A 115,343-nucleotide genomic window follows, 5' to 3' on the forward strand; every position below is an offset into this window, starting at 1 on the left:
TAAAAACGAGAAAAATGGACAAATATCCGGAGCTGGAGATAAAAGAAGAAACGGAAGCTGGAAAGCTCAGCAATAAACAGGCAATTCAGCCCCTCCTTTTCTAAATATCATATAAATTTTAGCGTTGTATAAGGGGATTTTGAATATGAATATCGTAAAAAAAATAACAAGCTGGGTAATACCTGTCCTTCTTGTAGCAGCCCTGCTTGTGACAATGAATACGTTTAAACGGACAGAAACATTAACACCCGACGAGCAAAAGAAAATAGAACTATATACGACAGTCGAAAAATGAAAAAGCCGGGGCATCCCCGCTTTTTTTATTTTGGCTGTTTTCACATACTTTGTTGCTATTTTCCAAGTAGTGAGGTGTGGTTGATTTCCCCTCCAGATGCTCGCTTTCCTTGGTGCGGGCGGTGAGCCTCCTCGGCGTAAACGCCTGTGGGGTCTCACCTGTCCCGCCGCTCCCGCAGGAGTCTCGCACTTCCGCTCCAATCAACCTTAGATAGTTTCGTTTTAAAAACAACAATCTTTACGAAAAGAGCCTTTATTTTTGCAGTCAATGGGTATGGAAGATTAGATACATTACAGATACGGAGGATTACCATGATTGAAAATAGCTATAGCGATTTTTTTGAATTGCAGGAAAATGAACAAGAATACCTTGATTACCGCATCATCGTTCATCACAGGAATCCTGATATTGCAGTTCTAGCCATCCATGGCGGGAATATTGAACCAGGTACGAGTGAAGTTGCAGCCGCACTTGGAGAGAGACTTGGTGCAAGCACCTACCTATTCGAAGGCCTAAAGCCAAGGGGCAACCAGGTCCTCCATATACCATCCCGCTTATTCAATGAACCGAGCGGCGTTTCAATGGCAGCGAACGCTCAGACCACCCTTTCGATCCATGGCCACTACGACGTACATAATGGGCTGGTTTACATTGGCGGAAGGAACGAACCATATAAGAACCTTATTCAGCAATGCCTCAACAAAGCTGGATTTCAAACTGATCATGCACCGCAGCACCTTTCAGGCATGAATGGAAACAACATCACCAACACATCCAAAACGGGCGCAGGCGTACAATTGGAACTTTCCACAAAGCTGAGAAAAAGCTTTTTCAAAGGTGATGACTTTACCAGTAAGAACAGGGTCAATCACTGTAATCTTCTTAAACGGTTCGTTACTGCCATTGAAAAAGCCACTCTTGAATATAAACAGGTTGAATGACCTTCTTAGTCGATGAGGCTTTCGGCTTGACCGAAGCTTTCGAATTTCTCGGCAAAATAACCTGACGAAAGGTTGGAGATATGAACGCCGGTGTTTTCCGTTGAATTGAGAAAACGGCCATCACCCAGATAAATTCCTACATGAGTCACACCCACCCTTGTTCCCGTGTCCCTAAAAAATACTAAATCCCCGGCCTTCGGATTATCGATTTTGGGCACCAATGAGAAGTAATCCTCTGCGGAATCTCGTTTTACAGAAAGGCCCTGCTCCTTCATGACCCAATAAATGAAGCCGCTGCAATCCATTCCGGTTATTGGATCTTCTCCCCCGAAAACATAGGTGAATCCGCGTAAAGTGTATGCATACTTGATGACATCATATGCTTTATCGTATGCAGCCTCCTGGTTTACATAAAACGGAAATAGCGGGTTGCTGTATAGTTGAAGGTACTGCCCCTGCATCAACTCATCGGTATTTAAAGCGTTGCGGCTTTTGATTGCACTCATGGAAATGCTGTAATGCTCTGATATACTATTAAGCGTTTCTCCCATTTGGACGATATGCTCTCCTTTAGGCGTGTATGTTTTGTACGCCACTTGGTATTTTGCAAAGTAATCTTCTGTGGTGGATCTCACCTGAACCGTTTCTGCACCATATCCAGAATTGACAAATTGGTTTTCGCCGACATAAATACCCGCAGTCACGACTTTTAAGCTGTCTTTTTCCAGAAAGAATATTATATCACCAGTTTTCGGAGTGACTGTATCCATCCCTTGCTTATAAAAACCATCTACTGTCAAACGGTCGACCGGCACATTTTGCCGGGAAAGCACCCAATGGATCAATCCGCTCGAATCGAACCCTTTTTCAGGCGTCTCCTCTCCAGCTGTCTTTTTAAACCCTATGAAAGATCTCGCATATTTCGCAATTTTTTTCCCTCTCTCCGACCATTGATAGATGGAAGGGATATACGCCGTTTGAATGATCGTCAACTTTTGGCCCGCAAATAACTTATCATCCGGTAAACCATTCGTCTTCATCAATTGCTCTGCCGATATATCATATGTCTTGGCAATCGATTCCACCGTTTCGCCAGAGCTTACAGTATGCACAGGATCTGCAGCCTCGGCCTTTAAACCAGGTAAGAAAATGAAACTAACCATGAATACCAATGTCAGTATCATACAGCTTATTTTTCCATTAAACATTTTAACCTTCCTTTATACGCTGAAATATTTTTATATTTATAATGTTCAAGTAAATCCCATCATATGAACCTTATATCCTATCATCCACTTAATCAGATGAACCTTAATATCTACGGTAATTATATTATCGGTAAAATAAATGAAACTTTCAGTCTACTTTCCCTAAAAACAAACAGTCAGATTCAATTGAACACCATAAAAGCAAACCTTTATTCCTATACCTCATCGATAAAAGTTGGAAATCGAAGAATTCCTAAAGGATTTTGTTTATCTTGGCAGTATGGATAAAGGTAGATTAGAGAAATCCCGGTCATGATAAAGTCGTTTATATACGGCTTGCCCTATTATGTTGAGGATGACGATATAGGAGTGAACACTTAGATAAAAATGGAAGATATAGTTTTGGAGGAGAAACGTATTTGAGGTTTTGCATGATAACAAACGGAAGTGATAACGAAGGCGACGGGTTTTTGATCAGGAACCCAAATCCATTGGTATCACCCATCATCTAGCAGAAGTAAATAAAGGGAACGCTAAATGGCATTTCCCTCTCTTTACTATGAATCTATCGCATATAAATTTGTGCAAGCTTTTAATATCCGTGCCGACTTGTCCGATTCCTATATATTATTCCCCTTTGTAAAAAAAGCATGGATACTTGACCCGATCCTCTAAATTGTACTTTTGTACTTCCATTGAATATGTCCACCATAAAGAGATGTCCCGGCGATTCACCTCTTTAGAATGATGTAATGGCAATCTAACAAAAAAGGAAACCACTGTAATGGCCTCCCTTTTTGCAACACTTGTTATTCCCTACTTCTCTATCTGGAATTCCCCTAGCGTCTGCTCCAAATTATTTATTAACTGTGTAAGCTGCTGTGTATATTGAGCAAGTTCATTGGAAGAAGCAGCTTGCTCCTGAATCGAATTGGATATTTTCCCTACGGAATCTTCCAGCTCTTTCATGGCTTCACTTACCGTGCTCACGGCATTTTTCTGATCCTTGCTTTGGTTCGTTTCATTGGTCGTTTTTTAGCAATTCCTCTGTATCTGACAGAATGCTTTGGATGATTGCTTGAATGTTTTTTGTAGCTTCTTTTGAACCATCAGCCAAGCTCCTTACTTCATTCGCCACGACAGCAGAACCTTTGCCGGACTCACCTGCCCTTGCAGCTTCTAAAGATGCATTCAAAGATAATAAATTGGTTTGTTCCGATATTTTCGATATGGCATTCGTGACCCGAAAAACAATGCCCATTGTAAAATGTGAAACGTTGCCTCCAGACACTCGCTTTACAAGGGCCGGGACCCCACTAGTGCATGCTGTGAAGGCTTGGCAGGCAGTCGGCGGTAAGGGAGCGATTTCCGAAAAGGGGTATGTGTAATGATTTCCACTCCAGGCACTCGCTTTCCGCGGGCGGTCCGTGAGCCTACTCGGCGCTCGCCTGCGGGGTCTTCCCTTGGCCACGCTTTTCCCGCAGGAGTCTCGTACCTTACGTTCCAATCAACTGGAACTTCTTTTTTAAGAAACATTGTAGGGAAACTGGCTCTTCTACTCCAATTCGTCTACAGTCCGGCGGTTCCATCAATTTTTCGGAAAAGGAAGTTTCGAATTGCTCTCGCCCGAACCAAGATTTTAAAAGTAAACTAGTTTATTCTTCATGTTTTTTTCCTATATCCTTAATCGATTGAAGAAATTTGCGACACTCCTGCCGAATAACTGGCTAGACGAGACACCGCAGATGCTTGCGTCGAGGAGGCTTGGCAGGCAGTCGGCGGAAAGGGAGCGGATTTCTGATATCAACTGGAACATTTTTTAAATAAAAAACTAGACCGACATTAGAATATCTCGGTCTAGTGAATTCGAAGCTGATTCTTTTCATGAAGGAAAGGTGATAACTCATTTTACTTTCTACCCGTCTTGGTGAATTGCTGACCAATTGCACCTATTATTAAAATGATGATCGAAATGAGACTGTAGTCCTTAAAAAAGGTCGTAAATGGAAATTTCCAGAAATAAGAACAGCATCGTAATCAATCGTCCTATAAGCAGAATCATTCCGATAACTACCATCCAATTAAATAAATTTCCAAAAAAACCCACCTTTTCCTCCCTTATGACTTTCATGTATCATCTTTCTACAAGAATAAATATCCGGCATGCGGAAAAACCCTTCAGCCTGACATGTCGTTCCTTTCCCCATTACTCGGAGGCACATCACTTCGGCTTTGGCCGAAATTCATCGTTCCGTTTCCTTATATATCCTGCTGCATGTCACACATCCATTATCCATCCATTCGTTTGACGGCGGCCATATATTCCTTATGCCATTTTTCCCATTCATCCATCGGGAAGTCCTGATGGTGTCCATCAAGTAAATCACTAAACATTTCAAGGCAAATATGCCAGCCTGCCAAATCTTTTGATGTATGATCATTAACTGGCGTGATGGATTCTTTCAATACTAATGAGCATCCATCCTTTTCAGGGGATACCTCGAAACGAACCCAGCCGTCCCCCCATTCAAAATCTAAAACGGCAGATTCCCGGAAGTCCCTGATCTTCATATCAAAAGATTTCCCTGACCCATCATTGAAATTGAATTTTATCGTCCCATCTTTTCGGAGGTCCTTCATTTCCAGGTTGGACATCCACTTTTCCACCTTATCATTCTCCGTTAAAGCACCCCATACCTCTTCAACCGGATGATTGAGCAGGCGATCGAATCTTGCGATAATCCCATTACCTTCTTTTTCGATTACAGCTTGCACTTGGATTCCCCCACTCAATTCGTTACCCGAGATTATTTTTATAATAAAAAATGGTCGGTTGGAATTCACCTTTTGCAGATTTCGCATAATCAGGAATCCTGCCTGCCTGAATATATCCCAATGAGATATACAGGAGATTTGAAGGATCTCCTTCCCTCGTATCAAGGACCAATAATGTCCGCCCTTCCTGCTTGGCCTTCTTCTCAGCCTCTAGCATGAGTGATCGTCCTATGCCATTTCTTCTATAACCAGTATGTGTCATTAATTTTGCGATTTCCGCTCGATGGCCGCCATTTTGCTTTGAACATAAATGTAACTGTACACTCCCGACAATCTTACCCTGTAACTTAGCGACCAACAGAATCACATCACGATTCATGGCACTACCCCAGTAATCAACGGCCTCAGACTGTTTCATGGGTGGTAAAAAACCGATGGACGCACCATCATCCACCACCTGAACCAAAAGGTCGGAAAGTTCATTAAGATGGTATCCAATTGATGTTAATTGTTCGATTTTCACATCGGCATTCAAAGTAATCACAACCTTTTAGAAGATATAATATATTCACCATCCCTGGCGCTTTGATAAAGAAGTAATATGAGCCAGATGATGTCGTCCGTGCCAAGCATAAATGCCTATATTTTCACCGACAGTCACCTTTCCTGAATCAGGATGGATGAAGGTCCGGCTCAGGTCATCAGCATGAAGGTCCGATAAAAGTTTACACATTCGGATATGTATACTTTCGAGCAGTGATAGAGATACTTCAATCGGCAAATCATAATCAGGCAGCTCAGCCCATTGCCCCTCCTCGTACGGTTTAATGACAGGACTTTCTTCCGTAAGGGCCAATTTGAAGCGAATATACGCATTCATATGACTATCGGCAACATGATGCACCACCTGGCGGACCGTCCATCCTCCAGGCCGATAAGCCGTATCAAGCTGTTCATCATCCATGTTACCTACCGCTTCACGCAGCATCCGAGGCAAAGCTTCAATCTCTTTGAGCCACCCCTCGGCTATACCACAAGTAATTTCCCCGTCAAACTGAAACTTCCCGACCGGGTATCTTAAATCCATCTTCATTCCCCCTTGATGTTCAATAAAAACAGCATCTATATATATTCTTTATCGATTAAGACAAATCCTTTTTCCGGCATACTTTGCCTTGCTCTACTACTAATCACTAAACATCAGGAAATTTATCCCACAACATTAGCACGAATACTATTTCCATATTTAGCAACCATAAACAAATGAATGGCATGTGCATCAATCCATCTTTAAACAATGGAAATGGGGATAGGATCACCTTGAAGAAAATCAGTTCGATACAAACCCTTAGCATCTTCTTTTTATCAATCGGCCTTCTTAATCACGTTATTTTGATCCCTTTCCTCCTATCCACCGGCGGAAGGGATGCTTGGTTTTTTTCTATCCTAACTATTGGATTGATCCCGATTTGGGCCTATATATTATCGAGAATAATCAAGAATATGGATAATCAGTCCCTGACGGATTGGCTTGAAAATAGATTTGGAAAACATATTAAAAATATCGCTTTATTCTTTATCGTAATTTATCTGATCAGTCTTGTTTTGGCCACTACAAAGGAAACGATTGATTGGATCACGACAAGCTTTCTTTTTGAAACCCCAAGTTTAGTGATTATCATTCCGTTTACGCTGCTATGCATTTTTCTTGCCCATTCTGGTATGCGCTCCATCGCCATTTGTTCGTCTGTATTATTGCCAATAGTCGTCATTCTTGGCATTTTCGTTGCGACCGGAAATATACCGACAAAAGACTATAGCCACCTCCTCCCCCTTTTCGAGAATGGCTATTTTCATGGCATAAAAACCCTTCAATATTCTGGTTATGGCCTTGCCGAACTGATTTTAATCGCTTTTTTTCAAGAGAAACTTTCGGATAAGCTCAAGATAAAGGTATTAGTATTCTTATGCCTTGGACTAGTGTTTTTACTTCTTGGCCCATTAACAGCAGCACTCGCTGAATTCGGGCCGAGCTTAGCCGAAGTCATGAGGTACCCCGCCTATGAACAATGGCGTTTGCTGACAATTGGTAAATATATTGAACATACAGACTTCTTTTCCATTTACCAATGGCTTGCTGGTGCCTATATCCGTGTTTCAATGGCGTTATTCTTAATAATGGAAGTCTTTAAAGGAAAAACTAATAATATGAAGCTTGGAATTCTTTTCGCTGTAGGTTTTCTGATGGTCGTCATCTCCATCGTACCATTCAGTAATTTCAAGTTCTTGCATATAAGCCAGACATTCTACTATCCTGGCGCTTTTTATTTCCTGTTACTGTTGTCCGCCTTTTTGTTTATCGGCACTTTCATCAGATCTAAGGAGGGGAAACGACATGCGAATGAAACGATCCAAAAATGAGCCACCCCTCTTAGAATTAAGGGAGGAAACATTTCGGGAGTTATTCAGTTCAAGCTCAGATATCAAGTTTGAACTGATTTATATCGGAGAAACCGAAAGACCCATTACTGTCCTTATTTTTTACTGCTCGGGTATGGCCGACATAAGTTTACTGAACGAAGGAATTTTGGAAAAGTTAAACAAAATGATGGAATTGGATGAGAACATCGATGCCGAAGAATCAATCAACAAGCTAAAACCCTTGATAGACCTCAGGAAAGTAACCATCGATAGTGAATTCAATAACGTCCAGCAGCTGATTTTCTCCGGGCATGCCTTATTATTCATACCCTCAGTCCAAGAGTTATTTTCAATCGAATTGTCCAACGTGCCGAACCGGCAGCCTGAGGAGTCCTCCTTCGAGGTCTCGGTAAGGGGGCCAAGAGATGGATTTGTCGAAGATTTATCCATGAATACAGCTTTAATCAGAAAGCGGCTAAAAACCAAATCGCTTGCCTATGAAGAGTTTATCGTTGGCAGGCGCAGTCAAACGAAAGTCGCACTAATGTACATGGATGACATCATCGATAAAGAACTTGTTAAAAATGTAAGATCGAAAATCGACTCCCTTGATATCGATATTTTGGTGAGCAGCCAACAATTGGAGGAATTGATCACTAACAGTAAATTTAGTATATTTCCACTCACTCATTATACGAGTCGCCCCGATTTTGTAGTCGAAGCACTCAATCAAGGAAGATTCATTCTAATCGTGGACGGTATGCCAACGGTAATCGTGGCCCCTTCTACCTTACTATTGCAAATAAAAACAGCAGAAGATTCGAATCTTCCTTATCTATTTGTAAGCCTTGAGCGACTTCTTCGCTTTATGGGGCTTGGCATTACCGTTTTATTGCCGGGGTTTTGGATATCGATTTCCGCTTTCAATATTGAACAGGTGCCGTTCCCGTTACTAGCCACCATAACCCTTTCAAGGCTGGGACTTCCCTTATCTGCCACGATGGAATTCATTCTCATGCTCATTTTATTTGAATTATTCCGTGAATCCGGAGTCAGGTTACCTAAAGCGGTTGGGCAGACAGTTGCCGTTGTAGGAGGACTAATTGTCGGTGATGCAGCGATAAGGGCAGGACTGACATCACAAACCATGCTTGTGGTCACTGCCGTAACCTCTGTTGCATCTTATACACTTGTAAACCAGTCTTTAACAGGTGCCGTTACCGTTCTGCGAATGTTTGTGCTGTTACTAAGCTGCATTTATGGAATCTATGGCTTGATAATCGGTTTCCTTTCCATTGTCACATTACTATCCAGGCTTGATTCATTCGGGGTTCCATATATTGGCGGAATGAACCCGCTAAGGATCCCAAAAATACTGGATTCATTCATAAAGAGGCCATGGAATTCCATCAGTAAACGATCTTTGGCAGCTGATGATAAGACGAGAAAGGGGCAGTAAGGCATGTTCCGCATCTGTAAAATTTGGTTGACCCTACATTTAATCCTATTACTTTCAGGCTGTTGGGATGAAAAAACGATCCAGGACTTTCATTATATAACAGCAATCGGGATAGATTTCCAAGATGGGGAATACATAGTTTATACGCAACTTGTAGACTTTGCTGCGGTAGCTAAAACGGAGGCAAAGCCGACGCAAGCCCCTCCCGTATATGTAGGGAAACAAAAAGGACCGTCGATTTCGATCGCCATTAATAAACTAATGAGCAATACTCAACAGTCTCTCTATTTAGGGCATGTATCCACATTTGTAATAAGTGAAAATGTTTTGAACCGGCAAAGCACAGAAATAGTGGATTATATATACAGAAACCAATTACTCAGATACTCATCCAATATCTTTGCCACAAAAAATTCCATGGATGAGCTTTTCTCCATTAACGGCTTTTTTAATTTATCACCTTTATACACGACATTATATTTTCCGGATGATGTATACCGGATTATATCATTCATCCAACCCATTACAGTCCAAAGGTATTACTCTGACCAGCGGGAAAAAGCATCTACCACCATATTACCCTCCATTTCCTGGAACGATAAAGTTTGGAAGGAAAAAGATAAAAAGCGAAAAAGCCTCTATATGGATGGTGCATTTATCATTTACTATAAAGTGTCCCAGCCCTGGTTCTCTGAAAAGGAACTGAGCGGTTTACGCTGGCTCACTAAAAGGACCAACAAAACTCCAGTGAACATCACAATGAATAAGCAAGATATCTATGCCTCTTTTTCCCATCCGGCTCATAAAGTGAAACCTGTTCTAAAGGATGGCAAGTACAAATTCGATATTGAAATTGACGTTTCCGGCAAAATACTGGGGCTTGATACCCAAATCGATATCGACAAAATAAAACGTAAATTCGAAAGCCAAATAAAAAAGGAAATCCTATCAACGTTTAAAACAGGGCTCCAAAAGAACGCAGACCCTTTAAACCTAGGCAAAACCCTTTATATCAAAGAGATAAAATACTGGCAAAAGAATCATTTAAAAGAGCCTAAGGATTATTTAGATAAGGATTCAATACATGATATAAACGTAAAGGTACATATCCTTAACACAGGTGGCTTAGAAGCTAAACCACTGGAATAATGAAGATTTGAGGATTCGGTTTGGAATTTATAGTACCAAATATTATTGGATAATGTTGAATTCACGAGTAAATCGGCTTAATTCACGAGTATTTGTTCCATTTTCACGAGTATTTGCTCCAAACTCACGAGTAAATCGACTAAACTCACGAGTAAACGCTGATATCTCATAAGTTTGCTGCTCACCTTGGGTTTATAGCCGAAAAAATCAGGATGGTGCCTTTTTGAGCTCCATCCTGATTTAGGGGGCTGGAAAATGCGGTCCGGAATTTGGCGGATAGCATGGTTAAATGGTAAATTTAGAGTATTCTAACATTTAGGGGGCCATTTATGAGCATACAGAAGGCTACATTACATGAGCTGGAATCACTGACGGAACTTTTTGATTTATACAGGGTGTTTTATGAGCAAACCTCTGATCCTGGTTGTGCAAGGGAGTTTTTAAGGGAAAGGCTGACAAAAGGGGAGTCTGTGGTTTTTATGGCGTTTGATGAAGGAAATCCAATTGGTTTTGTACAATTGTATCCTTCTTTTTCGTCTGTGAGTATGATGCGGTCATGGATATTGAATGATTTATTCGTGAAGGAGTCCGCCCGTAAAAAGGGATTTGGCGAGGAGTTATTGAACGCGGCCATCGGTTTTGCACGTGAAACAGGTGCTAAAGGGGTTTCACTGGAGACTGGCCAGGATAATGTGAAAGCACAGAGACTTTATGAAAAGATTGGTTTCGCCCGTGAATCGAACCATTTTTATTATTTCACCATTTAATTAAAAAAAGTGTAGGGAAAACCTCCCTACACTTGGATGCTATTTATCTAGTACATTAATTATTTAGCAGTTTCCATGCTGGCTTGAATTTCTTTAATTAGAAGTTCGGCACCTTCTGGGCTAAGTATTAATTTACCGTCAGCAAGTTTCATATTGTCATCGGAAACTTCACCTGTTACCTGACAAGTCATGTTTGGTTTATATTTTTGAAGGATGATGCGCTCTTGTTCTACATAAATCTCCAGAGCGTCTTTCTCATTAATTCCTAATGTTCGGCGCAGTTCAATTGGAATGACTACCCGCCCTAATTCGTCAACTTTACGTACAATACCTGTAGATTTCATTTAATTTACCCCACTAACTTTCTTGCGAATGTTGCATTTATATATTTCGTCACCATTCGACATTATTTGCACTTCTATTAAGATACCACTACCTACCATATTCGTCAATTCTCGTATCTTCTTATACTATCTGCCTCTATATGATTTTTATATAAAATATAAGCAATTCCTTCATAACACGCGTCAGGACAACGTTTACCGCTTCTTACTTTGGCATATATTTCTAATTTAAATTCGCAAGTGGAAACGCCTTCATTTAATTCCAAAAAGCTTTCTTTTCATTTCATGTCGAATCACAAAGAATGAATTTCACTAGCTTAAAAGAATCCTGTTGATTTTCTTTTGCTTTTGAAGGAAAATTTAAATTGATCGCTTATAATATTCCGAAAATTCATTCCGCTTTTGAAACAGTGGATATATCTGAATTTTTTTCAGAAAGCCGAAACGATTGCCATCCTTCCAGAGTCTTACTGACTCATAAAACAGATTGAGGTGAGTCAATTGCGTCCGATTATATTAGGTATTTGTTCTGCTTTCTTTTTTGCATTTACGTTTGTTTTGAATCAGGCCATGGAGCTGTCTGGCGGAAGTTGGATTTGGAGTGCTTCGCTGCGTTATTTCTTCATGGTGCCCTTTCTGTTGTGTATCGTATGGAGCAGAAAAAACCTGCGTCCCCTTTTACAAGTGATGAGAGAAAAGCCGGGTCCTTGGCTGCTTTGGAGTTTTGTCGGATTTGGGTTATTTTATGCTCCTTTATGCTTTGCGTCCGCCTACTCACCTGGCTGGCTGATCGCCGGAACCTGGCAAATCACGATCATTTCGGGTGCGCTGCTTGCGCCGCTGTTTTTTGAAAATGTCCAAACGAAAGATGGGATCGAAAGGCAAAGAGGAAGGGTTTCTGTGAAAGGCCTCCTCATGTCCATGATCATTCTGCTTGGGATCATCCTGATGCAGCTGGAACATACCAAACACATTTCAATGGCCGATCTTTGGCTGGGAGTGATCCCGATCGTCATCGCCTCGTTTGCCTACCCTTTGGGAAATCGCAAAATGATGGAAGTATCCGAAGGGCGTCTGGATGCTTATCAGCGGGTTTTGGGAATGACTTTGGCGAGTCTTCCATTCTGGCTTTTGCTTTCCTTGTACGGTTTCTTTACAGTAGGTGCGCCGACGAAGATGCAGAGTTTCCAATCCCTTTTGGTGGCACTATTTTCTGGAGTCATCGCCACGGTCCTTTTTTTCATGGCGACCGATTTGGTACGCGGAAATATGCAGAAATTAGCTTCAGTTGAAGCAACACAATCGATGGAGGTCCTTTTTGCCCTGGCTGGCGAATTACTATTCCTATCTTTACCGATTCCTTCTCCGTTATCGTGGTTCGGCATCTTTGTCGTCATCATGGGAATGATCCTGCATAGCTATGTATCACATAAAAAAGAAGGTCCATCCCCTAAACGGACAGTGAATGCCTAAATAGCAAGCCAAAAAAGCCCCGGATAAGATTTCAGGGCTTTTTTGAGCTGAAAACTGAAGCAGACTACGTTCTTTTATTCCATTGACAGGTCATGATGAATTGATGATTTTTCAGAGTGGCAAAAAGCTCACCATTCATTTTTTTCATTAAACTTTGCGCAATGGATAACCCTAGTCCGTTCCTTTTTTATTTCTTGCAGTATCACCTGTATAAAACCTTTCAAAGATATGAGCATCTATTCTTGCCATTACTTCTTCAATATCAAATGGCTTCGTAATGAAATCATCTGCCCCAGCGCGCAATCCATTTATTTTCGTTTGCTGTTCTCCTTTTGCAGATATAATCAAAATAGGGAAATGATGATGCTCCCTAATTTTACGAAGAACTTCCTCCCCGTCCATTCCTGGCAGCATTAAATCCAACAACACCATATCCCATTTCTTTTTCTCCACGTACAATATTGCTTCCGTCCCTGAAAATGCCGGCTGAGGGACATATCCACTTTTTTTCATCATATTGCAAAGCAATCCGCTAATACTCGCCCCCAGGTGTCTCGTACCTTACGTTGCGTTATTTAAATAAAAGGCTGTTTTCACATACTTTGTTGCTATCTTTTCGTAAAGATTGTTGTTTTTAAAACGAAACTATTTAAGGTTGATTGGAGCGGAAGTGCGAGACTCCTGCGGGAGCAGCGGGACAGGTGAGACCCCACAGGCGTTTACGCCGAGGAGGCTCACCGCCCGCCCCGCGGAAAGCGAGCATCTGGAGGGGAAATCAACCACAACTCACCCAAATAAAAAAACTATAGGCAAACTGGCTTTTTTCAAATTTGAATATAGTCCGGAAAGTTCGAAATGGCCTCGCTGTATTCAGATGAAAGCTGCAAACGTTACGGGACATATGCGGATATTAGGAAAAAATCGGCCTGGAATTTGGCAAAACTTTTACCTTGAGTAAGTTCAAAAAGTATGTATAATGAAAGGTAATTGTATATGTCAAAGGTTTTCTAGGGTTCCGCAGTGCGTCTCATTGCTGGTCTGGTCCGAGAGAAAACTCACAGCATGCTGTGTCACGGAAGGATAAAAGCCTGGGAGAAACTGTTTTAACAGTTATCTCTTGGGCTTTTTTTGTTTTTTTGGTAAAGAATAAAATCGGAGGTGCGTTATTACATGAGCACAAACTGGATTAAAGTATTCATTGCAGCTTTTTTTGAAGTATTTTGGGTGATTGGCTTAAAACATGCAGATGACTTTTGGACTTGGACTGGAACGGTCATTTCGATCATCATCAGTTTTTACTTGATGATAATGGCTGGCAGGAAGCTTCCTGTCGGAACGGTATATGCCGTTTTTGTCGGTATGGGGACTGCCGGGACCGTTTTATCCGAAATCCTTTTCTTTGGAGAATCCTTCAAGCTGAGCAAAACACTATTGATCCTCCTCTTATTATCAGGGGTGATCGGCTTGAAGCTAGTGACGGATGATAAGGCTGAGAAAGGGGATGAATCATAATGGCTTGGGTCTCTTTAATCTTAGCGGGGCTTTTTGAGATGTTTGGGGTTGCGATGATCAATAAATTGCACAAGGACAGAAATTGGCAATCCTTACTGCTGTTATTCATCGGATTTGGAGCAAGTTTCCTGTTTCTTGCTTATGCCATGAAAACCTTGCCGATGGGAACGGCTTACGCTATCTGGACAGGAATCGGTGCATCAGGCGGAGCGATAATCGGGATGCTCTTATACGGGGAATCCAAAGATTGGCGCAGGGTCGTTTTTATAGCCATGGTCCTTGGCGCAGCAGTGGGATTAAAACTTGTTTCATAGGAATGACATAAAAGCATAGAAAAAATCAAAGACGACACAATGTGTCGTCTATATTTATTTTTATCTAACTTGAATAATTCATCTTATAAAAATTGACCCTCATCCATCACAGCGGAATCTTTCCCCTTAACCTGTTTTAGCGTCGCTACTATAAGAAAGCTGACAATCACCAGTAAGAGCCATGAGCTTACCTTCCCTAGATGTACGAGACTCCATGCATCGGTTTGGTTAGGATATTCCCAAGCTCCAAAGAACGTTGCGATATTTTCGGCTATCCATATGAAAAATCCGATGAGCACAAAAGAAAATGCGATTGGCATACGATAACGGGTTCCACCAACTTCGTATGTGACCCATGCTCGCCAAAAGACGATGATGACAAGTCCAGATAGCCACCAACGAACATCCATCCAATAATGATGGGTGAAAAAATTCAAATAAATCGCAAGCGCAAGGGATACAACGACAAAAAACGGCGGCCACTTGATCAGTTCAACCTTTAACCTCCTCCACGCCTGGCAAAGATAACTCGCTACACTAGCGTACATGAATCCGCTATAAAGAGGCACTCCAAAAATCTTGAAATATCCTTCCTCTGGATAAGTCCAGGAGCCCATATGTACCTTGAAAAGTTCAAGGGCAAGACCAATAAGGTGGAACAAGGTGATGACCTTTAGTTCATCCCGTGTTTCAAGCCCGGAACGCAGCATCCACCACTGCATGATAAGGCAGATGATGAGCAGCCAGTCATACCGCGGCAGAAAGGGAAGCGGGATGAATTTTGTAATAGCCAAAGAGGCAAAAATAACGGCAGGAAACAAGCATGATAGGGCCTGCTCCCAACCAAAACGAACGAGTTGTTTTAGTGCCCTCATGATTGGTGCCTCCATTTTTTTATCTACATTCATGAGTAACTCCCCTTTATAAATCCTAATCTTGAGTGCCTTCATCATTTCGGTATTCTAAAATATCCCCGGGTTGACATTCTAAAGCCTTACAAATCGCATCTAAGGTTGTTAATCGAATCGCTTTTGCCTTGCTATTTTTCAATATGGAAAGATTAGCCATCGTTATTCCAACCCTCTCGGAAAGTTCTGTAACACTCATTTTCCTTTTAGCCAACATCACATCAATATTGATTATAATTGCCAAGTTAATCACCTCAGACTATTAAGTCATTTTCTGATTTTATATCGATGGCTTCTTGTAAAAGCCTTTGAAGAACAGCAGCAAAGACTGCAATCACCATTGAAGCAAAAATGACGACCATTCCGATTACTATGATACCTGGGGCGTCGTCCATTTCCGCGATGAGATAAAAGAGCGGCATGCCTGCCACATACAAGCCACTTATTGTGATTGCACAATTTTTTATAATCTTTAAAGCTCTTACAGATAATTCCGAGAAAGCTTTGTTCTTGTCAATATAGCTTAAAAGTTTAAAGGCTTGATATAGGGCAAAGTAAAAAGGTATCGCCGATGCATACAAATCGATTAAAACGAGATATTTCAAATAAGCCATATCCGGATATAATTCTGCTGCAAAATTCGCTATCCCAGGCACCAAGAAGATGCACAAAGCAAGAACTGGAATTCCAATAAGAATAACAGCCATCTTTAAAAAGAGTGTTGTTCCTAGTTTCATAAAAAGCACCTCACTTATTTATTGTCCATTTAATTTAACATACGTTTTATCGATTAACAATAAAACATTGTTGTTTTTTATTATATTATTATTGTTAATGAAATATCCTATTCTTTTTAAAAATGGCTGTTTTCACATACTTTATTGCTATTTACCAGGTAGTGAGTTGTGGTTGATTTCCCCTCCAGATGCTCGCTTTCCTTGGTGCGGGAGGTGAGCATCCTCGGCGTAAACGCCTGTGGGATCAACCTTAAATAGTTTCGTTTTAAAAACAACAATCTTTACGCCTTAAAAATAAAAAAGCATTCCTCTTTACAAAGGAATGCTCCATAACTGAACTATTTATTTATTACCTTCGGCTAAACCCTTATATCATCAGGATTTCCCTGATATCCTCTTCTGTAAGTGCAGAAGACGACTTGTCTCCAGGGTCGATGATTTCTTCAATAAGATGTCTCTTTTTCTCTTGGAGTTCATTCATTTTTTCTTCGATTGTCCCACGGGCAATAAGCTTGATGACTTGAACCTCATTTTTCTGCCCCATTCGATGGGCACGGTCCGCGGCTTGTTCTTCAACTGCCGGATTCCACCAAAGGTCATATAGTATGACTGTATCTGCACCCGTCAGATTGAGACCCGTACCGCCAGCTTTCAACGAAATGAGGAATATATCCCGTTCTCCTGCATTAAACCGATTGCAGATTTCCACACGTTCCTTTGATGGGGTTTGTCCATCCAGGTAGAAAAAGGGTTGTCCTTCCATGGCCAAATCCCTGCCGATGATTGTAAGCATTTTTGTAAATTGCGAGAAAATCAGCACCCGTCTTCCAGAATGCTTAGAATCTTCGACAATTCGCATCAGCTGCTCATATTTTGCTGAACTGCCTTTATATCCGTCCACAAACAAGGCGGGGTGACAGCATATTTGCCGAAGCCGGGTCAAGCCAGCAAGGATCCTGATCCGATTTTTGCGGAGGGTGTCCTTGTCCAGGTGTTTCAGCGTATCATGCCGCAGCTTGGCCAGATAAGCCCCGTACAGTTTCTTCTGATTGGGAAGCAGTTCCATCGATTCCAGCGACTCGATTTTCTCCGGTAATTCCCCTAGTACGTCCTCTTTCATTCTCCGAAGCAAAAATGGACGGATCCTGCGGGAAATCTGCTTCCTTGAGAGGTTGCTATACTCCTTTAACCCCATGAATAGTTCAGGGAATACGACGTGGAAAAGGGACCAGAGCTCTTCCAGTGAATTCTCGATGGGCGTACCAGTCAAAGCGAAGCGATGTGCCGCTTTTATCTTCTTGGCCGCTCGTGCCGTTTGTGTCACCGGGTTCTTGAAGGCCTGTGCCTCATCGAAAAACACCGTATGGAAGTCCTCTTTTTCAAACGAATTGATGTCTTTCCGAAGCAATGGATAAGAAGTGATCACTACATCCATGTCCTTCATTTCTTTAAGCAGCTTCGACCTTTCCGTCTTGTCTCCATCCACGACGACGGCTTGTATATCAGGAGCGAATTTAGTGAATTCACTCAGCCAATTGTAAGTCAATGATGATGGGCAGACAATAAGCACAGGAACCCTTTTCTTACGGATGTCAGGTAGCTCGGATAAAATGAACGTGATGCTTTGCAGTGTTTTTCCCAGACCCATATCATCAGCAAGAATCCCGCCAAAACCGTATTGTGCAAGGATTTTCATCCATTTGTAGCCGTTTTTTTGATACTCGCGCAAAATCGGGTCCAGACTCTTTGGCACCGTGAACTCCAAGGCGCCGGGATTCCTGATGTTATCCAAAAACTGCCGGAATGACTCTTCCATCGTGAATGTCTGGCTGTCATTAACGGAGTCTAGGAGCTGGAGCCCTTTTATGAGGGGCATGTTCAGTGTGCTTTCCAGGTCTTCATCCTGTACGGGCAGTGCATTCAGAAAACGATTGATTTCCTCGTATTCCCTTGTTTCAAGGGAAAGCAGCGATCCATTCCTTAAACGATAGTATTTCCTTTTTTCTTCAAGCGCGGCTAAGACCTCACGTATTTGTTTATCTGGGATATCATCCATTTCAAATTTGAATTCGAGCCAATTAGTACGCTCTTTTTTAATTTTCACCCTAATGCGCGGTGCAGCATTTCCACGGGAAATTCGGTTCCTTACAGCGGTAGTGGCATAGATTTGCACCAGCTTCTGGAGTTTAGGAACGATATGGTACAAGAACTCATACTCCAATTCTTCGTTATGCAAGAAATAGCCTCCGTCCGTCTTGGCAAACTGGCTATCCTCCATCAGCTTTATTATCTCCGCCTCTTTCTCAACATCCCTCATAACCTTGGATTCCTGTTTTTCCAAAGGGTTGATCACGATATTTTCATAATGGAATTCCAGCCCGGCAAGCAGCCTGTTTTTCACTCGGTCCAAGTATAGCTTTGCAACCAGCGGTGTCTTCAAAAACAATTCGGTGATGGATCTTGCTATATGGACTTCACCGAGTCTTTTCAAGCCTGGTACCACCTTGTCCAGGAATAATTCCAGCTGGTCATGATGGATTGGAATTTGATTCATCCCCGAATCCTCCATCATTTGCTTTAACTCTGAAAGGCGTTTGAAATCCTCATTTTCGAGCTGAACCAATTTCCCCTCAAAAAGGACCAATGTGTATGCATTCATGACGATCATCTCGTGCAGCCTTTTAATATTCAGTTGATAACCTTTGTCCTCGCTTTCAGTAAAGTCAAACTGTAAAGGAAGCGGTCCGTTTGTTACACGAAAGCCATTGAATGTAAGGCCGCCATAGGCAAGCTTCACCATTGGCGCCGCTTCAAGGATGGGGACAAGCCTTCGAAAAGAAGATGGAGGCAGAAGTAATAAGTGATGGTCCAATGTATATTCGGATTTATCCGTCAGGGCGTCCACATAGACTTTTTCATCCGATATCACTGTAATGAGCTCCTGAAGCACTAAATCATTTTCATTCTGAAAACAATGCAGCACCGGGTCATATATAAATGAAGGGGACACTTGGGCAGGCTTTCCTGCTTTAACTCGCTTCAGGAAATCCCGGACATTCGACACATTGAGAGAACCGATTTTCATTTCCAGTCCTAACATATATTGGTCCATTCCCATCCATACTGGATTACACGTAAACTCCGCTTCAAGCATCATTCTATTTTCAAAATGGCGCTGATGACCGCTTTTGCGTACAGGCTGATTATTGAAAAGGCTAAGCAAGCCCTCTGACAACTCCTTATGGGCTGTAGCATCAGGACCGGTTGCACGTATCCCTTCAGGTATCGTTCCATCTCGCTTATGGTCGTAAACCGACAGCAGGACGGCTGCAATATGCTGGCAATCCCTATGGAAGGAAGCTAGCGCAGGACAGCTGCATTTCGTCTGAAATCCGCCGACTGCATCCACTTCAATCGTGACATGGAAGTCTTCCTTGCCTCTAACCGATGCTTCACAACCATCATGATGATAGCTTTCAAATGTCACTTTATTAGCACGATGAAAAGCTTCCCCTCTTTTAAAGGAGACGGCCCCGCACATGTCTTTTATGATTTTTCGATTCAATTTGATATCCAAATTGCCGTCCTCCTCCCGGGGTTTTTTGGTTGAATGATTTTACATTCCGCTGTTAAATAAGCTCATTTTATCATCATACTATGAAATGGGTTTACAAGGTTATAAAAAAGCAAAAAGACAAACTCCCCCATTCGGAGTTCATCTCTATTTCAGCAACGGGAATTGCAACATCATTGTTGTCCTTTGACCTGGTTCTTTTTCTTTTTTTTTCGATAAAAGAAGCTGAATACAAGGAATGCAAGAAGAATGAAAAAAAGGATAAGTTCAGCGGGGTCCTTCACCAAAAATGGGTTAAAGGCATGCTTGATTGAATTATCCAGATCAAATCCCAATAGAATATCCATACCTAAAGATATGACCACTAAAGGGGTCAGAAGCAAAAGCGTAATACCGAAGAATTTCATTTTTGATCAACTCCGCCTTGGAACTTATTTTGGTGCTGGCCTTTCCTTTTTTTCCGATTCTTAAAAAAGGCAATGATCAAGAGAACTAACGGGATGATTACCTGAAATGGCAGATGGATGTAATTTGGTACGACATCTAGCCCTTCATAGATATGTTCCGTATAGCTGCTTGACATAATGATCGAAATCAATAAAATGACGATGCCAACAGGGTATGCAAGTCTGGAGGGCTGTTTAACATTGAAAACATTCGCCGTACCCGTTACCGCTACATAAGTTAATACACTTATCTTGATGAACCCGCCAAGCAACAACAAAAACAAGAAGTACACATCGAGACGTTCAAGAAAGCCAGCGACCTCTATGGACTGTATGAGGGTAAGAAGAGGGTATTGCGAACGTGTCGTAAGGTCCACACCAAGTACAGCAACATTCACAGCCATTATTACCGCGAGAAAAATACCGCTTGTCGCCAAGCTCCCTATCCCAATTTTTTTCAGTCGCTGAGGTTCGTTCAAATAAGGAAAAATCATTAAAAACACTATGATCTCGCCAAATGGAAAAAATACGGTTTTAGTGAAGCCCATTTTCACCATCTCTGTCCCGCCCATTTCAAAAATGGGTTTTAAGTTGTTTAAATGGATCATGCCTGAAGCAATAATCAGAAGAAAGAAGGTCATTAAAAGTAAATTCTCCAAGACAAAGAATAGTTCCCCCGTCCTCGCCAATACTTCTATCCCTTTACGGACCGTATACACCACGACTAAAATGAATGCTGCGTTAGCAACAAATAACGGAATATGAGGATAGGCAAAAGTAAGCAGTGTATCTCCGAAATCCCTAAGACACCTTGCAGCAAGATAGATCAAATAAAGGATGTATAGAAAAGCTACGATCCTGCCTAGAAAATTCCCCAATATATGTTTTACAAACTCTGTTAAAAGCTGCTCAGGGTAGTATTGAAAAAGGCCATAATAAACGAAAAATAATAAAAATCCGCCTATCATCGCAATAAGGATGACTAGCCAAGCAGCTTGCTTGGCTTCACCTGCAAGCGGAACCAAAAGTGCACTGCCCATTTCAAACATGAAAATAAGGACGAACAGCTGGTAACCGCTGATTTTTGCCTTTTCCATGAGAATGCCACTTCCTTTCCATTATTGATCTTTCTTTTTTAAATTTGAAAGAAATGGCTTATTACGTAATCCGGTACGGCGAATGAAAGTTTCTACCTGCACATCAACTTCCAGTTTAGGAAAAGTATCGTCGTCCCAGTTTTTCTCTAGTTTCTTCCATTCTTTCGGATGGGATTCGTGCATGAGCTCCCCAAAGCCAAAAATATCGGATTTATTTTTTTGTGCCCGAACGATCGCACCTTCCATCTCCTTCTTCAATTCTTTCGCTAACTTCTTTTCAATATCTATCAGAACATGCATATCGGTTAGATTCAAAGGAACATTCACCTCCCGGACATCTCCCTCTGCACGGACCTTTATCGATATTTTCGGTTTGCCGTTTACCAATTTTACCCCGACGTTGGTTTTTTGGCGAATGACTGAATAGGTAACTGCGTCTTTTTTACCCTCCCAATCAAGGTTTAAATAGGTATTTTCGATCCTATCCAATACCCACATTGATCCTATTGCCTTATCACCATCCAGCCAGTCAATCAATTTTCCATCTTTAAAAACACCTATCCCTGCTGCAGTAGGGTTTGCCTCAATATCCGAGGACATAGTATTCTCCATTTTATTTTCCTTACCCGTGTTTCCTTTCACGGTAAAACCGCTTATTATCGGTTCTTTTCCGGTACTAAGCAGATTCTTGATCACCTCTTGGAGATTGATGCTAATACTTTTCCCCTGGGTTTTTTCAGTGGTTTCAATCGTCCTAATGACTTTTTCAGCAGATACCTTATCGATTGCAGTTAACGTTTCTACAATATCCCTTGCTTTCACACCCCGGGCAATCACGATCCTCGTAGTTGCCCTGAATTCCGGTGAGCGCTCAAACGCATCGAAAATATCGTTGAGGCCCTCCTCTTTTGCTAGTTCCTCACCGATGACAACCAGGTTGGCATGAGCAAAATACATATCTCTGGAGATTTTCGTTGAAGCGATGCTATCCAGGTCAAGCACATTATTTCCTGTGGCCCTATAAATGGATATCGGTGGATTTGTCCCGCCGCCGCCCTGAAGAGCTCCCGCTACATTGCTTGGATTGATGATTTGGAACGTTCCCACTAACTTTCCTTCTTTATTTCTATCGAGTCCGACCGCCGAGACGATGGCCATTTCGTTTAACTCTGTTTTATCCCAACAGCCTGTGGTGAATGTGGTGGCGATTAACATCATCAAGAGCGGAACTAATCTTTTACGATTCATTGCCTTCACCTTTTTTCCCGTTAGAAGTTTTCATTCCGCGCGATTCAGGAGGCAATGGTCTTTGATTCTCGCCTTCCCTTATCAGATTATTTTCGTTGGTTAAAAATTTAGGCCTTTCCTTGAATGCCCACATAGGTCTTCTGAAGAATGTGTCGCCCAGCCCTTCAGGATTCAGAGGAGCGAGCGGTGTCATATAAGGAACTCCAAGTGAACGCAGGCTGCATAAATGGACGATGAGAATGATAAAGGCTAAAATCATCCCATAAAAACCTAAAGTGCCGGCACAAACGATGAATCCGAACCGCACAATGCGGGCAGAAATCGCTATGGAATAAGAAGGGGTTGCGAAACTGGCAATCGCCGTGATCGAGACGATGATGACCATTGCCGGCGATACGATACCAGCCTGGACGGCCGCCTGCCCAATGACCAGTGCCCCGACAATGGACATCGTCGAACCTACAGCCTTTGGCATCCGAAGACTTGCTTCCCGTAATATTTCAAAGGTCATTTCCATAAGAACCGCTTCAACGACGGCAGGCAAAGGAACCGTTTCCCTTTGGGCCGCTACAATGACCAGCAACTTCGTTGGAATCATTTCCTGATGAAAAGTCGTGGCTGCAACATAGACAGCCGGCCCGACTATCGAGATGATGAAAACGATGATCCGTAAAAAACGTGTGGCTGAAGCAATGTCGAAGCGATTATAGTAGTCTTCGACAGATTGAAAAAACTGTACGAATATTGCCGGGGCCACCAAGACGAAAGGCGTTCCATTAACGAATATCGCCACTCTTCCTTCCAGAAGATTTCCCGCAACCATATCCGGTCTTTCTGTATGGTTTAGGGTTGGGAATGGGGTCATGACCTGGTCTTCTATCAATTGTTCAATATATCCTGATTCAAGAATGCTATCGATGTTAATTCGATTTAAGCGCTTCTTGACCTCCTCGACAATCCCTTCCTTGACAATTCCATTTATATACATGATGGAAACGTCCGTTTTTGTCACCGTGCCTATTTTCATCGACTCTATCCATAAATCCGGGGTATTGATGATCCGGCGTAACATGGCGATGTTCGTTCCATTCGATTCCGTAAACCCTTCCCTTGATCCCCGGACAGTCAAATGCGTGCTTGGCTCCTGAATCGAGCGCTTCTCTCCTCCTCTTGTACTGGCAACCAGGGCGACGTTTACTCCATCAACAAAAATGATGCTGTCCCCTGATAATAATGTCAAAAATAGCTTTTCCCAGTCCGTGACCTTTTCTACGCCACCGAGGGAAACCACGTCCTCAGAGATAATTTCCATTGCTTCCAGTGGAAGTATGTTTTTTGACAGGTGGGGATTTTTCATGATTGATTCAATTATAAAGTCCGTAACGCTAGGATTATCAATCAGACCCTGCACATACAAAATAGTTGTTTTTATCTCCGGGTTTTGCCCGATTTTCAACGTTCGGATAATAATGTCGGGACTTTTTCCCGTCTTTTGCTTCACGATTTCCAGATTGGCAGAAAGGGAACTTTCAATATAATCAGGCGTTTTGCTTTTGGATTGACTTTCATCTTCCTTTTTCTTTTCACGTTGCTTCACTTGTCTCTTTTGTTTGAAAAAAGAAGCCATAGCACCGAACCTCATTCCTTTTTCGTTTCACTCATTTTGTCCAAAGCACTCCCCCTTTATTCTGGGTTCAGTTTTCTTCCTCCAATAAGAAAAAGGCTGTCGCAATGACAGCCTTTAATGGTCATATTCGGTTAGGGAATGTATGCCGATGATACCGGCCCAATCAACTAAACTGAGATTATACTTTGCCTTTATTCCTTCTAAAAATCAAAACAACGAAAGCGATCAATAGCAAGGCCAGTATCGCATATACGATGTTTGAATAAATGTCCATGTACCCTACAATATCTTCCCACGAAGAGCCAACAGCTGCCCCGATATTCACCAAGATGATGTTCCAAATTAATGTTCCGGATGTTGTGTAAATCAGGAAGAGCCAAAAGCTCATATGGGACATCCCTGCTGGAATCGAGATCAAACTTCTGATCAGCGGAACCAGCCTGCAGAAAAACACGGTCCATGACCCGTATTTGTCAAACCATGAATTCGCCTTATGGACGTCCGATACAGTTAACCGAAGAATATGGCCCCATCTTTCCACGAACCTTTCAATGACCTTCACATCAAGAAGTAAACCAATTCCATAAAGGACGACTGCCCCTGCCACAGACCCTAGGGTCGAAGCGATAACGACACCGATAATCGTCATATCCGCTTTAGTCGTCATGTAACCGCCAAAAGTAAGAATGACCTCAGACGGGATCGGCGGGAAAATATTCTCCAATGCTATTAATAGAAAGATTCCCATATACCCAAAATCATTCATGAATTCCGTAATCCAGTTTTCCATTTAATACGCTCCTAACTTTCTTGAATCAACAGCTGGCTTGTTACCTGCCGGCTGCTTATCTTGCAATAACCTTGCTCCCTTTATTAACGATCTTTGTTCTTCCGCCGGTCTTGATACCTTTGGAAAAACCAGATGGAAATCGCAATCCAACAACCGCCCGCCAAATACCCGGCAATGATATCACTAGGATAATGGACCCCCAAGTATATTCGGCTAATACCTATCGAGAGGATCATCATCATGCTGAAAAGAATCAAGAGAATCCTTGCCCACCTAGCCGTAATATGACGCCATAGCAGAAATGTAAGAATACCGTATAAAGAAAATGCATTCATGGCATGTCCACTCGGGAAACTGTATCCCCCTATATCGATGAGTCGATGTAAATCGGGGCGGGCGCGTTGAAAGAATAGCTTAACCATCAAATTGAGAAGAGGTGAACCCACGATGACTGCAGTGAATAAGACTAGTTCCAAACGATGCTTCAAAACCCTATATAAGAAAAACAAAATGACCAAGGAAAGGATGATCAGTGAAGCGGTTGAACCTATGTAAGTAAAGAACTTCATGATGTCCGTCAGCAGAGGGGACTCCCATCCCTGCACCAAGGAAATCACATCTTCATCAAATTTCAGGTATTCATTTGCACTTATGGTAAATGCCATGAAACTGAACCCGATTAAAGAAAGTACACTTATTATAAAGGCAACGGTTAATTGCTGCTTTAATTTCATGATAACATCCTTTCACTTATTAAAACTGTTTCATCTGGAAATTTCTATTTTATCATATCTTCTTCATTGCATGGTGGGTGTAATTGCTTCATCGCCCGCCAACCTAATTCGGGGAACATGCCTGGACACAAAATTTTCTACTTTATCATACTACTCTATTCGTCATTGTCACCTCAACTTCAGGTTACTATAAGATATCCTCTCGAACGTTTCAAGGAGCGGCAGGAACATATTTAACGCATACCATTCAACATGCAAAAAGAAAAAAAACCTTATGCAGGTTAGGCACAAGGTTTTTCGTTTTTTACATGCGGCTTGCCTTAAGCGGTAGTGAGGTCAAAGTTTGCCCTGTCGCTGAATCGGTAAGATTCTCTTCTAACTGGAACGATGGGACCGCTTCAATATGCTTGAATTTCTTCAGGAATGCAGTAAGCGCAATCTTCGCTTCCAGCCTGGCAAGCGGCGCACCGAGGCAGAAATGAGGACCATTACCGAATGTGAGATGTTTCTTATTATTAGGGCGGTGGATATTAAGTGTGAAGGGGTCTTCAAACATCTCTTCGTCCATATTAGCTGCACTCATCCAAACAACCACATTATCCCCTTCTTTCAATTCCACTCCCAATAGATCGTTATCTTCCTTTACAGTGCGATCCAATTTAATAAGATTGAATCGGAAACGGAGCATTTCTTCGACCGCCTGCGGAACTAAATCCAGGTTTTCATGTAACTCTTGATAAACTTCTTTGTCATCATATAGCAGCGAATAAAAGCTATTGGCCAATAAATGACTGGTTGTCTCGACTCCTGCACCTAAAATCAGCATGGTCGTCCGGACGACCTCATCATCCGTAAACATTTCCCCATCCACTTCTGACTTCAATAAATCTGAGATGATATCATCCGCCGGGTTCAAACGTTTTTGCACAACAATCGGATACAAATACTGATAGTATTCTTTTGCTGCCACTTGCTTCAATTTATCTACTTCTTCTTGTTTTTCTCTATCAAAAGGAAGAAATAAGGTATCTACCCATTTCTTAAACAATAAACGATCTTTCGAGGGAACGCCCATCAAATCGGCCATGACAATGATCGGAAGGGGACTCGCCAATGATGCCACAATATCGATTTCCGTTTCCTCATCCATTTGTCCAATCAATTCATCTGCAATTTCCTGAATGCGAGGTTCCCAGTTTTGAAGACTTCTAGGTGTGAATGCTGCTGCCAGCAGTGAACGGCGTTTTCTATGATCAGGTGGATCCGCTTCAGTGATTTTGATTTTATCAGGCACAGAACCTTCCTCACTATCCGTTCCAACCGATATGGTGGTCCGTTTCCGTACACTTGAAAAATGTTTATAATCACTGAGAACCCGCTTCACATCTTCATATTTAAAGACATTCCACGTATCCGTTCCTTCGTGATAACTCACAGGGTCATTTTCTAACATCCTTTTACACCAAGCGTACGGGCTAAATTCCTCCGTCCTTGTTTTAAACCTAGTAATTTCTTTTACTGCAATAACTTCTTTCATGATACCGACTCCTCCCACTTCTTAAAAGTTACCTAACAAAAGAACAGAATGTTAAGCATTCTCCAACTCCGTCGATTTGTTATAGGGTCGAGCATTCCTGATAGACTTTTTCACCAAATCCTTAAATACACATCTATTCCATTATAGGGTAAAAGACCGCAACAAACCATGCATCTTCCATACCAGCGGCCTTGCATGAAATTTGCCCCACAATCCCGACACCCCTATGTAAAACTGCTTATTTTTGACAATTCCCTTTCTTTTTCTACTTTTTTATGTCTCTCAATTGATGCTGAAATCCAATCCTCTTTTTTCAAATTTGGAGACAGTGCTTTCCACTAAGTTATTTCAGTATAGATTATTTTATAATTGCCGGAGTTTGTGGATCACGTTTCTTGGAACGTTTTTCAATTAATAAAAACTACAGGCAACATAGGGTTCGGAATGGTTTCCTGCCGAATGCCCATCAAGCTATCACAGGTGATAACCATGATTTAAAATAAGGCTAGACTTTTTCACACTTTTATATAGGATTAAATATTATTTCTGAAATCAAGCTGTTTAAATAAAAAAACTGCAGGCAAACTCGCTTTTCTTCGAGTTTACCTGCAACTTGAACGCCTGCACGATGCCGCCGTCAATTTTTTCCCCTTTTAATCAGTTCATGCAAATCATCCATTTTCTTTTCCATGATATCCAGTCTGGTTTTACGGTGCTTGATGGAACGGAAAAGGGATACGGTCCCAACGATGATCAGGATTAGAAATAAAAGGCAAAACAATTGGTATACCAGATCCGCAATATTATACCCACTCACTATGTAATCCCCCTAAATGGCATTCTCAATATTCTATTATACACCAGGCAAAATGAACAATTTAACCTTTTTAAGGAGAATCGGGAATAAAAAACCGATAGCCTTTTGCTACCGATTGCTGTTTGTAGACAAAAGGGGTTCGGAAAACGTGACTTTGATCAAATGATGTTCCCAAACCAACACCTTCAACTCATCAGGTATAGTTTCTAACTAATTTTTATAAAAAAGCTGATTGGAGGGGAAGGTGCGAGACTCCTGCGGGAAAAGCGCGTCTACAGAGACCCCGCAGGAGTCTCGCGGACCGCCGCGGAAAGCGAGTGCCTGGAGCGGAAATCAACGTCCAAATTGTACATGCCATAAAAAAACCGTAGACAAACTTGAACTGCCCCGTAAATGTTAGACACCAAACTAACATTTACGGGGTGTTTTTTATGGCTAATTTTTCTGCCGAACAGAAAATATTCATTACACGACTTTACCTTGAAGGAAAGCACAGCTATATGGATCTTCAAAAAATATTTGAAGTTTCGTATCAAGTGATTCAAGGATGGGTTCGTTTATACCAAATTCAAGGAGCCGATGGATTTAAGAAATCCTATACAAGTTATTCTACGGAGTTTAAAATGGATGTACTTAATTATATGAATGAAACGGGTATATCTTCTTACGACGCAGCCGCAAGGTTTAATATTTCATCTCCAGCACTAATTCGGACGTGGAGAATAAATGTTAATGCCTATGGATTAGATGCCCTAATTTCTAAGAAAAAGGGGAGACCATCCATGAAAAAAGATATCAATCCATCCAAACAAATTGAAGGTTCGGTTAAAGAGCTTGAAGAACGAATTAAACAACTAGAAATGGAGAATGCGTATTTAAAAAAGTTAAATACTTTAGTTCAAATGCAGGAAAAATTACAACCCAAATCAAAGCGCAAGTAATTTATGAACTAAAGTCCATTTATGAGGTTGTGGCCTTAATTAAAGTCGCTGATATTCCACGTAGCACGTACTATTATTGGGAAAAACGCTTGAATCGAGAAGATAAGTATTCGAAGGTAAAAGCCACTATTCAGTCTATCTATCATGAACATAAAGGACGTTACGGTTATCGTCGTATCACAAAAGAGTTAAAAAAATATGGGTTTTCTCACAATCCAAAGACCATCAACCGCCTCATGAATGAAATGGGCGTAAAATGTTTAGTCCGTATGAAAAAGTATCGTTCGTATAAGGGGCGTGTTGGTCGAATTGCCCCCCATATTTTACAACGTGATTTTCAAGCCGAGAAAATGAATCAAAAATGGGTAACAGACGTAACGGAATTTCATTTATTTGGGGAGAAACGTTACCTATCCCCTATCCTTGATTTATGTAATGGTGAAATTATTGCCTACAAAGTGATGAAACGCCCTGTTTATAAACTTGTTGGAGATATGTTAGATGAGGCGATTAAACACCTAAAACCAGAAGATACGGTCATCCTCCATTCGGATCAAGGGTGGCATTATCAAATGAAGAAGTATCAAAAAACCTTAAAAGATTCCCGCATTATACAAAGCATGTCCCGTAAGGGAAATTGTTTAGATAACGCAGTCATTGAAAACTTTTTTGGCTTGTTAAAGTCTGAATTGCTTTATCTCCAAGAGTTTGAAAGTATGGAGCACTTTGAAAAGGAATTAGATGATTATATTCATTACTATAACCACAAACGAATGAAGGTAAAATTAAAAGACCTGAGTCCGATAGAATACCGAACTCAGGTCTTAGAAGCTGCTTAAATTATATGTCTAACTTTATTGGGTCAGATCAACTCGATTAAAATCGAGTTTGTCTACAGTCTGAACGATAGCCATATGCTATCGGTTAGTCTTTTATCCCTCTATTTGTTGATCATCGTCAATATCCTCTTGAGGCACAATCAATTCTTCATAGAATGCAGCCGTTGTCGTTCCTGCATAAGGAATCAACCATAGTAAACCAATTCCCAATGTGAACATGCAAAGGATGCCCCACCCGATGAAGCTCAGGTGCATAAGGAAATACTTCCATTTCAAGCCCTTCATTCTTTTTTTGCTCTCTGTAATGGCTTCAAGCACCGTGTATTCAGGATGATCCTTCAATAAGAAAAACTGCTGCGAATAAGAGATGGCCTTGATGATACCCGGAATGATTAATAATAATGACCATAAAAAAATGAAAATTGCCTGTAAGATGGATGCCCCAATAAGCTTGAAAGAGGTTTTTCCATCTTTATAGATAGCGAACACTTCTGGAATGCCAGGATTCCCTTCCCTAACTAAATTCAGGTAGAACCAAGTGGTTGAAATGGTAAGCGGGATTAAGGCAATGGAAAAGACCATGCTGAAGATATCGGACCATAACGGTGTGTCTTCCTGCATGAGCCATTCTGAAAACCCACCGCTTCCGATCACTTCGACAATTAAAGGAAAAATGAGGTTGATCAAGAATAACAGCAACATAAGCGAAACAGTTACTCCCCATTTACCTCCCAACGACTGAAGGGCTTTCCTCTTTAATTCTGAGATTCTCATACTCTGATTAACTCCCCTCTTTTAAACGGCGGAATTCTGAATTTTTTATTGTGAATTTGGATGGATTCAGAAAAAACGCCACTTATTTGATGTCAAAATCTCAATTTGTAGTTTAACATACTAGCTTCTAGCCGTGGGCTTAAATTCCTAGAAAGCACACACGGATAGAGTCAACCGGTTTCGAGCAACCATGATCCACTCCTCTCTTGCCTTGGTACTGGCTTGTAAAAGTTTATGAACGGGAATAAGACAATATGCCCTTCCAAATCAAAAATACCTTCGCGGAACCATACCCTGTTATGACGTATGGTCAGCGAAGGAGCATGTATTTATCTTGGTTAAAAGTCCTTATGTTAATCTAGTTCTTTTTTCCTTTTCCCAAGTAGACCGGGCCACTCATTTAATCTATTCCAAAATCTTTCGAACAGCATGGTTGAACTACCCACCACTTATCGACCTTACGATCTGATTGAAGTGTGGGATGAATCTTCGTAAGTGGATTGTCCTTCATGTTCTTCTCACCACGATCGAGCCCTCATCGTGTTTCCTTTTCAAACTTTTTCCTGGCTTTGTCACCGCCTTATAAATGATCTCAACAAAAAAAAGAGCATCCCAAAGCAGAAATCGCTTCCGCCTTTGGAACACCCTCTTTCCTATAATCAATCAGAGCCAGTTATAACAAAATCGTCTTGGAGCAAAGCTAAAGGAAGCTTTCTATTAATAGGATCCCCTGCCGAAACATTAATTTCAGTAATGTGACCACTGGCACCTATTGAAACATCAATCAATTTCCCATCTTCCGTCTTCACTAAAAAGAGCCTTTCCCATTCATAAACATAGGAATCCTTTTGAACGTAAACTTGTTCGACGGTCCCATCTTGAGCACACTCGATGGTATGAATCGGTTTTAACACGGAATCACTCCTCCACTCCCCATTATTAGACTATAGCTTATACCCAGCCGCGGAATATCGAGGCTTCTGCCATTTTTCTGACACCCACCATATACGCTGCCAGCCTCATATCCACTTTTCTCGTCTCGGACATTTCATATATTTGATTAAATGAGTTGACCAATAACGCTTTTAATTTGGTTTGGACCTCTTCATCTTCCCAATAATAACCTTGATTATTTTGAACCCATTCGAAGTAAGAAACTGTCACACCGCCTGAACTTGCCAATACATCAGGTACGAGAAGCACATTGCGTTCCGTCAAGATCTTGGTTGCCTCCAATGTGGTAGGTCCATTCGCGGCCTCGACGACAATTTGGGCTTTGATAAGATGTGCATTTTCTTTGGTGATTTGATTGGAAATGGCAGCAGGCACTAAAATATCACAATCTTGTTCCAGAAGCTCCTGGTTGGTGATTGTATGATCGAATAGTGTCGTTACCGTTCCAAAGCTATCCCTTTTATCAAGTAAGTAATCGATATCCAGACCCTCAGGTTTATAGATGGCACCATATGCGTCCGATATGCCAATCACTTTCGCACCTGCATCATGCATGAATTTGGCCAAAAAGCTTCCTGCATTCCCAAACCCTTGGACGATGATGCGTGCACCTTTCAATTCTATGCCCTTACGCTTTGCCGCTTCCTCGATACAGATGGTGACACCTTGTGCAGTCGCCTTTTCCCTGCCGTGTGAACCGCCCAGTACCAGTGGCTTACCTGTAATGAAACCAGGAGAATCGTGTTCTCTTATTCTACTGTACTCGTCCATCATCCATGCCATGATTTGTGAATTCGTATAAACATCCGGGGCCGGGATATCTTTAGTCGGCCCCACTATTTGGCTGATTGCCCGAACGTATCCACGGCTAAGCCTTTCCAATTCACCGATTGACATTTGGCGCGGATCACAGATGATGCCGCCTTTTCCTCCGCCATATGGCAGATTCACGATTCCGCATTTCAAACTCATCCACATTGAAAGTGCCTTGACTTCTTCCTCATCGACTTCAGGGTGAAAACGGATTCCGCCTTTCGTCGGACCGACAGCATCGTTGTGCTGGGCACGGTATCCAGTGAAAATCTTCGTCGAATTGTCATCCATCTTAATTGGAATCCGGACGGTAAGCATCCGTAGAGGTTCCTTCAAAAGCTCGAACACTTCTTCAGAATAGCCAAGCTTATTTAGCGCCTCCTTGATTACGACCTGTGTTGAATCAAGCAAGCTGGCAGTTTCTTTTTCTTCTTTGATTGTTGTACTCAATGGAATTCACCTCATAGGTATATTAGGATAAAACTTTTTTAATGCGTTCGATTGCCCAATCCAAGTCTTCTTTAGTAATCACTAATGGCGGAGCAAAACGGATAACTGTATCATGTGTTTCTTTACATAGCAGTTTTTCTTCTTTAAGCTGCTCACAATAAGGTCGTGCCGCTTCTGTTAATTCGACTCCGATGAATAAGCCTCGGCCGCGGATATCTTTAATCATTGGATTCTTGATTTCTTTTAAACGATCCATAAAGTATTGCCCAAGCTCCAATGAACGTTCCGCAAGCTTCTCTTCTTCAAGGACTTCCAATGAAGCGATGGAAACCGCACATGCCAATGGATTGCCGCCGAATGTAGAACCATGGGAACCAGGATTGAATACGCCAAGGATTTCACGGTTCGCAGCTACGCAAGAGATTGGGAAAACCCCGCCGCCAAGCGCTTTACCTAAAATGTACATATCAGGAACTACTCCATCCCAGTCAGAGGCGAACATTTTTCCTGAACGTCCAAGTCCTGACTGAATTTCATCAGAAACGAATAGGACATTATTTTCTTTACATAAGTCGTAAGCTTCTTTTAAGAATCCTTGTGGCGGAATGATGATTCCCGCTTCACCTTGAATCGGTTCGATTAAAAATCCAGCCGTTTGCGGTGTAATCGCTTCTTTCAATGCATCAAGATCGCCGTAAGGGATAAGCTTGATCCCTGGCAGCATCGGTCCAAAGCCCCTTCTATATTCATCATCGGATGACAAGGACACGGCTGCCATCGTACGGCCATGGAAGTTCCCGATACAAGCAATGATTTCAGCTTGGTTTTCTGCGATTCCCTTAACATCATAGCCCCAGCGTCTAACAGCTTTGATGGCTGTTTCAACGGCTTCAGCACCTGTATTCATAGGCAGAGCCATGTCTTTTTGCGTAATGCGTGAAACCATTTCATACCATGGTCCTAATTTATCACTATGGAATGCACGGGATGTCAATGTTACGCGATCCGCTTGTTTTTTTAATTCGTCGATGATTTTCGGATGCCTGTGGCCTTGGTTCACTGCTGAATAGGCACTAAGCATATCCATATATTTGTTGCCTTCAGGATCTTCCACCCAAACTCCTTCTGCCTTCGAAATGACGATTGGAAGTGGATTATAATTGTTTGCACCATATTGTTCAGTTTGCTCGATTAATTTTTCCGTTAAAGTTGTCATGTTGATTCCCCCTAAAATTTATAGCGTTTCAGATGTTGTTTTACCTTGAAGATGAAGAACTAAATAATCAGGACCGCCCGCTTTTGAATCTGTACCTGACATATTGAATCCGCCAAATGGCTGGTATCCTACAATGGCACCAGTACAGCCGCGATTGAAGTACAAGTTACCTACGTGGAAATCCTCACGCGCTTGTTCAATATGTTCAATGTTGTTAGAGATGACTGCACCCGTTAATCCATAATCCGTGTTATTGGCAATCTCGATTGCATGATTGAAATCTTTTGCCTTACAGAATGCAACAACCGGTCCGAAGATCTCTTCTTTCATGACACGTGCGTTCTCATCCACATCGGCAATGATAGTTGGCTGGATGAAGAAACCTTTTGAATTGTCTCCTTCTCCCCCTGTAACAATTTTCCCTTCTTCTTTACCGATTTCAACGTAGCTCATGACTTTATCGAAAGCTGCTTGATCGATGACCGGACCCATGAAGTTGTTTAGATCTGTTGGTTCCCCGATCGTTTTTTCTTTCGTTAATTCAATGGCACGATTCAAGACTTGGTCATATACATCTTCCACTATGACAGCACGTGAACAAGCAGAACATTTTTGACCGGAGAATCCGAATGCAGAAGCGACGATTGATTGTGCCGCCAATTCCAGATCAGCCTCTTTATCAACAACGATCGTATCTTTACCGCCCATTTCAGCGATGACACGTTTTAACCAGATTTGGCCTTCATGTACTTTTGCCGCACGCTCATAAATACGGATACCGACATCACGAGATCCGGTAAAGCTGATGAAACGTGTACGAGGATGATCTACCAAATAATCGCCCACTTCGGCACCGCTTCCTGGAATGAAGTTCACAACTCCTGCAGGCATGCCCGCTTCTTCCAGCACTTCGATGAATTTAGCTGCAATGACCGGTGTTGTACTGGCCGGTTTCAATAAGACCGTATTACCTGAAACAAGAGCAGCCGTCGTCATGCCTGCCATGATCGCAAACGGGAAGTTCCAAGGTGAGATGATGACACCCACACCAAGCGGAATATAATTGAAAGCATTGTGTTCAATCGGACGGCTTTCCACTGGCATGCCGTCTTTAAGCTTCAGCATTTGACGTGCATAGTATTCCATGAAGTCGATCGCTTCCGCTGTATCTGCATCCGCCTCATTCCAAGGCTTCCCTGCTTCTTTAACCAATAGAGCCGAGAAATAATGTTTTCTTCTGCGAACGATTGCTGCAGCCCTGAATAAAATGTTTGCGCGCACTTCCGCTTTCGTTTTTCTCCAAGTTTGGAATGTCTGATCTGCCGCTTGCATCGCTTGCTCTGCAAGATCTTTATTCGCTTTGGATACGGTTCCGATAACTTCTTCTTTATTTGCTGGGTTTACAGAGGTAATGACTTCATCAGTAAACACTCTTTCACCATTAATGATCAGCGGATATTTCTTCCCTAGATCATTAGCTACATCATTCAATGCCGCTTGAAAAGCTTTATTGTTTTCTTCGATTTTAAAATTAGTAAATGGTTCGTGTTTATATGTTTGGACCATTATGTCTCATCTCCCTAAGTTTATGTTTTTACTTCTCCCTTAATTAAACAAGCAAGTTCCGTGCCAACTTTTCGTTTTTTCGAAAAAATAATGTTTTTTCTTGAAAAATGCAATGAAATTCAGCACTTTAAGGGCAAAATTGACATAGTATGCCATTATTTTTTGCTCTAATCCCTATTTTTGTCGCTTAAACCTTACACTTTTTATTAATGCAAATTTCATGCCAACTAGAAAAACCATAAAAAACAGCATTTTCGCACTTTTTCCGCAAAATATTTTTGCACTTCAATGCAAAATAATCTTGCTGTGCAAATTTTATTTGCGCCTTTGCTTCAATTCCTCTACAATAGCTCTAAGAAAAGAAGAAAAACGGGAGGCATTCATGAATTTAGATCAAATCATTAAAATAGATGGTTTCCAATCCATCCTTTATTCGCTTGTGGATGTAATCGATACAGGGATACATATAATCGATATAAAAGGGCGGACGATTGTATATAACAAGAAAATGGCAGAAATCGAAGGAATGGATTCAGAAGAAGTGTTAGGGAAGAAGATTCACGAAATCTTTAAATTCAAGGAAGAAACGGAGAGTACATTAATAAGGGCTCTTCATTCGGGGAAGACAACCGAGAACTCGAAGCAGACCTACTTCAATAATCTTGGTCAGGAAATAACAACAATCAATAATACTTTTCCGATTTTGGATCAAAAGCAAAATATCATCGGGGCCATTGAAGTGGCAAAGGATATAACGAATCTGGAAAGAATCATTAAAGATAATATATTGAATAAGGGCGATACTAAATATACCTTTGACAGCATCATCGGAACGAGTGAAAATTTCCTGGAAGTGATAGAAAAGTGCAAGCGCTCGACCAGGACGGCATCCTCCATCCTCATCGTTGGGGAAACGGGCACCGGAAAAGAGCTCTTCGCCCAAAGCATCCATAATGGCAGCAGCCGTTCGACACAACCTTTCATCAGCCAAAACTGTGCTGCCCTGCCAGACAGTCTAATTGAAGGAATACTCTTCGGCACAAAGAAAGGCGCCTTCACCGGATCGATCGAACGGCCTGGATTATTCGAACAGGCACAGGGCGGTACCATCCTGCTAGATGAAATCAACTCATTAAATCCGAACATGCAAGCGAAATTATTACGGGCCCTTCAAGAAAGGACGATTCGCCGCGTTGGGGATACTAAGGATAAACAAATTGACGTTAGGGTCATTGCAACGATAAATGAAGATCCGATAGATGCCATTTCAAATGACCATTTACGAAAGGATTTATACTACCGATTAAGTGTCGTTTCGTTATTCATCCCGCCTCTTCGTGAACGGAAAGAGGATATTCCTTTGCTGGCGCAATCCTTCATCGAGAAATTCAATGCGCTGTTCGAATTGAATATAGAAGGGATCAGCGAAGAAGTCTACTCGCTTTTTTATGATTACGACTGGCCCGGGAACGTAAGGGAACTCGAACATATCATTGAGGGGGCCATGAATTTAATGGAGCCTGGCGATACAAAGATTGCCATCACCCACCTTCCGGCTCTATTTAGGAAGAAAGCCCATTTGGAAGACATTCAGCCCGGAAGAAAAGAGACTCATGCAAATGGAGATTTACAGGATTCGACCTTATCTCTTGATGATTATATCGCCAATACTGAAAAGCAATACTTGGAGAAGATATTGAAGGAACATGGCATGAATATCTCCCAAGCAGCCAAGGCCCTGAATATTAGCCGCCAAAGCCTTCAATACCGTTTGAAAAAGTATCAGGTCAAATAATAACATCATCCCTGCACAAAGGAGGCCCCCATTGATATGGAGGGCCTTCAGTTTATCGGCGGAAGGGGAGCGGGTTTCTGAAATCAGCTGAAATGTTTTTCAAATAAAAAACAGCAGGCAAAGTCGTTTCCACGAATTTGTCTACAGTCTAAAGGCCCCCATTGCTATGGAGGCCTTTCTTTGCCTGCTATTCACTTTGCAATCAGAATGCTTCAGCCGCTTTTGCAACGTTTTCCAAACCATCCGCGATGATTTTTTGTGACCGATCCGGATACTGATTATGGCCTTCAATGACCACGGTTTCCGGATTGTTGATTCCCCATAGCCCAATGATATTTTTCACTAAACTCACGGCCATTTCAGCGGAAGCCATTCCTTCTAATGCATAATCAGAACCGCGGGCATTCAATAGCATGACTTTTTTATCTCCAGCATACCCGACAGGACCTTCCGCCGTATAATTGAACATTATTCCTGCTTGTGCCAAATAAGAAAGATAGGTGATTAACGGTGCAGGAACCGTTGAGTTCCATAGAGGGAAAGCGAATACCACTTTATCCATGGCCATGAATTGATTTAAATATTGGTCAACCAGTTTGGCGGCATATTCCTCTTCAGCTGTCAGTTCAAGACCTTGGTTGCGTTTATATAGTCCGGTAATCGCCGTATTTCCATAGTAAGGAAGCTCTTCATTAAATAAATCCAGCTCTGTCACTTCATCTGTACGGTGTGTCTCTTTATATGTTTGTAAGAATGTATCATACATTTTCGAGCTGATTGCCTGATCTGCTGGACGATCGTTCACTTTCACGAATAACACTTTTGTCATTTTCCCATTCTCTTCTGCCGCGGCTTCTTTATTTCCAAATAATCTGCTTAAGAATCCCATTATCCTCTCACCATTGCTTTCTATATTATTCTTATCGTTTAGACGACTAAATGAATCTCATTGCCTGATGGATCTGTTACAGTGAAAAACCCTTCTTTTTCCGTGACGACAGCCCCGATTCCTTCCAGTTGCTCCGTTACTTTGTTTCTCGCTTCTTCATCTGCATAAACGAGTGTATACCAGTTTAGCCCCACACTATTTTCCTTCGGGGCAGGGGCACCAACGCCATTCCATGTGTTCAATCCGATGTGATGATGATATCCGCCGGTTGAAGTAAAGAGCGCTCCTCCATATCGATTCACGACGCTAAACCCAAGACCTTGCATGTAAAACTCCTCCGTTTTACGTAAATCCGCTACATGCAGATGTATATGCCCCATCAAGGTACCTGCAGGCAGTTTGCTCCACTCACCATCGCTTTCTTTCAGCAGGTCATTCCCATCCAACGGATCCGTGCCCATTTCGACCTCCCCGCCTGCCCATCTCCAATCAGCTGATGGCCGGTCAGAGTATACTTCGATGCCATTTCCATCCGGATCGGTAATGTACAACGCTTCACTCACTTCATGATCCGCCGCTCCAAATGGATATTTCGTTTGAAGTAAATGGCGTAAAAAAGTCGATAAGTCAGCACGGCTTGGCAGTAAAAGGGCAAAGTGATACAAGCCCGTCGTCCGCCCTTCTTTCGGAATCACATCCGCAGGCTGCTCAAGTGTCAGCAACGGGGTTTTTCCGTCTGTCGTCAAAACAGCTTTCCGGTCGGTTTTCTTCAATACTTGAAGACCGATGATTTCTTGATAAAACAGAATGGCCTTATTCAAATCCAAAACATTAATACTCACTTCGCCAACAAATGTAATTGGTTTTTGATGAAAATTTTTATCCATATTGTCACTTCCCTTTTTTATTGAAAATCACATAATCCAAAGAAAGAACCGTGCGGTTTGCACACGCTAGATAGACAGACATGGCAAGCAGTGCCAAGTCCAGTTCGTAACCCGCCGCTTGCCCGTTTCCAAGAAAACCGGCAGGTAATTTAGCCGTGAAAATCGCCCCCGCCATAATGACCGCAAATAGGACGGATACGATTCGTGTTCCCAAACCCAGTATAACCGCAAGTCCTCCAATCAATTCGATTCCTGCAACGATGTATGCCATGAAGCCAGGAATGCCAAGGCTATCGAAAAATCCCGCCGTATTTCCTATGCCCCCTTGAAACTTTGAAACGCCGTGAATGAAAAAAGTAAGACCTAAAATCACCCTTAAAAAAACTTGACCTGCATCATTTTTATTCATGTATGAATTCTCCTTTTTGTTGGTTACTTTATGTAAGTAATTATATTTTCATAAGCTTATAATGTCAAGTAAGTTTATTGGAATTCATTTTTTTACCTAAAAAAACGAATTGCCGAAAGCAACTCGTTATATGGTGCCACTATTTAAATGTGTAATAAATGGTTGAATTGATGATGAAAGAATCCGCAATCGTTCTCCCGAATTCCTAACATGCCACCTTACTTCCTCCTTAAGCATTAAACTTAATCGAAATCATTGCGATTTAAAACTCAAATAAACACAACTTCATTATTCAAACATCGAAATCAGTTCTTTTGTGTATGAATGGCGATCGCTGCAAAAAAGCCGTTCTTTCTCGAAAGAATCCACAATAACACCCCCTTTCATCACCATGATCCGTTGGCTCATCTCCTGTACAGCCGATAGATCATGAGAAATAAAAAGGTAGGAAGTGTCCAAAGTCTCCCGCAGCCCGCCTAACAATTTCAGCACCGCCGCTTGGGACAGCACGTCCAGGCTTGAAGCCGGTTCATCCAATATAATGAGGGCCGGTTCGATGCTGATTGCACGCGCAATGGTCAACCGCTGCTTTTGTCCGCCGCTTAGCTCATGCGGGTAACGTTCAGCAAAACTCCTTGGAAGCTCCACCGTTTCCAGGAGCTGTCCGATAAAGTTCGCTTCACTTGTATACGTAAAATATTTCAAATTGACCTGGCTGCCAAATTGAAGATATGGATCCATTAGTGAATCCTTTATCCTTAGTTTTGGATTCAAAGCCGATACAGGATTTTGCAAAACAGCCTGGATGTTCTTGCGATACGGTTTTAAACTGCGTTCGCTTTTGTTTTGCAGCTCGGTTCCTTCAAATAGGATGCTGCCCTTGTCAAAAGATTCAATCTGAAGGATGAGTCTTGCCAGTGTGCTTTTTCCGCAGCCGCTCTCCCCCACTAACCCGAGGCATTCCTTCCTTTCCATGCTGAAATTCACGTTCCTTAGTATTTCCACTCCGTTATCATAGCTTTTATGGACATTTCGCACGTCTAATAAACTCATCCTGACACTCCTTCAAGCTTAAATGGAATTCTCCTCAATGATGGCGATGATTGAATCAGTTCATTCGTATAAGCATGCTGCGGATGATTCAATACCTGATTTTTATCACCGGTCTCTATGATGGCCCCGTCTTTCATGACTGCAATGCGGTCCGCATACTTCCTGACATGACGTAAATCATGCGTAATGAACAAGATTGCACATCCGGTTTCTTTTTGGAGCTTTGATAACAGCTGTAAAACCTTAAAGGAAGATACACTGTCTAAGGCTGTGGTCGGTTCATCCGCTATCAAGATATCAGGTTCAAGCAGCAGGGCTATTGAAATGGATACGCGTTGAAGCTGACCGCCGCTTAATTGAAAAGCGTATCTGCCGTAGATATCTTCATTCAGTCCCACCGATATGAGCGCATTGACCGCTTGCTGCCTCCTTGCCTTTTTGGAAAGGTTCAAATGTGTTCGCTGATATTCGTCGAAATGCTGACCGATGGTAAGGAACGGGGTGAATGAACCCTGGTAATCTTGAAAAATATAGGCCAGGCGCTTTCCGCGAACCTTCCTGATTTCTGAGGAAGATAGGGTTAATAAATTCTTTTCCCCATACCATATTTCCCCCTTCGCTTGAAGATTGGGTGCAAGCAGCTGACATATTGCCATGGCCGTCATGCTTTTGCCGCTCCCGCTTTGTCCGACAAGTGCGAACCACTCACCCTCCTGCACATCTAATGAAAGATTCTTGACGATATGATTTTGCTTTCCCATGATATGCAGCTGCCTCACGGATAAAATGCTCATGATCCCACCTCCTTTTTCACATCGAATGCATCGCGCAAATAATCACCGAGCATGTTGGTTAGAAGGACGACAAATACGATGGCGAGCCCTGGGTAAATCATCAGCAACATATTGGATTGAAAGTATGGACGGGCATCATTCAGCATGGCTCCCCACTCCGGTGCCGGCGGCTGCGCACCGAGCCCGATATATGATAAGGAAGATATGAGCAAAATGATTTTTCCTAAATCGAGGCTAGAAAGGACAAGCACATTCCCGATAAGGTGCGGAAATAGATGCTTCCGCATGATCCCAAATGAACTTAATCCATTGATTTTAGCAACTGTGACATATTCCTTCTGACGTTCGGTGATCACCGTACTTCGCACAAGCCGGGCATAATTCACCCATTTCACCAGAACGATCGCCAACAGGAGATTTTCGATTCCCGGTCCTAATAAACCGCTAAGAACAATGGCAACGATCGTATCTGGGAAGGCGAGAAACGCGTCGGCAATGCGCATGAAGACCCGATCGATCAGACCTCCTTTAAAACCGGCAATCATCCCGAACGGGACGCCGATGATAACTGCGGCAAACAAAGATAAGAGGCCGTAGCCAACCGTCAGCTGTGCACCAAGCAGAAGGCGCGTCAATACATCACGCCCTAGATGATCCGTCCCTAACGGATGTTCCATGCTCGCCGGCCATAGCCTTTCTTCCAGATTGACCAGTGCCGGATCATGTTTCACAATAAGAAAGGTGTAAGCCGCAACGGCAAGGATTGTCGCCATCACCGTAAATAGGACGGTCATTCTCCAGCGCCTTTTGGATTTTCCTTTGATAACTAACTCCATTTTCCATGCTTCCTTTCATTCAGTCTTAGCTCCGGATTTAAATAGCGATAAGATAAATCCACGGCACTATTAACCATGAATACAATGATGGCCATGACCAGCAGGTACCCTTGGATGACTGGATAATCCCGCGACCGAATCGAGTCCACGACCATCTTACCTATGCCCGGATAGGCAAAAATCACTTCGATCACGACTACACCGCCGATTAGGCTGCCAAGGCTGACACCGAATACGGTAATGACCGGGGGCAAGCTATAACGAAATGCATGGGCAAAGAATATCCGCATCTCTGAAATCCCCCTAGATCGGGCAGCCCTGATGAAATCATGACTGAGGGAATCTATCAAGCTCGAACGCAGCAAACGGACGTACACACTTGTGATGGCCAGCCCCAGCGTGACCGACGGCAGAATCAAAGAACGAAACCCGTCCCTGCCCATCGTTGGAAGGGCTCCCCATCGTACCGCAAATAAATCTATCAAGAGCAGCCCCAGCCAAAAGCTAGGAATGGCTGCCCCCAATAAAGAAACAGCCCGGCTGAATTGATCGATCCAGCTCCCCCTGTACAAGGCAGCAAGCGAACCTAACGGAATCGCTATACCAAGCATGACAAGCAATGCACCAACCGCCAGCTCAAGTGTTGCAGGCAGCCCGCTCATGATCATTTCCATCACAGGCTGATTCGTCAGATAGGAATGCCCGAAATCCAATCGGATAAAGTCCGCAAACCAATTGCCATACTGCACGAACAGCGGATCATTGAACCCTAATTCTTCACGAAGCTCATTGACTTGCTCGTTTGTGACCGATACATCATCCACTTGAAGTATCGAGAGAACCGGGTCGCCAGGAGCAAGCCGAACAAAAAGGAAAGAAATGAATGTAATCACAAGAACAAAAATCGCTACCTCAATGAATCGGCGGACTAAGATGCGAAACATTCACTTCACATCCAATTCATTCGTCAGCATGTAGTATTCGCTTCTCGAAGTGATCCAGTTTTTAACTTTATCGGCATCATAAGCAACAAGTGTATTCGGATGTAAAATGAATGAATTATACACCTGTTCATCCACATACATCGCAATCTCCTCAGCTAAATCCGAGCGCTCCTCCTGCCCGACCGTCACGTTCAGCTCATCAATCAGGGACGTCAGGCGATCATCATCAGCCCCACTGAAGTTCAAGGCCCCCTTTGGATGATAAGTAGCATTTAAATAATAACCGGCATCCCCTCTCGGAGCCGTTAAATTGCTGTAGGTCGTTAAATCCCAATCGCGATTGGCAGCCATATACTCTTCAGGGATTTCTATTTGCTTGATATTCACATCAATCCCCACCTGACCGGCATCCGATTGAAAAACTTGGGCAATTAACGGCAGGTCGGCACGTGAACTGTATGTAAGCAGTGTAAACGTTAACGGTTTACCGTCTTTTTGCATGACACCATCCACTTTCTTATATCCCGCCTGATCAAGAAACGCCTTAGCGGCTTCCATTCCATTCGCTTTTTTCGGATAATCCGGGGCAAAAGAGAAAGTGGATGGGAATGGCCCCGTCGCCACTTCAGCATGACCATGTAAAATCGTTTCCGCAATGGATGGACGATCGATCAAGGCATCAACCGCCTTCCGGACGTGTATGTCCTGCAATGCTTTACGTTCCAAATTCATCGTCATTTGATGTACGCGGAAAGTCGATGTCGATTCAACCTTCACACCATCTTTCGCCTCTAAATTTTCCAAGCTTTCCACTTCCGGACGGAAAACAATATCAGCGTCTCCCGATTCAAGGGCAAGAGACCGTGCATTGGCATCTTCATTAAACGAAAACCTGGCTCTCTCAAGCTTTGCGGCTCCATCCCAGTAAGACTCATATCGGATTAAATCAACAGCCGTACCTGGTATGAATTTCGAAACGGCAAATGGCCCGGTTCCTATCGGCTTGTTTATATAGTCACTTTCCTTCACATCAATAATCGATGTATTTGGATGAACCAATTCAGAAGGAAACTCAGGAAAAGGAACCACCGTCTTAATGGTCAGCGCATTCCCGTCCGCTTCAATCGACTCAATCCGCAAAGCATTCTTGATCGCCGGACTATCTTTCATCGCCCTCTCCAAGGAAGCCTTCACCGCTTTGCCATCCATCGGCTTTCCATTCTGAAACGTCACACCCTCCCTTAACTCAAAATTCCATAATTGACCATCCTTGCTATCCCAGCTCTTCGCCAGCCAAGGTTCGATGGTCAAATCCTTATCATTGAGATGCACCAATGTCTCAGTGATGCCAGCCCTAAGCGACACATAACTAGTATCAACATTCGGATCAAGCGAGCTAGTCGCAAAATTAAAAAGCAAGTTCACTTCCTTCTTCCCTCCCGCTTGATCCTTCGCAGACTCGGTGGAACAAGCAGCCAAAAGAAAGACTGATAAACATACAATAAAAATCAATTTACATTTTCTGAACACGATATATTTCCTCCATTACCTCAACTATTTTTATTGACTGTTTTAAAATCGTATTGATTACGATTTAGGTTGCGGCTTTACCATCATCAAACGACGTAACACATCGCCGAATGCTTATCCGAAATCAAACTATGTAATCCTCCTCGAGAGAAAACATCCATTCACGAGTATTTGTGCTAAACTCACGAGTATTTGCTCCAAATTCACGAGTATTTGCTCTAAACTCACGAGTAAATCCTCCAAATTCACGAGTATTTGCTTCAAAGTCGTGAGTATTTGCTCTAAACCCTTAAATAACAGCTCTAAATCTCTTGCAATAGGACCAAATTATTAAAAAGCGCACCAAATTCTCTATTTATTGCACGAATCCTCCTTTTTCAATCCATTCTTTCAGTGCTTTCCGTCTAATAAATCAAAATGATTACGATTTATCCTTTAAAACACTCTCTCTTGTCTTGATTGTCTTCCATTATAAAACGTAATGATTACTGTTTACAAGGTTTTTTTGAGTTTTATTATCGGATGCCAGTTCCTTCGATGATTGGCTTTTTGATTAAGTAAAAAACTCCTGAAAAAGGATTTCAGGAGTTCTTCGGCTTTTATTTTAAGTTGTTGTAGTGGTTGATGACTTCTTCGGTGATTTCGCTATTTTCGTCCAATCCGCTAACTTCCTTAAGTGCTGAAGCTACACCGTGTTCTTTGATCATCGTTTGCAGTTTAAGGGCTTCTTCATCTTCGTTAAAATCAAAGAGTAAAGCGGCCGCTATCGCTTTCGCCAGATTAGTATAGGAAAGTCCGGCTTTCTTTGCTTCTACGGCAGGGCGCACGAGACGGTCGTTTGGCCCGAGTTTACGCAGCGGTGAACGTCCGACTCTATTCACCGAGTCATTCAGGTAGGAGTTTTTAAAACGATTAATGATTTTTTCGATATACTGCTGATGCTCACCTGCATCCAAACCGTATTGCTTTATTAAATAGGCACCCGTTTCCCCTAGGGTTTTCTTAACTTGCTCCACAATGCCTGCGTCTTCCAATGACTGGTCAATCGTTGATTTTTTATTTTTAAGATAACCGAGGTAAGCAATGACGGCATGTCCTGTATTAACGGTAAACAGTTTTCTCTCAATGAATGGGGCGAGTTCTTTTACAATGGTCATCCCTTCAACGGCAGGTATGCTTTCCTTCGTTTCAACGACCCATTCATAATAAGGTTCCACCAAAACATCGAGTGATCCTTCGTTATTTTGGATAGGAACGATGCGATCGACTGCTGAGTTAAAGAAGTAGACTTTATCGGCTAGTTTTTCCTTTGTGGCTTGATCCAGGTTTTCCAGAATGTAGCCTTCTAAAAGGTCTGTTGCCGATATTTGGTTTTCGCAAGCGATCACATATAGTTTTTCATCGGTTTCCTTCACTCTTGATGCCAATCCTTTTGCAATTAAAGGAGCGATATGAGGCAAAATATTGGGACCAATAGCAGTGGTGAGGTAGGTTGCTTCGGAAATTGCTTTAATGACTTCCTCTTCCTGCTTTAAACTGTTTAAACCCGAAACATTTTTCACAGTGACTGATTCTTGTTGATCAGTGGCCAGTTTGACTTGATATTGCTTTTTATCATTTAACTGATCGATGATTTGATCAGCTATATCTACAAATGTCACATGATATCCAGATTGTGAAAAAAGTGCTCCGATAAATCCTCTTCCAATGTTTCCTGCACCGAAATGTACTGCTTGTTTCATTACAATCATCCCTTTATCAAGTTAGTATATAAATAATCCAAAAATATGGCTTCCAGCCTTCTTCTAATCATTTCTTCGTCCGAAGATGAAAAAATCATGATGGATTCATTGCTTTCAATTAAGCTTGAACTTATTAAGCTGACGATTTCCTGCTGCTTCACACTCAATTCTTCAGGTGCCAGCATCAGCAGTAAATTTTTCATATGGACGTCATTGCCGTCCATACCTTTGACGAGACGATATTCCTCCAGGTGAGCCACCTGGAATATCAGTTCTTTTACATTCTTATGTCTCGTATGGAAAAGGCCCATCCCCGTGCCCGGAATGCCTAAACCGCCCTTTTTTTCCCGTTCCTTCAAGGATCCGACCACATCATCCGCACCCATCAGCAGTTCTTCCGTTTCAGCCATCCTCACCATTTCTTCGATGATTTCTGGATGTCCTTTCCGATGCGGCAGCCGATAAAACCGGAAATTATCCATGATCGACTCGATGCTCTGCTGGGCATCTTTCAATTCCTGCAGCAATTCTTTCAGTTCGCCATCCTCTTTTTTGGTCACGGTATCCTTATCGGCTGACTGAATGCCATAACGCTTATTCTTCGTGAAGTTTTCGATATTCTTCCTTAAATAATTCCTGATGTTCAAAATATTCTCTTCACTCAAAAGAGGGGATACAAGGATATAATCACTATCGATATACGGAAGCCGGACGGTAGAAATGATCACATCATAGTTTTTCAGGCTGCTCTGCTGCTGGATGTCTTTAATGGTCTTGATTTCTACAGTCTCGATTTCGATGATTTCCTTTTTGATCCGGCTTGCAAGCATCTTCGACGTACCGATACCTGTCGGGCAGACTATGAGTGCCCTTATTGATATTTCTTCCTCCCGCAGCACTAGTGCAGATCCGAAATGAAGGACGATGAAGGCTATTTCATCTTCAGGAAATTCTTTTATTTCTTTGAATCCCTTTTCCAGACTGGTCTTCACTGCCAAAAAGAGAACCGGATACTTTCGCTTAATATCTTCGGTTAAGGGGTTGTACAATCCCATTTCCTGTTTGATCCGGAAAAGCGATGGTTCCATATGGGCAAGGAGCCCCTGATACAATGGGAAATCCTTGGTCAAATCGATTTGCAGTTGTGCCGAAACATCTTTTATCAGGTTTCTTATCAGCTGGCCAAGCAATACACTGTCATAGGGAACGGCATCCGCCGCATGAAGCTTGGAGCCTTTAAGGATGGCTGCAAGGTAACTTATATCATCGATGGTAAAAGAGACTTCCAGCATGGCGCTGAGTTCCTTGCCTATTTTATTCATGAGATTAGTCTCATCGGAAAGTTCGCTTATTTTATTGAAATCCTTCTCCAAAAAATATTGGCTTTCATTCCTTTGCAGGGTTACATAAATATGTACAATTAACCCTATATACCCGCTATCCGCCAATCGGGAGTGGGCACTGTTAAAAGTTGAGTTCAGCACCCCGTCGATAGCCAGAAGATACTCGGGATCGAAATAGTCGAGGATTTTCGCTTCTGGAAATTTCCCTTCTTGCAGCAAAAATAAACTTTCAATCAGCTCTTCATTAAAGAAGTGCAAGAAATAGGCTGCCTGGGCTTTCCGTTTATTTTCTTCGGTGCCGGCAAGCTCTATTCCGACTCCCCTTTTTCTGGTAATCACGATATTAAAATTCTTTAACCATTCGGTCAGTTCGTCCAAATAGGTTGTAAGAGTCGTAATGCTTATTCCGAGATCCCCCGCAAGAACTTGAGTTTTATATGATTCTTCCTGCAGTAAAGCTAAAAGAAGATGCAGCTTTCTTTCTTGTGGCGTTTGATCGATCGGATGATTGCCCATCAGGTGCTGTACAAGCCGAAAGACTTGTTCATTCTTCCCGTCGATGGACAGTCCCTCATGTGTATTGCGTGTTAAATGCAACTCGAATGATTGCAGGATTTTTTCTATGGACTTCAAATCGCGTTGAACCGTCCGGACACTAACATTCAATTGTGTCGCAATGGATAAGGCTGTATGTTTTCCTGAAGTTTTTATGATCAATTCTATGATTGATTTTTCCCTTGAAGTAATATACATGCTACCAACTCATTTCTGGTGGAGTAACACGAGAAAATACTGAATAGAAAAGCGTATAACGCTTTTCTATTCTTGGTTAAGAGTATTTAATTATTTTCTACATTTATAATATCCATCAATTCCCTGGCTGATGTGGCTTTAACCATCTTTTCAATATTCTCCATGTCAGAGCATGTAACTGCAATGCCAGATAGAATTTCAAGATGTGTCCCGTCCTTGCCGGCAATGCCGAATATCAATCTTGCCTTTTGGCCGTCAAAGTCGACACCATCAGGAATTTGTAAAACGGTAAATCCGGATTTAAGGACATCTTTCTTAGCTTCCTCGGTTCCGTGCGGAATGGCTACATCGTTCCCCATATAGGTTGAAGTCAATTCATCACGGGCAATCATCGCTTCAATATAGCTTTCCTTAACGTAACCTGCATCGACCAAAGCTCTTCCCGCAAAGCGGATCGCTTCTTCCTTATTGGCGAATTGTTGATTAAGGAAGACATTTTCTTCACGAAGCAATTCATTACCTTCCGGCTCATCCTCGTCGATGCCAGGTTCGATTGAATGTTCACGAACACCGGGAACCTTCTCTTCAGCATCTTCGACGATTTCATGCAGCTCATCGGTACCGTCATCCTGAAGCCGTGCAAGCAATGAATCGTATTCAGGGCTTGATAGGAAATTATCGACGGATACATGATAGGCATTCGGCACTTTATTCTGTGCCCTTGGAGTTAACTCCTCCTGTGTAATGACGATTTGTGCATCAGCAGGAATGTTTGAGATCGCCGTATTTGTAACAGTGATATTCAATCCGGCTTCCTTCACCTTCTTGCGAAGCAGCGAAGCCCCCATCGCACTTGATCCCATTCCGGCATCACAGGCAAAAATTATTTTGCTGACGTTTGTTGGCATCGTTCCCGGCTCTGAAGCGAATACATCGGCAACAGAGCTTTTCTTGCCTTTCATTTCTTGCATTTTTTTCGCGGCATCTTCAATATTCTCTTCAGATTGCTTTCCTGTTTTCAGGATGAATGCACCGACGATGAATGAAACAAGGGCGGCTACGATGACCCCTGCAAAGTTAGCAATATATGCACCTGCATTATGCGGAGTTACCGCTGTAATGGCAAGTATGCTGCCTGGGGATGCTGGAGCGAACAATCCTCCGCCCAGTAGGACCAAAGTGAAAACTCCACTCATGCCTCCAAGAATGACCGCTAAGAATAACATCGGCTTCATTAGAATATAAGGGAAATAAATTTCATGGATCCCGCCGAAGAAATGAATGATGGCAGCTCCTGGCGCCGATTTCTTCGCCGTTCCCTTTCCAAAAAAGCAATAAGCAAGGAGTACGCCGATACCTGGTCCTGGATTCGATTCCAGAAGGAACAGGATGGAAGCCCCTGTTTGTTTGACTTGCTCTACACCAATTGGTGATAGTACACCATGATTGATGGCATTGTTCAAGAACAAGACCTTGGCAGGCTCGATCAGGATACTTGTCAACGGAAGTAAACCTGTACCGACAAGCCAATCGACTCCTGCTACAAGCCAGCCTGTAAATACGTCAACAGCAGGCCCGATGGCCAAGAAGGATAGAATGGACAATAAGCCGCCAATAATCCCCGCCGAAAAATTATTAACAAGCATTTCAAAACCGGCTTTTATTTTCCCTTCAATCAATTGATCGAATTTCTTGATGACATAACCGCCGAACGGTCCCATTATCATGGCTCCAAGGAACATCGGGATGTCAGATCCGACGATGACGCCCATTGTCGCAATGGCACCGACTACGCCGCCGCGGTGATCATGGATTAGCTTACCGCCCGTATACCCAATTAAAAGCGGCAATAAAAACGTAACCATCGGTGTAACCATTTTGGCAAGGCTTTCATTTGGCAGGAAACCAGATGGGATGAATAGGGCAGTGATTAGCCCCCATGCTATGAAAGCTGATATATTCGGCATGACCATTGAACTTAGAAAGTTACCGAACTTTTGAACTGCAACTTTTATATTAAAGTGAGCCATTTTTGCTCTCTTCCCTTCTTATTAATATAGTTTCCTTTAATCTTAAGGTACGTACATCCCTCATTCAATAAAAGAAAAAGCTAACTTTGTCGCGAAAGAGAAGACAAACATAATGTATCTCACTTTTCCAGTTTTATTCAGCGCTTGATGCAGACAGAAAAGAGTCCCGTTCGCATCGTGACGAACGGGACTCTTTAAAGCTTTATAGCGGGATGATTCCCAATAGGACACAAACCACTATCATGACAAGCGTCGATCCGCATGCCCATTTCAGGAAAGTGCGCTGCAAGGCACCGAAATCTTCCCCTACCATTCCAACCAATAGATAAGTAGATGGAACAAGCGGGCTTAATAGATGGACAGGAAGCCCCAATAGTGAAGCTCTGCCGATCAGGGCAGGGTCAATTCCATAAGCAGCTCCCGCTTTAGCAAGTAATGGGAGCACCCCATAATAAAATGCGTCATTAGACATGAAGAACGTAAAAGGTGCTGAGATGATGGCTGTGATGACAGCAAAATGTGCGCCCATTTGATCTGGAATATGCTGAATCAAAGAGTTTGCCATGGCATCGACCATCTCCGTGCCGGCAAGGATTCCAGTGAAAACACCTGCTGCAAAAATCATCGAAATGACGGATAAAGCATTGTCCGCATAGTTTGCTACACGTTCTTTCTGATCACTGAGTTTCGGATAGTTAACCGTAATGGCAATCGCGAAACCTACCATGAACAGAACCGCTGAAGGCATAAGTTCCATGATCAGCGCAACCAGCAGTGTAAGAGTCAATGCGTAATTGAATATGATCAATTTAGGCCGTTTTAGATAAGCATCTTCCGTTGCAGCCGCGTGCTGTGCCACAGCATGATAATCGACCTCAATGATCCCGATTCTCTTTCTTTCTTTTTTACCCAGGCAGTATGCCATGAAAAGGACGAATAGGACTCCGCCAATCATCGCTGGAATGACGGGTGTGAACACATCGGACATTTCAAGTTTTAAAGCGGTCATCACCCGTGCTGTAGGGCCTCCCCAAGGAAGAAGGTTCATGACTCCAGATGACGAAACGGCAATGCCGGCCAATACTAGCGGTCTCATTCCAATCCGTTTATATAAAGGAAGCATGGCAGAAATCGTTATCATATAAGTAGTCGTACCATCTCCATCCAAGGAAATCAGCAAGGCCAGGACTGCCGTGCCGATGGCAATTTTCACCGGATCTCCTTTTACAACCTTAAGGATCGTATTGATGATCGGGTCAAAAACCCCAGCATCAATCAAAATGCCAAAGAAAAGGATCGCAAATAAAATCATGATTCCCGTTGGCGCAACGTCTTTGATCCCTTCCAGCGCCATCTCACCCATTTTACCGCCAAACCCGCCAATAAGTGCAAAGGCACTTGGTACTGCAATCAAAGCTATCATGGCTGAAAGTCGCCCTGTCATAATTAAAATCATAAACACTACTATCATCAAGTATCCTAATAAAGCGAGCATATCTATCACTCCTATCTTCTAATAAGATAAAGTGTATATGAAACCGCTTCATTTGTAAGCGTTCTCAATTTATTGTGTTTTAAAACTATTTTGTTAATTGTGTTCATTGTGTTCACGGAACCGATTTTTCGAGGAGGAACCGAACGCCATTCCCCTGGTTGAATGGCGTGTTCTCTAAGGAAATAAGCGAATATTCAAGCAAATGTTCCGCGCATTTATTCTTCAAATGATAAATTTTCCGGTCCGTCCAAAAGGTCACAGCCGTAATCTATATTGGTCGTTGGTGTATCGATACTGACTTCCTCGAATTCCAGTTCATCGATCCATACTTGGCCGCGCCCTGAAAGAAGGACCCCGAATGAAATGATGGCACTGTTTTCGGGCACATCCAGGACAATATAATAATGGTTCCATTCCGTATTGTTGACGATGGGCCGATTCCCCATATTGTCGAATTGCAAAACATCCTGGAGCGCATTATCCACCCTCATCCATAAACCACAAAATCCATCAACACCTTTTGATTTTAAAAAACCCGACAGTTTCATTCTTTTACCAAGGTAATTTTCCGCCTTGAATTGCTGCATCATCGTAGCAAATTCCTCCTTGGATTCGGCAGTGACGGATTTCAGGAATCCTGATGCCTGGCCTTTATGGAATGTCTCCCGGTCAATTCCCATTTGATAATTGAATGGATGACTCCCGCTTAAATTCCAGCCTTTTAATAATTGTTCGTTTTTCATCGTCATTTCCTCCTTTTGCAAGGTTAGTTTACTTACGAGTTTCCGATATTGCCCTGGCGGCAGGTCATAATATTTCTTGAATGAACGAGTAAAGGATTCCTGTGTTTCAAAGCGGTAATATAAAGCAATATCGATTATTTTTTCATCGGTATAAAGCAGCATGTTAGCTGCATTGGCAATTCTTCGATATCGAATATATTCCGATACGGTCACACCAACCTCCTTGTGAAAAATACGATGATAATGAAACTTCGAAAAACCTGCGAACCTTGCGATGTTCTCCAAGGATAATTCGTCTTGTAAGCTATTCTCTATATATTCAATCGTTTTTTGGATGATGGGGCTATATCTCATTTCCAAACCTCCTTAAAAAAAGGATAACAGATTAACATATCGGTTTTTTGACATATATTGCTTTTTTCATAATCCTTCAAACGATGCATCATAAAAAAAGGCACTTTTCGTAAAGATTGTTGTTTTTAAAACGAAACTATTTAAGGTTGATTGGAGCGGAAGTGCGAGACTCCTGCGGGAGCAGCGGGACAGGTGAGAACCCAACAGTCGTTTACGCCGAGGAGGCTCACCGCCCGCACCAAGGAAAGCGAGCACCTGGAGGGGAAATCAACCAAAACTCACTACCTGGTAAATAGCAACAAAGTATGGGAAAACAGCCTAAAAAAGACACCTTCAATCTTGAAGGTGTCTCTCACTTAATTCTATTGAGTTTTATAATATCTTCGCTCAGGTCTCCCCACTACCCCATATACGACTTCCGCTTTACATTTCTTAACGGATATCAAGTATTCCAGGTAGCGTCTCGCGGTTGTCCTGGAAGCACCGATCTGTCCGCTCACTTGCTCAGCCGACAAACCGATATCGCTTCCTTCGAGTACCTCGATTACCTTCGCCAAAGTGATTTCGTCTACCCCTTTCGGCAGGGCCTGCCCATCGTTCGATTCCGAAACGGATGAACCCTTTTTCAAAATGAGATCCACAAAATCCTGGTCTATCTCTTGTTTGGATTTCATCAGATGGACTTTCTTCAGATACTCTTCGATAACTTGGTTGAAACGCTTCATCTCCACTGGTTTAATTAAATAATTCTCAACACCATAGTGAAGCGCCTTTTCCAGCTGTTCTTTATCCGTTGCCGCGGTTATCATGATGATATCCACATTCGGGAATTTTTTCCGTATGTCCGGAAGGAGGTCTGTACCAAGCTGATCTGGCATATAAACATCAAGCAAAAGCAAATCCGGGCTTTTTTGTTCCAAAATCCGAAGCGTTTTTTTGGCATTGACAGCTTTTCCGACCACTTCTATTTCATCAAAGTTTTTCAAGAATTTTTCATGGATATCCGCTACACGAAAATCATCCTCTGCAATGACTGCTCTTATCTTCAGCATTCTTTCCCTCCTCGCTGTTCTTTAGGGAGATATACGGTGAATATGGTGTTCCCACCTTCGCTTTGAACTTCGATGATTCCGCCCAGCTCTTTTACGACATGATCAGCATTCGAAAGTCCATAACCACTCGGACTTCCGCTGTTTTTCGAAGTGAAACCCCTATCGAAAATATGGGCGATGGCATCCTCAGGTATTCCTTTTCCGTTATCACTCACTTCAAATACCATATCATTTCCGATATCTGTGGCGAAAAATTTCACGAGCGGCTCCTCCATGCTTGAAACCGCTTCTAGTGCATTATCGATAATGTTTCCTAGAATCAATGTTAGTTGTGACAGTTTTATATGATCCGGCAGTTTCTCCAGGTAACTTTGTGCATCTATTTCGAAGATGATCTTCTTCTCCGATGCTTTCCCGATCTTGCCAAGTAACAGGGCTTGTACCTTTGTATCCTTTATCTGTTCGAACACGACACGGTTCAGGGAATGCAATTCGGATGTTTCGCTTTGAATCATATCGATTGCTTCATCGTATTCCCCTAATTGTATCAAACCTGAAAGGACGTATAGTTTATTGGTGAATTCATGGGTTTGTGCCCTTAAATCCTCTGAATGCATCTTCACTTCCGATAGTGTGTTGACCATTTCCTCAATTTCCGTTCGATCACGGAACGAAGCGACAACACCGCTTACCCCTTCACTATCGAAAATCGGCGTACAATTGACGATAACGGATTTGTCTTCCCATGAAATCTCCTTATCCACTTGCGGTTCACCAGACTTTAGCACCTCGAATAAATATTTCGAAGGAAAAAGGCCATCGACGTTCAAATGACGAACGGACTCTTTAATATCCAGCAATTTTTTTGCCGGCTGATTCATCGAGGTAATCAGCCCATTTTGGTCAATGGCCAGAATCCCTTCTTTCACCGATTGAAGCACTGCATTTTTTTCTTTATATAAATTGGCGATTTCAAATGGTTCCAGCCCCAGGGTATCTTTACGTATGCTCCTTGCCAGCATGTAACTGCCAATGATCGAGATCATGATGGCCACTAAAGATACAATCATCTCCTTGGACAAATCCTTGAAAATTTGGGCGCGGACATCGTCCACCAAAAAACCGACGGAGACGATTCCAATTATTTTTCCATCCTCATTGAATACCGGTGACTTCCCCCGAATGGAAAGACCGAGTGATCCTGCCGCTTCGGAGACATAATATTCGCCTTCCTGAATGGCCCTGCTATTATCCCCGCCTTCCATCCGCTTCCCAATTTCGGAAGCCAGCGGATGGGAATAGCGAATTCCCTCTGCATTCCCCACAACAATGAACTCAGCACCTGTTTCCCTGCGGATCTTTTCGGCAATCGGCTGGATGATGCCAGCGGGATCATCCGTCTCAAAAGCCTCTGTAACGGTAGGCATGAAGCTAATCGTCTTTGAAAGCTCCAACGCCAATTGACCTTTATCCTTCGCTATTTGCCTTCCTTCCATATAGGAAAAAGTAGTCGTCAATAACAGGATCAAAAACAGGCTCAACGATAAGACTAACCCGAGAATCTTGGTTTCCAGCGATACTTTCCTCATATTCAACAGCATCCTCTATTTTCATTTTCATTCACTAATTTTTATAGGAGCATAATGATTTTACCATTTCTATTAAATATTGAACATTGTTGGCCGTTTATTTCCCCGTGCCCTATTTAAGAAAAATGGACACGCCGATGATGGTGCGAAGTTCAAGGAGCAGTTGTTTTCCACCTTGTAATCTTCATGATGCTTATCTTTGGACAATGCTGGTTCTGTCTTGAAAGCAAAACAATCAGAAACATAAAATGCTCAAAGGAAACATTTCCTTTGAGCATTTTTTCAAAAACAGCTAAATGAATTGATTTGTCTTGTCTCAATGCCAAAAACGTCCAGAACCTGCCATTCCACATGAAGCCGGCAACAGAACGCGGACCGACGAAGAGGGGGTAATACCAGAAACGCGCACCATTGTTTAGTTATATAAAAACAGACAAAACGAAATCGCACCCGGATCTATCGCAAATGCTGAAATCGACGTAATTTCGTCGAAATTTATTGTTTTATCTCCGAATATGGAGTTTTATCGACGTTACTTGCAGTTTTATCTCCGAATATAGGGATATATCGACGAAATTTATTGTTTTATCTCCGAATATGGAGATATATCAACGAATTCTACTGTTTATCTCCGAATAGAGATATATCGACGAAATTTATTGTTTTATCTCCGAATATGGAGTTTTATCGACGTTATTTGCAGTTTTATCTCCGAATATGGAGATATATCAACGAATTCTACTGTTTATCTCCGAATGGAGATATATCGACGTAATTTATTGTTTTATCTCCGAATATAGGGATATATCGACGTTACTTATTCAATATAGCAATCTCCATAAATAGAAGGTTGCATAGGATTCCCAATCAGCCCACGCTTCCGATAGTTTCAGGATTTCCGCTTTCGTTGGTTTTGTTTCTGTTTGCATGAGCAGTTTCATGGAATTATGCAGCCCGACGTCATCGATGGGAAAGGCTGCTGAAAAACGCAAACAGCGCATCAATACATAGTTCGCTGTCCACGGACCGATTCCCCGTATGTTGGTCAGCATTTTTTCAGCCTCTTTTACATCCTTTGCATTCAACAGCTTTTCTTTAGTAAGTTCCCCTTCTGCAATCAGTTGAGCAACACCTATTAAATATTCACACTTCTTTACCGTCATCCTCAAATCGGCAAAATCTTCGACGGTCAATTTCGCGATTGCATCAGGTGTCGGAAACAGCCAATATTGCTTTCCTTCGAATTCAACATATTCACCAAATCCCTCCACAAGCCTCCGTTTCAAGGTATACGCATAAGTCAAGTTAATCTGCTGACCAAGTATTCCCCAGGCAATCGCTTCAAATAAATCAGGGATGCCCATATTTCTCAAGCCGAAGAATTGGCTTACCGGCTTTTGCAATAAAGGGTCCTTTTGGGCCAGCTCATAAAAAGGAAGCAGGTTTGTCTCAAGATCGAACCAGTGACGAACGTATTGGCAAACAGCATCCTTTACCTGATTTTCCATCGGTACTGTTCGTCCTGGGAAACGGACGGTCAGCTCCGTTTCATTCATCGCACTGATTTCTACTAAAAGCGTCTCGTTTTCGACAACAAGTGCTCGATAAATTTTTTGATCAACAATATCGAACAGACATTCATTGGAGGATCTTGATAAATATTTAAGATTTTCCGAAAAACGAAACTCTTTTGGTGCATGAATCCTCAATTCCATCATGCCTTCATCATTTGATAATGTCTTTTTCATCCTGCTCCCTCCTTTAGCTTTATTCTAATGACAAACCGATACGTTATCTTGCTCTTTCATTTAACTCCCTAATTTTAACAAAATTTATTGAACAATTACGTTATCTTGCTTTTATATTATCAAAATGTTTGTATATCAACCCTTTCTTGTATACTAAATGGAGAGGTGAATGTAGTGAATCCGAAAAAAGCAGATTTCCCGAATGAATATTGGAAAGCTATTATAAATTGTGATGCAGCATATGATGATCATTTTTTATACGGGGTAATTACGACAGGCATCTTTTGCAGGCCCTCCTGTAAATCAAGGGTGCCTAATAAGGAAAACGTGAAGATCTTCAAAAATGCCATGATGGCTTTGGAAGAGGAGTTTCGGCCTTGTAAACGTTGTAAACCGGAAGGACTGAATGTGCCGACAGAAGAATGGGTTGAACAAATAGCCGAATGGATCGACACCCATTACAGCGAACCCCTCACTTTGAACAAATTGGCGGATATTTCCCATGGCAGCCCGTATCATTTACAACGAACATTCAAGCGAGTGAAGGGAATATCGCCCACTGAATACATTCAGCGGCTTCGCCTTGAAAAAGCGGCGAGGCTGCTGGAAACCTCCGAACTGCCGATAACTGAAATAGGCTTCGCTGCCGGGTTCTCCAGTACACCCTATTTCATGACGTTATTCAAAAGGAAAATGGGGAATACCCCTTCAGGATATAGAAATGCTTATCTCAAAACTCAAGCTTTGGAGCGTGAAGAAAATGAAGAATGATAAAAAACAAACCATTGAATGGGCCATATTGCATTATGATAAGTGGCAATTATATGTGGCCAGGACGGAAAAAGGGCTTTGCTATGTAGGCTCTCCCGGTCAAACGTATGAAGAACTGAAGTCCATGATGCAAAAACGCTTTCCAAATGCGAACCTTGTTGAAAATGAAAAAGCATTAAATCCCTATCTAAAAGAACTACAAGAATATTTCGAAGGAACCAGGCAGACTTTCTCCCTTCCTGCAGATATAAAAGGCACGCCCTTTCAACAAGAAATTTGGGCAGCGCTGAATCAAATACCCTATGGACAAACCTGTTCCTATTCCGATATTGCCCAAATCATCCAAAGACCTGCAGCTGTTCGTGCGGTTGGTACGGCCATTGGCGCCAACCCAATTCTGATCACGGTACCATGTCACCGGGTTATCGGAAAAAACGGGGCCATTACCGGCTACCGTGGAGGTACGGAGATGAAACGATATCTACTTGAATTGGAAGCACAATCTGACCGCAAAAAAAGCATCCGGCTATAAGGATGCTTTTTTGCGCTTTTTGTTTTTAGTACCAAATTGTCACCGCTTTATTATAGGCATCACTATTTGGAATCGCATGGATCCCTTGGGCCTGTGCTTTGCGCGGGTCATAATCATATACCATTGGTGTATAGCATGAGGTCTGACCGATATTCACAACACCATTGCCCCCGGAACTTGAGCATGTATAGGCCTTACCATCAGTACTACGGACGATTCTGGCATCCGCTTCATGATTGTATACGGCGGGGCGTGTTACGGTCACTTTTGCCCAGGCGGTTTTACACACAGTGCTGTATTTCAATTCTACGTATGAATTGGAATCAATCCATTTTTTATCCTTCGTTACCGCCGAATTTGCACAACTATTATAGTATGGACTTTTTCCATCATAGGTGTGTGTTTCGGCCAGTGCTTGATTTTTTCCAAATCCAAAGTCGACAATAAACAGCGACAGTGTCATCACCATGGTTAAACCTAACATTTTAAGCTTTTTATTCAATTCATTCATCCTTTCTTTGCAAAAATATAGATGAAGGTTTTTCTTTTTTCATTAATACCAGTCGGTTTCACCTGCTGTATATGGCCAAAAGGCTACCGCTTTTGCTTTACGCGGATCTAAATCATATACCATCGGTGTATAGCATGACGTTTGACCTTTATTTATTTCACCATTTCCTCCAGGGGATGCACAGCTGAATTGTTTATTATCAGTATTGCGGACAACCAATGCCGTTGCCTCACCATCTGCTTTAGCCGGTCTGCTTAGAGTGATCTTCGCCCAGGCGGTTTTACAGACAGTGCTGAATTTCAACTCCAAATTGGCAGAACCGCCATTGGCATAAATTTTCACCGACTTCTTCGTGACAGCGCTATTCGCACAACTATTATAGTAAGGACTTTTTCCATCATAGGTGTGTGTTTCGGCTGAAGCTTTGTTCGCAAAAGAATCAAGGGAGCCAAAAAGGACTAAAGAAGCTACAAAAAATGAAATGCATAAAACCATTTTTTTCATTATTTCACTCATCCCCTTAACAAAATTTGTACACTGTTCATCTTACAATTTTGTAATATTCTTACAAGTGATAAATTCCCTAGTTCATGAAAAACTACATCCCCGCCTTTACGATGCAGCCTGGCATCATCATTACAGTATGGTATGTCTTGCTTTATCAGCTGAATCATCACAGAGACAAAGTCATTATCCCTATGAGCCATTCAGGGCAAAATAAGGTAACTAAGAACTTATGAGTATCAAGCTGGGACAAAACGAGCCAATAGGCTGCCGTTGATCGGGAAAGAAACAGGTCGATATACTTAATGTTTTTTTCAAGAAAAAAGAAAAGCCCCGACAAAACTCGAATCGTTTTGTCAGGGCTTTAAATTCAATTAGCGAGGTTTTCTCTGATCAATCTAATGATGTTATCATAATAGGAACGATCATGCGGAACGAACTCATTCCGTCCAACAAATCGATCGATCATCATCCTGCGGCCTTCGTGATTCATTTCAAATCCCTTAATATTCACTTTATCCTTCGCTTCGGTCCAAAGCTCTTCGAAGTCAGTCAGCACAACCTTCACCATCCCGGAAACCTCTTCTGGCTGCAGGGTGAAATCATCGAAGCTATGTGCACGTTCATATAGAAAGACGTTTGCCAGTTCTTTGTCGATGAAACCTTCTTTCGTTTGATGGTATTCAATAATCCCTAATGGAACCAACTCGTCAAAGGAAACGTCAATGCCTAGCTCTTCTTTAATCTCCCTTACTCCGTCGTATACCGTTTCATGTGCCAGTAAATGTCCGGCTGCCGTAATATCCCATAGATTCGGATAATCTTTTTTCATCGCACAACGATGCTGAAAATATAGGTAATCCACGCCCGCTTCCGAACTTGCGAACCAGCAATGGAAAACCTCATGCCAATGTCCCAATCTATGTACTTCCTCTCGCGAAGCCACACCGGTTTGAATGCGATTGGAATCGAAAACTTTCAACAACTCAGTTTCCATTTGAGCTTCACTCCCAGCCCTTTTTTATAAAAAACAGCTTCAGCCTTTTTCTTTTCTCCAATTTTTCGGGTTTAAATAGCCTTTATATTTAGCGGCCACTTCTTTCCCGACCAAAAGCGCACCTGCCCAAAACATCACTTCCGCAAAGACAATCGCACCTGTTATGACCCCAGCCTTAACCGCAGTCGAAAATGGCGTAAAAGGAGCCGCGACAGGAATGATCCAAGTGAGAAGGGAAATGATTAGGAACCCCATCCCTACTTTGTAAAATCTCGATTTCTTTATTTCCTTACTTTCTTTATCCAATTAAATAACCTCCGTCATGATATTTTCATTTAATTACCCCGCCGAACAAATATACCATTGAATGTATTCTTTTTTTATACGTTTGAATGTTCATTTCGTTTCATAAATTTGAGAAATAAAGATATTCCATTTGAGGAAAACTATTAATGAATTGACTTTGCGATTTTTAATGGATTTAATATTCATATAACACTTGCATGCAGGAAAGGAAAATCCAATGTACATTGAATTCATTGCCACAACGATAGAAGATGCCCTTATAATCGAAGAATCGGGAGCAGACCGAATCGAGCTTGTCAGTTCTTTAGCCGAGGGTGGATTAACTCCAAGCCACGCCCTGATAGAAGCTGTCGTCAATTCAGTGAAGATACCAGTCAACGTGATGGTAAGACCTCATAGCCAATCTTTTTGCTATACGCAAAAGGATTTGGAAATCATGAAAAAAGATATCCAAATCATTCGATCACTAGGAGCGAACGGGGTCGTATTAGGTGCATTAAATGAAAAAAATGAAATCAATCGACCATACCTGGAAGAACTATTGACCGTATGTGAAGGTTTGGAGATTACATTCCACCGAGCCATCGATGATACGCACGACCCTGTCATTTCAGCTGAAATGCTAGCAAAATATCCAGAAATCACTACGATATTGACCTCAGGCGGGCATGGGGATTTCCCTAGCCGCATGAAAACGATTCAACAAATGAAAAGAGTCTGCGGCGACATAGCCATACTGGTTGGAAGCGGATTGAATAAGGATAATATCCTTTCTATCCATTCCGAACTGCATACCGGTCACTATCATTTCGGTACGGCTGTTCGAAAAAACAACAGTATCATCGAAGGAGTTACATTAGAAAAAGCTAAAGAAATCGTAAACTTGCTAAAGAAATAATGTTGGAAGGGACCATTTAACCGGTCCCTTTTGTTTGTCTGAAGGTCCCTTTTTATGATGCAGAGCTTTTTTTGTAAAAAGACCGAATCCCAAAACCAAAAAAACAGTGCCGCTAAAAGGCTGATTGCATAGTAATTCTTTGTAGTCAAAATATCCATGCTGAAGTCAAAATTAAGCACCGAACTATAAATGAATACGGCCGGCAAAGAGAAAAAAATATAAAGGCAAAAATAGATTACACTGAATTTTTTAGGATGTTTATTGAAAAGGACCTGTACCGGAACAGCAAATAATAAATAAGGGATAACGACATAAAAAGAAATCACGATAATACCAATCACCCCCCAGGTATCCAGGCTGAATACAACCAACACCGTGGAAAGCGACAGACAGGAAGAAACTAGACTAAAAAAATAATAAGGAATCAAATCGCTTAGCTCCGAAACCTTTTGACTGACTTTCCAAAGTTCCATTTTAACCAATACCTCGCAGTCTACCATAATATAATGGGAATTTTTACATAATCTTATACTATATAAAATGGAGGTGTTTTTATTTGGAGCTATATATCGAATTATTCGTGTTTCTGGCCATCATCTTTATAATCGTCCTTTCCAATAGATTCATACCCTGGTTGGTAAAAGCCGCCATTGTCGTTTATTACTCTATCATTTCCTATATCTTCATTACCACAAAAAATAAAATTGATGAACGGTATGAAAATATCACTCCTGTGCCTGACGCCTACTGGGATAAAAATTCAGCCTGGGTTGACACGATGACTGGTTATTATTCATGGTCCTTTTTAATCATTCTCCTGTACATTTATTTTAAATGGTTCACAAGTGTGAAAAGTAAGGAAGCGAAGGGATGGGTGCTAATTAGTTTCATTCCAGCATTGGCCGTTTTTTTACTTTCCATATTCATATTCAATTTTTCATATGGGTATAGACCATAGGGGTTGGATATTGCCATATCCAGCTCCAAAAAAAGAAGGTTGCCGGAGCAACCTTCTTTTTTTGGAATTTCTCAATCCTGAGATTTAATTTTTGTTAGCATCCGCAAAATGCCCCATCGCATCACACATGAATTTTGCCAATCCTTCACCGTATTGATCGATATTTTTGGTGAAGCGTTGATCGTCCACGTACATTTGACCCAACCCTTTGAAAGCATCCAGCGTGTATGTGCCGAAGTTATTGTTCAAACAATCATACCATTCTTTAATGGCCTCTTGTGCCTCCTCCGACTTAGGCGAAGCATCTCGGATTTCCGCAAGTTTTAAATAGATCTCCGAAACAACTTTCTGTGCATCTTTGGACATGCCCGCCACTTTAGCCTTCGACTCATCGACAGCTTTATCCCCCCAAAGCTTGCGAGCCTCTTCTTCATATGGATTCTGACTGAAGTCAAATCCTTCAAATTTCTCTTTGTTCGTCATCTGAATTTCCCCTTTCATATGCTTAATCGATTTTTCGACCGTCTTAATTAATTTATCGAGCTGACTGCGTTTCTCCAGTAACATTTTTTGATGTTGCTTTAACGCATCTTGTTTATCAAACGAAGAGCTGTTTACCATTTGTTTTATTTCCTTTAATGGCATGCCAAGTTCCCTGAAAAACAGGATTTGCTGCAACATCTCAAGATTACCATTCGAATAAAGGCGATAACCTGCATCGGTTATTTCCTCCGGCGATAATAACCCGATTTCATCATAATAATGCAGTGTCCGCACACTAATGCCAACCAAATCGGCTAGCTCCTTCACTTTCATTGCCACTGCTTCTTACCTCCTTTCGATATCAATTACATTAAGGTATCACGCAACGTCAGAGTCAAAGGAAAAATGAACATTTCCTGCCCAAATGTAAAAGACGATCCTTCCTAATGAAGAATCGCTGTTGGAGAGTTCTCTCTTTGTAAAAGCTTCGGATTAAAGCCAAATCTAATTTACTTGTCCGCTATTGATGTTCATGCACTATGTAGTAAATTTCCCATTACTCGTAAGTTTTACGCATTTACTCGCGAGTTTCGCGCTTTTACTCGTGAGTTTTACGCTTTTACTCGTGATTTTGGCACTTTTACTCGTGAATTTGGGCTTTACTCGTGAGTTTCACGCTTTTACTCGTGAGTTTTACGCTTTTACTCGCGAGTTTTACGCTTTTACTCGTGATTTTGGCACTTTTACTCGTGAATTTGGGCTTTACTCATGAATGAAACATCCTTCTACCTCCAATGATCGGGAATCCTTAATGAGTGCGGTAATTTTGTCTTCGTGTCGCCTTTAGCCGAGTTAACCTGTGCTTGTGTGATGAAGAAACTGCCGGTGAGATCGGCACCGCTTAAATCGGCATCCCTAAAGTCTGCACCGATCAGGTCCGTCACTCTCATGTCGGCTTCCCTGAGGTCGGATGCAATAAGCAAAGCCCCTCTTAAGTTCGCTCCACTAAGGTCTGCACCTCTCAATTTTGCACCGATAAGGTCACTTCCCCTACCTATTTTGTTCGGCTTTTTCTTATTTTTCTTAATTGAAACCTTTGCACGTACCATTTCACTTGTGCGCAGGAGTAAATCGTTAACGATCGTTCTATGAGCTGGTACATTCAGGTCCATGATAGACTTTGAACTTTGTTTAGTGAGGTATTCCGTGTCTTCAAAAGCGGCCTGCAATTCCCGGTGAAGAGGTTGCGCATCTTCTAAATTAAGTGCTTCATTTAAGTAGCAAAGCATTTCATGCAGTTGTTGCATAATTGGAAAAACTTCGAACATTCCCTTTGCTGATGCGGGGTTGTCCCTCCAGTCGTTTCCATCATAGGTAAGCTGGGATACCTTTTGACCGGCACCGAAGCATTCATATACCGTGCAGCCTTTATACCCTTTTGCTCTGAGATTTTCATGGATGCCGCAACGATAATCGGATTGAAGGTTTGAACATGGTGTACCTCCATCTTTATCAAATGCAAAATCAGCAGACTTTGCATATGGCAGGGCTACACAGCACAAACCAAAACAATTCTCACAGTCTGCACGTAATTGATTATGGATACTATCGTTATTCGTTAATTGCATTCTTACACTTCCTTCTATAAAACACTGGCTCTGCCTTTTTTAAAATCAAAGTTTCATACAGTATATTATTTTCATTTTATCAAAAAACCCAATTAATCTATATATTAACAAAATACAAATAAACAAGAAATCTGAAATTAATCATTAGAGGGAAGCAAGTGCCCTTAGCCTTTCCATATTGATTACTCATACTTGTATAGAAAATTAATGATGGAGACTGGGCGGAAACTTTTCCTTTACAAAGTTCACCTGGTTAATAGTTCTTCCCATTTTTCAAGCGAAAGCTTTTCGGTCATATGCTTATATGCATCAGGGACTTTTATCGAACACATAAGTTCGAGACTATTGCCATCGGGATCATTGAAATAGACGGAAGCGTTTCCTTGGTTCGGCCGAACAAATGGTTCAATCGTTGTCCTTTTTCCAAAAGGGACGACTTCAATTTGCAAGGATTTGAGCCAAGTTAATGCATTTTTCATATTATCATAAGTTACCCGAAAGGCGATATGCCTTAGTGAAGGGTGGTATGGAGTTTGATATTCCTTCCCTTCCCATAAGCCGACCCAGCTTTTGTTTTCCTCGATCCAAAAGAAGGCAGTATCTTCATCCCTCCAAGCTAGCTTCAAGCCTATTTTCTTATAAAAATCCATGGAGATGTCCAGGTTCTTGACTGGTAAATGGGCTTCATATAAACCTTCTATCATATTAGATTCTCCTTTCTTCTTTTAAGTAAACGAACTCTTTTGCCGGGAAAATATCTCGCAATTACTTACTCTTAAGTCCTTTGCGACCATCAAGCGGTCTATCCTCAGTTAGTTTAAAGGGAAGGTCCTTTCTGTGACAGCCGCTACCTCCCCCTCTTTTCACAATTTAAAAAATGGAATGCGTTCTATTATATAGAAGGAAATGGATTTAAAGGTTCCTACTATAATGGAAGAATGTTAGCTTTTGACCCGAATCCGCACCAATTTCCTCATTAATCGAAATCCGTTCAAAACCGTTTTTCACCAAAACCTTTTGGGAGGCGATATTGTCACTTGTCGTTTTGGCATGTATTTGCATCACATTCAAATCCGGCGCCAGCTTCATCAAAAGCTTTAAAGCTTCATTCGCAATCCCTTTTTGCGTAAACGCTTCACCGATTCTATAACCGATATGAGCCGTACCCTTGATGGGGTCGATATCCACAAGATTAATCCTGCCGACGATTATGCCTGAACCATCCTTAATCAAATAAAAAGAGGAGATGGCCTCTTCTTGTTCTTTTAATAATTCCTTATGCCTGATTCCAAACGTTCCAAAGCTATAATAATCATCACCCCGTCCTGGTACCGTTTGTTCGAAAAACCTTCTATTATTGCATTCAAATGCAAATAACTCTTGTGCATCCCGTTCATTAAGCCTGTCAATGTATATATCCATCATTCTTCCACCCTTTCAAAAAAAACGCTAGGCATATATCATTCAAGAAAACAAAGGGCTTATCCTTCCTGATAAATAGATATAGAATATTCTTTCATTCAACATTTTTTTTGGCAGCATCCAGTACCTTTGCTAAAGATTCTATTTTTAATCATTCGATGGTACAAACAAACCGTTTATATCAATAACACTGTCGCATACTGACAAAATTTGATACCCTCAATACCATATCATTCCAAGTGCGAATGGACCCATCATACCTACTACCTTCGATAAAAATCCAAAATTATTGAGAATAAATCTTTTTACACACGTTGTATTAAGTGTAAAAGCTTTTACAAAAAAACAAGGGGAATCATGTCATGAAGTCTACTGATAAAAATTTTATCGAGCGGTTGCAACGCCAAGAAGAAGACGCATTGGAATTCATAGTGGATACCTATTTGCCACTAATCAAGGGGGTCACATATAAGGTTCTCTCTCCTCTTAGGAACGACGGTGTCATGGAAGAATGCATCAATGATATTTTTCTCTCAATCTGGAACCATTCGAAAAAGTTCCATGGGGATACAACGGATTTCAGAAAATGGATTTGTGCGATCGCTAAGTTTAAGGCGATTGATTACTACCGAAAAACCGTGAAGAAAATGGAGTATACGTCAAGTTATACCGAGATAGATTCAGAAAAATCAGCAGAAGATGAATTGATTATATCGGAAGACAGAAATGAACTGCTTCAGTTAATCGATCTTTTAGAGCCTGTAGATCGGGATATTTTCATCATGAAGTACTTTCTTGGTTTAAAAAATGAGGATATATCGATAAAACTCGGATTGACCAAAGCATCAATCGATAATCGAATTTATAGGGGAAAAAAGAAGCTAAGTCAAAAAGCTACGAATCTTAAGTTAGGAGGCAGTGTCGTATGAAGGATATTTATGAATTATTAAATGATATAGACATAGACGAAACTGAATTTAAGGAAATGAAAGTCACCGAACTAGAAAAAGCTAAAGTCAAAAGAACCCTAAAAAAATCAATAAGCAAGAAGAAAAAAATGAAACGCTGGCAAAAGAATGTTCTGGCTGCTTCTATTATATTCGGGTTATCCACCGCAACGATTGGTTTATCGTTCACGGCTTCTGCTAAAAGCATTCCTTTGATGGGAGATATTTTCAGCTACTTTAGTAATGAAAACACAGGTCTCTCCGATGGTATCAAGAATAATGGAAAGGGTCTTTATAGTGATTATAAGTCCTACTCTAACGAAATTGGCTTTACCGAAGAAAGCAATGGCCTTACTTTCACGATAAATGACGCCATTTATGACGGAAAAACGGTAACCATCACTTATACTATTGAAAGCGAAGAAGATTTGGGTGACGGATCATTCTATGTTCCCAGCCCGAATATAAAAGAAATGAAAGCCCAAGGAGGATCGGATGGAATTTCAAAAGTAGCTGATAAAAAATATGTAGGCTTATTAACGGTTACTAACTTAGAAGATCTTAAAGTAGATAAGGTAAATATAGACTGGAATATAAACAGCATTAGTATTACCGACATGGATAAAGAGATAAAAGGAAATTGGGACTTTGCCTTCTCTCTAAAGGCAATTGAAAGTAACGAGAAGGTCATCAATAAAAGTGTGAATCAACATGGTGTAAAAGTATCCGTCGAAAAACTATCGATCTCGCCAATGTCCTTTGTGGTAGATTATCATCAAGAAGTGTCCGACTCAGTCAAAAACAAATGGGATGAAGCCTATGTGGAGTTGTCCATTAAAGATGACTTAGGAAATGTGTATGCTGGTCAAGGTAACGGAGGAAGCGGTATCGATTCTTATAATTTGAACTTCAGCAAAACATTTCAAAAAATCGATTCAAATGCTACAAGACTGATTGCGACACCACATGTAACATTACGTAATTTCTCTTCAGAGAACCACGGAGAAGTCACCATAACGGAAGATGGTGAAGAAAAGGTGTCATCTTTCCCAACAAAACCGAGTAGTGCTCCAAAAGAGTTTGTATTTGATGATATCGTGATTGATTTGAAGAAATAACAATTTTACCTACAAGAGGTATACTGAATCCTAGATTCCAGAGTGGAAAAGGTTCATGTATATCTCTTTTTTGTGACTTCTTATTCAGTCCATGAATATGGATACATACATGAATTACTTGAAAAGTCAAAAATAAATTATTTTCTTCTGGTAAAAAATCAGCGGATGATGTATCATAGGCTTCAGATATTCATTATTCTCATTTGGTTAATCGGAATTAGGAGGAATATATATGATTGGTTATGTGTTTTTAAATCTTGCCATAATGCTCGTTCTTTTAGGCGTTTTATTTTACATGAATAAGAAGCATATTTCCTTTACAAAAAGGGTCTTTACTGGACTTGGTTTAGGAATTGTATTCGGACTTCTTTTGCAGTATTTCTATGAACCTCAGTCGGATGCGATCGTTAAATCGGTCGATTGGTTTAACATTGTAGGTTCCGGCTATGTCAAGTTCCTGCAAATGATCGTTATGCCGCTTGTCTTCATTTCAATTTTATCCGCATTCACAAGATTGAAACTGACTAGCAATATTGGAAAGATCAGTGTCCTGATCATCGGAATCCTGCTTGGAACGACTGCGATTGCAGCTGCTGTCGGGATCACCTCGGCAACTGTATTCAATTTGGAAGCCGTTCAAATTGAGCAAGGGGAAGCGGAGTTAAGCCGCGGGGATCAAATATCGGAAACATACGGTACGATTCAGGATAAAACGATGCCGCAGCAAATTCTTGAATTGATTCCGTCCAATCCGTTCCTTGATTTAACCGGTGCACGTCCGACATCAACCATTTCCGTTGTAATTTTTGCTGCATTTCTTGGGATTGCCTATTTAGGGGTCAAACGGAAACAGCCTGAACATGCTGAATTTTTTGCTAAAATAGTAGATACATTGCACAGCATCATCATGCGCGTAGTAACATTGATCCTGCGTTTAACACCTTACGGAATCTTGGCGATCATGACGAAGACGGTAGCTACGAGTGATTTGGATGCCATCCTGAAATTAGGGAAATTCGTAGGTGCCTCATATGTGGCCCTGATTGTCATGTTCCTTATCCATTTGCTATTGCTGATGCTTGCAGGATTGAATCCAATCGTATATTTGAGAAAAGCTTTCCCAGTATTATCGTTTGCTTTCACTTCAAGAACAAGTGCTGGCGCTCTGCCATTGAACATCCAAACACAGAAACAACTAGGGGTGTCCGAAGGTATTGCCAACTTTGCCGGATCCTTCGGCTTGTCGATCGGTCAAAACGGCTGTGCCGGAATCTATCCGGCCATGTTAGCGGTCATGATCGCTCCAACGGTTGGGATCAACCCGCTAGACCCTTCCTTTATCGCTATGTTGATTGCCATCGTGGCCATTAGCTCTTTCGGGGTTGCAGGTGTAGGCGGAGGAGCAACATTCGCTGCCATCCTTGTATTATCTGCAATGAACCTGCCAATCGCCTTGGCCGGCCTGTTGATTTCCGTCGAGCCATTGATCGATATGGGAAGAACGGCCGTGAATGTCAGCGGAAGCATGACTTCCGGTATTCTGACTAGTAAAATAACGGGCGACCTGGATAAAGAACAGTTCAGCGAAGAATCATCTTTGAAAATTGAAGCTGAAATGTAAAAGAAAAAGCATCGGACTTCCTGTCATGGGAGGTTCGATGCTTTTTTACATAGGCTGTACACACAATTCAACCAAAATTCTTGGTACAAAAAGATGCTTGAAACCCAGTTAAGATAAAATTCATTTTAAATAAGTACATGCCAGATATTTTCTTGTTTCTTATAACTTCCCTTTATTTCTCCAACGCCATCAATGGTTAGCGAATCATTGGTTTCAGAGGGTTCATTCCCTACTATCAGATGTAATTTATTTATGTTTTGAATTCCATGATCAACATGGGCAATTACCGGTTGTTGAATAAGAAAATCTTCATTGTTCATTCTTACTTTTATAAAGCTCTTATGTAACAGTCTATCTTCTAATGGGATGATATTCATCGGGTCAAAGGATTTAGCAGTCATGTTCCCTTCAATATATAAATGAATGCCTGCTTGTTCATTAAACTCTTCAAATGCTTTCATCCTCTTTTCCAGGGCAAAATTAACGACTTCCTCTGTTTCAGGACTTATCTTCACATCAGCCATTGAATCTTCCATATCATCACCTTTATGCTGTTTTAATAGGTCATATAATGTATCTTCTCTATCAAAAAAACTTTCCATCCAGCCTGGTGAAAGCTCCTCCAGTAACAAACACATACACAACCCGGAGCTATAACAACTACTTCTAATACTAGAAGTGGATTCATACTTGTTTATTAGCTGTTGTGCATACTTTTTTAAAACTGAATCGTAATCAAGCGGGCTTTTCTCCGAGTAAGCCTTCAATTCGACATACCACGCAGGTCCCTCGATGGTTTCAATCAAATTTTCATATGTCAGGTACTCTTCAATCTTGGCTGCTCTTTTTTCCCTTAGGGCAATGAAGGCATTAAGGTATTGTTTCTTGTTAATTTGGTCATTTTCCAACATTGCACAATAAAGATTTGTTCGTTCCTGATTTCTTAATTCCACATTTTCTTTTGACAACGGATATGTGATTCCCAGCATTTCATCGGGAAACCGTTTTTCATCCTTTATATATTGATAGCCGTGAAACAATTCATGAACCGCTATTGAAAACAAACCTTCATATTCCTTATAGTGATCCATATTAACAATTGCAGTGGGATATTCTTCATACATAATGATTGTGTCAGCAGCAAACTCGGTATCCCACTTTAAAATATGATATGTACATTTTGGATTGTTACTGAATTTAGGATGATTGAATAGATAAACATTACTCTTGTCATATATGGCATAGGCAACAAGTTCAAAACCCGGCCAATAATTTTCCAACTTTGCTTTAACCAATTCTTCAGCCATTCGATCAAGATGATGAGGCATTCTTTTCCTCCCTCCACTGTTTCCATTCGATTAAAAACATAATACCATATATAATTTACATAAATGCCCAATTTTTTCAATAAAAAAACAAAAAGCCACTGTAACATATCAACTCATGGGAGTGAATATTCTTACAGTGGCTTTTTCCTGTGGTCACTTTTTAATTTGCCTCGCTGCGTAATGGTTGGCCTGAAAACCAGGTAGCGCATGGAAGGTATACTGGACGGCTGCATATACACCGCATGCTAGGAGGATTCCTGCGAGTGCATCCAATACAGCATGCTGTTTCGTAAATAGCGTGGAGAGGATGATCAGTGTTCCGAATGCAGTGACACTGGCATACTCCCATTTGTGCTCTTCTTTCCGCTTATGGGCGACGATCATCATGATGAATGTGGTCAGTACATGAATACTGGGAAGGCAGTTGACAGGTTGATCATGACTATAGATGAGCCGCATTAACTGGGCAAAGATATCGTTGCCCACGACTTCTGGACGCGGAACTGTCGTTTGCCAAAGGCAATATACAAGAAAACAGAGAAGCTTCCCCGATATCAAACTGCCTAGTCCGACGAAATAGTGCTTTCGGTCAACAAAGCAATAGTAAATCAGCAATCCATAAATATACGGATACCAAAGTAAATAAGGAACGGCAAATTCTTTAATAAAGGGAATCTCCCTATCTATTATAGTCGTAACATCGACAGCATGACCTGAAGATTGATTGATGATTGAATAGATGGAACTAGTAATCATCAAAAGTAATAAATAATATAACGGGTGAAAGGATAGTATGGAATTGTTTTTCATAGCTCGCTCCGGCTTTCAATATATTAGTTTTTTTCCAAAGATTATTATACTACATTTTTCAATGGATTAACTCTTTAATCGCTAAAGTTAATGAATCCCATGAACTAGTAAAATGGATATCTCTTACTTTTAATCCGACTAAGAATACATAACGAAAGCCATGGCATATACCACGGCTTGATATGAAACTTATATGCGGGAAGGCAAAAGTGATCACTCCGCCATCTCTAGATTTTGTTATGGCGTTTTTTCCATACATACGTTAAGGAAATGAAGATGTAGATGCAAAGAGTAATGATCGTAACGACTATGGATGTCGTGAAAATGATTCCGATCAGGATCGTTATTAAAGCGATGATCGCAGCCCAAGTCGTATACGGGAACCATTTTACCATATAGGCACTTGTCTTTCCGGACTGTTGTTTACGTGATTTCAAATGGGCGAAAGCAATGATCAACCAGATGAATAATACGGTATATCCCAGCGAACCCATTAGGAAATCGAAGGTCTTGCTTCCAGCAAATAAGGAAATCAATACACCGCCATATAAAGCGGAAGTACACATTAAGATTGCGGGAACAGGTACTTTCCTCTTGGATAAACGGGAAAAGATTTTCGGAACGCGACCATCCACGGCTTGTGTATACAGAACGCGGGATGAACCATACAACCCGGAGTTCATCGATGATATGATCGCTAATAGAACAACGGCATTCATGATATGGTCGGCACCTGGAATCCCGATCATTTGAAAGACCATTACAAACGGACTTTCCTTCACCCCGTTTACTTGGTTCCAAGGAATTAAGCTAACGATGATGAAAAAAGGAATGATATAGAAAGAAATGATCCTGACCAATGTACTGCGAACGGCCTTTGGAACCACTTTTTCAGGATTTTTCGTTTCAGCTAATGTGACCCCGATGATTTCCGTACCGCCATATGAATAGATTACCACCAGCATCGCCGTGATCAAACCTGTCGATCCATTCGGAAAGAAACCGCCATGTTCGGTCAAGTTAGAAAAACCGACCGCGGTATGATCACCAAAAGTAACGAGCAGCAACAATAATCCAGCCATGATGAACACAATGATGACCGTAATCTTAATTAAAGCAAGCCAGTACTCCGTTTCAGCAAAAACCTTCACCGACAGCAAGTTAACCGCAGTAACCAAAACCGAAACAGCTAATGCCAATATCCAGATTGGATATCCGGGCAGCCAATATTGAAGGAAAATCGCCGCAACCACTGATTCGGCCGCGATATTCAACACCCACATTTTCCAATAAATCCAATCCAGGAAATAGGCAGGATATTTTCCTAAGATCGATTGGACCAAATCCCTGAATGTTCGTGCACCGCTGTTGCGGACCGCCATTTCAGCTAAACCTTGCATGATGAATAATAGGATGATTCCTCCTATCAAGTACGCAATGATTACGGAAGGGCCTGCCATATCAATGGCTGAACTGCTTCCTTTAAATAAACCTGCCCCGATGGCACCGCCTAATGCCATCATCGTAATATGCCTTGAAGTCATTGTCCTCTGTAAATTCCGTTTGTCCGTTTCCATATCCTTACCTCCCCAAAATCAAAAAAAGCATATCGTCTCTTCCTTCATAATCAAATGAAGAAAGAGACGATATGCCTTAAGCTTACCGCGGTACCACTCTTATTGGCTCTTTAAAGAACCCTGCTTTACAAACCTTGTAACGAAGGTCAATCGTTAAAACAAAAGAATGGAATCATTCCTATCTTTCGCTTTACCACTCCCAGGCAAGTTCAAAGTATCATTGGACTGCGTTGCACCAACCCGCAGCTCTCTTCACCGAATAATGAGCTTTTACTACTCCTGTTCATTGCGTTTTAAAATTATATCTGAATATTTTTAATAATATCCCATACTATACGGACTCAAGGTAAATTTGTCAATAACTTTCTTAGGATAATATTTTCAAAGAAACAATTAGGGGAGTTCGTGAAAGCCCTTGATCCAATTATAGGATACTGGCGGACAAATAATATACAAATTCAATAGCACTTAAGGAACATCCTGCGGCTGCAGAATCAAGTGGTAGATAGTCTTAAAAGATGAAAAGAAGAACCCATGATGGTTAAAGCATATTTGCTAGGCTTCCTAAATACAAAGAGTGCCCTTTATGGATACCCTCAATTTACCAGTAGTTTTTTCGTACATTCAACAAATGTTCTTAGGAATTTTTTAGCAGGTTCTGTATAAAAATAAATCTCACTTTCCTTCTATTGAGGGCTTACTTCACTAGTCACCTAATCAAATCAATAAATTCACAAAAGCCCAGACTCTCCTAAACGTTTAAAACTCCTTCCCTAACCATGAAGCTGCCACCATCAGAACCCCAACGACAATCACTATAACCGGTCCTACAACAATTAATCCAAATAGCAGTGAGCCTACTGCGTCCAGGAAGATTCGAAATGGACCTGCTTTTTCCTTTTTATTCTGTTGCTGCGTTAATAAGTCTTCAAGATGACCGACTTTTTGCTTCAATTGCTGCAACTCTTGAATCACTTTTGTGTCCTGGTCCATGAATTAACACCCTCTTCAATTAACAATAAGTGTTAATTCTATCATTTACATCCATATTTTAAAAGTGAGATTTACCCTCGAAACCAAATCTATTTAAAACTATTTTTTCAAATTCTGTCATCAATGATACAATAACATGGTCTGAAATCAATCCACTCTATAGAACACGTGAGGTATCATATTTTTTATGAAAGCAATACGATTATTAAAGAGTTTTAACTTTTTATATTTTGGACTGCTTGCCATTTTCATTCCGTTTCTCCCAGTCTATCTGGCTGATCAAGGTTTGCGTCCAGCCCAAATCGGATTCATCATCGGTACAGGAGGTTTTGTCACCCTCATTACCCAGCCTTTATGGGGAATGATCAGCGACAAAACAAGGACTATACGAAAAGTCCTGTTGTTACTCATCTTTTTCTCGAGCGTAATCGGTTATTTCCTCTATGATTCAAGCAGTTATCTCCAGCTCATCCTGTTTGCCATGCTGCTATATTTCTTTTTGATGCCGATCGATCCCCTGACGGAAAGCCTCAATTTTACGATGGCAGAGAAATCTGGGATCAGCTACGGCTCCATCCGGACATATGGTGCATTAGGTTATGCTGTCATATCGCTGATCACCGGCTATGTTATGTCATATTTCGGAGCGAACAGCCTTGCGTTCCTTTTTGCAGGAATAGGTTTGATCAGCTTCATTGTCAGCTGGATGATGCCTGATGCTCCCGTTTCTGGGAAACCTGTCACCTTAAGCAGCCTTAAGCATTTTTTCAGCAATAAAGAGACGCTTCTCTTTCTGTTATTGGTCTTTATCTGTGCTGTTCCAGCAAGGATGAACGATACCTTCCTTGGAGTATATATCCGGGAACTTGGAGGAAATGCCAAGCTTGTAGGCTTGACCTGGTTCTTGGCGGCGGGAAGTGAAATCGTTGTATTCGCCCTAAGCTTTTGGTGGCTGCGCAAAGGTAAGGAAATCATCATCATTTCGTTTTCAGCAGCATTTTTCTTTATCCGTTATTTCGTCTCTGCGTGGATTACCGATCCACAGCTATTAGCTTATTTGCAAATCATGCAGCTATTGACTTTCCCGATTTTCTACTCGGCGGCCATCCAATATCTATACCGGATTGTTCCAGTGGAATGGCGTGCCACAGGCCAGACCGTACTGGCGCTGCTGTTCTTCGGGGTTTCGGGAATCATTGCTTCTTATATAGGCGGAGCCATATATGGAGCATATGGCGGGAAGACCCTTTACTTGTTCATTTCCTCCATCTCCTTTGTAGGAATGGTATTCGCTTTGGTTCTTTATCGGATATACGGAACGAGGCTCAATACCGCAGAGGAAGCTGTATAATCTAAAAAACGGAATGTAAAAAAGAGCATGTTTTGATTAAAACATGCTCTTTTTACATTCCGTTAGCGAAATAAAGGGGCAACCGTCAACATTAACACAGAGGAGCAAAGCAGTATAGCAGTTGTCCTGTTTGAGAGTTTTACTTGTTTGCCATTTTTATAGAAACCTGAAAATTGAAGCCGGTTTTTATAGAGTACATAAAGTAATGGAAAAATTGCCATACCAACGATCCATCCGCCCCTGGTATTCTCTACGGTTATTCCAAAAATCGCATAGATTGAATGAATGATGAGCCCCATAATCATTCCAATAACGAAAATAATGGTGATTATACGAAATAATTCTAAAATCACTCTTAACATCATTTCACCTGCTTTTTCCTGTAATCCGTAAAAAAGGCTGCGATCAGCAACCTTGAATGAACTTTACAGGATGGGATATTTCCCTAAATATAACAAGCTTTCCTCTATTGGTAAATAGACGCTCTTTACTCTTCTTCTTGAACGAGCGAATGCTTAAATGCGTAGATCACTGCTTGCGTGCGGTCCTGCACGGCAAGCTTGCTTAATATATTGCTGACATGCACTTTGGCGGTTTTCAGGGCTATGTATAGTTCATCGGCAATTTCCTGATTCGTTTTCCCTTGTGTCATCAGCAGTAAAATTTCCATTTCACGGTTTGTCAATTGATCATGAAGCTGGGTGATTTTAGGGCGACGCAGCTTTTCCATCATTTTTCCCGTCACTTCAGGTTCAAGTACGCTTTGACCCTGGAAAGTGGAACGGACAGCTCTCGCAATCTCGCTGGCCTTTGATGTTTTCAGCATATAGCTCGTCGCTCCGGCTTCCAATGCCGGGTACACTTTTTCATCATCCAGGAAGCTTGTCACAATGATGATTTTCGCTTCTGGCCATTTTTCAATAATTCGTTTCGTCGCTTCTATGCCGTCCATTTCCGGCATCACCAAATCCATCAAAATTACATCCGGACGCAATTCCATTGCCAGTTCTACTGCTTTCAAACCATTGTCCGCTTCCCCGATCACTTCGATATCCGATTGTGCGGATAAATAAGCCGATACCCCTATCCTTACCATTTCATGGTCATCGACAAATAATACTTTAATCATCATGATCACCTCCAGCATTTAATAATGGGATTTTCACTTCAAGTTTCGTTCCTTTATTCGGAACACTTACAATTTGCATCGTCCCGCCTAATTCAACAGCCCGTTCATGCATGTTTTGCAGACCATAAGATCCCGTTTTCGACTCCTCGACGTTAAAACCGATGCCGTCATCCGTTAATCGTAAAATGATCATTCCATCACGGACGATCAATAACACTTCAAGTGAATTCGCTTTTGCATGTCTCAGCGTATTGGATATCGATTCTTGTAAAATCCGAAACAGATGGTCCTCAATCCCCTTATCCAGAGTGACAGGCTCCATCTTCCAATTTATATCCATCGTCACTTTTTGGGCCAATTCCAAAAGAAGCTCCTTCATTCCTTCATGTAAAGATTTTCCCTTTAATGCAACAGGCCTCAAGTGAAGCAATAGCGCCCTCATCTCAAGCTGGGATTGATGGATCATTTCTTCCACTACCTTGAATTGTTTCATTTCCGTTTTTTCCATATCGGATTGTGATTCGGTGATGGCCGACATGAACATCGAAGCGGCAAACAATTGCTGGCTCACCGAATCATGCAGCTCCCGCGCTAAACGGTTTCGTTCCTGGGAAACGATTTCCTGGATCTGTTTCTCCTGATCAATTGCCTTTTCATTCGCCATTTTTTGCGATAATTTAGTCTGCTCATTGACTTGCTTATAGATCAGTTGCATCCGTTCCTCCATTTTAGCCATCTCTTGAATTGGATACGTTTCCTGTTGCGAGGGTAAGCGGCCCTGTTCAAGGAAATGCAGACCTTCATCCACCCTTTCAAGCTGTCTCTTCCAAAACATCCCCGAAACGACTCCATAAATCAGCCCTACCGTCATGACCAGGCTTGGCAAAAATATGACGAAGGGTAGTCCCATGACCACTTTCTCCCACAATACACTCCAATCGGATAAAGGAAAGATGAAGAAAACCATCGCCGGCAAAGCAAGGGAGAGAACGAAAGCAACACCAAGGGCAGTCAATATCTGCCGTGTCATTATGCTCATATCCGCTTCACCTCTAAATCGCCAACTAAGATTGAAGTGATGATATGAACCTTGTGATCCGTTTCATTGAACCCTTCCGTTTGGTAGGAATAAATTTGATTAAAGACCCTGGATTCAGGTTTATTTTCAAAAATCCGCGCCCTGCCCGCAATGACAGAATGATGGACCCTGATTTCGATGCCATACGGTACAAGGACGGTGATATTGCCAATGATATTCCTGATCGAAATGACAGCATCGCCTTTCGGTAAAATCGTTTTGCTTAAATCGATAACCGTATCACCGACCCCGCCCTGAACATTCACGGAATTCCATTCATATACATGTTCGGTCGTTTGTTGATGACCAAACAACTTATTTTTAAATAGATAATCGGTTTTCAGCAGTCGTTCCTTATTGATCTTTTCTTCGTCCGAATCATCATTGGTTATAATGGGACTGACCCAGTCAGGATTCTTTTTGGACTGATAATATAAAAACAAAAGATAAATGAGGATCGCCATTAGGAAAAATTTAAAGACGAACATATTCAAGACATTGATGATAAGCGAAATCAGCCCTATAAAAAATAGGATTTTCCCGATTGTCCGTTTTGTGAATTTCCTGCCTAAATAGATGCATCCTATTGAAAAAGCGAGGGAAAAAAGGAGACCTCCACCCGTAAATGCAATCTCTAAAAAAATCAGGACGACTCCGATGAGAAGTATCCATCCCATATAGTCCGTCTTCATCTTGTTCAACATCGGTTCGCCTCCCCTGTATATGATCATGATATTCTTAAAAGGCACAGAAACCCGTGCCTTTTAAGAATACCATGAAATTGTCACGTTCTGACAGCCTGTTTTCCCCCGCCCTCCATTCCAAAAGGCGAGGGGATGACAGCGATGCCTTAAAAAAACTTTACGCTTCTTTCTGTTCCAATTCTTTTTCAAGCTGAACAATCCTGGCATCGATCGTATGCCGATTATAATCTGTATGGACCTGGTGCTCGATGCGATCGATATAATGCTCCATTTCTTCAAACATCGCTACCGGTTTGGCTTCGGAACTGCCTCCGTCCAAAACCCGATTGATCCGGTTGTTTGCCCGGGCAATATTTTCCCTGCCCATCAGTTCCAACCGCTTTAGATGCATATCCTTCAGCTTATGTTTCATTTCTTCATATTTCCGCTCCAGCTCAGCCAACTGAACCTCTGCACTTTTATGCGCCTCTTTCAAACTTTGCGCCCGCTCTTCATAGTGCAGGCTTTCCTTTACAGCAAACTCCATCAAATCGGTCTCTCCCGACTGCTTGGCAATCTCAGCCTGATGCTTACGTTTTTCAGCCAGATTTTGCGCTTGATTATATTCACGCGTAAACTCTTCTTTCAGAAGATACTGACGTTCAAGCAACTTACCGACCTTTTCCGTCTCCTGCTCACATTGACGCAAATATTGATTTAACATCCCAATTGGATTTTTTTGCTCCTTTTTATCCAACAGATCGTGAAAATCAGCCGAAATCGTTTGTTTCATTCTTGAAAATAAATTACCCATTCCAATTACATCCCTTCTATTAGTTCTTATTCAACTCTTTCCACTCTCTTTCAAAATTTGAGAATGGGTCACTTTCTTTCGATGAAGCACTTTCATCATTTTCATTCCATTTTTTATAAACCAGGTAAAGAACATAAGCTGCCACCAGTCCCAATATTGCCGGGATATGGGAAATAGAAACGATCAGCACGATAATGGAGACTGATCCCCACGCAATCTTCGCCCCTGTCGATTCGGACTTCATGAACTGCTTGAACCCAAAGTATAGGATCGCCAAGCAAATCGCCAGGCTGATCAGTGGACCAACGTTCGCCAGCAACAGGAAAAGTGCGATCAGTCCTACAATAAATAAACCAAATTTCTTCATTGTTTTCGTCCTCCTTTCTATGTTTATATCTTATCGACTTTTACAAGTTCGTATAATGAGCCTTAGCTATATTTTCTAGTAAGACTTAAGGCGTAGACGCTATAAGTCCGATGCTAATGAGGAGGGTATTTTGGCGGTTTACTCGGGAATTTGCACCTTACTTGTAAGTATGAGCGATATATAGGTGAATTTGAGCGATATATACCAGAGTTTGAGGATATACTCCCGAGTTTCCGCTATTTACTCGTGGGTTTGGACAGTTTACTCGTGAATTTGCGCTATTTACTCGTGAGTTTTGCTGTTTTTCTCGTAAATTTGCATTTACTCCTGAATTTGGGCACTTTACTCGTGAGTTTTGAAAATAAAAAAATCTTCCGATTGTATATAATCGGAAGATTGGTTAGCTGCCACCATCATTACACATATAAGCCTTCGACGTAGACTGCGGTGATGGTTTGAGCGATTTCTTCTACTGAACTTTGATGTTCGTTTCGCACGATTTCCCATAGATACATTTCGTTTGTGAAAAACCATCCTCTTGCGACCAGCTCATGGTTTAGTTCAGCTCTAGCCAGTCCATTTTGCTGTGCATAGGCCACATCTTTTGAGATTCGCTGAATGAACTTCATGCGGATCGCTTTCCATTTATCTGAAATAATGGTTGATATGCCAATGGCCTGTTCGAAGACCTGCATCATGTTACGTTCAGCTTCTGCCATTTTCAAAAATGCATTAGCTTGTCTGTTGATGATATGTTTTGCTTCGTCTTTTGATTTTGGAAAGAAAGAGGTCTCGGCAATTTCATAGAATTGCTCCATTACATTTTCCATTAATACAATTAACAGATCCTCTTTCCCTTTAAAATGAACATAGGCTGTCCCGTATCCGATGTTTGCTCTTTTGATCATTTGGGAAATAAGCGCAGCTTGATAACCTTCTTCAAGAAATATTTCCTTTGCAGCTTCCAATAGCTTTTGTCGTGTCATGATCGAGCGTAAATGCCGTTTATCCCCTGTTTTGCTATTCTCCATGCTTATTCCTCCCTTTATCTTCTAGCATAAAGGATTTCCATAAAATTAAAAACATTTGTTGGAATGTCAGCTTGAATGTTTTTAATTTTCTGAATTAACTTATTGACACTGTGTCATATTCTTTGGTACGATTCTCCTAGAATTTAAAAAAACTAATATAGGAGGATGATTATGGTTTCTGAATATACATTGGATCACGCTAAACAAATGGATGAGAATGATACGCTTAAAGGTTTTCGAGAAGAGTTTTATTTAAAGCCGGATTCCATCTATATGGATGGAAACTCATTGGGGCTTCTTTCGAAAAGGGCTGAACGCACTCTTCTGGAGTCTTTGGAAGATTGGAAAGAGCATGGGATTGATGGATGGACGCAAGGGAATCACCCATGGTTTTTCATGGCTGAGAAATTGGGCGCGAAGATGTCCCAATTGGTCGGAGCTTCTCCCGAGGAAGTTATTGTAACCGGCTCCACAACTGTAAATCTGCATCAGCTAGTCGCTACTTTTTATAAGCCTGAAGGAATGCGCAGAAAGATTTTGGCTGATGAATTAACCTTCCCGACTGATATTTATGCTCTTCAAAGTCAGCTGCGTACACATGGATACGATCCGGAAACCGATCTCATCCGCGTGAAAAGCCGTGATGGCCGATTTCTTGAAGAAGATGACATCATCAAAGCAATGACCGATGACATCGCTTTGATCATCTTGCCAACGGTCCTGTATCGCAGCGGTCAAATACTGGATATGAAACGGTTGACTGATGAAGCTCATAAAAGAGGCATTGTAATCGGATTTGACGGATGTCATTCCATCGGTGCAATCCCGCATTCATTCAGCGAATGGGATGTGGATTTTGCGTATTGGTGTAATTATAAACATTTAAATGGCGGTCCTGGCGGTGTTGGCGGTTTATATGTAAATCGAAAACATTTTGGGACGATGCCTGGATTGGCTGGATGGTTTGGCTCCAAAAAAGATAAACAATTCGATATGGAACATACTTTAACACCAGCTGAATCAGCAGGAGCGTATCAAATTGGCACGCCGCATGTGTTAAGCTGTGCACCTTTGATTGGGTCTTTGGACATTTTCATAGAAGCTGGAATTGAAAATATTCGTGAAAAATCCCTGAAAATCAATCAATATTTAATGGATTTAGTCGAATTCGAATTGGAAGACATGGGATTTTTCATTGGAACTCCCAGAGAAGACATCCGCCGCGGAGGTCATGTAAGCCTTGAGCATAAAGAAGCTGCACGGATATGCAAGGCATTGAAAGAGAACGGTGTCATTCCCGATTTCCGTGCACCTAACATCATTCGCCTCGCCCCGGTTGCACTCTATACTTCTTATGCGGAAGTTTGGGAAGTTGTACAAATACTCAAGAAAATCATGTCAGAAAAACAATATGAAAAATACAAGAATGAGCGTGAAGTGGTCGCATAACCCGGAGTTCCGCCAGATGGGGCTCATCCCTCAAATGGTTGATTAATTGGGGCAGGATAAAATCTTTTTGATAAAAAGGAGATGAACTATGGAGAAAAACAATACTCAATTGAACTTTAAAGATGAGCCAGAAAAAGGATTAAAGCGAGAGCTGAAAACAAGTCAGCTCTCCATGATCGCGATGGGCTGTGCCATCGGGACGGGGCTATTTCTTGGCAGCGGACTTGCGATTCAAGCGGCAGGGCCAAGTGTATTGCTCAGCTATGCTCTTGGGGCGTTCATTGTCTTACTATTGATGGGCTGTTTAGCCGAAATGACGGTTGCCCACCCTACTTCCGGATCTTTTGGGGCCATTGCGGAAAAGTACATGAGTCCAATGGCAGGCTATCTTGTCCGCTATTCCTATTGGATTGGCAATGTTTTGGCTGTTGGGGTTGAAGTAAGTGCAGTCAGCGTATATATGAATTATTGGTTTCCGAACGTGCCGGGAATCGTATGGATTTTGTTGTTTGCAGGTGTCCTGATTTATGTAAATGCTACCAGCGTGAATACATTCGCGACATTTGAGTATTGGTTCTCCTTTATTAAAATAAGTGCCATTGTTGGTTTTATCCTACTTGGAGCCTATGTACTGTTCGGTTCATCCGAACAGCCGCATATAGGACCGGAAAACTTCGTGAATGAAGGCGGTTTTTTCCCATTTGGTTTGAAGGGGATGTGGATAGCCGTATTTATTTCTTTATTCAGCTTTCTTGGAACTGAATTGATAGCGGTTACATCAGGGGAGGCAAAAGATCCGGATGCCGCCGTCCCAAAAGCATTAAAAGCGACTGTGTTCCGTTTATCCACTTTCTATGTGCTGACAATCGGCATCATGCTGATGATCGTTCCTTGGAAAACGGCCGGGATCGAGGTAAGCCCATTCGTAAAAGTGATGGAAATCCTGAACATTCCAGGTGCATCCGGGATCATGAACTTTATTATTCTAACGGCTGCCATATCTGCCATGAACGCTCAGCTCTATGCTTCAACACGGATGATGTTTTCATTGGCACGCGGAAAACATGCACCTGCTTTTTTAGGAAAGTTAAACAAAAGCGGTGTTCCTACGAAAGCCCTTGCTGTCTCTTCAACGGGGATTTTCATCGCTGCAGGCGTTCATGCGTTACTTCCTGGTTCATCCTATGCTTTCATGATGGGGATTTCCATGTTCGGTGCCATGTTCACATGGCTCATGATCTTCATTTCCCATTTGTTTTTCAGGGTGAAATGGGAGAAAACCGGCGGACGCAAATTACCTGTTAGGATGATCGGTTTCCCCTATTTAACGATACTAGGAGCCGTTCTTCTATTCAGTTTGATGATTACGTCATGGTTTACGGATTTCAAAATCATGCTTCAATTCGGGATTCCTTGGTTACTTTTTTTAGCTGTTGCTTATTTTATTTCAAAAGGAAGAAATATTAACCATAATGTAATGGAAGAATCTCTGGAAAAGAAGATAGAATAGAATGGCGGAATAAATAGTTTTTTGCGAAAAGTGAGGAGATTGCGGAATGAAGAATACAGATAAAAATGAACAAACAATAACGGGTTTAGAGAAAGAAATTCAAACCGACTTTCAAAAATCGATGTCCTATGGAGATTACCTCCACCTTGATAAGATTTTAACCAGTCAGCATAGATGCTCCGATCATCATGATGAAATGCTATTTATCGTTATCCATCAAGCGAGTGAGCTATGGATGAAGCTCATTTTACATGAATTGACAGCAGCAACAGAGTCCATCCGCCAAAACAAGTTGGAACCCTCGTTTAAAATGCTGTCTCGCGTTTCGAGGATTCAGCAGCAATTGATCCAGTCATGGAATGTCCTTTCAACTTTAACACCGGCTGAATACATGGAGTTCAGGGATAAACTGGGACAATCTTCCGGATTCCAATCTTACCAGAATCGTTTGATTGAATTTGCATTAGGAAACAAGAACGTCCATACGCTAACCGTCTATCAGCACCAAACGGATTTATACGAGCAAATGCAGCAGGCCCTACATGAGCCAAGTATATATGACGCGGCGATCAATGCTCTTGTGGCACGCGGATTACCTATTGATCAAGAAGCCCTCAGCAGGGATTGGTCCCAAAGATATGAACCCAATGCCAGTGTAGAAGAGGCATGGCTGACAGTTTACCGCGATGTTGAGCAATATTGGGACTTATATGAGCTGGGCGAGAAGTTAGTGGACATCGGCCACCAACAGCAATTATGGCGTTTTAATCATATGACCACAGTGGAAAGGATCATTGGTAATAAACAAGGAACGGGCGGATCATCAGGTGTAACGTATTTAAAGAGAGCACTGGATCAACACTTTTTCCCAGAGCTATGGAGTCTAAGAACGAAGCTATAAGATATTCAATAAACAGCCAGTAGAGACGGAGGTAAATGCATGGGGACATGGATTGATATTTCACAACGTCTGGATGATAACGTTGCAGTCTGGCCTGGAGATACACCTTTCTCTTATAAAGTCAATTGGAGTAAAGAAGAAAGTGGATCTGTCAATGTTGGTCAAATCAATATGAGTATCCATACCGGTACCCATATTGATGCACCTTTTCATTTTGATGATGATGGAAAAAGAGTGATTGATTTGGATCTCGACTTATATATGGGAAATGCCCGAGTTATCCATTTACCAAACAAGACAAGCATCGGAGTCAACGAATTATCCCATATAGATCTACAAGGCGTTACCCGTCTGTTAATTCGCACGGATGCATGGAAGGATCGAAGTGTGTTTCCACAAACCATTCCACATATCCAACCAGAATTAGCGGCATATCTTTCAGAACACGGCGTCCGTCTAATTGGACTTGATTTACCATCAGTAGATCCACTGGATAGTAAAGAGCTGTCTGCCCACCATGAACTTGCCGATCATGGCATTCACATTTTGGAAGGACTTGTATTAGACGGTATCGAACCGGGTAATTATGAGTTGGCAGCCCTCCCTCTTCCTTTGGTTGAAGCAGATGGAAGTCCGGTACGTGCTGTGTTGAAAAAGCCCTAAACAAAATGTTTTCAAAAAACGAGCCAGATCAAAAACTGATTTGGCTTGTTTTTTTTGTAATCATTTACTATCAAATTTATCTCCCTAAATCACGTGCATCTATGTTATAATTTTCAGAATTCAACACTAAGAGTGGAGGTCCGAATATGGAAAACTTTTATCTGTTCATCATTATGTGCATCCTTCTCATCATCTTACCTGGTCCAGATACAGCAATAGCCACAAGGAACACCGTTACCGTGGGGACTTCGGGAGGTTTTAAAACGATGTTCGGCACATGCTGTGCCCTGCTCATTCATACATCTGCTGCCGTGTTCGGACTTTCAGCAATCATTGTGAAATCCGCTTTATTATTTTCCATCTTCAAATATGTCGGTGCCGTTTACTTGGTATATCTAGGCTTCAAGACACTATGGGGATTGAGGAATAAGCAAGTGGCCGCAGCGGCGGAAACGACAATCAAAAGTAAGTACGAAAACCAGTCATGCTTTAAGCAAGGGTTCCTTACCAATCTGCTGAACCCTAAAGTGGCCGTCTTCTTTTTAACGTTTCTGCCTCAGTTCGTGAATCCGGGGAATGATACGTTTTTACCGTTCCTGATCATGGGCATGACGTATACCGTTTTAACTGCGTTGTGGTTTGTATTTTATATCTATCTGCTGAACCAGATCAGTGCTTTTATGAAAAAGCCTAGAACCCAAGCGATATTCGAGGGGATAACCGGGACAGTCTTGATTGGTTTCGGGATAAAGCTAGCTCTAGAAAAAGCTCATAATTAATTTGAACTGCACCCTAATTGTTAGACATTGGAGGTGCAGTTTTAATATATCGGGGTTCTGGTACAGGTGTAGGGGATTTAAGTACTTGCTGAGTTATGTTACAAAAAACCATAATTTGGTTTTTAATGCAAGGAGGAAAAAGAACATGGCAACCATTGAAGTTAAGAAAACAAAAGATATCGGATTAGGTTCACTTTCTTTCGTGCTATGTTTATTGGGAATATTGTTTACGTTTGAATTTGGCGATAAATCTTGCATGGGAGATCATATTTTACATACTATCGGACTTAGCTCCTGGTCAAATGGAGATTCAGGTATTCATTATACTGTGTTCTATTCGGCTATATTTTTCATCCCCTCCTTTATTATTGGTCATATATATCCTGATAATAGAGGAGCAAAAGCAGGGAAAATCATATCAGGCTTCCTATCAGTTCTCACCCTTTCAGCACTAATAACGTTTATTATCTCTTTTTTATCGGCCTGGGTATGAGCTCAATAATGCCGAGCTCATACCCTACTTTAGAGTTCAGTCACTCAACATACCCATTCACGAAAAATCCAATCGTTTCGAGCTCGTCCTCAGTTAAACCCCGCTTTAATTCTTTAGCCAATTCCTGCTCCATTAAAGCCCGGTTTCCCCGATGTTCGACCACCGCTCTGGCACATTCTTTCATTAGCTTAAGCTCCGCCTCCATCTCCAGTTTCGTGCGAGGCTGATCATGATGCGAAAGTATATAGGTTTCGGCATCATAGGCTTCTATTTTCTTAAGAAGCAGCAAAGCCTGTTCAGCCGTATAATTCCATTTTTCCGCATAAAGATTGGCATACAGGCAGTCTCCCAGAAATAAGGTCTTTTCCTCCTGTATATAAATGATGCAGGAATCATTGGCATGGTCGCCGCCGACATGTTCGATGACACAGGTTATATTGCCGAGATCGATCGTCATCGTTTTTTCAAAGATGATATCGGGCAGGGGAAGGGAAATCTCTCTATTCGTCCCATGTTCCAATTTGATTGCATCGGCACAAAAGGCAATCTCCGTCCCTTCTTCGACCCGTTGATCAAGGGCCTGATCTTCCCATGAAAGCTGCTGCATATCTTTAATGCTCGTGTATGTTTTTTCCTGACAAATCACCGGAATCCCGATATTCTCCAATCCGAATACATGGTCCCAGTGGGAATGGGTAAGCACGAGGAGATTCCCGCTTATATCATTCCGGTGCAATTCGTCCTCAAAAAGCTGTGCATGCCTGACAGAGTTACCGGCATCGATGATGAGCGTTTTCTTGTTTCCCGTCACGGCGGCAAGAACCGGGCGATCCGTTTCCTGAACTGGCGGCAGGTAGGCAATATGTTTCGATAGGTGCTGTAATGTTTGCATATTTCCGTTCTCCTTAATTGTTGTAGTTAGCTTGCTCAAGTATAGCAAATTACATATGTATTCATAAGATAATCTCCGCAAAAGGATAAAAAGACAACAATCACTGAGATTGCTGTCTTTTTGTTTCAAATGAACCTATTGAAATATACCGTAATTTTCGATAGGGCATTTAAAAAGGTGGCCTTAAAAAAAGACTCTTCCCTTTTTTGATCTTCCGGCGGTTGTATATATTTTTTATTGTCCGCAATGAGTGTACTATTTTTGATCTTTGAATCGATGGCTCCTATTAACTGTGATGCAAATCTTTCACTATCGATGACCACCATCGATTCTGTATTTAAAAAGGCAGATCGAGAATCCAAATTGTAGGAACCCACTGCACTTAATCGTTGATCATAGACAATCGATTTACCATGCAAAGAATAAGGCTTTGAATATTCATAAACCCTTGCCCCCGTCTCAACGACGCGATCCCTAAAAGCCAAGTAACCGGAAAAAGCGATCATGTTCGGGGTTGAGGCAGCCGAGTTGGTAAGTATGGTCCAATCAGCCTTTGATTCCAATTGCATCGGTACATATTCCTTCAAGGCATCCGCAGGGACAATATAGGGGCTTTGGATGTATACCGATTGCTTGGCGTTCGCAGCAATACCCAATAAAGATCTCCACACTATAGGGTATTTGTTGAACCGTTCGATCGGATTATGAATGAAGGACACTTTTTTAGTAGGTGTTGTAGCCTTGCTCCAATCGACGACTGGTTTCACGAAATCGGTTTCGGTGCGCAAAGCTTTGCTGTATTTTTTCGCTAATGCATTTCTTTCGCTTTTTCCTTTTTCCGTTTGCCTTTTTGAGAGGTCCGAAAAAACATCGCTCGTAAACGGATGGGTCCATAATTCATTCAAATAGTCCTTCATTTCAACGATTACACTATCTTTCTCCTCTTTAGCATTGAAAATGAGTACATCCCTGTCATAGACAAAATTCCTCGGCGGCTTGCTTGCTAAGTACTTATCGGCAATATTCCTCCCTCCGATGATGCCTAGCTTTCCATCTACCGTGATGATCTTGTCATGAAGGCGATTATGCCAGGTCCACGGCTTAAATGGCTTAAAGGTTTCGTAATATCTTAAGTCAATGTTTTCATGTGAAGCCAATGCATAACGGGCACTGCTTAATTGACCTCTAAGCCCATGAGCTATTCCATCCAGAAGGATTCGGACTTTGACACCACGGTCAGCCGCATCGATCAAGGCTCCAAGAAAAAGCTCGGTTGATTCACCTTTTCCAAAAGCATAGTAGGCGATATCGATTGAATGCTTTGCTTCCTGGATCATTCGCATTCTTGCGAGTCCAGACTCATAACCGTCTTCGAAAAGCAGGACACGATCCACGGTAGCTTCCTTCTCCCCCATATATTCACTTACCTGTTTAATCGGCCTGTCTTCTTCTTTTTCTGCTTTGGGGAAAAGAACAACAGCCGTTACAACTACATAAAGGAAATATAATAGAAGAACAAGCAATAATCCCTTAATTGCCGTTTTTACAGTCATTGAGCACTCCCCCCTTTAAGCGATATTTTATTACTATTCGTAAAATGCAAAGACTCTATTCAACATCGGCAGTTTTGATACACACGACGGGGCAGCAAGCGGCGATGAGTGGAATTGGAAGAATTTTCTCCCTTTTAAATGTGACAAAGTGGTGAACATGAAAGCAGTTGCATAATATGATATAGAAGGAGGGATTTCATGCTTAAACAACCTGATAGAATAAGTATCTTCAATTATTGTTTTGCATTAGGGGTATCAGAGGTTTTCTTTTTATCCAGCTTTTATCTTTCCATTCTTGACGTTTCATTATTTGCGATCGCTTTGCCATTTTCCGCTTTATTTCTAATGTTCTCCTTGTACCTATTCCTTCGAACGCACAAAGCAGTTAAGACCTTGCCCAACCAGGATGAACGAAGAAGGGAAATACATGCATTCTATCATCAATCTTTCGGGATTTTCACGATCATTTTTTTCACTTTACTTTTTGTTGCATTAGCCTTCATTCCCTTGCTCGATAACGGAGGGCATCTCTATCTTCTTTATTGTTTACCGATGGCCTTGCTTTGTATGATTCCTGCGATTGTTTCTTATAAAGGGATGAAATCATTCAAACTGGAAAACGGCAAGAATTTAACGAAAATCTAATTGATTTTACTTTTATTCAAGATTACATCCAGGTTTTTTAGTTGAATGTATAGGGAAAATGAGGATATAATAATAAATATAAAAAAAGACACTGGTTAAACCAGCGTCTCAATGAACAGCAAACTGCATAAAGAGCAGCGGCTTTCTGTGGTAAGTCAGTTGCTACTCGATCATGAAAGTAACCCTTTTCCTACATACATCTGGCCGGATGGTATGGAGGGGGTTACTTTTTTAATGTAACCGCGATTACTGCGACGATTAAAGAGGCAAATGAAATCATTAGCATCAGTCCGTCCATAATAGAAATCACCAGCGACACCCCCTTTCTGAAAAGGAGTGACCGCTGCCCACTATACCAATTGCTGTCCATTTACTATTATATCTGTATTTACTTGTTATTTATAGCCAAAAATAGATGCATTTAGTCTTCTTGATGCTTTACATAAAAAAAATCCCACTTAAAGTGAGAACCATTTTTGCATGTAGCATGTATTCCTTTATTGTTCCACTACACGGCCATCTTTATAAATGTGGAACCACCCAATCGTTCCTGAGCCGCCTTGATCGATCCAATCTTTATTAGCTGCTTTAAAGTTGTAATATGATTTTCCCTTGCCATCTTTCAGCAATCTGCCATCACCGCTGAATACGATGTTGCTGCCAAGCTTCTTCTTCCCTAACGCGATCGCGTCTTTCTCCGTGAACTGTCTTCTTTCCACCTTATTTTCATCTAAAGCAGCCCATGTCTTCGGTCCGACGATACCATCTGAAGCTAAGTTATGATCCACTTGAAACTCCCTTACCACATTTTGTGTTTGGGTACCGAAAATCCCATCAACACCTACATGATATTTAACATCTTTAAGGCTTTGCTGTAAGTCTCTTACATAACTTGAACGGGAGCCTTTCTTGAGGGTCGGGCGTGTTTCCGCCTTCGTTTCGATTTTCTGGATTTGACTTCCCTTTGATGCCGCTTCGGTATTTGAAGTCCCCATTCCTAAAGGGGCCAACATAAAGGCAACTGTTGGAATCATGACCAATAGTTTTTTCTTCAACACATATTACCTCCATTCAAATGATCACTCCTGCAGGTTTCTGACACTTCCCTTGGAGCCCATTCATTATAACGCAAGGAGTTATTTTATTGGTGTTTTATTACTTTAATTATAAAAAATGGTAAATACGATTCATCGTGGCATTTCCAAAAGCCAGTATATGATGGAAGTCCCGTTTCTTGAATAAAAACAAAAGGGGGTTTACCTATAACTTCAAACAACGTTAATTGGGCGGGTTTGCGAGACTCCTGCGGGAAAAGCGCGTCTAGGGAGACCCCGCAGGCGCAAGCCGAGGAGGCTCCCTGACCGCCCGCGGAAAGCGAGCGCCTGGATCGGAAATCAACGTTCAAATTGTACCGCAAAAAAAACTGTAGACATACTCGATTTCATCGAGTTTTGTCTACAGTCCGAAGAATATCACCCCATTCAGTTTGTATACAAAAGGGGTTTGGAAAACATATCTTTCATCACATGATGATGTTCCCAAACCAACACCTTCAACTCCTCAGGTATAGTTTCTAACTAAACGTTATAACATAGTTGATTGGAGAGGAAGGTGCGAGACTCCTGCGGGAAAAGCGCGTTTAGGGAGACCCCGCAGGCGCAAGCCGAGGAGGCTCCCTGACCGCCCGCGGAAAGCGAGCGCCTGGATCGGAAATCAACGTTCAAATTGTACTGCAAAAAAAACTGTAGACATACTCGATTTTCATCGAGTTTGATCTGACCCAATAAAGTTAGACATATAATTTAAGCAGCTTCTAAGACCTGAGTTCGGTATTCTATCGGACTCAGGTCTTTTAATTTTACCTTCATTCGTTTGTGGTTATAGTAATGAATATAATCATCTAATTCCTTTTCAAAGTGCTCCATACTTTCAAACTCTTGGAGATAAAGCAATTCAGACTTTAACAAGCCAAAAAAGTTTTCAATGACTGCGTTATCTAAACAATTTCCCTTACGGGACATGCTTTGTATAATGCGGGAATCTTTTAAGGTTTTTTGATACTTCTTCATTTGATAATGCCACCCTTGATCCGAATGGAGGATGACCGTATCTTCTGGTTTTAGGTGTTTAATCGCCTCATCTAACATATCTCCAACAAGTTTATAAACAGGGCGTTTCATCACTTTGTAGGCAATAATTTCACCATTACATAAATCAAGGATAGGGGATAGGTAACGTTTCTCCCCAAATAAATGAAATTCCGTTACGTCTGTTACCCATTTTTGATTCATTTTCTCGGCTTGAAAATCACGTTGTAAAATATGGGGGGCAATTCGACCAACACGCCCCTTATACGAACGATACTTTTTCATACGGACTAAACATTTTACGCCCATTTCATTCATGAGGCGGTTGATGGTCTTTGGATTGTGAGAAAACCCATATTTTTTTAACTCTTTTGTGATACGACGATAACCGTAACGTCCTTTATGTTCATGATAGATAGACTGAATAGTGGCTTTTACCTTCGAATACTTATCTTCTCGATTCAAGCGTTTTTCCCAATAATAGTACGTGCTACGTGGAATATCAGCGACTTTAATTAAGGCCACAACCTCATAAATGGACTTTAGTTCATAAATTACTTGCGCTTTGATTTGGGTTGTAATTTTTCCTGCATTTGAACTAAAGTATTTAACTTTTTTAAATACGCATTCTCCATTTCTAGTTGTTTAATTCGTTCTTCAAGCTCTTTAACCGAACCTTCAATTTGTTTGGATGGATTGATATCTTTTTTCATGGATGGTCTCCCCTTTTTCTTAGAAATTAGGGCATCTAATCCATAGGCATTAACATTTATTCTCCACGTCCGAATTAGTGCTGGAGATGAAATATTAAACCTTGCGGCTGCGTCGTAAGAAGATATACCCGTTTCATTCATATAATTAAGTACATCCATTTTAAACTCCGTAGAATAACTTGTATAGGATTTCTTAAATCCATCGGCTCCTTGAATTTGGTATAAACGAACCCATCCTTGAATCACTTGATACGAAACTTCAAATATTTTTTGAAGATCCATATAGCTGTGCTTTCCTTCAAGGTAAAGTCGTGTAATGAATATTTTCTGTTCGGCAGAAAAATTAGCCATAAAAAACACCCCGTAAATGTTAGTTTGGTGTCTAACATTTACGGGGCAGTTCAGTTTTGTCTACAGTCTGAAGAATATCACCCTATTCGGTTTGTATACTAAAGGGGTTCGGAAAACATATCTTTCATCACATGATGATGTTCCCAAACCAACACCTTCAACTCCTCAGGTATAGTTTCTAACTAAACGTTATAACATAGTTGATTGGAGAGGAAGGTGCGAGACTCCTGCGGGAAAAGCGCGTCTAGGGAGACCCCGCAGGCGTAAGCCGAGGAGGCTCCCTGACCGCCCGCGGAAAGCGAGCGCCTGGATCGGAAATCAACGTTCAAATTGTACCGCAAAAAAAACTGTAGACATACTCGATTTTCATCGAGTTTTGTCTACAGTCTGAAATCATCCTCTATAAGAGGTGATTTTGTTTTTATTGATTTTCTGGCTGTTGTTGATTCTGCCCTGGCATCCCAGTCCCCATTCCCATCAAGTTGGTGGCAAGCGGCACCATATTTTTCATTTTCCCGCCTTTGCCGCTCAACATTTGATAAGTGGCAATACCTACTCCAACCGAAGCAACAACTGGTAAAATTTTATCCATGTTTGCTCTCATTTACATCACCTTATATTATATATTTTTGTTCATTTCCTGAACTCTTATATCTTGTTCTAACGAACCCTAAAAATTCAATTAGTTTATTACCAAAACAATTACTAATAAAAACATGTTAGTGATATTCGGGACACCCAATGGGATATGGCGTTAACCTGATCGGCTCTATCATCGTATTGTTCACCTTGTCCAAACTTCAAGACAAGCTGTTGCGAAAAGTGAACAATTGAAAAAAAAGAGTGACCTATATAGATCACTCTTTTTTTATTAGGATTTGATTGTTAATATGATGTTCCATATGTTCGAGATAGTCTTTTATTAACCACTCCATTGATTTTAGTTGATTATTTCCTATATCACAAAGATTAGATAATCTATCATTTGGTGTATTCGTTATTATATGAATGATTTGCTTATTTAAAGTACAAAAAAGGTTAACGATCTCATCCAATGGTCGCTCTTGATAATTCTGGACTAATACCCATTGGTCTTGATTATATGGTTGTATAACATATGGCTGTACTTCGTACTGAATCTTGATGAACCTGTTCATATTGTTCAATGCAGAATCGCATAGATGTCCTAAAATCTCTTTTTTGGACCATTTGTGTGGCATTGGTCGATGATTTAATTCTTTTTCTGTCATCCGGTTGAACTCTTCTGGTATAAAACCAATCCAATGATTGATTCCATCTATTACATTTTTCAATTTGCACTCCCCCTAAGTTTTACCTAAAGGATTTTTATTCGGCAACCAACCCGTTAATACCTCCTTCTTTTGTTGAGTATAATCAACATCGTTCAATAACAGAACCAAAAGAAAAAACCGAAATCAACAAAAGGATTTCGGTTCAGACTATAGAGTTTTACATGTAGTTTTTTTCTAACAGACATGCCAGTTGATTTCAGAAATCCGCTCCCTTTCCGCCGACTGTCTGCCAAGCCTCCTCGACGCAAGCGTCTCCGGGGTCTCGGCTAGCCAGTTTAGCAATTCCCCCTACCATCACATTGCAAGCCATCAAATTCATTCCGTTTATTTTTTGCTTCTTCCTTCTCAATGACTTGCGCTAGCCTTTCTTTGCTGGCTAGTCCTTGAATGACTTCATCACCAATAATAAACGTCGGGACAGCCCTGATATCTGCTTCTTCATAAGCATGTTTGAGTGCTTGCTGGTGCACTTCCCGATACTTTCGGGACACTAACGCTTCTCTAAAGGCATCTATAGGAAGCTCAACTTCACCCGCTAATTTTGTCAATACTTCAATATCTTCAATATTTTGTTCCTCTTGAAAAAACGCGGTAAATACTCTGTTGTGGAATTCGTTCCCTTTTCCGTGCTCCTTTGCAAAATGGCAGCCTTCGAATGCCAAATGTGTATATGGATGCGGGGAGACACGGGGTAAACGCATATCAACCCCCAGCTTTTTCGCAACAGGAAGAATGTAAGAATCCCATGAATTCAACTTATCGGGTTCCTTCCATGGATCAATTTTCGTATATGGACTCGGACGCAATTCAAATGGCATCCATTCCACTTCTACATCCTTTTCCTTCACGATTTCGTCCAAAGGCCCTTTACCTAAAAAACAAAATGGACAAATAAAATCAGAATATGCTTTAATTTTCACTGTCATCATATATTCCCTCACTTTTCAATATCAGTTAAACTTGTAACCAAAATAGTTACAATTCAGAGCAAAAAAAATCAATATAATTACATGGCATTCAGTAACTGTACAGTCGATTGCTTCCTGCGATTGTTCACCACCTGCTGTAATCATTTTAGTTACAGGTTAGAGGAAAGTCAACCATTATTTTAAATAAAAAAAGTTTGTAAAGAAAATGTTGCTTTTCTCTACAAACTTTTTTATTAAAACTTCCTTACATCTCGATTTGTTCGTTAACAGGTTCTCTCTTTTTCCTTCTCTGTTTTTTCGATTTTTTATAGTACAGCAATTCGTATATACATGGAATGACGATCAGTGTGAGCAGTGTGGAAACAGCTAGCCCGCCAATGACAACGATCGCCAAGCTTTGTGAAACCAAGCTTCCTGTTTCCGCCTTTTTATATAAAAGCGGCAGCATGGCACAAATCGTTGCTACAGCCGTCATTATGATTGGACGGAATCTTGTGGCTGTCGCTTCGACGATCGCATCACGGATGATCATTTTTTCTTCGTTTTGTTTGACTCGATCCAGAAGCACAATCGCGTTTGTCACAACAATTCCTATTAACATGAGAGCACCCAGCAGTGCTGTAATATCAACTGGAATTCGACTGATAACCAATCCTAATACCGCTCCAATGGCAGCGAATGGCAAGGAAAATAGAATGGCAATCGGTGCTTTGATCGATTTAAAGGTTATAACCATGATTAAAAAGACAATGCCGATCGATATTAACATCGTAAGGAATAAATCGGAAAAATCATCTGTCTGCTGAGCACTGGCTCCGCCGACTAAAATCTCTACATCACCCGGAATACTAAGGCCTTTGTTCTCTTTATCTCCAAATATCTCGAGATTTATTTTACTTGCAATATCGGACAGCTTAGCCGGATCGACCGTTGCCGTTAATTGGAGATATGTTTCTCCATCTTTATGGAACTGCGTTGTTGCGCTCTCTTCGCTCTTTAAAGAAGCAACTTTTGACACTGGGGCTAGACCCCCGTCTGTCATGATCGGAATGCTTTTTAAATCCTCTGGTTTTTTAGGATCCAAGATTGGTTCAAGGACGACAGGTGTTTGCTTATCCTGTAAAGTTATATGGCCGATAGGCGTTTTATTAAGCATGATACCTAATTGTTGGCCGATTTGTTCTGTATTGCCTTTAGCCGGATCTACCGTGAATGAATAAATGGTTTTCTTTTCATCCTGGTTCGTTGTAACCTCTTCGATTCCTTTAATGTCCTGAATTCTTTCTTTGACATTATTGGCCGTCCGTTCCAAATCTTCTGCATTACTGCCGATCACATCTATCGTAATGTTCGTCTTTGATGCTCCCATCATAAAGGAAGAGGCTTGGGCCGTAAGCTTCGCATCAGGATAGTTTTCTTGTTCCTTTTCCATTTTTTTCAGGATTGCATCTACATTTGCTTTATCCTTTACCAGGATGCCGAAAATCGCTTCAGTAGGTGATGCGACTTCGCCATATTGTGCTGTCTCGGGAGAGTTTCCTAATTGCATGAAAATATTATCCACTTCATTCATACCCTGCATCGTTTCTTCGAGTTCAATCGCTTTTTCCTTTACTTTCTCATAGGGCTGATCATTTGGATAAGTTAATGTCACGGAGACATAATCTGCTGAAGAATTATCAATCGCCCCTTTTGGCATGGCAAAATATGTACCAATGGAACCGACAAACAACAGCATCGCAACAATCAGGACAACCCATTTATGGTTTAGTGACCAAGTAACCAGCTTCGTAAAACGCTTGGCCGGTCGATGTTTTGGCAGCTCCGTCCTTTTCAGCAATCCTGCGCTCATTAACGGAACAACCGTCAATGCCACAATTAATGAAGCCAGCAAAGAATAAGTGACAGTCAAAGCAAAAGGAAGAAGAAACTCCTGAAGCCCTCCATTCAATAAAGCAACCGGCAAGAAAACGGCTACAGTCGTAAGGGTTGAAGCTGTGATTGCCACTCCCACCTCTTTCGTTGCATCCATCACCAATTCGACTGAAATCTTCTCCTGCTGCATTTTCCGGAAAATGTTTTCAATAACGACAATACTATCGTCCACCAAGCGCCCGATCGCTACAGCGACACCGCCCAGCGTCAAAATATTCAGCGTCACTCCCGACAATGACAGCAAAAATAACGTAAAGCCAAGAGATAGCGGTATGGATACGATTGTAATGAATGTAGATCGTACATTCCGTAAAAAGACCATGATTACAATCGTAGCGAATAGCGCACCCAGCAGAACTTCTTTTACCATCGTCTGAACGGACGTCTCCACCATATCAGCTGTAGATAAATAAATGGTCGATTTCTGGTCACTATACTTTTCATTAATTTCTTTCGCTACTTTTTCAACCTCTTTACTGATTGTGACAGCATTTGATTGACTGTCCTTGATAATGCTTAAATCAATGCTTTCCTTTCCATTAAAACGACTAATGAGGTTGCCATCATTCGCTTCTTCAACTTTTGCTATCTGTCCAAGTGCGACATTAGGAGTGACCTTCAGCGCTTCTAATTTTTCTATACTTGTTAAATCACCGATCACCTTGATGTTACTTGCCTTCCCATCAATCACTTTTTCGCCTACGGCCAGAGCTGCATTCTGACCGTTAAGGACGCTCATGACATCTTGAATGGAGACTTTCTTTTTAGCCAATTCTTCATTATCCACTTTGACTGAAAGAATGGATTGCGAAACACCGAATGTCTGTACATCCGAAACCCCTTTAATATCTTTATACAAAGGCTCCAATTCTTTCTTGGCAAAGTCTATATTTTCAGCTGTTAACCCATCCTTAAAAGTAACTGATACAAATGAAATGGGAATCATTGACGTATTTAACTGTGTAACAGTAGGCTTTGCCATGCTTTGCGGCAATGCCACACTGCCTAAAGCTTCCTGAACATCCAGTTTCGCTTGTTTCATATCCGATCCGGCTTCAAAGAATAGATCTACTTTAGAAAAACCATCTCCAGTGGTAGAGTATATGGAATTCTTTCCTTTAACGCCCGTAACTGCCCTTTCAATCGGATCTGTAACTTGTGCTTCCATCGTTTTCGAATCGGTGCCCTGCCCCATTGTGATAATCGTAACTTGTGGATTATCAGCAGATGGTAAAAATTCCATCGGCAGTTTAAAATAACTGACAACTCCTATCATCAAAATAAATATGGTTACCAATGAAACGGCAGCCTTGTTCTTAAACGACCACTTAGTAAAAAACTCCACGCACTAATCACCCCTGAATAAAATTTAGAAGAAAATAATTCCATTTCAAATCTTACCATATATTACTAATGTTGGAGTGTTAATTTTTTATTGATTTTTATATTTTTTTATGTCTATCGATGCGGAGAACTTTTTCCACATAAAAAAAGGCTGCACAGCAGCCTCTAGTTTTTAGACAAAAGGGGTTTCTAAATTTCAAAACAAAGTTGATTGGAACGTAAGGTATGAGACTCCTGCAGGAAAACGTGTTCAGGGGAGACCCCGCAGGCGCAAAGGCGCCGAGGGCGGACCGCCCGCGGAAAGCGAGTGCCCTACGTTCCAATCAACGTTCAAAATGCACAAACCTAAAAAATGAAGAAACGCGATTATTTATACCCTCTGATAAAAAGCATAACGATAGCCAAAACCATTATCCCGATAAGTAATAACGGGCCGATGCCCGAGCTATACACGAAGTATACCGTAATGTGGCGAAAAATGAGCACCACAAGAAATAGGAATAACAGGAAACACAAAATCATGATCAGAGCGGTGTTTTTATTCCGATACAAGTAACCAGCCCCATTTTAATAGCTTTATTTCCACTAAGGAAAAATTCATGCGAATCCAAGCCCTAACAACAACCTTCCGTTAAGAAACAATATGCAGCCCATGTTTTGTACTATTCTTTATATCAAATAAAAAAGGGCTGCCGCAGCAACCCGATTCTTCGAAAATCCTCTGGACCAAAAACTACATTTCCTGAAGTTCATTGACCGTCACAAACGTATACCCTTCGTTCGTTAACTCTCGTAAGATCCCTTCAATTGCTTGAAGCTCTTTACCCGTATCATCATACATCGGATGCATCAGGATGATCGAACCTGGTTTTATATTTTCCTTCACATACTTCACTTTGTCAGAAGCGGTAGTGTAATAGCTATCTGGTTCCAGATCCCAGGTAATGGTCTCTCTATCATTTTTATTTAAATAATAAGGCAAACCTATGATTTTTTTCCCGTTTGGAGGCCGGACATCAATTTCACCCTTATATCCGGCGTTCTGAATCAATTTATCCGTTTTCTCGATTTCCTCCTTTATATAAGAAGGCGATTTGAACACCATCCGCCTGTGCGAATATGTATGATTCCCAATCTGATGTCCCGCTTCCGCTATTTTCCTAGCTTCCTCCGGGTACTTTTCGATTTCGTTACCGATCAGGAAGAATGTAGCTTTCACATCATATTTAGCCAACAACGGCAGAATCTCATTTACATTCTTCGATGGGCCATCATCAAAAGTTAAAGCGACCACTTTTTCATTCGTCTCGACATTATCCGTTAATCCACCGAACACCTGATAGGTTCTCGAATTCATTAATTTATACGTACCAAGCATCAGCAGGAAAACAACCAGGATTACCAAGCCAATGAATATCAGTTTCTTTTTCATGCAAATACCTATCTTTCTATAAGGTTTTTAATCCAATGATCTATTATAGCAAATCATTGAACAAAAACACTTATTGCTCTCTCCGACCAATCCGTCCACACTCACTTTACATGTATCAACTCAAAACGCTCACACACCAGCAGCATATCTTCTTTAAAGGTGTGGCCGATTTTGTCCAGTTCTTCTTTAAAAAATTTCTCATGAGCATCCCACCAGTAAGTATAGGTACGATCTCCTTCCCCTTCTGAAATCGCAAACTCTTCACTCACTTCATTCATGGGCAATACTTCGACTTTCACTGTTTGTATGATGGCTAAGGGCAAATCCTCACTGCTTAAGATAATGCTGTAATCACCCACGGATGGTAATGGTTCATTTTCCTCTCCGTAAAAAACATACCCAGAGCATGTAGCCGTTTTTATCCCATCCATCACTAACTGAGCCAAATGATCGGGATCGGCCCCGAATTGCCATGCACTGACAGACTGGGGTTTTTCATCTTTCCCTTGCCAATATTCATTCCAATATAATTCCGCTTTGACATTCATTCTATTATTCTCCATTCTGTTTTGACATAAAGCATATTTGAATGATTATTATTCTTAAAATTTCCGTTCATCTGTCATTTGTTATTTTCACTTCTGCATTCATTTATCTGCTCCCATTCACTTAAATACATACGATTCTTGATTATTTTTGAATTCTCCAGTTTACTAATAAACTCCAAACTGTTTCCATCTGGATCATTAAAGTGAATTTTAGCGTGGGCATATTCCCCATGAGGCATCACGAAAGGTTCAACTGGTAGAAATCCAAAAGCCTCTCTTGGCGCATAGCCTCTATCTTTTAGCCATGCGACTGAGCTCTTTAGATCTTCCAATGATACTTGAAAAGCGATATGCCGTAGGGAGGGATGATAATCAACCTCCACTTTTTCCGTTTCCCAAAGCCCCAACCAACTTTTATCCTTCTCAATCCATAGAAAAGCCAGATTGTCTTCAACTTTATGATCCAACTGCAAACCTAGCCCTACATAGAATTCAATGGAACGATTCAAATTACTAACCGGTAAATGTGCTTCATATAAACCTCTTATCATTGAATAATCCCCTTTTAGTCAGAACTATATCCACCATCTTGATTCAATCCCTTTATCTTATTATTCTGCGTGGCCATTCCATTTCACCCGTTAACAACAAAGTGATGATGATTACCCAAAAAATAAAGAATGATGAGGAGAAAACCAATGAGATGATGGAAATCATGTTTTTCTCCGTTTTCTTCAAAATTCCCATGACAGAGAGGACGATGCCGGCAACCGTAAGGAAAAATGTGATATAACCACCAGTCAAGTTTTCGATATTTCCTATTCTGATAGGTGTAATAAAAACAGTAAAAAAGCAAATGATTCCAATGATGAATGAAGTAAAACTAATTACACCGTACCTCTTCTGAATACAAGCTTCGTTTTCCATCGAGCTCACCCCTTTCATCAGTTTTTAAAGCCTATATACATCTATTAATATCTCATGCATAATTTTAACATATAATGCCAGACGAATTGTTGTGCACAAAAAATGGGGACAAAAGACCGTGAATTAAAGCTTCATTTTCATGCCTTCATGAGTGGCTTTGAATCCTAACCGTTCATAAAATCGCAGCGCTTCTTCCCGCTTTTTATCAGTCGTGAGCTGAATGATATGGCAGCCCCGCTTCTTTGCACGGTCAATCGCATATTGAATCAACTTGCTTCCAATGCCTTTCCCCCGTTCTGTAGATGCCGTCCGAACTCCTTCGATCGTAGCTCTCCAGCCGCCTTGATGGGTAATATAAGGTGTGAAAGTGATTTGCTGCACTCCAACGATTTCCTCACCAAGGCATGCAACGATCAATTCATTATTTTCATCTGCATCAATGGAATCAAATGCGTTTAGATAGCTTTCAGGAAGCGGATTTTCATATCGCTCCCTCTCCCTCCCCAATGCATCATCCGCAAGCATCCGTACGATTTCACTTAAGTCATTTGCCGTCGCTTTCCTGAATGTGACCATGGTATCCCTCCTCATAATGTACTTCCGTATCACCCTGATGTAAATCATTCCTTCATTAATAACTTCTGCCAATAGTCCGGCGGTCCTCTTTTCTGGAGGAAAAATAATGCAACTGTAAAAATTGGACCATCAAAAAAAGGACCCCCTATAAAAGGAAGTCCTTCAATTCATTCACTATTAGGTAATTGGCGCAGGATTGAACAGTGCCAAATCATTATGCAGGCCCCAATGTTCTGCCCAGGTTTTCTTTTTACCGCTGGCCACTTCCAGAATAAGGTGAAATATTTCCCACCCGACTTCCTCTATGGTTGCTTCACCAGTAGCGATCGTTCCAGCATTTATATCGATCAGATCTTTCCATTGCTCGGTCAATGTATTTCGTGTAGATACTTTGATGACGGAAGCCATTGCGAGATTATAAGGTGTGCCTCTTCCAGTTGAAAAAACTTGAAGGTGCATGCCGGAAGCTAGCTGAAGCGTTCCGCAAACAAAGTCACTAGCTGGTGTAGCAGCAAAAATCAGCCCTTTTTCCGTTGCTTTTTCACCAGGAGCCAGTACGCCTGAAATGGGGCTGCCTCCGGATTTGGCAATGGAGCCTAATGATTTTTCCACTACATTGGCCAACCCGCCCTTTTTGTTTCCTGGCGACGGATTGGCACTTCGGTCGGCATCACCTAAAGCAAGGTAGTTATCATACCAATCCATTTCCTTTATTAAAGCTCTCCCCACTTCTTCATTCACTGCACGAGGCGTTAATAGATGAATCGCATCCCGTACTTCTGTGACTTCAGAAAATAGAACGGTTGCCCCTGCCCTGACTAACAGATCTGTGGCATATCCTACGGCAGGGTTAGCTGTGACACCAGAGAATGCATCACTTCCTCCGCACTGGGTGCCGATGACTAATTCGGAAACCGGAAATGTTTCCCGCTGCCGGCGGTTCAACTTGATTAAACGTTCCTCGGCCATTTCCATAATGGATTGGACCATCCCCGCAAATCCCTGCTGATCCTGAAGTGAAATGATATCTGAATCGTCCCCGCTTGGATTTATTCTCATTGGAGACAGTTTTTCACACCCCAGTCCAACTACCAAGGCTTCCCCGCCGAAATTCGGGTGTTTCGCAAGGTTCTGTATCGTGCGAATGGGAATGACCGCTTCCGGTGCATTGATAGCGACTCCGCATCCATAGTTGTGATTTATGGCGAAAACATCATCAACATTGGGATACTTCGGGAGTAGCTCTTTTTTTATCCGGTTCACGACGAAATCCAGCACGCCCACTACACATTGGACGCTTGTTGTAATGCCCAATATGTTCTTGGTTCCAACACTGCCATCTTCATTGCGGAACCCTTGGAATGTATACCCTTCAAGCGGGGGTAAAGTTTTCGGAATATCATTTGCTACCGGCAATTCCTTTAAATCCGGAGAAGACGGAAGTATCACCAGTGATTCGTCAATCCAACATCCCTTACTGATTGATTTTGCCGCATAACCGATAACTTCCCCATAGCGTATGATGGCTTCATTTTCGACTATGTCCATTAAAGCCACTTTGTGGCCTTGTGGCACTCTTTCTTTCAATTCAAGCCCACAAGGGAATACGGTTCCTTGATCCAAGCCTCCCGTATTAACCACGATGGCGACATTGTCAATCCCATTCACCTTAATATAAAGCGGTACCTCCGTCAGTTGCGTTTTCGTATCCACTTCACCACTCCTTCATTCTAAAAAAGCAAACAGACATCACTAAACATACACGTGCCGGTAATTTTCAGAAATACTGTTTTTTTCCCTTATTTGACAAACACCGTTTTAATGGAAGTAAAAAACTCTTTTGCTGCTTCTCCTTGTTCCCTGGAGTGGGAGCTGGAGTTTTTCATGCCGCCAAATGGCGCCTGTAATTCAACGCCTGCGCTCTCGGCGTTGACCCTGATCAATCCCGCTTCCATATCATTAACAAATGAAAGCAGATGTTTGATATTGGCTGTGAAAATCGAAGCACTAAGGCCATATTCCACGCTGTTCGCAAGTTGCAGGGCTTCTTCAACTGAATCAGCTTTCAATAAGGCGATCACCGGACCAAAAATTTCTTCCTGTACAATTGTCATATCTGACGTGCAATTATCAAAAATCGTAGGTTCTACATAAAAGCCATTCGCCTGAGGGCCTTCTTCAGCACGCTTCCCGCCAATTAGAAGTGCAGCACCTTCTTCCACTCCTTTTTCGATATAGGAAAGAACCGTATTCAATTGACTTTCGCTGGCACATGGTCCCATCCATGTCCCGCTGTCCAATCCATCCCCGATGGAAATGCCTTTCGTTTCTTTCACCAGCAGCTGCTTGAACTCTTCATATACTTCAGCTGCAACGATGACACGGCTTGTCGCGGTACATTTTTGCCCCGTTGAACGGAACGCACCTGTAATGACTGCTTCTACAGCCAGGTTAAGATCCGCATCCGCTGCAACGATCACCGGGTTTTTCCCGCCCATTTCAAGCTGGTATTTCGCGCCGCGTGCTAACGCCGCTTGTCCAATCCTTTTTCCGACTCCGTTTGAGCCGGTAAAGGTAATCCCGTTTATATCTTCGTGATCGGCGATGCCCTGCCCGATGACACTGCCCGGCCCTGTAACCATATTGACAACGCCCGCCGGGAAACCGGCTTCTTCAAAACACTCCATGATTTTCGCACAGGTGATGGCCGTCTCGGTGGCTGGCTTCACCACAATCGTATTCCCATATACGAGGGCAGGAGCCATCTTCCAGATTGGGATGGCGATCGGGAAATTCCAAGGTGTAATGACGCCGACAACACCAAGCGGAACGCGCGTCGTGAACATAAGCGCAGAACTGTCGGTGGATGGAATGACATCCCCCACCTTACGCATTCCTTCTCCTGCATAGTATTTCAGGATCGCAATACCGCGTGCCGTTTCCCCTTTTGTTTCAGCAAATGTCTTGCCCATTTCCCGTGTTGCACATTCTGCGATTTCATCAATCCGCTTTTCAAGAATTTGCGCTGCTTTATACAGATACTCCCCGCGCTCTGAACCAGCTAGTTTGCGCCATTTATCTTTCGCCTTTTTCGCTGCTTCCACTGCCAGGTCCAAGTCTTCTTTGGTGGATTTTTGTACATAACCGACAATTGCCTGTTTATCTGCCGGGTTTAAACTTTTTTCAACTTCATTTGAAATGGAAGCAACCCATTCACCATTAATATAGTTAAGATACGTTTTTGTTTGAACTGTAGTTATCATATATAATCCCCACCCTTATTAGATTGATTGAATTGGTGTTTCTTTTGGAAAACGATCTAAAGCATTCTCTAATATCGTTTGCATTTCTGCATAATGTTCTTTTTCCACCGGAAGAATCGGTAATCTGACTGTTTGCCCAACCGGCATTCCCATAATCTCCATACCTGCTTTAATGAGAGAAACGGCATACCCTTTTCGCTGACGGCGAATGTTGTTGATCGGCATGATGACCTGCTGGTAAATTTCATTGACCGTTTCTTGATCTCCGCTCAGGATGCCATTATAGAACTTTCGTGAGATATGCGGGATGTAATTGGATATCGCCGATGAATAGGAATCAAAGCCAAGTGGAACGTAGGCCGACATGGTAACTTCCGCAAGCGGCATTCCGTTCAGCCAGCCGAAACGTTTTCCGAAGGTTTGTGTAAGGAGTCCATTCAACTCCATATTGCCCAGACCGTCTTTGACGCCGACTACCTGCGGGACCTCAGCAAGCGCTTCCAAAGTTGAAAGTGAAAATGCCACATTATCACGCTGATATACGATGGAATTCAAGTCTGTACTCTTTGCGATGGCTTTGAAATAAGCCGACAGACCTGCCTGTTCTCCAGTAACGAGATATGGAGGTAATATTAAATAACCATCTGCCCCTTTATCCGCAGATATTCTGGCAAGTTCGAGGGAAGTTTGGATATTCCCGCCTACCCCTGTGTATACAGGTACTTTTCCAGCGGTGACGGATACGGCTACCTCAACCATCGCTTCATATTCCTCTTTACTTAATGATGGATATTCCGCTGCTGCACATGCCACGAAAATAGCTTCTAGTCCCTCATCTAATAAAAATTGGATATTTTGGGCGAGTGCTTGTTCATCAAGCTTATTACTCGTTGTGAATGGTGCCACGGGAAATCCGAGTATTCCTTTAGGTGCCTTGCGGATCTTATTCATTTTTTATTCCCCCCTTGTGTATTATTGTTTTATTGTAAGACAAATACACCATCTGGTCAATCGTATTTTTTTTATTTTCTGAAAAATGAAGCGCTACTTTATCCCTCGATAATTTCGCTTCTAATATATACAAAAAAACACGATAATGAAGGAGCTAAAATGAAAATCTTTTAAGAAAAAAAGCCATTGACAAACAATTTTATTTGTCTTACCATTGGACAAAACTAAATATTAAGAATTTTCACGAAGGAGGAAACGGTTAACATTGTAAGCGGTATCAATTAGAAAATATAATAAAATACGATTAAGGAAGTGAGTATATGAACGCTGAAGAAAAAGTTTTTCAACCATCTCCTAAACTGCCAAGTGCCCAGAAAAAAACACGCACACGATGGTTCATTGTCTTTATGCTCTTTTTAGTTACAGCCCTGAATTATGCGGATCGTGCGACGCTATCCATTGCGGGTACGGACATGTCTGGTCAGCTTGGTCTCGATTCAGTCATGATGGGCTATGTTTTCTCCGCTTTCGCTTGGTCTTATGTAGCTGGACAAATTCCAGGCGGATGGCTTTTAGACCGTTTTGGCTCGAAAAAAGTTTATTTTTGGAGTATCACGTTATGGTCCACCTTTACGCTTTTACAGGGGTTTCTCGGTTTTTTCGGTTCTGCGGGAACGGCTGTCATGGTATTGTTCGGACTGCGTTTCTTAGTTGGACTGGCAGAAGCCCCTTCCTTTCCGGCCAACAGCCGCATCGTTGCCACCTGGTTCCCAAGCCATGAACGCGGAACCGCGGCTGCCACTTTCAATTCGGCCCAGTATTTTGCAACCGTTCTCTTTGCACCGATCATGGGTTACATTACGTATAAATTCGGTTGGGAATACGTCTTCTTCTTTATGGGTGCTTTAGGAATCATCGTTTCTTTCATCTGGCTGAAAACGATTTATGGCCCAAAGGAACATCCTCGCATCAACAAAGCTGAGCTTGAATATATCGAAGCTGGCGGCGCCTTGATCAATATGGATCAAACCAGTACAAATAAGGAGGAACAGAAAGGTGTCAACTGGAATCATATTAAGCAGCTATTATCAAATCGCATGCTGTTAGGTGTTTATCTCGGACAATATTGCATTACGACATTAACGTACTTTTTCCTGACATGGTTTCCTGTGTACCTAGTACAAGAAAGGGGCATGACCATTCTTGAAGTTGGATTCGTCGCTTCCCTTCCGGCCATTTGCGGATTTTTTGGCGGCATTCTCGGAGGGACATTCTCTGATTTCTTGTTACGGAAGGGATTCTCATTGACTGTCGCCCGAAAGGTGCCAATTGTTGTTGGGATGATTCTATCGATGAGCTTGGTGGCAGCAAACTATGTAGATACGGAATGGGTTGTCATTTTCGTTATGGCCCTTGCGTTTTTCGGTAAAGGATTCGGGGCACTCGGCTGGGCGGTAGTGGCCGATACCTCACCAAAGGAAATGTCAGGTGTCAGCGGCGGGCTTTTCAACACATTCGGAAACATTGCCGGCATTACAACACCGATTATCATCGGATATATCATTGCCACGACAGGGTCGTTTAATGGTGCGCTAGTCTTCGTATGTGCCAATGCTCTTGTCGCGATTTTAAGTTATTTATTCCTAGTTGGTGAAATTAAACGTGTAAAGTTAAAATCATAATCAACTAAATATTCTGATATAGGGGGAAAAATCATGAACAATCAATTACTAAAGGATCATATAAAAATCGGCACACCGGTAATTTCAGAAATGAGCGTCATTCCAGTTGCGGGCCATGACGGCATGCTTTTGAACTTGAGTGGTGCCCATGCTCCTTATTTCACCCGAAACATCGTCATTCTAAAAGACAATGCGGGTAATACGGGTGTAGGTGAAGTTCCTGGAGGCGAAAAAATCCGCCAGACACTCGAAGATGCTAAAGAATTGGTTGTGGGCCAGTCCATCGGGACATACAACAACATTCTAAATGCCATCCGCAAGCAGTTTGCGGACCGGGATGCTGGGGGACGCGGCCTTCAGACGTTCGATCTTCGTATTGCCATTCATGCCGTAACAGCATTGGAAGCGGCACTTCTTGATTTAGTTGGCCAACATTTAGGTGTTCCAGTCGCAGCCCTTCTCGGCGAAGGACAGCAGCGTGATAAAGTGGAAATGCTGGGCTACTTATTTTATGTAGGCGACCGCAATAAAACAGATCTTGGTTATTTAAGCGAACCGGAAGCGGAAGATGACTGGATTCGCCTCCGTCATGAGGAAGCGCTGACACCCGAATCGATCGTCCGCTTGGCAGAAGCCGCCCACTCTCGCTATGGATTCAATGATTTTAAATTGAAAGGCGGGGTTTTGCGCGGGGAAGAAGAAATCGAAGCGGTGACGGCGCTTGCTGAACGCTTCCCTGAAGCCAGGATCACCCTTGACCCAAATGGTGGCTGGCTGCTTGAGGATGCGATTAAACTTTGCCGCGATCAACATCATGTTTTGGCTTATGCGGAAGATCCATGCGGAGCGGAGAATGGTTTTTCTGCCCGGGAAATCATGACGGAATTCAGGCGTGCAACGGGCCTCCCAACCGCTACGAATATGATTGCAACGGACTGGAGGCAAATGGGGCACTCCATTCAACTTCAATCCGTGGACATTCCTCTTGCCGATCCGCATTTTTGGACGATGCAAGGGTCCGTCCGTGTCGCTCAAATGTGTAACGACTGGGGCTTGACTTGGGGATCACACTCGAATAATCACTTTGACATTTCACTTGCCATGTTTACACACGTTGCTGCAGCCGCACCTGGAAAAATCACTGCGATCGATACCCACTGGATTTGGCAGGATGGGCAGCGTTTGACGAAAGAACCTTTTAAAATTGTCGGCGGAATGGTCGATGTCCCTTCCAAACCCGGACTTGGAATTGAAGTGGATATGGAACAAATCGAGAAGGCACATCAGCTTTATAAACAAAAAGGACTTGGTGCCCGTGATGATTCAATGGCTATGCAATACTTGGTTTCCGGATGGAAGTTCAATCCGAAATCACCTTGCCTTGTCAGATGATTTTTTTCCAACAATGCGTGCGTCTCTCTCTTTAGAGCGGCGCATTTTACTTTTTTTGGACATAGGTCTACATGCAAATAAGTGTATTATATTATATAATTAGTCTTACAGTAGGAATACATATAGGATTTAACAGAAAAGGGGTTACACAATGGAAGAATCGTCAAAGAAATTAGGCGTACAATCGGTACATCGCAACACTCTTTCACAACAAGTCGTGGATCAAATTGTGCATCTGCTCGTCACTGGACAAATGAAAGCGGGCGACAAACTGCCTCCTGAAATGGAGCTTATGAAAGAACTTGAAGTAAGCCGGCCTGTTTTACGTGAGGCGCTCAGTGCCCTTGATACACTAGGGGTCATTACACGGAAAACGCGTGAAGGAACCTTTTTTAACGATAAAATCGGTACACATCCATTCTCTGTCATGCTTGCGCTGGCTACGGATAATTTACCAGCGATCATCGAAGCGCGAATGGCTTTGGAGTTGGGATTAGTAACAATGGCTGCCGAAAAGATCACAGACGAGCAACTGGAGAAACTGCAGGTTACGATTGACACGATTGCCAATAGTGAAGACAACGATTATGGAGAGGCCGATAAAGAATTCCATAAGATCATCGCTTTAAGTGCGAACAATCCCATCATTGAAGGCATGATCGATTCCTTATTGATCACTCATAATAAAATAAATAGCTTGATTCAATTCAGGGAACGGGAACTGACTGTGAAGTATCATAAAGCCATCTATGCTGCACTTGCAGCACATGATCCACATGAAGCATTCAGCCAAATGTACAAGCATCTTGATTACGTCCGTCAGAAAGTCCTTCAATATTCTCACGAACATTAATATATTGTTTGCGAGGTACCGCAGCAAACTAATGGATCACTCAATGATTCTATTTCATAAGGAAAGTGGATTTTTTCAGGGAACCTATTTTGCTTCCGAGATTTCAGAGTTCAACTTATCTTTTAAATCCATTGATAGCATAATTCTTTTTGAGAAAAACTGGATAGCAGCGGAACTATCCAGCCCCCACTAATCCACTTTCGATTGAAATCACCCAATGAAGTCAAAACCTTCATTATGGAAATTTCCGGATAACCACAATCCCCACCCAAATACCCTGCCAAAGCTCCACTCAAAAAAACATGCATCCCTGCTTACTGGCAGGAATGCATGGATTCTTTTTAATTCATGGCTTAATATGCACTCCAACCAGCATCTGCCGTAATGACAGTACCATTAACAAAACTGGAATCGTCTGAAGCAAGGAATAATGCCACTTTAGCGATTTCCTCAGGTTTGCCGTTTCGTGGATTGATCGCCATACCCAGTTGTTGGCGAGAGAAGCCAAACTCATTGATATTCGTCATGCTGGAACCAATATTGGTTTCTACTCCGCCTGGTGCTATAGCATTGCAGCGAATCCCTTTATTGGCATACATGTAGCCCGTGTTTTTCGTGAAACCAACGACTGCATGTTTAGAGGCAGTGTAAGCAGCACCAGCCCGGGCACCGTACAAACCGCCAGCAGAAGCAATATTGATGATGACCCCTTTTTGTTTTTCTAAAAAAATCGGCATCACCTTTCTAGTCGAACGCATGACGCTTGTCGTGTTAATGGCAAAAGTCCAATCCCATCTAGAATCTTCAATGTCCCCAGCAGGTTCCATGCCATCCATGATACCCGCGTTATTCACCAAAATATCCACCGTTCCATACGTACTGACCGTGGTATCGATCAAATGTTGAATATCTTCCTCCACCGCTACGTTCGTTTTAATGGCAAAGGCCACTCCGCCATTCGCTTTTATTTCTTCCACCGTATCATTCGCACCATCAAGATTTAAATCCGATACGACGACTTTAGCTCCTTCTCGAGCATAATCTATGGCAATTTGTTTCCCCATGCCTGATGCTGCTCCTGTCACAACGGCAACTTTGTCTTGTAATTTCATTTGAACTCCCCCATTCATTCTAGTGAAGCGTTACTTATTGTACAGATGTTCATTATCTACCTTCCTTTATAGTATAATTAGTTTCAGTAGGCTTATACAATCAGCAAATGCTGTCCTCAATGTTGAATAATGAACAGAAAGTAGGAACTATGTTTATTAAAAGCACAATAACGAACAAAGGATGAAGAAAATGACTGATAATAATACTGGGATTGATAGAAGGATCAGGAAATCCAAAATGGCTTTGAAAGAATCCCTCATTTCTTTAATGCAAAGTAAGGATTTCAGGGAGATATCGATTACTGATATTGTAGAACTCGCCGACCTTAATCGGGGTACATTTTATAAACACTATCAGTACAAAGAGGAACTGCTTGAAGAGGTCATGGAGGATGTGATTGCCGATTTGATCATATCTTACCGGGAACCTTATAAGAACGCCGAAACTTTCACCATCAATGAACTAACGGCTTCGGTCATCAAAATATTTGAACATGTAGCTAACCATGCAAACATTTATACCCTCATCCTAAAGTCAAATGCATGGCCTACATTACTGGAACGGATTTGTAATGAGTTGAAGAAACTTCCAGTGGAGGACCTGGAAGATTACCGGCCGAACCCTAAGATCAATAAAGAACTTGCCTCCAGTTACCAGGCATATGCGATATTGGGCATGATCATCGAATGGGTCAACACTGGCTTTAAATATAGCGCTGACTATATGGCTGAACAGCTGCTGGAAATCCTTAATAATAAATCGGTGAATGCCGTCTTTAAAATAAACCATTTAAAGCAGAAATAAGAGGGCTGCACCAGCAACCCTCTTATTTCTGCTTTAAATCGCCTGCCCTTTGGAAAGAAAACTTTTTACGACAGACAAGAAAGCTGGTAAATCATCTTCATGGACAAAGTGTCCGGCATCCTCTATCGTCACCAATTCGCAATTCGGGATAAGCTCGGAAACCTCCTGCAATTTGTTTTGGGGAATATGGCTGGCCCCGCCCCCTATAACAAGCGTCGGCATCATAATATCGGTGAGGCGTGCCCACCATTCTGGATCGGGTTCATTAAGCTGCTGTAGAATCGAAGGCACTACCTGCCAATCAAACGGCAGTGGGACAGAAGGCCTGGAAGGAACCTCCATTGGTTTACCCGAGAAAGGAGGCGGCGTATCTTCGACAATCAACCTTTCTATCCTCGAAGGAAAGGTTTGCGAGAAAAGATAGGAAACCGTCCCCCCCATGGAATGCCCCATTAGCGAAAACCTTCCCAAATCAAGCGCATCTGCAAAAAGAAGCAAATCATCACGCATCGATTCAAAAGTATATGTATTCGTTCTCGCACTCCCACCGTGGCCCCGTTGATCTAAAGCTAAAACACGATAACTTTCTCCTAATGCGGCAGCCGCTTCATCCCATGATTCCGAACTTTTTCCCAGTGCATGAAGAACAACAAGCGGTGGAGCAGAAACATCCCCGCACTCCCGATATTGAAACGTGAGTCCATTCAACTCAATTTGATTAACCCTAATTTCCATCTCCGTTCACTCCCAGGATCGGATTCGCCATTTTGAACCCCGATCTATTTTTAAAAAAACCTCTAAAATACTATGTTGACTATAAGTAAATTATACGTTTATGCCTTCACCCATTTATTCATCCTGCATCTGTTCATTTCTGCCTTCACACCTTCTATTCCTGCCTTCATCCATTTATTCATCCTTTGGCTTCATTCCGCAGCAGCCTGAATTACATTCCGCTACGGGCCTTAACGTGAAAAGCAGAATAGAAAAAGCCCCATGCTGCCTGAACGATTCAGGTGGCATAGGGCCTTTTATTGTTTCATTTAAGCGGTTTGATCTTTTTTCACAGCTGGTTTTTCTTCAGCCGGCCAAGCACGCTTAATGAATAATGCCAGAATCAGCGCCACACCGGCAATGAAGGTAGATACAAAGAAGGAGAAGTTAATTCCATCCAGCATTGCCTGCATCCCGATTTGGGCTTTCATTTGGCCCATCATCTCAGCGGAGGGCTGGCTCGTTAATTTGCTCATCGCTTTCGTCATTAAATCTTCGGCAGTAGAAGCTGCACGGTTAGACATGACCGTAACGAGCAATGCCGTACCGATCGCCCCGGAAATTTGGTTCAGTGTGTTATTCATGGCTGTACCGTGCGGGTTCATGCGGGCTGGCAGCGCGTTCAAACCATTTGTCATGATCGGCATCATGGACATTGACATTCCGAAGGAACGAACGGAAAACAGGATTACAATTTCTGTATACGTGGTTTCCATTGATAATTTACTTAGCAAATACGTAGTTACCACAGTGATAAGCAAACCGATTGAAGCAAGGATGCGGGCACCGAACTTATCGAAAAGCTTACCGGTGACCGGTGACATGAGGGCCATTAATAACGCACCTGGAAGCATCAATAATCCAGAATCGAATGGTGAAATGCCACGTACTGTTTGTGTATACATCGGAATTAAGATCATCCCCGAGAACATCGCCATGTTCAGTACGATTGAGATCGTTGCGGATAAAGCGAACATCGGGTGCTTGAAGATATTGAACTCAAGCATTGGTGTTTCCATTTTAAGCTGGCGTGTTATGAAAAGGATCAGGGAGATGGCACCGACAATCAGTGTTCCGTATACTTCAAGGCTATCCCACCCCTTGCTGCCTGCCGAACTGAATCCGTAAAGCAAACCGCCGAAGCCTAAGCTTGAAAGGATGACCGATATTTTATCAATTGAGATATCGACTTTTTCCTTGTGGTCTTTAAGTTTAAAGAAGCCGAAAAGAAGCACTAGTAAAGCTAGCGGAGTAATGAAATGGAATAGCATTCTCCAATCATAATGTTCGATGATCCAGCCTGAAAGCGTCGGCCCGATTGCAGGGGCAAACATCATGACCAAACCGAATAGTCCCATTGCCGAGCCCCGTTTTTCAACAGGGAAAGAAGTTAAAAGTACGTTCATTAATAATGGCATCATGATTGCCGAACCTGCAGCCTGAACCATACGTGCGCTCAATAATAGCGGGAATACATGCGCTACACCTGCCACGATCGTCCCGATTGAGAATAGGAGCATGGCTGTCAGGAACAGATTACGCACCGAATATTTTTTTATTAAAAAGGCAGTTGTCGGAATCATGATTCCGTTCACGAGCATGTAGCCTGTTGTCAGCCATTGGACTGTGGAAGTCTCGATTCCCAGGTCTATTTGGATTGATGGCAGTGCAATATTTAAAAGGGTTGAATTCAGTATCGCTATGAACGCACCGACCATCAGTATGGCCAAAATGCCATACGAACCTTTTTTCTCATTTATTTGTGCAGTACTCACTTTTTATCTATTCCTCCATTCAAACTATTGGTTCATTTAATTAGACGAGCGGTATATTAAAAACTCACAAAATCAATAATATACCCCTAGTTCATTTTTTGCAATAAAAATTTACTGGTTTAAATAA

At 41.8% G+C, this 115,343-nt stretch carries 111 protein-coding genes, 1 pseudogene, 1 riboswitch and 1 other annotated feature (1 of these 114 cut by a window edge); of the genes and pseudogenes, 31 read left to right on the forward strand and 81 right to left on the reverse strand.

Annotated elements, in window-relative coordinates:
- From ACJ9PY_RS20035 to ACJ9PY_RS20045, 3 genes are all read left to right on the forward strand, one after another.
- Positions 1 to 76 carry the end of a gamma-glutamyltransferase family protein gene (locus ACJ9PY_RS20035; RefSeq protein ID WP_187049896.1) on the forward strand. It extends 1,508 nt beyond the left edge of the window, so the window shows 76 of its 1,584 coding nt (coding positions 1,509-1,584); its start codon lies beyond the left edge, outside the window; the stop codon is at positions 74 to 76.
- 69 nt (positions 77 to 145) lie between these two features.
- Positions 146 to 295 (forward strand): CapE family protein, encoded by a 150-nt coding sequence (locus tag ACJ9PY_RS20040; RefSeq protein WP_156319646.1) that lies wholly within the window; start codon positions 146 to 148, stop codon positions 293 to 295.
- 311 nt (positions 296 to 606) lie between these two features.
- Positions 607 to 1,236 carry a poly-gamma-glutamate hydrolase family protein gene (locus ACJ9PY_RS20045; RefSeq protein WP_278088724.1) on the forward strand — a complete coding sequence of 210 codons (630 nt, stop codon included), beginning with the start codon at positions 607 to 609 and terminating at the stop codon, positions 1,234 to 1,236.
- 5 nt (positions 1,237 to 1,241) lie between these two features.
- Here ACJ9PY_RS20045 and ACJ9PY_RS20050 read toward each other — a convergent pair whose 3' ends face one another.
- From ACJ9PY_RS20050 to ACJ9PY_RS20075, 6 genes are all read right to left on the reverse strand, one after another.
- A complete protein-coding gene (locus ACJ9PY_RS20050; RefSeq protein ID WP_411738811.1) occupies positions 1,242 to 2,444 on the reverse strand; it encodes an NlpC/P60 family protein in 1,203 nt (400 codons plus the stop codon).
- An 816-nt stretch (positions 2,445 to 3,260) separates the two neighbouring features.
- Positions 3,261 to 3,434 carry a hypothetical protein gene (locus tag ACJ9PY_RS20055; protein WP_411738812.1) on the reverse strand — a complete coding sequence of 58 codons (174 nt, stop codon included), beginning with the start codon at positions 3,432 to 3,434 and terminating at the stop codon, positions 3,261 to 3,263.
- Positions 3,435 to 3,465: 31 nt separating this feature from the next.
- Entirely contained in the window at positions 3,466 to 3,705 is a 240-nt protein-coding gene (locus ACJ9PY_RS20060) for a methyl-accepting chemotaxis protein (protein ID WP_187050884.1), read from the reverse strand.
- Between the two features lie 1,028 nt (positions 3,706 to 4,733).
- Positions 4,734 to 5,219: an SRPBCC family protein gene (locus ACJ9PY_RS20065; RefSeq protein ID WP_063575415.1), complete on the reverse strand. Its 486-nt coding sequence runs from the start codon at positions 5,217 to 5,219 to the stop codon at positions 4,734 to 4,736.
- Between the two features lie 22 nt (positions 5,220 to 5,241).
- Positions 5,242 to 5,754 (reverse strand): GNAT family N-acetyltransferase, encoded by a 513-nt coding sequence (locus tag ACJ9PY_RS20070; RefSeq protein ID WP_411738813.1) that lies wholly within the window; start codon positions 5,752 to 5,754, stop codon positions 5,242 to 5,244.
- A 33-nt stretch (positions 5,755 to 5,787) separates the two neighbouring features.
- Positions 5,788 to 6,306 carry a YfiT family bacillithiol transferase gene (locus ACJ9PY_RS20075; RefSeq protein WP_098937248.1) on the reverse strand — a complete coding sequence of 173 codons (519 nt, stop codon included), beginning with the start codon at positions 6,304 to 6,306 and terminating at the stop codon, positions 5,788 to 5,790.
- 233 nt (positions 6,307 to 6,539) lie between these two features.
- Here ACJ9PY_RS20075 and ACJ9PY_RS20080 point away from each other — a divergent pair, with 233 nt between their 5' ends.
- From ACJ9PY_RS20080 to ACJ9PY_RS20095, 4 genes are all read left to right on the forward strand, one after another.
- Positions 6,540 to 7,640, forward strand: coding sequence for an endospore germination permease (locus tag ACJ9PY_RS20080; protein ID WP_411738814.1), 1,101 nt, complete (start codon positions 6,540 to 6,542; stop codon positions 7,638 to 7,640).
- Entirely contained in the window at positions 7,615 to 9,099 is a 1,485-nt protein-coding gene (locus tag ACJ9PY_RS20085; RefSeq protein WP_411738815.1) for a spore germination protein, read from the forward strand. The genes ACJ9PY_RS20080 and ACJ9PY_RS20085 overlap by 26 nt, the downstream gene beginning before the upstream one ends.
- 3 nt (positions 9,100 to 9,102) lie before the next feature.
- Entirely contained in the window at positions 9,103 to 10,248 is a 1,146-nt protein-coding gene (locus ACJ9PY_RS20090) for a Ger(x)C family spore germination protein (protein ID WP_411738816.1), read from the forward strand.
- Between the two features lie 329 nt (positions 10,249 to 10,577).
- The gene (locus ACJ9PY_RS20095) at positions 10,578 to 11,015 is read left to right on the forward strand and encodes a GNAT family N-acetyltransferase (protein WP_057276806.1); all 438 of its coding nucleotides are present in this window, start codon (positions 10,578 to 10,580) and stop codon (positions 11,013 to 11,015) included.
- A gap of 59 nt (positions 11,016 to 11,074) precedes the next feature.
- On the opposite strand, the gene ACJ9PY_RS20100 is transcribed toward ACJ9PY_RS20095, so the two are convergent.
- Positions 11,075 to 11,359 carry an AbrB/MazE/SpoVT family DNA-binding domain-containing protein gene (locus ACJ9PY_RS20100; RefSeq protein WP_053536026.1) on the reverse strand — a complete coding sequence of 95 codons (285 nt, stop codon included), beginning with the start codon at positions 11,357 to 11,359 and terminating at the stop codon, positions 11,075 to 11,077.
- A gap of 501 nt (positions 11,360 to 11,860) precedes the next feature.
- Here ACJ9PY_RS20100 and ACJ9PY_RS20105 point away from each other — a divergent pair.
- Positions 11,861 to 12,832, forward strand: a complete 972-nt coding sequence (locus ACJ9PY_RS20105; protein ID WP_098866159.1) for a multidrug resistance efflux transporter family protein — start codon at positions 11,861 to 11,863, stop codon at positions 12,830 to 12,832.
- A 171-nt stretch (positions 12,833 to 13,003) separates the two neighbouring features.
- Here the strand turns inward: ACJ9PY_RS20105 and ACJ9PY_RS20110 are convergent, their stop codons facing one another.
- On the reverse strand, positions 13,004 to 13,348 hold the full coding sequence (locus tag ACJ9PY_RS20110; RefSeq protein WP_411738817.1) for a response regulator: 345 nt from the start codon (positions 13,346 to 13,348) through the stop codon (positions 13,004 to 13,006).
- A 480-nt stretch (positions 13,349 to 13,828) separates the two neighbouring features.
- Positions 13,829 to 13,929, forward strand: a riboswitch (guanidine-I (ykkC/yxkD leader).
- A gap of 73 nt (positions 13,930 to 14,002) precedes the next feature.
- On the opposite strand from ACJ9PY_RS20110, the gene ACJ9PY_RS20115 reads away from it, so the two are divergent.
- Entirely contained in the window at positions 14,003 to 14,344 is a 342-nt protein-coding gene (locus ACJ9PY_RS20115) for a DMT family transporter (RefSeq protein ID WP_264639254.1), read from the forward strand.
- A complete protein-coding gene (locus ACJ9PY_RS20120) occupies positions 14,344 to 14,658 on the forward strand; it encodes a DMT family transporter (protein WP_034309447.1) in 315 nt (104 codons plus the stop codon). The genes ACJ9PY_RS20115 and ACJ9PY_RS20120 overlap by 1 nt, the downstream gene beginning before the upstream one ends.
- Positions 14,659 to 14,741: 83 nt before the next feature.
- Here the strand turns inward: ACJ9PY_RS20120 and ACJ9PY_RS20125 are convergent, their stop codons facing one another.
- From ACJ9PY_RS20125 to ACJ9PY_RS20180, 12 genes are all read right to left on the reverse strand, one after another.
- Positions 14,742 to 15,533, reverse strand: coding sequence for a DUF817 domain-containing protein (locus tag ACJ9PY_RS20125; RefSeq protein ID WP_054400641.1), 792 nt, complete (start codon positions 15,531 to 15,533; stop codon positions 14,742 to 14,744).
- 55 nt (positions 15,534 to 15,588) lie between these two features.
- The gene (locus ACJ9PY_RS20130; RefSeq protein ID WP_411738818.1) at positions 15,589 to 15,810 is read right to left on the reverse strand and encodes a helix-turn-helix domain-containing protein; all 222 of its coding nucleotides are present in this window, start codon (positions 15,808 to 15,810) and stop codon (positions 15,589 to 15,591) included.
- 10 nt (positions 15,811 to 15,820) lie between these two features.
- Positions 15,821 to 16,303 (reverse strand): DUF2975 domain-containing protein, encoded by a 483-nt coding sequence (locus tag ACJ9PY_RS20135; protein ID WP_106026076.1) that lies wholly within the window; start codon positions 16,301 to 16,303, stop codon positions 15,821 to 15,823.
- Positions 16,304 to 16,670: 367 nt separating this feature from the next.
- Positions 16,671 to 19,880 carry an SNF2 helicase associated domain-containing protein gene (locus ACJ9PY_RS20140; protein WP_411738819.1) on the reverse strand — a complete coding sequence of 1,070 codons (3,210 nt, stop codon included), beginning with the start codon at positions 19,878 to 19,880 and terminating at the stop codon, positions 16,671 to 16,673.
- 170 nt (positions 19,881 to 20,050) lie between these two features.
- Positions 20,051 to 20,284, reverse strand: coding sequence for a hypothetical protein (locus ACJ9PY_RS20145; RefSeq protein WP_098937252.1), 234 nt, complete (start codon positions 20,282 to 20,284; stop codon positions 20,051 to 20,053).
- A complete protein-coding gene (locus ACJ9PY_RS20150) occupies positions 20,281 to 21,420 on the reverse strand; it encodes a GerAB/ArcD/ProY family transporter (protein ID WP_411738820.1) in 1,140 nt (379 codons plus the stop codon). Before ACJ9PY_RS20150 ends, ACJ9PY_RS20145 begins: the two co-directional genes overlap by 4 nt.
- Positions 21,421 to 21,441: 21 nt before the next feature.
- A complete protein-coding gene (locus ACJ9PY_RS20155) occupies positions 21,442 to 22,668 on the reverse strand; it encodes a Ger(x)C family spore germination protein (RefSeq protein WP_411738821.1) in 1,227 nt (408 codons plus the stop codon).
- A complete protein-coding gene (locus tag ACJ9PY_RS20160; RefSeq protein ID WP_411738822.1) occupies positions 22,658 to 24,295 on the reverse strand; it encodes a spore germination protein in 1,638 nt (545 codons plus the stop codon). Before ACJ9PY_RS20160 ends, ACJ9PY_RS20155 begins: the two co-directional genes overlap by 11 nt.
- Positions 24,296 to 24,473: 178 nt before the next feature.
- On the reverse strand, positions 24,474 to 25,085 hold the full coding sequence (locus tag ACJ9PY_RS20165) for a DedA family protein (RefSeq protein WP_063590355.1): 612 nt from the start codon (positions 25,083 to 25,085) through the stop codon (positions 24,474 to 24,476).
- Positions 25,086 to 25,168: 83 nt separating this feature from the next.
- The gene (locus tag ACJ9PY_RS20170; RefSeq protein WP_411738823.1) at positions 25,169 to 25,819 is read right to left on the reverse strand and encodes a phosphatase PAP2 family protein; all 651 of its coding nucleotides are present in this window, start codon (positions 25,817 to 25,819) and stop codon (positions 25,169 to 25,171) included.
- A gap of 304 nt (positions 25,820 to 26,123) precedes the next feature.
- Positions 26,124 to 27,359, reverse strand: coding sequence for a cytochrome P450 (locus ACJ9PY_RS20175; protein WP_258249881.1), 1,236 nt, complete (start codon positions 27,357 to 27,359; stop codon positions 26,124 to 26,126).
- A gap of 634 nt (positions 27,360 to 27,993) precedes the next feature.
- A complete protein-coding gene (locus ACJ9PY_RS20180) occupies positions 27,994 to 28,173 on the reverse strand; it encodes a hypothetical protein (RefSeq protein ID WP_034309467.1) in 180 nt (59 codons plus the stop codon).
- A gap of 431 nt (positions 28,174 to 28,604) precedes the next feature.
- Here ACJ9PY_RS20180 and ACJ9PY_RS20185 point away from each other — a divergent pair.
- A protein-coding gene (locus ACJ9PY_RS20185) for an IS3 family transposase (RefSeq protein WP_411738344.1) occupies positions 28,605 to 29,953 on the forward strand; the annotation gives its coding sequence in 2 pieces (ribosomal slippage) (positions 28,605 to 29,064 and positions 29,064 to 29,953; 1,350 coding nt in all).
- A gap of 93 nt (positions 29,954 to 30,046) precedes the next feature.
- Here ACJ9PY_RS20185 and ACJ9PY_RS20190 read toward each other — a convergent pair.
- From ACJ9PY_RS20190 to pruA, 5 genes are all read right to left on the reverse strand, one after another.
- Complete coding sequence (locus ACJ9PY_RS20190) at positions 30,047 to 30,727, reverse strand: DUF975 family protein (protein WP_328129456.1); 681 nt, start codon at positions 30,725 to 30,727, stop codon at positions 30,047 to 30,049.
- A 659-nt stretch (positions 30,728 to 31,386) separates the two neighbouring features.
- Complete coding sequence (locus tag ACJ9PY_RS20195; RefSeq protein WP_048686804.1) at positions 31,387 to 31,641, reverse strand: hypothetical protein; 255 nt, start codon at positions 31,639 to 31,641, stop codon at positions 31,387 to 31,389.
- Positions 31,642 to 31,678: 37 nt separating this feature from the next.
- Positions 31,679 to 32,944 (reverse strand): Glu/Leu/Phe/Val family dehydrogenase, encoded by a 1,266-nt coding sequence (locus ACJ9PY_RS20200; protein WP_194719320.1) that lies wholly within the window; start codon positions 32,942 to 32,944, stop codon positions 31,679 to 31,681.
- A gap of 22 nt (positions 32,945 to 32,966) precedes the next feature.
- The gene (locus tag ACJ9PY_RS20205) at positions 32,967 to 34,160 is read right to left on the reverse strand and encodes an ornithine--oxo-acid transaminase (protein ID WP_098866168.1); all 1,194 of its coding nucleotides are present in this window, start codon (positions 34,158 to 34,160) and stop codon (positions 32,967 to 32,969) included.
- Positions 34,161 to 34,178: 18 nt separating this feature from the next.
- Positions 34,179 to 35,726 carry an L-glutamate gamma-semialdehyde dehydrogenase gene (gene pruA, locus ACJ9PY_RS20210; RefSeq protein WP_063575393.1) on the reverse strand — a complete coding sequence of 516 codons (1,548 nt, stop codon included), beginning with the start codon at positions 35,724 to 35,726 and terminating at the stop codon, positions 34,179 to 34,181.
- A gap of 382 nt (positions 35,727 to 36,108) precedes the next feature.
- Here pruA and ACJ9PY_RS20215 point away from each other — a divergent pair, with 382 nt between their 5' ends.
- Positions 36,109 to 37,521 (forward strand): sigma-54 interaction domain-containing protein, encoded by a 1,413-nt coding sequence (locus tag ACJ9PY_RS20215; RefSeq protein WP_411738824.1) that lies wholly within the window; start codon positions 36,109 to 36,111, stop codon positions 37,519 to 37,521.
- A 202-nt stretch (positions 37,522 to 37,723) separates the two neighbouring features.
- Here the strand turns inward: ACJ9PY_RS20215 and ACJ9PY_RS20220 are convergent, their stop codons facing one another.
- The 17 genes and pseudogenes from ACJ9PY_RS20220 to ACJ9PY_RS20300 form a co-directional block, all read right to left on the reverse strand.
- Entirely contained in the window at positions 37,724 to 38,410 is a 687-nt protein-coding gene (locus tag ACJ9PY_RS20220; protein WP_411738825.1) for an FMN-dependent NADH-azoreductase, read from the reverse strand.
- A gap of 38 nt (positions 38,411 to 38,448) precedes the next feature.
- On the reverse strand, positions 38,449 to 39,297 hold the full coding sequence (locus ACJ9PY_RS20225; RefSeq protein WP_411738826.1) for a VOC family protein: 849 nt from the start codon (positions 39,295 to 39,297) through the stop codon (positions 38,449 to 38,451).
- A 4-nt stretch (positions 39,298 to 39,301) separates the two neighbouring features.
- The gene (locus ACJ9PY_RS20230; RefSeq protein ID WP_063575390.1) at positions 39,302 to 39,706 is read right to left on the reverse strand and encodes a DoxX family protein; all 405 of its coding nucleotides are present in this window, start codon (positions 39,704 to 39,706) and stop codon (positions 39,302 to 39,304) included.
- Positions 39,707 to 39,994: 288 nt separating this feature from the next.
- Positions 39,995 to 40,759 carry an ABC transporter ATP-binding protein gene (locus tag ACJ9PY_RS20235; protein ID WP_411738827.1) on the reverse strand — a complete coding sequence of 255 codons (765 nt, stop codon included), beginning with the start codon at positions 40,757 to 40,759 and terminating at the stop codon, positions 39,995 to 39,997.
- On the reverse strand, positions 40,756 to 41,553 hold the full coding sequence (locus tag ACJ9PY_RS20240) for an ABC transporter ATP-binding protein (protein WP_063575388.1): 798 nt from the start codon (positions 41,551 to 41,553) through the stop codon (positions 40,756 to 40,758). The genes ACJ9PY_RS20235 and ACJ9PY_RS20240 overlap by 4 nt, the downstream gene beginning before the upstream one ends.
- Positions 41,550 to 42,389, reverse strand: coding sequence for a nickel transporter permease (gene nikC, locus ACJ9PY_RS20245; RefSeq protein WP_063575387.1), 840 nt, complete (start codon positions 42,387 to 42,389; stop codon positions 41,550 to 41,552). The genes ACJ9PY_RS20240 and nikC overlap by 4 nt, the downstream gene beginning before the upstream one ends.
- Complete coding sequence (gene nikB, locus ACJ9PY_RS20250) at positions 42,380 to 43,333, reverse strand: nickel ABC transporter permease (RefSeq protein WP_145504519.1); 954 nt, start codon at positions 43,331 to 43,333, stop codon at positions 42,380 to 42,382. The genes nikC and nikB overlap by 10 nt, the downstream gene beginning before the upstream one ends.
- Positions 43,334 to 44,863, reverse strand: a complete 1,530-nt coding sequence (nikA, locus tag ACJ9PY_RS20255; protein WP_411738828.1) for a nickel ABC transporter substrate-binding protein — start codon at positions 44,861 to 44,863, stop codon at positions 43,334 to 43,336.
- A 599-nt stretch (positions 44,864 to 45,462) separates the two neighbouring features.
- A complete protein-coding gene (locus tag ACJ9PY_RS20260; protein ID WP_034309501.1) occupies positions 45,463 to 46,605 on the reverse strand; it encodes a mannitol-1-phosphate 5-dehydrogenase in 1,143 nt (380 codons plus the stop codon).
- A 5-nt stretch (positions 46,606 to 46,610) separates the two neighbouring features.
- Positions 46,611 to 48,701 (reverse strand): BglG family transcription antiterminator, encoded by a 2,091-nt coding sequence (locus ACJ9PY_RS20265; RefSeq protein WP_411738829.1) that lies wholly within the window; start codon positions 48,699 to 48,701, stop codon positions 46,611 to 46,613.
- Between the two features lie 86 nt (positions 48,702 to 48,787).
- Positions 48,788 to 50,731 carry a PTS mannitol transporter subunit IICBA gene (locus tag ACJ9PY_RS20270; protein WP_411738830.1) on the reverse strand — a complete coding sequence of 648 codons (1,944 nt, stop codon included), beginning with the start codon at positions 50,729 to 50,731 and terminating at the stop codon, positions 48,788 to 48,790.
- 202 nt (positions 50,732 to 50,933) lie between these two features.
- Positions 50,934 to 52,226 (reverse strand): CitMHS family transporter, encoded by a 1,293-nt coding sequence (locus ACJ9PY_RS20275; protein ID WP_048683174.1) that lies wholly within the window; start codon positions 52,224 to 52,226, stop codon positions 50,934 to 50,936.
- A gap of 215 nt (positions 52,227 to 52,441) precedes the next feature.
- Positions 52,442 to 53,323, reverse strand: coding sequence for a helix-turn-helix transcriptional regulator (locus ACJ9PY_RS20280; protein WP_411738831.1), 882 nt, complete (start codon positions 53,321 to 53,323; stop codon positions 52,442 to 52,444).
- A gap of 362 nt (positions 53,324 to 53,685) precedes the next feature.
- Entirely contained in the window at positions 53,686 to 54,375 is a 690-nt protein-coding gene (locus ACJ9PY_RS20285) for a response regulator (RefSeq protein WP_063575382.1), read from the reverse strand.
- On the reverse strand, positions 54,369 to 55,964 hold the full coding sequence (locus ACJ9PY_RS20290; RefSeq protein ID WP_411738832.1) for an ATP-binding protein: 1,596 nt from the start codon (positions 55,962 to 55,964) through the stop codon (positions 54,369 to 54,371). The genes ACJ9PY_RS20285 and ACJ9PY_RS20290 overlap by 7 nt, the downstream gene beginning before the upstream one ends.
- 282 nt (positions 55,965 to 56,246) lie before the next feature.
- Positions 56,247 to 56,445: pseudogene (locus tag ACJ9PY_RS20295) on the reverse strand (collagen-like protein); the annotation flags it as partial.
- A gap of 340 nt (positions 56,446 to 56,785) precedes the next feature.
- Positions 56,786 to 57,712 carry a DNA-3-methyladenine glycosylase family protein gene (locus ACJ9PY_RS20300; RefSeq protein WP_411738833.1) on the reverse strand — a complete coding sequence of 309 codons (927 nt, stop codon included), beginning with the start codon at positions 57,710 to 57,712 and terminating at the stop codon, positions 56,786 to 56,788.
- 174 nt (positions 57,713 to 57,886) lie between these two features.
- Here ACJ9PY_RS20300 and ACJ9PY_RS20305 point away from each other — a divergent pair, with 174 nt between their 5' ends.
- Both ACJ9PY_RS20305 and ACJ9PY_RS20310 read left to right on the forward strand, forming a co-directional pair.
- On the forward strand, positions 57,887 to 58,483 hold the full coding sequence (locus ACJ9PY_RS20305; RefSeq protein WP_411738834.1) for a bifunctional transcriptional activator/DNA repair enzyme AdaA: 597 nt from the start codon (positions 57,887 to 57,889) through the stop codon (positions 58,481 to 58,483).
- The gene (locus ACJ9PY_RS20310) at positions 58,473 to 59,015 is read left to right on the forward strand and encodes a methylated-DNA--[protein]-cysteine S-methyltransferase (protein WP_268591990.1); all 543 of its coding nucleotides are present in this window, start codon (positions 58,473 to 58,475) and stop codon (positions 59,013 to 59,015) included. Before ACJ9PY_RS20305 ends, ACJ9PY_RS20310 begins: the two co-directional genes overlap by 11 nt.
- Positions 59,016 to 59,040: 25 nt before the next feature.
- Here ACJ9PY_RS20310 and ACJ9PY_RS20315 read toward each other — a convergent pair whose 3' ends face one another.
- The 4 genes from ACJ9PY_RS20315 to ACJ9PY_RS20330 form a co-directional block, all read right to left on the reverse strand.
- Positions 59,041 to 59,484 carry a DUF2690 domain-containing protein gene (locus ACJ9PY_RS20315; RefSeq protein ID WP_176548667.1) on the reverse strand — a complete coding sequence of 148 codons (444 nt, stop codon included), beginning with the start codon at positions 59,482 to 59,484 and terminating at the stop codon, positions 59,041 to 59,043.
- Between the two features lie 84 nt (positions 59,485 to 59,568).
- A complete protein-coding gene (locus ACJ9PY_RS20320) occupies positions 59,569 to 60,030 on the reverse strand; it encodes a DUF2690 domain-containing protein (RefSeq protein ID WP_052137328.1) in 462 nt (153 codons plus the stop codon).
- Positions 60,031 to 60,400: 370 nt separating this feature from the next.
- On the reverse strand, positions 60,401 to 61,027 hold the full coding sequence (locus ACJ9PY_RS20325; RefSeq protein ID WP_411738835.1) for an NUDIX hydrolase: 627 nt from the start codon (positions 61,025 to 61,027) through the stop codon (positions 60,401 to 60,403).
- A gap of 39 nt (positions 61,028 to 61,066) precedes the next feature.
- Positions 61,067 to 61,333, reverse strand: a complete 267-nt coding sequence (locus ACJ9PY_RS20330; RefSeq protein WP_034309540.1) for a transporter suffix domain-containing protein — start codon at positions 61,331 to 61,333, stop codon at positions 61,067 to 61,069.
- Positions 61,334 to 61,550: 217 nt separating this feature from the next.
- Between ACJ9PY_RS20330 and ACJ9PY_RS20335 the strand changes: the two genes are divergently transcribed.
- Positions 61,551 to 62,231 carry a copper homeostasis protein CutC gene (locus ACJ9PY_RS20335; RefSeq protein ID WP_034309543.1) on the forward strand — a complete coding sequence of 227 codons (681 nt, stop codon included), beginning with the start codon at positions 61,551 to 61,553 and terminating at the stop codon, positions 62,229 to 62,231.
- Here the strand turns inward: ACJ9PY_RS20335 and ACJ9PY_RS20340 are convergent.
- Entirely contained in the window at positions 62,138 to 62,731 is a 594-nt protein-coding gene (locus ACJ9PY_RS20340) for a UPF0715 family protein (protein ID WP_411738836.1), read from the reverse strand. The genes ACJ9PY_RS20335 and ACJ9PY_RS20340 overlap by 94 nt on opposite strands.
- 56 nt (positions 62,732 to 62,787) lie before the next feature.
- Here ACJ9PY_RS20340 and ACJ9PY_RS20345 point away from each other — a divergent pair, with 56 nt between their 5' ends.
- Positions 62,788 to 63,189, forward strand: a complete 402-nt coding sequence (locus ACJ9PY_RS20345; RefSeq protein WP_411738837.1) for a hypothetical protein — start codon at positions 62,788 to 62,790, stop codon at positions 63,187 to 63,189.
- Positions 63,190 to 63,273: 84 nt separating this feature from the next.
- Here the strand turns inward: ACJ9PY_RS20345 and ACJ9PY_RS20350 are convergent, their stop codons facing one another.
- The 4 genes from ACJ9PY_RS20350 to ACJ9PY_RS20365 all read right to left on the reverse strand — a co-directional run bounded on the left by ACJ9PY_RS20350 (position 63,274) and on the right by ACJ9PY_RS20365 (position 66,722).
- Positions 63,274 to 64,011 carry a MerR family transcriptional regulator gene (locus ACJ9PY_RS20350; protein WP_411738838.1) on the reverse strand — a complete coding sequence of 246 codons (738 nt, stop codon included), beginning with the start codon at positions 64,009 to 64,011 and terminating at the stop codon, positions 63,274 to 63,276.
- A 446-nt stretch (positions 64,012 to 64,457) separates the two neighbouring features.
- Complete coding sequence (locus tag ACJ9PY_RS20355; protein WP_411738839.1) at positions 64,458 to 65,300, reverse strand: pentapeptide repeat-containing protein; 843 nt, start codon at positions 65,298 to 65,300, stop codon at positions 64,458 to 64,460.
- Between the two features lie 245 nt (positions 65,301 to 65,545).
- Entirely contained in the window at positions 65,546 to 66,004 is a 459-nt protein-coding gene (locus tag ACJ9PY_RS20360) for a VOC family protein (protein WP_095679147.1), read from the reverse strand.
- Positions 66,005 to 66,212: 208 nt separating this feature from the next.
- Positions 66,213 to 66,722 carry a GNAT family N-acetyltransferase gene (locus ACJ9PY_RS20365; RefSeq protein ID WP_411740298.1) on the reverse strand — a complete coding sequence of 170 codons (510 nt, stop codon included), beginning with the start codon at positions 66,720 to 66,722 and terminating at the stop codon, positions 66,213 to 66,215.
- A 362-nt stretch (positions 66,723 to 67,084) separates the two neighbouring features.
- Between ACJ9PY_RS20365 and ACJ9PY_RS20370 the strand changes: the two genes are divergently transcribed.
- The 3 genes from ACJ9PY_RS20370 (at position 67,085) to ACJ9PY_RS20380 (ending at position 70,408) form a co-directional block, all read left to right on the forward strand.
- Positions 67,085 to 67,651, forward strand: coding sequence for a sigma-70 family RNA polymerase sigma factor (locus ACJ9PY_RS20370; protein ID WP_411738840.1), 567 nt, complete (start codon positions 67,085 to 67,087; stop codon positions 67,649 to 67,651).
- Positions 67,648 to 68,787: a DUF4179 domain-containing protein gene (locus tag ACJ9PY_RS20375; protein ID WP_411738841.1), complete on the forward strand. Its 1,140-nt coding sequence runs from the start codon at positions 67,648 to 67,650 to the stop codon at positions 68,785 to 68,787. Before ACJ9PY_RS20370 ends, ACJ9PY_RS20375 begins: the two co-directional genes overlap by 4 nt.
- 232 nt (positions 68,788 to 69,019) lie before the next feature.
- A complete protein-coding gene (locus tag ACJ9PY_RS20380; RefSeq protein ID WP_048679479.1) occupies positions 69,020 to 70,408 on the forward strand; it encodes an L-cystine transporter in 1,389 nt (462 codons plus the stop codon).
- 125 nt (positions 70,409 to 70,533) lie between these two features.
- On the opposite strand, the gene ACJ9PY_RS20385 is transcribed toward ACJ9PY_RS20380, so the two are convergent.
- From ACJ9PY_RS20385 to ACJ9PY_RS20400, 4 genes are all read right to left on the reverse strand, one after another.
- Positions 70,534 to 71,736, reverse strand: coding sequence for a hypothetical protein (locus ACJ9PY_RS20385; protein ID WP_411738842.1), 1,203 nt, complete (start codon positions 71,734 to 71,736; stop codon positions 70,534 to 70,536).
- A 153-nt stretch (positions 71,737 to 71,889) separates the two neighbouring features.
- Positions 71,890 to 72,546, reverse strand: a complete 657-nt coding sequence (locus ACJ9PY_RS20390) for a phosphatase PAP2 family protein (protein WP_057276856.1) — start codon at positions 72,544 to 72,546, stop codon at positions 71,890 to 71,892.
- Positions 72,547 to 72,773: 227 nt separating this feature from the next.
- Positions 72,774 to 74,123, reverse strand: coding sequence for an amino acid permease (locus ACJ9PY_RS20395; protein ID WP_411738843.1), 1,350 nt, complete (start codon positions 74,121 to 74,123; stop codon positions 72,774 to 72,776).
- Positions 74,124 to 74,182: 59 nt separating this feature from the next.
- Positions 74,183 to 74,419: a binding site (T-box leader), on the reverse strand.
- Between the two features lie 463 nt (positions 74,420 to 74,882).
- Positions 74,883 to 75,116: a hypothetical protein gene (locus tag ACJ9PY_RS20400; RefSeq protein ID WP_048679490.1), complete on the reverse strand. Its 234-nt coding sequence runs from the start codon at positions 75,114 to 75,116 to the stop codon at positions 74,883 to 74,885.
- Between the two features lie 187 nt (positions 75,117 to 75,303).
- Here ACJ9PY_RS20400 and ACJ9PY_RS20405 point away from each other — a divergent pair, with 187 nt between their 5' ends.
- Positions 75,304 to 76,467, forward strand: coding sequence for an MFS transporter (locus tag ACJ9PY_RS20405; protein WP_411738844.1), 1,164 nt, complete (start codon positions 75,304 to 75,306; stop codon positions 76,465 to 76,467).
- A gap of 487 nt (positions 76,468 to 76,954) precedes the next feature.
- On the opposite strand, the gene ACJ9PY_RS20410 is transcribed toward ACJ9PY_RS20405, so the two are convergent.
- From ACJ9PY_RS20410 to ACJ9PY_RS20435, 6 genes are all read right to left on the reverse strand, one after another.
- Complete coding sequence (locus tag ACJ9PY_RS20410; protein ID WP_034309572.1) at positions 76,955 to 77,596, reverse strand: response regulator transcription factor; 642 nt, start codon at positions 77,594 to 77,596, stop codon at positions 76,955 to 76,957.
- The gene (locus tag ACJ9PY_RS20415) at positions 77,589 to 78,635 is read right to left on the reverse strand and encodes a sensor histidine kinase (protein WP_411738845.1); all 1,047 of its coding nucleotides are present in this window, start codon (positions 78,633 to 78,635) and stop codon (positions 77,589 to 77,591) included. The genes ACJ9PY_RS20410 and ACJ9PY_RS20415 overlap by 8 nt, the downstream gene beginning before the upstream one ends.
- Entirely contained in the window at positions 78,632 to 79,378 is a 747-nt protein-coding gene (gene liaF, locus ACJ9PY_RS20420; RefSeq protein WP_063575359.1) for a cell wall-active antibiotics response protein LiaF, read from the reverse strand. The genes ACJ9PY_RS20415 and liaF overlap by 4 nt, the downstream gene beginning before the upstream one ends.
- Before the next feature lie 157 nt (positions 79,379 to 79,535).
- Positions 79,536 to 80,171, reverse strand: coding sequence for a PspA/IM30 family protein (locus ACJ9PY_RS20425; RefSeq protein ID WP_034309579.1), 636 nt, complete (start codon positions 80,169 to 80,171; stop codon positions 79,536 to 79,538).
- Positions 80,172 to 80,190: 19 nt separating this feature from the next.
- Entirely contained in the window at positions 80,191 to 80,538 is a 348-nt protein-coding gene (locus tag ACJ9PY_RS20430) for a flagellar basal body rod protein (protein ID WP_034309581.1), read from the reverse strand.
- A gap of 416 nt (positions 80,539 to 80,954) precedes the next feature.
- Entirely contained in the window at positions 80,955 to 81,569 is a 615-nt protein-coding gene (locus tag ACJ9PY_RS20435) for a TetR/AcrR family transcriptional regulator (protein ID WP_411738846.1), read from the reverse strand.
- Between the two features lie 171 nt (positions 81,570 to 81,740).
- On the opposite strand from ACJ9PY_RS20435, the gene kynU reads away from it, so the two are divergent.
- From kynU to ACJ9PY_RS20465, 6 genes are all read left to right on the forward strand, one after another.
- Complete coding sequence (gene kynU / locus ACJ9PY_RS20440; protein WP_106026112.1) at positions 81,741 to 83,018, forward strand: kynureninase; 1,278 nt, start codon at positions 81,741 to 81,743, stop codon at positions 83,016 to 83,018.
- A gap of 88 nt (positions 83,019 to 83,106) precedes the next feature.
- Positions 83,107 to 84,528 (forward strand): amino acid permease, encoded by a 1,422-nt coding sequence (locus ACJ9PY_RS20445; RefSeq protein WP_063575356.1) that lies wholly within the window; start codon positions 83,107 to 83,109, stop codon positions 84,526 to 84,528.
- A gap of 46 nt (positions 84,529 to 84,574) precedes the next feature.
- Positions 84,575 to 85,429: a tryptophan 2,3-dioxygenase gene (gene kynA / locus ACJ9PY_RS20450; protein WP_191928677.1), complete on the forward strand. Its 855-nt coding sequence runs from the start codon at positions 84,575 to 84,577 to the stop codon at positions 85,427 to 85,429.
- A gap of 39 nt (positions 85,430 to 85,468) precedes the next feature.
- Positions 85,469 to 86,092 (forward strand): arylformamidase, encoded by a 624-nt coding sequence (kynB, locus tag ACJ9PY_RS20455; protein ID WP_268937999.1) that lies wholly within the window; start codon positions 85,469 to 85,471, stop codon positions 86,090 to 86,092.
- Between the two features lie 146 nt (positions 86,093 to 86,238).
- Positions 86,239 to 86,871, forward strand: coding sequence for a LysE family translocator (locus ACJ9PY_RS20460; protein ID WP_411738847.1), 633 nt, complete (start codon positions 86,239 to 86,241; stop codon positions 86,869 to 86,871).
- A 145-nt stretch (positions 86,872 to 87,016) separates the two neighbouring features.
- On the forward strand, positions 87,017 to 87,364 hold the full coding sequence (locus tag ACJ9PY_RS20465) for a hypothetical protein (RefSeq protein WP_230136562.1): 348 nt from the start codon (positions 87,017 to 87,019) through the stop codon (positions 87,362 to 87,364).
- A gap of 40 nt (positions 87,365 to 87,404) precedes the next feature.
- Here ACJ9PY_RS20465 and ACJ9PY_RS20470 read toward each other — a convergent pair whose 3' ends face one another.
- Positions 87,405 to 88,256: an MBL fold metallo-hydrolase gene (locus ACJ9PY_RS20470; RefSeq protein WP_411738848.1), complete on the reverse strand. Its 852-nt coding sequence runs from the start codon at positions 88,254 to 88,256 to the stop codon at positions 87,405 to 87,407.
- A gap of 125 nt (positions 88,257 to 88,381) precedes the next feature.
- Positions 88,382 to 89,809 (reverse strand): phospholipase D-like domain-containing protein, encoded by a 1,428-nt coding sequence (locus ACJ9PY_RS20475; RefSeq protein WP_411738849.1) that lies wholly within the window; start codon positions 89,807 to 89,809, stop codon positions 88,382 to 88,384.
- Positions 89,810 to 90,007: 198 nt separating this feature from the next.
- Between ACJ9PY_RS20475 and ACJ9PY_RS20480 the strand changes: the two genes are divergently transcribed.
- Positions 90,008 to 90,454 (forward strand): hypothetical protein, encoded by a 447-nt coding sequence (locus ACJ9PY_RS20480; protein ID WP_063575349.1) that lies wholly within the window; start codon positions 90,008 to 90,010, stop codon positions 90,452 to 90,454.
- 497 nt (positions 90,455 to 90,951) lie between these two features.
- Here ACJ9PY_RS20480 and ACJ9PY_RS20485 read toward each other — a convergent pair whose 3' ends face one another.
- The 14 genes from ACJ9PY_RS20485 to kdgD form a co-directional block, all read right to left on the reverse strand.
- Entirely contained in the window at positions 90,952 to 91,512 is a 561-nt protein-coding gene (locus tag ACJ9PY_RS20485; protein ID WP_411738850.1) for a peptidoglycan-binding domain-containing protein, read from the reverse strand.
- Positions 91,513 to 92,256: 744 nt separating this feature from the next.
- Positions 92,257 to 93,605 (reverse strand): IS3 family transposase gene (locus ACJ9PY_RS20490; RefSeq protein ID WP_411738344.1). Its coding sequence is split into 2 segments (ribosomal slippage): positions 92,257 to 93,146 and positions 93,146 to 93,605, totalling 1,350 coding nucleotides; the frame shifts between segments, so codons are not numbered across the junction.
- A 421-nt stretch (positions 93,606 to 94,026) separates the two neighbouring features.
- Complete coding sequence (locus tag ACJ9PY_RS20495; RefSeq protein ID WP_063575347.1) at positions 94,027 to 94,209, reverse strand: hypothetical protein; 183 nt, start codon at positions 94,207 to 94,209, stop codon at positions 94,027 to 94,029.
- A 253-nt stretch (positions 94,210 to 94,462) separates the two neighbouring features.
- Positions 94,463 to 94,918: a DinB family protein gene (locus ACJ9PY_RS20500; RefSeq protein ID WP_063575346.1), complete on the reverse strand. Its 456-nt coding sequence runs from the start codon at positions 94,916 to 94,918 to the stop codon at positions 94,463 to 94,465.
- Positions 94,919 to 95,193: 275 nt separating this feature from the next.
- Positions 95,194 to 95,844, reverse strand: a complete 651-nt coding sequence (locus ACJ9PY_RS20505) for a DsbA family protein (protein ID WP_098865522.1) — start codon at positions 95,842 to 95,844, stop codon at positions 95,194 to 95,196.
- A 247-nt stretch (positions 95,845 to 96,091) separates the two neighbouring features.
- Entirely contained in the window at positions 96,092 to 99,127 is a 3,036-nt protein-coding gene (locus ACJ9PY_RS20510; RefSeq protein WP_411738851.1) for an efflux RND transporter permease subunit, read from the reverse strand.
- Positions 99,128 to 99,859: 732 nt separating this feature from the next.
- Positions 99,860 to 100,558 (reverse strand): polysaccharide deacetylase family protein, encoded by a 699-nt coding sequence (locus ACJ9PY_RS20515; protein ID WP_098865515.1) that lies wholly within the window; start codon positions 100,556 to 100,558, stop codon positions 99,860 to 99,862.
- Positions 100,559 to 100,659: 101 nt separating this feature from the next.
- Complete coding sequence (locus tag ACJ9PY_RS20520; RefSeq protein ID WP_063575342.1) at positions 100,660 to 101,106, reverse strand: ASCH domain-containing protein; 447 nt, start codon at positions 101,104 to 101,106, stop codon at positions 100,660 to 100,662.
- Positions 101,107 to 101,180: 74 nt separating this feature from the next.
- Positions 101,181 to 101,657, reverse strand: coding sequence for a VOC family protein (locus tag ACJ9PY_RS20525; RefSeq protein ID WP_411738852.1), 477 nt, complete (start codon positions 101,655 to 101,657; stop codon positions 101,181 to 101,183).
- Positions 101,658 to 101,709: 52 nt separating this feature from the next.
- On the reverse strand, positions 101,710 to 102,033 hold the full coding sequence (locus ACJ9PY_RS20530; protein ID WP_411738853.1) for a hypothetical protein: 324 nt from the start codon (positions 102,031 to 102,033) through the stop codon (positions 101,710 to 101,712).
- A 123-nt stretch (positions 102,034 to 102,156) separates the two neighbouring features.
- Positions 102,157 to 102,609 carry an N-acetyltransferase family protein gene (locus tag ACJ9PY_RS20535; protein WP_411738854.1) on the reverse strand — a complete coding sequence of 151 codons (453 nt, stop codon included), beginning with the start codon at positions 102,607 to 102,609 and terminating at the stop codon, positions 102,157 to 102,159.
- 177 nt (positions 102,610 to 102,786) lie between these two features.
- Positions 102,787 to 104,322 carry a galactarate dehydratase gene (gene garD, locus ACJ9PY_RS20540; RefSeq protein ID WP_239858789.1) on the reverse strand — a complete coding sequence of 512 codons (1,536 nt, stop codon included), beginning with the start codon at positions 104,320 to 104,322 and terminating at the stop codon, positions 102,787 to 102,789.
- A gap of 86 nt (positions 104,323 to 104,408) precedes the next feature.
- A complete protein-coding gene (gene gucD / locus ACJ9PY_RS20545; protein ID WP_053536105.1) occupies positions 104,409 to 105,872 on the reverse strand; it encodes an alpha-ketoglutaric semialdehyde dehydrogenase GucD in 1,464 nt (487 codons plus the stop codon).
- A gap of 18 nt (positions 105,873 to 105,890) precedes the next feature.
- Positions 105,891 to 106,823 (reverse strand): 5-dehydro-4-deoxyglucarate dehydratase, encoded by a 933-nt coding sequence (gene kdgD, locus ACJ9PY_RS20550; protein WP_411738855.1) that lies wholly within the window; start codon positions 106,821 to 106,823, stop codon positions 105,891 to 105,893.
- 320 nt (positions 106,824 to 107,143) lie between these two features.
- On the opposite strand from kdgD, the gene ACJ9PY_RS20555 reads away from it, so the two are divergent.
- From ACJ9PY_RS20555 to ACJ9PY_RS20565, 3 genes are all read left to right on the forward strand, one after another.
- Positions 107,144 to 108,505: an MFS transporter gene (locus ACJ9PY_RS20555; protein ID WP_411738856.1), complete on the forward strand. Its 1,362-nt coding sequence runs from the start codon at positions 107,144 to 107,146 to the stop codon at positions 108,503 to 108,505.
- Between the two features lie 33 nt (positions 108,506 to 108,538).
- Positions 108,539 to 109,897, forward strand: coding sequence for a glucarate dehydratase (gene gudD / locus ACJ9PY_RS20560; RefSeq protein ID WP_411738857.1), 1,359 nt, complete (start codon positions 108,539 to 108,541; stop codon positions 109,895 to 109,897).
- 151 nt (positions 109,898 to 110,048) lie between these two features.
- On the forward strand, positions 110,049 to 110,750 hold the full coding sequence (locus tag ACJ9PY_RS20565) for a FadR/GntR family transcriptional regulator (protein ID WP_034309657.1): 702 nt from the start codon (positions 110,049 to 110,051) through the stop codon (positions 110,748 to 110,750).
- Positions 110,751 to 110,872: 122 nt separating this feature from the next.
- Here the strand turns inward: ACJ9PY_RS20565 and ACJ9PY_RS20570 are convergent, their stop codons facing one another.
- Positions 110,873 to 111,046, reverse strand: a complete 174-nt coding sequence (locus ACJ9PY_RS20570) for a hypothetical protein (protein ID WP_411738858.1) — start codon at positions 111,044 to 111,046, stop codon at positions 110,873 to 110,875.
- Between the two features lie 57 nt (positions 111,047 to 111,103).
- On the reverse strand, positions 111,104 to 111,862 hold the full coding sequence (locus ACJ9PY_RS20575) for an SDR family oxidoreductase (protein ID WP_411738859.1): 759 nt from the start codon (positions 111,860 to 111,862) through the stop codon (positions 111,104 to 111,106).
- A 190-nt stretch (positions 111,863 to 112,052) separates the two neighbouring features.
- Here ACJ9PY_RS20575 and ACJ9PY_RS20580 point away from each other — a divergent pair, with 190 nt between their 5' ends.
- Positions 112,053 to 112,667 carry a TetR/AcrR family transcriptional regulator gene (locus ACJ9PY_RS20580; RefSeq protein ID WP_054399846.1) on the forward strand — a complete coding sequence of 205 codons (615 nt, stop codon included), beginning with the start codon at positions 112,053 to 112,055 and terminating at the stop codon, positions 112,665 to 112,667.
- Between the two features lie 33 nt (positions 112,668 to 112,700).
- On the opposite strand, the gene ACJ9PY_RS20585 is transcribed toward ACJ9PY_RS20580, so the two are convergent.
- A complete protein-coding gene (locus ACJ9PY_RS20585; protein ID WP_411738860.1) occupies positions 112,701 to 113,402 on the reverse strand; it encodes an alpha/beta fold hydrolase in 702 nt (233 codons plus the stop codon).
- Between the two features lie 308 nt (positions 113,403 to 113,710).
- Positions 113,711 to 115,159 carry a DHA2 family efflux MFS transporter permease subunit gene (locus ACJ9PY_RS20590; RefSeq protein ID WP_411740299.1) on the reverse strand — a complete coding sequence of 483 codons (1,449 nt, stop codon included), beginning with the start codon at positions 115,157 to 115,159 and terminating at the stop codon, positions 113,711 to 113,713.
- Between the last annotated feature and the right edge of the window lie 184 nt (positions 115,160 to 115,343).

This window comes from Peribacillus sp. S4 (assembly GCF_046715815.1).
Taxonomy (GTDB): Bacteria; Bacillota; Bacilli; order Bacillales; family DSM-1321; genus Peribacillus; species Peribacillus frigoritolerans.

What these genes read in the sequence shown, in the direction of transcription:
- ACJ9PY_RS20040 (WP_156319646.1), top strand. Translation starts at nt 146, where the DNA reads ATGAATATCGTAAAAAAAATAACAAGCTGGGTAATACCTGTCCTTCTT.
- ACJ9PY_RS20045 (WP_278088724.1), top strand. Translation starts at nt 607, where the DNA reads ATGATTGAAAATAGCTATAGCGATTTTTTTGAATTGCAGGAAAATGAA.
- ACJ9PY_RS20050 (WP_411738811.1), bottom strand. Translation starts at nt 2,444, where the DNA reads ATGTTTAATGGAAAAATAAGCTGTATGATACTGACATTGGTATTCATG.
- ACJ9PY_RS20060 (WP_187050884.1), bottom strand. Translation starts at nt 3,705, where the DNA reads ATGGGCATTGTTTTTCGGGTCACGAATGCCATATCGAAAATATCGGAA.
- ACJ9PY_RS20075 (WP_098937248.1), bottom strand. Translation starts at nt 6,306, where the DNA reads ATGGATTTAAGATACCCGGTCGGGAAGTTTCAGTTTGACGGGGAAATT.
- ACJ9PY_RS20085 (WP_411738815.1), top strand. Translation starts at nt 7,615, where the DNA reads ATGCGAATGAAACGATCCAAAAATGAGCCACCCCTCTTAGAATTAAGG.
- ACJ9PY_RS20090 (WP_411738816.1), top strand. Translation starts at nt 9,103, where the DNA reads ATGTTCCGCATCTGTAAAATTTGGTTGACCCTACATTTAATCCTATTA.
- ACJ9PY_RS20095 (WP_057276806.1), top strand. Translation starts at nt 10,578, where the DNA reads ATGAGCATACAGAAGGCTACATTACATGAGCTGGAATCACTGACGGAA.
- ACJ9PY_RS20100 (WP_053536026.1), bottom strand. Translation starts at nt 11,359, where the DNA reads ATGAAATCTACAGGTATTGTACGTAAAGTTGACGAATTAGGGCGGGTA.
- ACJ9PY_RS20110 (WP_411738817.1), bottom strand. Translation starts at nt 13,348, where the DNA reads ATGATGAAAAAAAGTGGATATGTCCCTCAGCCGGCATTTTCAGGGACG.
- ACJ9PY_RS20115 (WP_264639254.1), top strand. Translation starts at nt 14,003, where the DNA reads ATGAGCACAAACTGGATTAAAGTATTCATTGCAGCTTTTTTTGAAGTA.
- ACJ9PY_RS20120 (WP_034309447.1), top strand. Translation starts at nt 14,344, where the DNA reads ATGGCTTGGGTCTCTTTAATCTTAGCGGGGCTTTTTGAGATGTTTGGG.
- ACJ9PY_RS20125 (WP_054400641.1), bottom strand. Translation starts at nt 15,533, where the DNA reads ATGAGGGCACTAAAACAACTCGTTCGTTTTGGTTGGGAGCAGGCCCTA.
- ACJ9PY_RS20135 (WP_106026076.1), bottom strand. Translation starts at nt 16,303, where the DNA reads ATGAAACTAGGAACAACACTCTTTTTAAAGATGGCTGTTATTCTTATT.
- ACJ9PY_RS20145 (WP_098937252.1), bottom strand. Translation starts at nt 20,284, where the DNA reads ATGAAATTCTTCGGTATTACGCTTTTGCTTCTGACCCCTTTAGTGGTC.
- ACJ9PY_RS20150 (WP_411738820.1), bottom strand. Translation starts at nt 21,420, where the DNA reads ATGGAAAAGGCAAAAATCAGCGGTTACCAGCTGTTCGTCCTTATTTTC.
- ACJ9PY_RS20155 (WP_411738821.1), bottom strand. Translation starts at nt 22,668, where the DNA reads ATGAATCGTAAAAGATTAGTTCCGCTCTTGATGATGTTAATCGCCACC.
- ACJ9PY_RS20160 (WP_411738822.1), bottom strand. Translation starts at nt 24,295, where the DNA reads ATGGCTTCTTTTTTCAAACAAAAGAGACAAGTGAAGCAACGTGAAAAG.
- ACJ9PY_RS20165 (WP_063590355.1), bottom strand. Translation starts at nt 25,085, where the DNA reads ATGGAAAACTGGATTACGGAATTCATGAATGATTTTGGGTATATGGGA.
- ACJ9PY_RS20170 (WP_411738823.1), bottom strand. Translation starts at nt 25,819, where the DNA reads ATGAAATTAAAGCAGCAATTAACCGTTGCCTTTATAATAAGTGTACTT.
- ACJ9PY_RS20190 (WP_328129456.1), bottom strand. Translation starts at nt 30,727, where the DNA reads ATGAGAATCTCAGAATTAAAGAGGAAAGCCCTTCAGTCGTTGGGAGGT.
- ACJ9PY_RS20205 (WP_098866168.1), bottom strand. Translation starts at nt 34,160, where the DNA reads ATGACAACTTTAACGGAAAAATTAATCGAGCAAACTGAACAATATGGT.
- pruA (WP_063575393.1), bottom strand. Translation starts at nt 35,726, where the DNA reads ATGGTCCAAACATATAAACACGAACCATTTACTAATTTTAAAATCGAA.
- ACJ9PY_RS20215 (WP_411738824.1), top strand. Translation starts at nt 36,109, where the DNA reads ATGAATTTAGATCAAATCATTAAAATAGATGGTTTCCAATCCATCCTT.
- ACJ9PY_RS20220 (WP_411738825.1), bottom strand. Translation starts at nt 38,410, where the DNA reads ATGGGATTCTTAAGCAGATTATTTGGAAATAAAGAAGCCGCGGCAGAA.
- ACJ9PY_RS20225 (WP_411738826.1), bottom strand. Translation starts at nt 39,297, where the DNA reads ATGGATAAAAATTTTCATCAAAAACCAATTACATTTGTTGGCGAAGTG.
- ACJ9PY_RS20230 (WP_063575390.1), bottom strand. Translation starts at nt 39,706, where the DNA reads ATGAATAAAAATGATGCAGGTCAAGTTTTTTTAAGGGTGATTTTAGGT.
- ACJ9PY_RS20235 (WP_411738827.1), bottom strand. Translation starts at nt 40,759, where the DNA reads ATGAGTTTATTAGACGTGCGAAATGTCCATAAAAGCTATGATAACGGA.
- ACJ9PY_RS20240 (WP_063575388.1), bottom strand. Translation starts at nt 41,553, where the DNA reads ATGAGCATTTTATCCGTGAGGCAGCTGCATATCATGGGAAAGCAAAAT.
- nikC (WP_063575387.1), bottom strand. Translation starts at nt 42,389, where the DNA reads ATGGAGTTAGTTATCAAAGGAAAATCCAAAAGGCGCTGGAGAATGACC.
- nikB (WP_145504519.1), bottom strand. Translation starts at nt 43,333, where the DNA reads ATGTTTCGCATCTTAGTCCGCCGATTCATTGAGGTAGCGATTTTTGTT.
- ACJ9PY_RS20260 (WP_034309501.1), bottom strand. Translation starts at nt 46,605, where the DNA reads ATGAAACAAGCAGTACATTTCGGTGCAGGAAACATTGGAAGAGGATTT.
- ACJ9PY_RS20265 (WP_411738829.1), bottom strand. Translation starts at nt 48,701, where the DNA reads ATGTATATTACTTCAAGGGAAAAATCAATCATAGAATTGATCATAAAA.
- ACJ9PY_RS20270 (WP_411738830.1), bottom strand. Translation starts at nt 50,731, where the DNA reads ATGGCTCACTTTAATATAAAAGTTGCAGTTCAAAAGTTCGGTAACTTT.
- ACJ9PY_RS20275 (WP_048683174.1), bottom strand. Translation starts at nt 52,226, where the DNA reads ATGCTCGCTTTATTAGGATACTTGATGATAGTAGTGTTTATGATTTTA.
- ACJ9PY_RS20280 (WP_411738831.1), bottom strand. Translation starts at nt 53,323, where the DNA reads ATGAGATATAGCCCCATCATCCAAAAAACGATTGAATATATAGAGAAT.
- ACJ9PY_RS20285 (WP_063575382.1), bottom strand. Translation starts at nt 54,375, where the DNA reads ATGCTGAAGATAAGAGCAGTCATTGCAGAGGATGATTTTCGTGTAGCG.
- ACJ9PY_RS20290 (WP_411738832.1), bottom strand. Translation starts at nt 55,964, where the DNA reads ATGAGGAAAGTATCGCTGGAAACCAAGATTCTCGGGTTAGTCTTATCG.
- ACJ9PY_RS20300 (WP_411738833.1), bottom strand. Translation starts at nt 57,712, where the DNA reads ATGAAAAAGACATTATCAAATGATGAAGGCATGATGGAATTGAGGATT.
- ACJ9PY_RS20310 (WP_268591990.1), top strand. Translation starts at nt 58,473, where the DNA reads ATGAAGAATGATAAAAAACAAACCATTGAATGGGCCATATTGCATTAT.
- ACJ9PY_RS20315 (WP_176548667.1), bottom strand. Translation starts at nt 59,484, where the DNA reads ATGGTGATGACACTGTCGCTGTTTATTGTCGACTTTGGATTTGGAAAA.
- ACJ9PY_RS20320 (WP_052137328.1), bottom strand. Translation starts at nt 60,030, where the DNA reads ATGAAAAAAATGGTTTTATGCATTTCATTTTTTGTAGCTTCTTTAGTC.
- ACJ9PY_RS20325 (WP_411738835.1), bottom strand. Translation starts at nt 61,027, where the DNA reads ATGGAAACTGAGTTGTTGAAAGTTTTCGATTCCAATCGCATTCAAACC.
- ACJ9PY_RS20335 (WP_034309543.1), top strand. Translation starts at nt 61,551, where the DNA reads ATGTACATTGAATTCATTGCCACAACGATAGAAGATGCCCTTATAATC.
- ACJ9PY_RS20340 (WP_411738836.1), bottom strand. Translation starts at nt 62,731, where the DNA reads ATGGTAGACTGCGAGGTATTGGTTAAAATGGAACTTTGGAAAGTCAGT.
- ACJ9PY_RS20355 (WP_411738839.1), bottom strand. Translation starts at nt 65,300, where the DNA reads ATGCAATTAACGAATAACGATAGTATCCATAATCAATTACGTGCAGAC.
- ACJ9PY_RS20360 (WP_095679147.1), bottom strand. Translation starts at nt 66,004, where the DNA reads ATGATAGAAGGTTTATATGAAGCCCATTTACCAGTCAAGAACCTGGAC.
- ACJ9PY_RS20365 (WP_411740298.1), bottom strand. Translation starts at nt 66,722, where the DNA reads ATGGATATATACATTGACAGGCTTAATGAACGGGATGCACAAGAGTTA.
- ACJ9PY_RS20370 (WP_411738840.1), top strand. Translation starts at nt 67,085, where the DNA reads ATGAAGTCTACTGATAAAAATTTTATCGAGCGGTTGCAACGCCAAGAA.
- ACJ9PY_RS20375 (WP_411738841.1), top strand. Translation starts at nt 67,648, where the DNA reads ATGAAGGATATTTATGAATTATTAAATGATATAGACATAGACGAAACT.
- ACJ9PY_RS20380 (WP_048679479.1), top strand. Translation starts at nt 69,020, where the DNA reads ATGATTGGTTATGTGTTTTTAAATCTTGCCATAATGCTCGTTCTTTTA.
- ACJ9PY_RS20385 (WP_411738842.1), bottom strand. Translation starts at nt 71,736, where the DNA reads ATGCCTCATCATCTTGATCGAATGGCTGAAGAATTGGTTAAAGCAAAG.
- ACJ9PY_RS20390 (WP_057276856.1), bottom strand. Translation starts at nt 72,546, where the DNA reads ATGAAAAACAATTCCATACTATCCTTTCACCCGTTATATTATTTATTA.
- ACJ9PY_RS20395 (WP_411738843.1), bottom strand. Translation starts at nt 74,123, where the DNA reads ATGGAAACGGACAAACGGAATTTACAGAGGACAATGACTTCAAGGCAT.
- ACJ9PY_RS20400 (WP_048679490.1), bottom strand. Translation starts at nt 75,116, where the DNA reads ATGGACCAGGACACAAAAGTGATTCAAGAGTTGCAGCAATTGAAGCAA.
- ACJ9PY_RS20405 (WP_411738844.1), top strand. Translation starts at nt 75,304, where the DNA reads ATGAAAGCAATACGATTATTAAAGAGTTTTAACTTTTTATATTTTGGA.
- ACJ9PY_RS20410 (WP_034309572.1), bottom strand. Translation starts at nt 77,596, where the DNA reads ATGATTAAAGTATTATTTGTCGATGACCATGAAATGGTAAGGATAGGG.
- ACJ9PY_RS20415 (WP_411738845.1), bottom strand. Translation starts at nt 78,635, where the DNA reads ATGAGCATAATGACACGGCAGATATTGACTGCCCTTGGTGTTGCTTTC.
- liaF (WP_063575359.1), bottom strand. Translation starts at nt 79,378, where the DNA reads ATGTTGAACAAGATGAAGACGGACTATATGGGATGGATACTTCTCATC.
- ACJ9PY_RS20425 (WP_034309579.1), bottom strand. Translation starts at nt 80,171, where the DNA reads ATGGGTAATTTATTTTCAAGAATGAAACAAACGATTTCGGCTGATTTT.
- ACJ9PY_RS20430 (WP_034309581.1), bottom strand. Translation starts at nt 80,538, where the DNA reads ATGAAGAAATTTGGTTTATTTATTGTAGGACTGATCGCACTTTTCCTG.
- ACJ9PY_RS20435 (WP_411738846.1), bottom strand. Translation starts at nt 81,569, where the DNA reads ATGGAGAATAGCAAAACAGGGGATAAACGGCATTTACGCTCGATCATG.
- kynU (WP_106026112.1), top strand. Translation starts at nt 81,741, where the DNA reads ATGGTTTCTGAATATACATTGGATCACGCTAAACAAATGGATGAGAAT.
- ACJ9PY_RS20445 (WP_063575356.1), top strand. Translation starts at nt 83,107, where the DNA reads ATGGAGAAAAACAATACTCAATTGAACTTTAAAGATGAGCCAGAAAAA.
- kynA (WP_191928677.1), top strand. Translation starts at nt 84,575, where the DNA reads ATGAAGAATACAGATAAAAATGAACAAACAATAACGGGTTTAGAGAAA.
- kynB (WP_268937999.1), top strand. Translation starts at nt 85,469, where the DNA reads ATGGGGACATGGATTGATATTTCACAACGTCTGGATGATAACGTTGCA.
- ACJ9PY_RS20460 (WP_411738847.1), top strand. Translation starts at nt 86,239, where the DNA reads ATGGAAAACTTTTATCTGTTCATCATTATGTGCATCCTTCTCATCATC.
- ACJ9PY_RS20465 (WP_230136562.1), top strand. Translation starts at nt 87,017, where the DNA reads ATGGCAACCATTGAAGTTAAGAAAACAAAAGATATCGGATTAGGTTCA.
- ACJ9PY_RS20470 (WP_411738848.1), bottom strand. Translation starts at nt 88,256, where the DNA reads ATGCAAACATTACAGCACCTATCGAAACATATTGCCTACCTGCCGCCA.
- ACJ9PY_RS20475 (WP_411738849.1), bottom strand. Translation starts at nt 89,809, where the DNA reads ATGACTGTAAAAACGGCAATTAAGGGATTATTGCTTGTTCTTCTATTA.
- ACJ9PY_RS20480 (WP_063575349.1), top strand. Translation starts at nt 90,008, where the DNA reads ATGCTTAAACAACCTGATAGAATAAGTATCTTCAATTATTGTTTTGCA.
- ACJ9PY_RS20495 (WP_063575347.1), bottom strand. Translation starts at nt 94,209, where the DNA reads ATGAGAGCAAACATGGATAAAATTTTACCAGTTGTTGCTTCGGTTGGA.
- ACJ9PY_RS20505 (WP_098865522.1), bottom strand. Translation starts at nt 95,844, where the DNA reads ATGACAGTGAAAATTAAAGCATATTCTGATTTTATTTGTCCATTTTGT.
- ACJ9PY_RS20515 (WP_098865515.1), bottom strand. Translation starts at nt 100,558, where the DNA reads ATGAAAAAGAAACTGATATTCATTGGCTTGGTAATCCTGGTTGTTTTC.
- ACJ9PY_RS20520 (WP_063575342.1), bottom strand. Translation starts at nt 101,106, where the DNA reads ATGAATGTCAAAGCGGAATTATATTGGAATGAATATTGGCAAGGGAAA.
- ACJ9PY_RS20525 (WP_411738852.1), bottom strand. Translation starts at nt 101,657, where the DNA reads ATGATAAGAGGTTTATATGAAGCACATTTACCGGTTAGTAATTTGAAT.
- ACJ9PY_RS20530 (WP_411738853.1), bottom strand. Translation starts at nt 102,033, where the DNA reads ATGGAAAACGAAGCTTGTATTCAGAAGAGGTACGGTGTAATTAGTTTT.
- ACJ9PY_RS20535 (WP_411738854.1), bottom strand. Translation starts at nt 102,609, where the DNA reads ATGGTCACATTCAGGAAAGCGACGGCAAATGACTTAAGTGAAATCGTA.
- gucD (WP_053536105.1), bottom strand. Translation starts at nt 105,872, where the DNA reads ATGATAACTACAGTTCAAACAAAAACGTATCTTAACTATATTAATGGT.
- kdgD (WP_411738855.1), bottom strand. Translation starts at nt 106,823, where the DNA reads ATGAATAAGATCCGCAAGGCACCTAAAGGAATACTCGGATTTCCCGTG.
- ACJ9PY_RS20555 (WP_411738856.1), top strand. Translation starts at nt 107,144, where the DNA reads ATGAACGCTGAAGAAAAAGTTTTTCAACCATCTCCTAAACTGCCAAGT.
- gudD (WP_411738857.1), top strand. Translation starts at nt 108,539, where the DNA reads ATGAACAATCAATTACTAAAGGATCATATAAAAATCGGCACACCGGTA.
- ACJ9PY_RS20565 (WP_034309657.1), top strand. Translation starts at nt 110,049, where the DNA reads ATGGAAGAATCGTCAAAGAAATTAGGCGTACAATCGGTACATCGCAAC.
- ACJ9PY_RS20575 (WP_411738859.1), bottom strand. Translation starts at nt 111,862, where the DNA reads ATGAAATTACAAGACAAAGTTGCCGTTGTGACAGGAGCAGCATCAGGC.
- ACJ9PY_RS20580 (WP_054399846.1), top strand. Translation starts at nt 112,053, where the DNA reads ATGACTGATAATAATACTGGGATTGATAGAAGGATCAGGAAATCCAAA.
- ACJ9PY_RS20585 (WP_411738860.1), bottom strand. Translation starts at nt 113,402, where the DNA reads ATGGAAATTAGGGTTAATCAAATTGAGTTGAATGGACTCACGTTTCAA.
- ACJ9PY_RS20590 (WP_411740299.1), bottom strand. Translation starts at nt 115,159, where the DNA reads ATGGTCGGTGCGTTCATAGCGATACTGAATTCAACCCTTTTAAATATT.